Genomic DNA, 115,343 nt, shown 5'->3' on the forward strand with positions numbered 1-115,343 from the left:
GTAGATGATTTCACAAATATTCTGTGTAAATCTTCAGCTTTGAAGTTTTCTTCCGCCCAAGTTGAGATTTTTTTGGTAATATCTGCAATTTGCTCATCTGTAAGTGCTGCGATTTCTATAATCCATTTTGCGATTTTACCGTTATCTAAGCAAAGTTTTGTACAATCTAAAAATTCTGATTTCACAGCATCTACTTCACCATTTTTGTACGCTTCATAATTGATTACGAAATCTAATTCATCTACTCCGTCTTCGATTGCTTTTTGAGCTTCAGCTAATTTATGTTCTTTAGAATAAGTTCCTTCGTGGAAACCGATTACAGTACCGATTACTACATTAGAATTTTGTTCTGTAAGGAATTGCTTCATTTTTTTAACATAATCAGGTCTTATCATTACTGCAAAAATGTCATTTTCGATGGCTTCTTTGGCAAGATTAATTACCGTTTCTAGCGTTTGTTCTTCGGTAAGACCAGATTGAGCTGGAGTTTTTAGATAAGTAGAATCTAAATAAGTGTTGATTTTCATAATGTTACACTTTTAATTGTCTGTTAATACTTTGCTCCAAAGATATGAAAGTTTCTGTTCTTGTGACGCCTTTTAGCTTCTGTATTTTGCTTAAAATTTGCATGAGATGATCATTATCAATACAAAGTACTTTAAGGAAAACCGTCCAGTTTCCTGTAGTATAATGAGCTTCTACGATTTCATTAATTTCGTTCAGAGATTTAATCAGTTCTTGGAAATGACTTGGTTGATCCATGTAAACGCCGATGTAAGAAACTACTTTGTAACCTATTTTTCTTGGATTGAGAAAAGATACAGAATTTTCTATTACGCCTGCGGTTTCTAGTTTTTTTATTCTCTGATGTACAGCAGTGGTAGAAATACCAATGTTTTTAGAAATTTGAGCCAAAGATGTTTTGGCATTGTCCATGAGCATATAGATTATTTTTTTATCTATTGCATCTAGCTTGTAACCTACTTCTGTAACGCTTTTCATTTTTAATTTAATTGTCTTTTGTTTCTAAAATTGTATAAACGGGATAATGATCACTATACCCACCAAGATATCTGGTTCCTGCAAAAGTTCTAAAAGGTCTTCCTTTAAACTTTTTGTCCCAATTACTTAATTTTTCTGAATTAAAGACTACAGCACTTTTAAATGCTAATGAAGAAATAGGCAAAAAGAAATGATTAGAAAATAGAATCTGATCGAACAACAGTCCCTGGTTGTAGTGAAACGTAGAATAGATTTTATTATTGTACAATTCTATGTATGGATTCACTAAGATTTTATCAACTCCATTGTCATATAATAAATTATTTAGATTTTCTTCAATCGGGTCATCGTTAAAATCTCCACAAATTATTACGGGTTCTTCTTTTTCTAATAATGTGAGAACTCTTTCTTTAATTGAATGAAGAATGTAATCTCTTTTGGGTTTGTTTACATCTTTTTCTCTTTTTGAAGGAAGATGCGCCACAAAAACATTGAGCAATTCATCATTGTATTTCAATTTACAAAAAAGAACATCTCTGGTTGTATCATAATACTCATCTTGCTCTTCATTCACTCCCTCGAAAATAAAAGAAATGGCTTCAGAATCTACTAATTCTATTTTTCTCTTATCATACAGAAGCGCTGTATCTACGCCTCTTTCATCTAAAGAATTATAATGAACAAAATCATAATTTTGAAGGGGTTCTTGTTGAATTAAGTCTTGTAAAACCTCTTCATTATTCACTTCACATAAACCTACAATCATCGGAAGCACCTCTTCTTTTTCTTCGATAAGCCTAAAAACATTGGCAATTTTTCGAAGTTTATTCTGATACTTTCTTTCGTCCCAATTCCTTAATCCAGAAATGGTAGGATCTAAAAAATGTGTTGGTTTAGGGTCTGGAGAAAACAAGTTTTCTACATTATAGAACATGACAAGTTCTTTTTTCAAAAAATTCTCCATAGCCTTGCCTCAATTTTTCGGATTGTAAATTTAGTAAAAATAATTTATTATGATTAGAAATCTTTTAATAAATCTGGTCTTTTCTGCTGGGTAATTTCTATTGCTTTCTGATGTCTCCATTCTTCAATTTTACCAAAATTACCGCTCAAAAGGACTTCTGGAACTCTCATTCCTTTGTAAACCTCTGGTTTGGTATAAATAGGCGGAGAAAGCAAATCATCTTGAAAACTATCCGTCAAAGCAGATTGTTCATCATTTAAAACGCCTGGCAAAAGACGAATAATTGCATCAGCAACTACACAAGCTGCCAATTCGCCACCAGTGAGCACAAAATCACCAATCGAAATTTCTCTGGTAATGTGTAAATCTCTAATTCTTTGGTCTATTCCTTTGTAATGACCACAAAGCAGAATTAAATTTTTCTTCAGCGAGTAAGAATTCGCTATTTTTTGGTTAAAAGTTTCTCCATCTGGAGTTAAGTAAATAATATCATCATATTCTCTCTCAGATTTTAACTGAGAAATACATAAATCTAATGGTTCACACATCATCACCATTCCAGCGCCACCACCATAAACTGTATCATCTATTTGACGATGTTTGTTAAATGCAAAATCACGAACATTATGAAAATGAACTTCTGCCAAACCTTTCTCCATTGCTCTTTTCAGGATGGAAGTTTTGAAAGGACTTTCTAATAAATCAGGAACTGCACTTATAATATCTATTCTCATTGTTCGGTTTTATTTTTTTTATTCGGGATGATGATTAAGCGAAGCGAAGAATCTCTATTAATGTAACTCCACATCCAATTGAAGAAAATGGCGAGTTTATTTCTTACACTTAAAATCAACATTAAATGAAGAAACATCCAAAAATACCACGCAAAAATCCCTTGAAATTTAAATTTCGGCAAATCTACTACCGCTCTATGTTTCCCAATGGTTGCCATGCTTCCTTTGTCATCATATTCGTAAGGTTGCCACTCATTTTCTGATTTTTTCAAGAAATTTTTAGCCAAATTTTTTCCTTGATTAATCGCTACATTCGCTACTTGAGGATGACCATTTGGATATTTCGGGGTTTCCATATACGCAATATCTCCTATCGCATAAATATCATCAAATCCAACTATTTTATTATATCGGTCTACTACGTACCTATTGTTTTTAATGGAATTTTCGGTTAATCCTTCAATAATATTCCCAGTAACACCTGCTGCCCAAATCACATTATTGCTCGGAATGATATTCCCAGAACTTAGATAAACTCTATCACCATCATAATCCGTAACTCTATCATTTGAGATAAATCTCACGCCCAAATCTTTCAAATATTTTTCTGATTTTTCTTGAGATTCTTCGCTCATTACCGCCAAAGGTTTTTCGGTAGAACTCACCAGAATAATTTCTAAATCATCAAAATTCATTCTAGGATAATCTCTCGGCAAGATTTCTCTTTTCATTTCGGCAAAAGCACCCGCCAATTCCACACCAGTTGGTCCAGAACCTACGATTACGATATTCCAATTACCATCATCACTTCTGCTTTTTTCAATAATTAATTTTTCGAAAGTAAGCAAAACATGGTTTCTTATAGAAATCGCTTCCTGAGTATTTTTCATCCCAAAAGCCAGATTTTCCATTTTTTGATTTCCAAAGAAATTCGTTTTACAGCCAGTTGCAATCACCAATTTATCATAGTGAAAAACATGGTCTTCTGTAATAATTTTATTTTCTGAAGGAATAATCTGTTTCACTTCCGTCATTCTAAACTGAATATTTTTAGAACGCTGAAAAATCTTTCTAAAAGGAAACGAAATATTAGAAGGCTCAATTCTTCCACAAGCTACTTGATAAAATAACGGTTGAAACATATGATGATTCGCCTTATCAATCATCACCAATTTCTTGGTACGATTGCCATTAAGTTTTTTAGCGAATTGCAATCCTGCAAAACCACCACCGATGACGATTATTTTATCTCTAATTTCCATAAGATTCTGGCAAAATTACTGAATTTATTTTCTAAAAATTTTACTTTTGCAAAACTTATGTCAAAAACCAATCCAAAAGCTACCAAAAGAAAAAAAATCCATAAAACCAGACGAAAAAATTATCTTTTTCGCAGATATATTTTGTTGGCTATTTTAGGATTAACCTTGCTCGGAACTGGGCTTTACCTCAGAGACAAAGTCGCGTTTTATTACGCCATGTATTTTGAGAAATTTGTACATAAAAATTTAAAAAATTCGGAAGAAGAAACCGCCAGAATCAATAAAATCGTCACGGAATATAATGACAAAATTTTCGGTTTCGATATTTCTCATTATCAGCACAAACGAGACATAAAATGGGACAGCCTCACTATCGCTAATGGTTCTATTCCATTGGAATTTGTGATTATGAGAGCTTCTATGGGAAATCGAAAAAAAGATAAACATTTTGATGATTTTTGGGAATTAGCCAAAGAAAATAATCTTACAAGAGGTGCTTATCATTTTTATCGTGCAGACGAAGACCCGATTTTACAAGCCAATAATTTCTTAGAAAGTGTAAATCTAGAAAGCGGAGATTTACGACCTGTTTTAGACATCGAAAGAATTCCCAGAAGAAAATCTAAGGAAAAATTGATAGAAGACCTGAAGGTTTGGTGCAAAATCATAGAAGAAAAATACGGTGAAAAACCCATTATTTACACCTATTACCATTATTATAAAGATTATTTGCGTGGCGAGTTTGACAATTATCCACTTTGGTTAGCCAACTACAATGATGTTTTAGTTCCTTCGGAAGAAGACTCGTGGAAAATGTGGCAATTCACGGAAAAAGGCATCGTAAAAGGAATTAATGTAAAAGTTGACCTTAATATTTACAACGGAAACTCATGGAGTTTCAGCGAATTAAAACTTGATTAAAGAAAAATAAAATGATATTAGAACAATTAAAAAATACACCAGAAGAATTGGTTTTCAGCAACGTAATTGCTTATATAGATGAACATTACGAATTCACACCTACTAAATTCACTAACGGAAATACGGTAAACGAAGCCAATCAAAATAATGGCTCTTGCAAAGTTTTCAGTTTTGCCAAAATAAACCAACTTTCTCCAGAAGAGACGCTTTTATTATTTAGCGAGTTTTACAGAGAAGACGTTTTGAAAAATCCAGAAGGAACAGACCACCAAAATATTAGAAATTTTATGAAATTTGGTTGGGATGGAATTTCTTTCGAAGGAGAAGCTTTGAAGAAAAAATAAATCTTTCCACAATAAAATTTATTCCCATTTCATTTTTTGTACTTTCGCAATCTCAATCTTTGAATTAACCTGAACCTATAATGAACTACGTTTCCGCAGAAAATCTAACCAAATCTTACGGCATTAAAACGCTTTTTAAGAATATTTCTTTCCATATCAATGAAGGAGACAAAATTGCGATTGTCGCCAAAAACGGCACTGGAAAATCTACGCTTTTGAAAATCCTTTTAGGTAAAGAAATTGCAGATTCTGGCGAAGTAGTGATTAATAAAGATGTTCAGGTAGTTTTGTTCGACCAAGAAATAGAGTTTGACTCACAACTTACTGTGGAAGAATTCATGATGACACTAGATTCTAAGCCTATTCAAGCGCTTAAAAACTATCATCAGTCGCTTCATTCTACTGACCAAAAATTCATAGAAAAAGCTTTGGCAGAAATGGAAATTCACAAAGCTTGGGATTTGGAAACCGAAATGAAACAAATTCTTTCGCAGCTAAAAATCACCAATTTAGAGGCGAAAATGGGAACGCTTTCTGGAGGACAAATCAAAAGAGTTGCCCTTGCAAAACTCCTTACCGAAACCAGAGCAGAACACAGACACGTCTTGCTGATTATGGATGAACCTACCAATCACCTAGACGTAGAAATGGTAGAATGGTTAGAAAATTATCTTTCTAAAGCCATGATTACGTTACTTTTGGTAACACACGACCGTTATTTTCTAGATTCTGTTTGTGACACCGTTTGGGAAATGGAGGACCAAAATCTGTATGTTCATAACGGAAGTTATGCGACTTATCTGGAAAACAAAATGATTCGTGAAGATAATCTGAACGCTACAATTGACAAAGCCAATAATCTTTACCGAAAAGAATTAGAATGGATGCGCCGTCAACCAAAAGCGAGAACTACCAAATCAAAGTCTAGAATTGATGCATTCTACGACACCGAAAAGGTTGCGAAAACCAATACCAAAAAGCAATCTTTGGAATTGGATTTTGAGATGAAAAGATTGGGGAAAAAGATTCTGGAACTCAAAAATATCAATAAAAGTTATGGCGATTTGGTTTTGCTCAAAGATTTTTCATATTCATTTCAGCGAGGTGAAAAAGTAGGAATTGTAGGAAAAAATGGAGCAGGAAAATCTACACTTCTCAATATTATTCAAGGTTTAGAGCCCAAAGATTCTGGCGATATAGAAACGGGAGAAACTATCAAGTTTGGTTATTTTTCTCAAAAAGGTTTGCAATATAATGAGGAAGAAAGAGTCATAGACTTCATCAAAAATATTTCTGAAAATTTCCCTTTAGCAAACGGAAGAACCATTTCTGCATCGCAGTTTTTAAGAATTTTCTTATTTGACGACCAAACGCAATATTCACCAATTTCTAAACTTTCTGGCGGAGAAAAACGCAGATTACACTTAATGTATGTGTTGTATCAAAATCCTAACTTCTTGATTTTTGATGAACCTACCAATGATTTAGACTTGCCAACATTGACAGTTTTGGAAAACTTTTTACAGAATTTCGCAGGTTGTCTCATTATCGTTTCTCACGACCGTTATTTTATGGATAGAATTGTAGACCATGTTTTGGCGTTTGAAGGTGATGGAAAAATCAAAGATTTTGTAGGGAATTTTTCGGAATATAGAGAATGGAAAAAGACTGAAATCGGAAGTCCAAAGCCTGACACTTCGACTCCGCTCAGTGTGACAAACCAACAACCAACAACCAACAACCAGCAACCAAAAAAGAAACTCTCTTTCAAAGAACAGCGCGAACTCGAAACTATAGAAAAAGAAATGCCCGAATTAGAAAAAAAACGTGCTGAAATTCTAGAAAAACTCAATAATGAAGCTGATTATGAGAAAATCGCAACACTTTCTGCTGAGTTGGAAAAAGTTTCCGAAAAACTAGAAGAATACGAGATGCGTTGGCTAGAATTACAGGAAATTTTAAATTAATTTTTCTTCTTCAAAAAGAAATTCCAAAGCAATCTGATTTCGTGAAATTCAAAATCTTTTGGCAAGACTTTTAACCAATCTTTCAATTCTTCTTGAGGATTTTCATCAAAAATTTTCTTGAATGTTTCTATTTTTTCGATAGGATAAATTCTTTTCATATCTTCAAAATCCAGAACTCCCTGTTCTGCAATTTTTGCCATGTGTGAAAAAATAGTAGATACTAGAACTCCCTTTGACAAAGCGATTTCGTTAAGCGTTTTTCCTTGTTCAAATAATTGATAAGATAAAACATGAGAAGGAACTTTGGCAATTTTCACCGAAATTTTTTCATCATTTTTTTCGTCAAAAAGAGGTTTTTCTAACAATTGAACCTGCTTTAAATCGTTTAAATAATCTTCTAAATCATCCAGAAAAACTCGCGTGTCTTCATTGTATTGTTTCATTCCTTTTACGCCTTTTGTTTCGGCATAAAATTCTCTAAATGGTTTAAAAATCTCTTCATTTACCTTGGTAAAAAAGAAATTTACCGCTCCAGATGATTTGGTTTCTATTTCTTCCCAATTTTCTTGCGACTGGATAAACTTTCTAGTTTTTGGCCAAATAAATTTTTCAAATTTCAGATAAATATCTGTGAGATTTTCCACCGATTTTTTGATGAGAAAATATAAATTTTGAGTTTTTTCTTTGTCAACAAATTTGCTTTCTTTAGAAGCCTTATTCCAAGTTTCCAAAGATTCTTTAGCCCAAGAAATATCTAAATAACGAAGCACTTTTCTGATGCTGTAATCGTATTTTTCGGCATGCAAAATTTCTTCTAATCGATCATTTGCATGAGTAGCATCTTGAAATTCTGCCACTCTTCTGTCACTGAAAATCACATCGCTAGAAATTTTAGATTTCAAAACAATTCCTTCTAAAGTTCTACAACGCGAAAGTGCCACGTAAACCTGACCAGAAGCGAAAGATTTCCCAGCATCTACAATTAATCGGTCAAAAGTAAGTCCTTGAGATTTATGAATCGTTACCGCCCAAGCTAAACGAATGGGATACTGCTCGAAACTTCCTAACACTTCTTCTTCGATGTTTTTTTCTGCATCGAGAGAGTATTTTTTCTGTTCCCAGTTTTCTTTTTTCAGTTTATAATCTTCGTCATCTCCATCTATTCTTACCCAAATTTCATCAGCAGACAAGTCTACCACTTCTGCTAATTTTCCGTTGAAATATTTTTTTTCTTGAGAAGCATCATTTCTAATGAACATGACTTGCGCACCTACTTTCAGCTCTAAAACTTCTTCATTCGGAAATTGAGATTCTTTAAAATCACCAACAATTTTAGCTTTAAATTGATACGTTTTACCTCCTAATTCACTGAGCTTTTTCGTGTTAATATCATCTGCAATTCTATTGTGAGAAGTAAGATAAACATAGGCTTCCTCTTTTGGTTCAAAATCTGGAATGTATCTTTCGTGAAGTTTTTCGTAATGTTCTCGAGAAAGATTTCCGTCTCTGATTTCATTTAAAATTTCTAGAAAATCTTCATCTTTTTGTCTGAAAACTTCGGTCAGTTCTACCGTGAGAAGATTGGTGTTTTTTAAAACAAAAGCATCGAAAAAAAATGGAGAAGCATAAAATTGCTTCATGATATATTCATTTTCGTCTCTTACAACAGGCGGAAGTTGGTACAAATCACCTATGAAAAGCATCTGAACACCTCCGAATTTTTCTTGATTTCTTCGAATATGGCGTAGCGAAAAATCCATCATATCCAACACATCAGCTCTTAGCATAGAAACCTCATCTACAATGATGACTTCTACTTCTCTGAGCAATTTTAGTTTATCTTTTCTGTACTTAAAATGCTGCATTAGATCTGGAATATTCATTGCCAGATTTTCATTAATTCGCTCTAAAGTTGGGATAAAAGTTCTGAGCGGAAACCCGAACATAGAATGAATAGTAACGCCTCCAGCATTGATAGCAGCAATTCCAGTTGGCGCTACTACAATGTGTTTTTTACGAGTTTTTTTAACGAAATTATTCAGAAAAGTGGTTTTACCGGTTCCTGCTTTTCCTGTGAGGAAAATGTTTCGTGAAGTGTTTTCTACAAGGTCAAAAAGTTGGTTATTCATTCTAGGTTCAAAAATAGTGAAAAAAAATCAAGATGTGATGATTTGAGAGTTTAGCATTCTGAAGATTTTAAATCTAATTTTTTTTAAAATTATTGATGTAAAAAATGGAGAAAGATTTAACGATATACAAAAACTATCAAGTTAATAGATGATATAAATCATAAAAAAGTTATTGACCAAGAAATTAACTTTGCACCAGAATTTTTAAGAAAAATCTTATGAAATCGCCATGATTAGAAAACACCAATGCTAATCATGATTAAGCGATTGCATATGACCTCTAAAAAAACAATAAATATCTACATATGAAAAAGATATGGATTTTTTTGACGCTCTTTTTTGCGTTTGCCACATATTCTTCTTGGATTTATACAGGCGCAACAGACTACGGAACCGTAATGACCATCCGACAACAATTGGGTAAAAAAATATATCAAGAGTACAATTGTCAATCTTGCCATCAGATTTTTGGTTTAGGAGGTTATTTAGGTCCAGAACTTACTACTGCTATTTCAGATAAAACTCGTGGAGAAGCCTACGTAAAAGCTTTTATAGAAAATGGTGGCGGAACCAGAATGCCTAATTTTAATTTTAGTAAAGAACAAACAGAAGCATTGGTAGATTATTTAAAATATGTAGACGAAAACGCTTTTTCTTATAAAAACACTACACCAAATGAAACTGAAAAATAACATCATCGGAAGTTGGTTCATTATCATTGCCATTTTTTCGCTTTTTTTAGGGCTTGTTTTTGGAGTTTTAGGAGGATTGCAACATCTTTATCCTAATTTATTGAAAGATACTTTGTCTTTCCAAAAAATGAGACCGCTTCATACTTATCTTTCTATTAACTGGATTTTCACAGCAGCTACAGGAATTATTTATTATTATTTACCAGAAGTTTCGGGTAGAAAAATTTATTCTGAAAAACTGGCGAAATTACAAATCGCTTTACAAATTTTAATACTAGTTTTGGTAACGGTTTTCTTTGTACTAGGAAAATTCGGAGGAAGAGAATATTTAGAATTCCCGCCATATATCGTGATTTTGATTGTGAGTTCTTGGTTGATTTTCATGTATAATTTCTTCATGACGGTAAAACCCAATTACAAGACCGTTCCTGTTTACATTTGGAGTTGGAGCACAGGTTTAATTTTCTTTTTGATTACTACAATAGAAGCTCAACTTTGGCAATTATCATTTTTTAATAACAATATCATTCGAGATGTAACCATTCAATGGAAAGCGATGGGTTCTATGGTAGGTTCTTGGAACATGCTGGTGTATGGAACTGCTATGTTTGCAATGGAAAAAATCTCTGGAGACCAAAAAATCAATCAATCTAAAATTGCATTTTTCTTTTATTTTCTTGGCTTAACGAATCTTATGTTCAACTGGGGACATCACACTTACATTGTTCCTGCTTCGCCAACGGTGAAACTGATTGCTTACAGCATTAGTATGACAGAATTGCTTATTTTGGCTAACATTATTTACTCTTTTAGAAAAACTTATCTAAAAGCGAACCACCAAAATCACAAACTTTCGTTTAAGATTCTTACTTATGCAGAAATCTGGATTTTGCTCAACTTAGTTCTTTCTATTTCTATATCTATCCCTGCTATAAATTTCTATACGCACGGAACACATATTACAGTGGCGCATGCAATGGGTTCTACAATTGGCATCAATACTTTACTGTTATTAGCTTCAATCACTTTAATTGTAGATGATGTGGCGCCGCATTTTTTAAATTGGAAAAGATACAATTGGAGTCTTTTAGTCTTCAATTTATCATTGGTTATATTTTGGGTTTGTTTAGTCGGAATGGGACTACAAAAAATTTCTGAAAAATTGCAAAACAAGAGTTTTTATGACATGATTAACGCCTTGAGCATTTATTTCAAAATTTTCACCAGTTCCGGCGCTGTACTTCTTTTGGCACTGATAGCGCTACTCTATCCTTTGTTCAAATTTAGTTGGCACTCTGTGACAAAGAAAATACAGTAAAAAAAGCCTGATTCTCCACGAGTCAGGCTTTTGATTTATTGTTCTGAATTTAAATATTTTTCTTGAAAAATAGAATATCGGTGTAAATCTAAAAATTGACCATTTTTAAGAACTTCTTGCTTCAAAATCCCCTCAAATTCGAAACCGTTTTTCTGCAAAACTTTTCCCGAAGCAGGATTGTGCGGAAAATGAGAAGCATAAATTTTATTAAGATGTAATTCTTCGAAGCCAAATTCCACAATTTTTTGCAATGCTTCAGAAACATAGCCTTTGTTCCAAAAAGATTTCCCGAGCCAATATCCAATTTCTGCTTTTCGATTTGCAAAATCTAGATGAAGGCCAATCGCACCAATTAATTTTAAATTTTCTTTTTCACGAATAGCAAAAATGTAAGCATCTTTTTTCGCAAAACCGTCTTCAGCCATTTTTAGCCAAAAATGAGCATGCTTTTCTTCATAAGGATAAGGAAAAGTAATCGTATTTTCTGAAATTTCAGAAGTAGAATTGGCATGAAAAATAATATCCTCCAAATCTGAAATCGTAGGCAAAGAAAGTACTAATCTGGCAGTGGAAAACGTTGGGAAATTTTGCATTTTAGTTCCGAGTTCCGATATTTTTAATATTTTAACAAATTGTAGCATGATGAAGATTCTCTATTTTTCTACCATTCTCCAACTCTACCACTCTATTTCTCCTCTTTATACCAAGAAGAATATTTCACGTAATTATTTGCGATTCTATCTATTTCACCAGAAATCAGTTCTTGCGAAACGTCTTTAATTTTTTTGGCGGGAACTCCTCCCCATAATTCACCTGCTCTAATGTGAGTTCCTTGTGTAACTACCGAACCAGCCGCCACAATAGAATTGCTTTCTATCACACAATTGTCCATTACTACAGAACTCATCCCAATCAATACATTATCATGAATCGTGCAACCGTGTACACAAGCATTATGCCCAATAGAAACATTATTGCCAATCACTAAAGGAAATTTTTCATACGTACAATGCAGCATCACATTATCTTGCACATTTACTTTGTTTCCTAATTTTATATAGTGTACATCTCCTCTGATAACCGCATTATACCAAATACTACAATCTTTTCCCATTTCTACATCGCCAATAATGACTGCTGTTTCTGCTAAAAAAGTATTTTCCCCGATTTTGGGAGTTTTTCCTAAAAGTTCTCTTACTAAAGCCATATTTTAATTGAAAATTAAAAGTCGAAAATTGAAAGTGTTTTTAAAAAATTCTAAAAATAGAGAAAATCTAACATCTGATTCTTAAAACCTAAAACCTAATCCCTATTTTTGTACTCTCAAATTTAAGTAAAAAATGCATACAATTATTATAGAACCTACTGCAAACCCAAATGTAATGAAGTTTGTAGCTGATTATACCCTGATTCCAGGTTCATTAGAACTTGATAGAACTTCTGATATTTCTGAAATTCCATTAGCTCAAGAACTTTTCAATTATCCTTTTGTTTCTAAGGTTTTTATCTCTGCTAATTTTGTAGCAGTTGCTAAAGAAGACCACGTAGAATGGGAGCACATCGCAGAAAGTCTTAAAAACGTCATCGAAGACGAGCTTCTAGCAAATCCTAGAATTTATAGACAAAAACCTCAACAGAGATATGAAATTTTTGCAGAAATGACTCCGAATCCTGCCGTAATGAAATTCGGTGGAAACAGATTATTATTAGACGGTTTCGTTGAAGTAAAATCTAAAGAAGAAGCAGACGAAGTTCCTTTAGCAAAAGTGCTTTATGATGAATTTAAATTTGTAAAAGAAGTTTTTGTTTCAGAAAATTTTGTGGCAGTAACCAAAGATGATTCTGTACAATGGCATGAAGTGATGACTGTAGTGAGAAATGTAATTGCCGAGTTTTTACAAAATGGCCACAAAATCACCAATAAAGAACCTCAGAAACACGAAAGTCCTGTAGAAAAAATTATCAATAGAGAGTATACAGATGTTGAGCAAAAAATTTCTGATATTTTAACTGAATACGTTTCACCAGCTGTAGAAAACGATGGTGGGAAAATCTCACTTTTAGAATATGATACAGAAAACAAAACCGCAAAAATGCTTTTACAAGGTGCTTGCAGCGGTTGCCCAAGTTCTACTGCTACGTTAAAAGGAGGAATAGAACAAGTGCTTAAAAATTTCTTGCCAGATTTAGTAGAAAAAGTAGAAGCTGTAAACGGATAATTAGTTTTTAGTGGATAGTTGTCAGTTGATAGTATTTACACTGATAACTTTCGATAATATAAAAAAATCAAAGTTTTGAATACCAACAACCAACAACCAACAACCAACAACATAAAAAAAGGAATACTCCTCGTAAATCTTGGTTCGCCGAAATCTACAAAAGTAGAAGACGTAAAAGAATATCTAGATGAATTCTTGATGGACGAACGCGTGATAGACTATCCATGGTTCTTTAGAGCGCTTTTAGTAAAAGGAATTATCCTCAATACTCGTCCTAAAAAGTCTGCAGCAGCTTACAAAACCGTTTGGACAGATGAAGGTTCACCATTGATTGTCATCACGAAACAGATTCAACAAAAATTGCAGAAATTAGTGGATATTCCTGTAGAAATCGGGATGAGATACGCTGAACCAAGCATAGAAACCGGAATCAGAAACTTGGTAGAAAAAGGCGTAGAAGAAATTGCACTTTTCCCACTTTATCCGCAATATGCGATGAGCACTACAGAAACCGTAGTAGAAAAAGCGAAAGAAGTTCAAGCGAAATTTTTCCCAAATATCAAAATCAATTATGTAAAACCTTTCTATAATAGAGACCTTTACATCAATTGTTTGGCTGAAAGTATTAAAGAAAAATTGCCAGAAAATTTTGATTTGCTTCAGTTTTCGTATCACGGAGTTCCAGAAAGACATATTTACAAAACAGACCCTACCAAAACTTGTAAAATAGGCGATTGTTGCTTCAAAGAAGATCATCCCTCACATCAATATTGTTATAGACACCAATGTCTGAAAACTACCGAATTGGTAAGACAAAAATTAGGTTTGGAAGACAATCAAGTGAAATCTACGTTCCAGTCTAGATTAGGAAAAGACAAATGGATAGAACCTTATACAGATGAAACTTTAGAAAATCTACCTAAAAATGGCGTGAAAAACTTAGCGATTGTTTGCCCAGCTTTTGTAAGCGATTGCTTAGAAACACTAGAGGAGATTTCCGTAGAAGGAAAAGAAGAGTTTTTACATGCAGGTGGAGAAAACTTCCACTACGTTCCTTGTCTGAACGACGAAGACAGATGGATAGAAGTCGTAAGACAACTTTGCGAAGAAGAATTATAAAAAATAAATACATTTTTTTTAACAAATACCCCTAAAAAAATAGGGGTGTTTTTATTTTATTACATTTTTTATTCATAATTTTGACTAAAATAAGGGGCAATAAAAAAAATAAATAAAAATGGAAAATAATTTAGAGTCTTTAAAAAGCAAAATCAACTCACTTCCCGCTGAGTTTTTAGAAATGATTTCAAATTACTTTGAAAACCTAGAACCTAAAAAAAATTCAGGAATTTGCAATTATCAAATAGACGAAGTAAAAGAAAGGTTAGAATTTCACAGAGAAAACCCTAAAAGTAGACTAGATTTTTTTGAAAACATAAAAGAACTAGAACATTCTCTTTTCGCATCATTATGAAAATACAACTTTCATCAATCGCTAAAAACGATATTTTACTTTACGCCAGAAAATATAAATCTGACGATTCTTCATTAGGCCAAAAATTTCTGGAAGAAATAAAACTAAAAGCCATCCAAATTTCTGAAAATCCAGAACAATCTGAAATCATCTACGAAAACATCAGAATCATAGCACTCGACAGTTTTCCTATTAATTTGCATTATACGTTCGAAAAAGAAACAGAGACTATTTTCATCACCGCTGTTTTCAAAAAAAATATCGCCCCGAAATAAATTTCGAGGCAATATAAAAAGGCTTTCAAAAAGCTATTTTGGGGTTTATTTCTTGATAAAAGAACCTACTTTTTGTCCATTTACTAATACGTAATACACTCCTGATTGTGCCTGAGCTGGAATATTTACTTCTACATTATTAGCACCTAGAACCACTTTTGCAGATTTAGCAGCAACTTTTTTACCTGTAATGCTTACCAATTCTACATTTCTCATTTCTGCATTTTCACTTTCAAAGTTCACATATACTCTATCTACATTCGCAGCAACTTTATACACTGGTGCAGTAGTAACATCTGCAGCAACTCTTCCAGCAGGAGAAGTTCCACCACCTACACCTACAGCATTCCAAGCATTAGTTGTTTGAGCAACTTCAACGCTTCCCGCTCCATATAAATCTGCAGCAGCTTGAAGCGAATACGTTCTAGCATTCGCATAAGTAGAAGTAGAAGTTAAATAAGTGGTAAGTGTTCTGTATGCAATTTGAGCCGCTTTATCTAAACCAACTCCAGTTACATTATACGCAAAACCTTTATCATTAGTACCAGAACCTCCATTTACCAACAAATAATACCAGAAGTTAAGAACTCCAGAATTGGTATGAACTCCACAGTAATCATTAGTAGAAGATGGCGTACAGTTAGGATTTACCCAATATGTTCCTCCATAAGTGTCTGGATCTCCATAAGCATTAGGATTTGCCATATCTCTAATTACGTAATTAAAATCTTCCCCTAGTTTCCAAGAAGCTTTTGTAGGTCTTGCCCAAAACTCCACAGAATTTCCTAAGATATCAGAAAACGCTTCGTTTAATGCTCCAGATTCTTTTTGATAAACCAAATTAGCCGTTTTAGTAGTCATACCGTGACCAATTTCGTGAGCACAAACATCTAAAGCCGTTAAAGGTTTATTTCCATTAGTAGAGCTTCCATCTCCATAAGTCATTCTAGAACCATCCCAAAAAGCATTGAAATAATTTCTAGAATAATGCACGTAAGATTTAATTGCAAAATGATTATTGTCTATACTATTTCTATTGAATTGTGATTTAAGATAATCCACTGTTTTTTCAGCTCCCCAATGTGCATCTGTAGCATATTGATCCAATGAAGTATTTACATTATTCCAAGTATTATCGGTATCTGTAAAATCAGTTGCTCTAGAATAATTGGTTCCTTGCTTTAAGTTATAAGTTTCAACAGCAGTACCACCATTTCTACCGGTTTCTCTTAATCTATAAGAAGTAGCACTTACTTGATCTGCCACAATTGCTTGATTCCCACTGTAAGCCGTAACTGCAGTTCCTGGAGCATTTGTTTCTAAAATTAATGCGTTTGTTCCTAAAACTTTGCCAGTTTTCGCATCTACATAAACTTCTTGTCTACTTAGCGGTTCAGCTGCATAAACATCAAACTTATAAGCCAGCGTAAGTTTTTTCGCATTTACATCCGCTGGATCATTATAATACACTAATTTTCCTTTTGGATAAAAAGTTGCATTCGCATCTTTAGTGTCATTTTTAAGAAAAGCTTCTTCCTCAGCATTTTGCCATTTGTAAGAAGTGGCACCTACATAAGCTAAAGCACTGTTTAATGCATTAGCTTCAGAAATACCCGCTCTTTTCTCAACAGTAGCAGGAACATTTTTGAACCAAACTCCATTTTGACTTACCACCTTGCCTTTTTTCACTAACATATTAATCATTCCATATTCTACAGGAATCCCATTAACTGTTTGTTGAAATTTGTGATTTTCAAAACCTAAAGCATCTTTATCAGAACTTAATTTAAGACCTGAAACTTCTTTCATTTGTTTAGCCGTTTCATCATAAACCATTGGCTTACCTTTGAAATCGGGAGCTTTTGAAGCATCAAATCTTACATGTTCTGCAAACATGTCTGACTTACCAGAAATTAGTTTTGAAGGAGCGTTTTGCGCAAACGCAAAAGAGACAGCTAGAAAGCTAGCCGCAAGAGTAATTTTAGACTTCATATTTCTATATTTTTAATTAACAGTACGAATATAGAAATATTTCACAAATAAATTTATTTTTATTTAACAATTATTTAAATTATTTTTATTTTTAGCCCAATAATGATTATTAAAAACAAACCAAAACAACGACCAATAAAAGATTTTAACAAATATTTAGAAAAATTCTAAATTTCTTAAAATAAAAAAAATCCTTTCGCAAGGATTTTACATTTTTCGCACTTATTTTGAAACAATAAGCAATTATTATCTTTTTCTATTTTCACCGTAGCCAATTAAACCGTCATAATTTCTATCAAAAGGAGCGTAATATAAAAATGCCTGATATAAATTTTCGGTTTGCCAAAAATTACCATTAATTTCTCCTAAATCAATGAAGCCTTTTGCATCTTTGGTGGCCAAAACATAATTGTAAAAACCTTGTTTCAAATAAATTCTGGCAATGTATTTTTTAGCATTTTCATCATAAGACATTTTATTATCTTCTGATGGAATAAAATCATTAAAAGCACCTAAAACATAAATTTCCTTTTCTGTTTTTTCTGAATCCAAAGAAAAATACACCCAAGAATAATCCGCTTCTGTATCTGCATTTCTTTCAATTCCCAAATCATTTCTTCTGAAATAAAAAGCTCCGTTTACATCTGGCTGATATTGATAACTAAGCGGAAAAGCCCAAACCGAATGCAAATAGGTATGATTTCCTTCGTCATTATTGTTTGTTGCTGCCACCATATCAAAAGGTTGATTCATATTTTTATTATCAAGGTAATAAAACTCATTATTTCCAGGAAAAAGCAAATTCATCTGTTGAAAAAGCAATTTATTCCCCATCGCTGCATTAGGTTTCTGATTATAAATTCCCAGTCCAAAATTATTATTTTGAATCACATTCAGACTAATGGAATTGAGGTTAGAAAACAAACTTGCTTGATTAGAAGTCGCAGAAACTTCTATTCTTTGATTAAGATTTGGCGCTTTACTATCTGCAAATCTGGTGACATTAATCCCTAAATTCGCACCATTTTCTACTACACAAAATCTTTTCTTAAAAAGCGGTTTATTGACTGATTCATCAAAAACGATGATTTCATAATTTCCAGAAATTTTCAGTTGCGTTTTTTCATTCGGGAATTTTAAAGTGTAGTGTGTATACTTTTGAACCGTATTAAAAGAGTATCTAAAATCTTGAATGTAAGAATTCACAGTACCTTTTGCATATTCCGTAAAAAACAAACCGTCATCTTTCCAATTTCTATCAAAATGTTTAAATGTATATCGATAAACGGTAGATTTATTTTCTAAATCATCAAAATTCAAAACCAATTGTTCCCCAAATTTAATGACAGGTGTTTCATCATTGGTTTGAGGATTAAAAAGCTGAACACTTTTAATTTTTTGACCAAAAACCAAAACAGAAAGCAATAAAAAAGTAAATTTTAGAAATTTCATATCACGAAGATAACGAAAATCGAGCCAAAATATTGAAAATTAAAACGCTGAAAATGATTAAATTTGAAAACTTAAAATCTAAACTTCAAAAAATGCTTCACATTCATATTTTTCGGTTCAATCCTTTTTCAGAAAACACTTATGTTTTGTTTAATGACCAAAAAAACGGTGTCATTATAGACCCAGGAAACTGGAACGAAAAAGAAAATGAAATTCTAGAAAATTTCATCGAAGAAAAAGAGATTTCTATCAAAAATATTTTACTGACTCATGCTCACATAGACCATGTTTTAGGCTTACAATGGGCTTTTGACACGTATAAAGTTGCCATAAAAATGCACGAAGAAGAAAAAGATGTACTCGACAGAAACCCAATGTCTGCCAGAAATTATGGATTTGATTTCAAACCTTTTCTTGGCGACATAGAACTTTTAAACGAAGGCGAAAAATACTTTATAGACGAAGATTTTTTTGAAATTTTCCATGTTCCGGGACATTCTCCAGGAAGCATTGCTTTCTATAATGAAGCGCAGAAATTTGTAATTTCTGGTGATGCTCTTTTCCAAGGAAGCATTGGGAGAACAGATTTATACAGAGGAAATCATGAGCAATTGCTAGAAAGCATTCGTACAAAACTTTTTACTTTACCAGAAGAAACAGAAGTTTATAGCGGTCACGGAAACGCAACACAAATAGGCTTTGAGAAAAAACACAATCCGTTTTTCTAAAAAATAAAAAAAGAGTCAAGTTTAATGCTTGACTCTTTTGCTTTTTATGAAGTAATTTTAATTATTTCCATTTGATATTACAACCCATGCTTGGTTTTTGTAATTCTTCTTGTGGATTTCCTGACAATAGATTTTCGAAAGCGATAATTAAGTCTTCACCTGTAATTTCTTTTTGATTTCCTGGTCTAGAATCATCCATTTGTCCACGATAAACCAAGTCTAATTTTTCGTCAAAGAAATAAAAATCTGGTGTACAAGCTGCGTCATAAGCTTTTGCCACCGCTTGACTTTCGTCAAATAAATAAGGGAATTCAAATTTTCTTTCGATTTGAAATTCTATCATTTTTTCTGGAGAATCTGCTGGATATTTCTCTACATCATTCGCGTTAATAGCGATAAATTCTATTCCTTGCGTATGATAATCTTCATATAATTCCGTCAGTTTATCGATAACATGTAACACAAACGGACAGTGATTGCACATGAAAATCACCAATGTTCCTTTTTCTCCTTTTAAATCTTCTAAAGATTGAATTTCGTTGCTATGAGAAGGATTTGGGAGTTCAAAAAAAGGAGCTCTAGTTCCTAAAGCGAGCATATTGGAAGGTGTATTTGCCATAACTATGGATTTATCATTAATTTATTGACTGCAAAATTACGGAATTTATTTTTCTATCTTCGATAAAATCTCATGAAGCTGCTCTTCTGAATAATCATACGGAAGCCAGGTTACATTTTCTACTTTTCTATTCCAAGTTTCCTGTCGTTTTGCATACCTGCGAGAGTTTTTCTTGATTTCTTCAATGGCAAAATCTAAGTCCCAAGTTCCTTCTAAATATTTAAAAATTTCGGTGTAACCTACGGTTTGTAGCGGAACAAGTTTTTGATATTTCGTCAAAGATTTTACCTCATCTATCAAACCATTTTCCAGCATTTTATCTACCCGAAGATTAATTCTTTCGTACATGATTTCTCTAGGTGCGGTAATTCCTATTCGCATTACTTTAAAATCTCTTTTATGCTTAGGCTCTGCAATAATTTCAGAATATTTTCTGCCGGTTTGCCAAATCACATCTATAGCTCGTAATAATCTTCTGGGATTTTCTTTGTGAACTACATTATAATATTCTTCGTCTAGATTTTTGAGAGTTTGTTGGAGTTTTTCTAGACCTTTTTCGTCCAAAATTTTCTGTAACTTTTCTTGATTTTCCGCATTAGCTTCTGGCAAATCATTCAATCCTTCTACAACTGCTTTTTCGTACATCATGCTTCCACCAACCAAAACTACAAAATCATTTTTCTCAAAAATTTCTTCAATTTTTTCCAAAGCATCTTCTTCATATTGACCTATGGAATAGTAATCTTGAACCGAAAGATGTCCAATAAAATGATGTTTAACCTGTGCTAATTCTTCATCTGAAGGTGTGGCAGTTCCTATTTTCATTTCCTTAAAAAACTGTCTAGAATCACAAGAAATAATCTCTGTACCGAAATGTTTTGCCATTTCTATGGCCAGTTTTGTCTTACCAATTCCTGTAGAACCAATGATAGAAATGAGTGTTTTCTGCATAGTGCAAATTTATTCAAAAAAAATCGTCCCAAGAAAATCTTGGAACGATTAAAAAAAACACAAATGAAATTATTTTATTTACTCTATTATTTCTGCATCGATAACTTTATTATCTTTCTTTACCGCATTTTTTTCGTTTTCCCAAATGATAAATCGGTCTACTTCTTTTAGAACCATCGGTAAAACCAATGCTAGAATTCCTAAATCATCTAAGAAAATTCCCGGCAAAAGATCTAATGGCGAAATGATATATACAAATGCTGCCAGTGGAATGATTACATTCTTAAGGTCCATTTGAAATTCGCCTTTTTTGTACGCTTTAAACATTTTTAAAATTTTCGGAAACTTAGAAAGCAATCCGTCTTTTTTAAATGCTTGAAACAACAATGCTATTTTTTTCATTTTTATATTTTGAGTTTTTAGGTGTGTTGACATTTATATTTCAAAATCTTTGCCAATTTAAATTAAAAACTCTTTGCTTATTTTATTTTAATAGATTTTAACTTTATTTAATAATTCTTAAGGAGCTACAGAATCGAAAAACTGATGCACAGATTCTGAATTCCAATCTTTTGCAGCATCTTCTTTCATCAAAATCCTTCCATTTTTGCCCAAAATAAAAGTCGTAGGAAATACTTTTGGTAGCATTTTTTCAGAAAGTGGCGACTTCGCAAAATAAACCGGCGTAGTATAATTGTTATCTGCTAAGAATTTTTTCACTTTTTCCTCCTCATCCTGCATAGCAATCAGTACGAAAGCCACTTTATCTTTTTTGGCGTCGTACAATTTTTGAATACTCGGATATTCTGCTCTACAAGGCGGACACCAACTTCCCCAAAAATTCAAGAAAACGACTTTGTCCTTAAAATCTGCCAAATTCGCATCAGGAATATTCACTCCTTTTAGTTGAATATTCATTTCCTCAACTGTAAAAGTGACATCTTTTTCTACTTTTTCTAAAGAAGGTTTCATCAAAATTTGTCGCTGAACAAACGCTCTAAAATCTGGAAACAGAAAAATAGAAACCAGAAACACCGAAAGCAATAATGTGAGCCAGTTTTTTCTTAAAAAGTTCATAAATTGATGTGTTGATGTAATAATTTGTTGATGTGATAATATTTATTCTGACACCCCGTCAAAAATTTTAAAAATTTTTGACACCCCTCTAAAAGAGGGGAACTCTTCTAACTACAGTAGTTCTAAAATTTCTTGAATTGCGTCTTTACCTTTATTTTTAGCGTAATACACTTGCAAATCGTTATAAAACTCTTCACGAGGATATGTTTCTGGATTCTCTTTGAATTTTTTCAACAATTCTGTTCCATATTGCGGTCTTGGTCCCCAAACATTTTTCAGAGAAAAATCTTCATTCAAGATTAAAATTTTAGGAATTGATTGGGTTCCGTTCGTTAAGAATTGGTCAATTAAAGAAGTATCAGAATCACGGTAGAAAATTCTCACATCATTATGCCCTTCAAAAAATGTAGAAACCGCAGGAACGGTTGCACTTGCATCTCCGCACCAAGGTTCTGTGATGATAAGGATTTTACCATTGAAGTTTTTAGATTTCAGCGTTTCTAATTGCTCCTCATCTACTTTATAGGTTTTCAAAGTTCTGTTCATTCTCTGAAGCCCCAATTCATAATATTCATTATGATCGTCTTCAGGATTTTGAACTTCAATTCTGCGTTCAGTTTCTTTAATATATTCGTCAAAAGTGACTGCGTTTTGCCAGTAATTTTTCATTTTAAAGTTTTAAATTTTTCTAATCTGATTCATCAAAAATAAGTCCGCAAGAACAAATGCTGCCAAATTTTCCACTACAGGAACTGCTCTTGGCAAAACACAAGGATCATGTCTTCCTTTTCCTTCTACAATAACTAAATTTCCGTCTTTATCTACACTTTCTTGAGGTCTAAGAATCGTAGCAATCGGTTTAAAAGCAACACGGAAATAAATGTCCATTCCGTTGGAAATCCCACCTTGAATTCCTCCAGAAAGATTGGTTTTCGTAGTAAAATCTTCATTGAACAAATCATTATGCTCTTTTCCAGTCATCGTTGCTCCACAAAAACCGCTTCCATACTCAAAACCTTTTGCAGCATTGATGTTCAGCATGGCTTTTGCCAATTCTGCCTGCAATTTTAGGAAAACTGGTTCACCAATTCCTATAGGAAGATTTTTGATAACACAAGTAATGGTTCCACCGATGGTATTTCCTTCTTTTTTGATTTCCTTGATTTTAGAAATCATCTTTTCGGCGGTTTCTTCATCTGGACAACGAACGTCATTGCTTTCGATTTTAGAAAAATCTAAATCTTGATAAGGTTTCATGCAAAAAATATCTCCCACCGAAGAAACATAAGCATGAATTTCTATAGTTGAGGGTAAAATATGTTTCGCCAAAGCTCCTGCTGCAACCCAATTGATGGTTTCTCGCGCTGAAGATTTTCCACCACCTCTGTAATCTCTGATTCCAAATTTTTGGTCGTAAGTAAAATCTGCATGAGAAGGTCTGTAAGCAGCGGCAATATGTTCGTAATCTTTCGATTTTTGATTTTCATTATAAATCACAAATCCAATCGGAGTTCCTGTAGATTTCCCCTCAAAAGTTCCCGAAAGAAATTGTACGGTATCACTTTCTTTTCTTTGGGTAACGATGGAACTTTGACCAGGTTTTCTGCGGTCAAGTTGATGCTGAATTTCTTCAAAATTAATTTCAATTCCTGCTGGAAAATTGGTGATGATTCCACCATAAGCTATTCCGTGACTTTCACCAAAGGTAGAAAGCGTAAGAAAATTTCCTAAATTGTTCATAAAAGCAAAGTTAGTGAGATAATATGATAATGCAGTAATGTGTTAATGCTTTTTCTCTAAAGAAGAAATTATTTTTTTCAATTTTTCTTTTTCTTCGGGCGATAGTTTTTTCCAAACGAAACCATCTTGTACGTTATCTGAGATTTTTTGAGGAAAAATTCCTGCTTCGTAGTATTTTTTTACAGAATAAGGCGAAATTGAAGGTTGAGGCGTGTCAAAACTCAAATCGTAATTAGGTACATTAAAGTCCAAATTTCCTATTTTGAAAGTTTGATAAGAATTGAGTTCAAAAACCGCCGGTTTATAAAATTGCGTTACGGTAAAACCTTGCATGTAATGCCCTAGTTTGAAAGTACGGACTTGGGATTGCAAAATTTTAGGAAAACTCATCAAAAACAAAACAATTAACGCGCCCAAACTGAAACTTAATAATGATATTTTTTCTTTTACTTTTGAACCAAACATCACTATAAATGCTACGAAAAAAACATCAATGAAAAACCTGAATTGTGCTGAAAAATAGAGTACAAAAATCGTTTTCAAAAGTATTGCAATCCACAATAAATAAAGCGTTTTCTGTTTTTTTACAAAAGTAAAAATAGTGTAAATCACCATCAATAAAACAAAGGCAATATGTATATATTTTTTGTATGAATGGAGTGTGAACCAATGGTAAATGTAATCCCAAGTCGTGAATTGTTGAATCTCAGAAATTGTAAATTTCAAATCATAGGTTTTTAAAATAGCCACTTCTGAAGATTGTTTCAAAATTTCTGCATTAGGCAACCAAGAAACACCTAAATCAAACATCTGAACTGGAAAAAAAGGATACCCAAAAACCCAAATATTTTTGAAAATATAAATTCCTAAAACTACAAGTCCTAATCCCAAAAATTTGAAGTGCTCTCTTTTTAAAAAATATAAAAAAACAAAAATAGGCAACCACACCATCGTAGGTTTTATACTGAAAACAAAAACCGAAAACGCAAAAAGTAGTTTAGCGTTTTGATTTCCTTTGAGAATTTCATTTAGAATAATGAGAGAAAGCGCAATTGCTGGTAAATCTGGACTAGGAGATTGAAGAAAAAGCAGAAAAATAGGTGAAACCAAAAGTAAACTCCAAGCCTTTTTTTCAAAAATATAGAGCAAATAAATCACTAGAAAAACAACGTTTATTCTTAGAAGAACATCCAAAATATTAGAAAACCCAGCCTGAAAAATATGCCAAACCGACATTTGCGCATACATTAAATTTAAATTAGCCAAACCTTTGGTTAAACCAAATTCATGGAGCAAATTCACAGTGGGAACATAGTAGCCAAAATGGTCTAAAATAAAAGGATAATAACTCCCTGAGAAAGCTACAATTATGGTAAGTAAGAATAATTTAAAAATCTCATTTTTAGTAAATGAAGTAAAATTTTGGTAGCTTTTAAAATAAAAAAATGCCAAAATTCCCATTCCTAAACTGATACTTTCTACCCAAATATTCAGCGGAATAAAAAAGGCAAGAACTTGCCAAATCATTGCCAAGAAAAATATCCCTGAAAACAACTGAGCAGATAATCCCGACCAAATTTTTCCGAAAAGTCTTTGAAAAATTTCGCCAAAACCTGCTAAAACAGGAATAATGATGATAATGGAAAGTAAGATATACAGCATTATGATAAAGGTAAGTAAAAAAACTAAATTTTAACATTTAATGGCTAATAAATAAATATCATTAAAATAAAATTTATCATTTTACTAAAAATAATTAATTATTATAATGAAAAATAAAAAAATATTATATTTTTGTTCAAAAATAAATTTTAACGCAAATGAGAAAACTACTATCCATTTTAATTTTATGTTCTGTATTACAAATATTTGGACAAAATACAATCACAATTCCTTTCAATGATGGTTTTATTGGCGTTAGTGGCGGACAAGGAACCTCAACCACCAGTTACCATATAAGCTATCTGGGTTTAACAAATTTACAGTTCAGTCAAAATTCTTCTAGCACTGTATTTACCGCGCAAGGAAATGATATTATTGGAAATGTAATTATTACAGACAAGAACAATATAGAACATACCATTTCTGGATTCATTAAATGGAGATATCCAAGTGGCAACAGTCCTAACACTGCAGTCTTTCAACCTAGTGCTAACACAAATAAAACAATTGCAACAAATGGATTAAATGGAAGTAGCACGTATACTATTAATGCCAATACATATATAGGTTTAACATTTAACGGATTTACTAATAGCTTTACAGAAGGCAGCGAACTAAGAGGTAATGCTGCAACTACAGGACTTCTGGACTTTCTCAATTCCTATCTTGGCACTTTACCATCTTTAAGCATTGCAAATGCAACCGCAACAGAAGGATTACCAAACGTAAGTGTAGCTGTTACTATGTCTACACAGACTTCAAATCAGGTTAAAGTGAATTACACTACTTCTGATGGCACTGCATTATATAATTCAAATTATACAACTACTTCTGGAACCCTTACATTTGCTGCAAACACTACTACTATTTCACAAAACATAGTAGTCCCTATCATTGACAATCAAACTAATGACAACAACAAAGTGTTTTATGTACAAATTAGTGACCCAATAAATGCATCCATTGCAAAACCTACTGGCAATATCACGATTAGCGATACTGATTCTTCATTATCCACATCAGAAACACCTTCCAATCAAACAGCATTACTCATTAAACAGAACCCAGTAAAAAATGGAACGGCCGTAATAGAATACACTTCTACAAAAAACGGATTACTTTCTATTTTTGACATGAATGGAAAATTGATAGAAACTAGGAATTTAGAAAGCGCAATGAATACCAAAAAAAGCATTACAATACCTTCACTAAAAAAAGGAACATATATCCTTACCTTTAAAAGCGGAGATCAAATCGCTGTCTCGAAAATGATTGTGGAATAAATGTATTGAAAAACAAAAATATAACATCAATAAAAAAGAGGCTGCCTAAAAAGTCAGCCTCTTTTTAATGGAGGTACCTAGCGGATTCGAACCGCTGTAGATGGTGTTGCAGACCACTGCCTAGCCGCTCGGCCAAAGTACCATGTGTTTCGGAGTGCAAATATAGGGATTTTTCAGATTTTTAAAAATTTTAGAAATAGATTTTTTAAAAATTTTCTTCAAATTCTACACTTACGCCTTTCATTTCGCCTTTCATTGGCGGTTTTGTTTTGGTAATTTTCACTTTAACCTTCTGAACTTGAGTAAATTCTGATTTTATTTTTCTAATAATCCTTCCTGCTACATGTTCTAATAATTCTGACGGAATTTTCATCTCTGCATGAATAATATCGTTAATCAAAGCGTAATTAATGGTATCATTCAAGTCATCGGTCTCAGCAGCTTTGGTAATATCTGCTACAATCTCTGCATTCACAATGTAAAACGTTCCCAAAATTTTCTCTTCTGGCAAAACACCGTGATATGCGTAGATTTTAATATCTTCTAAAAGGATTTTACTTTTCATTTTAATAAATTTTGGCTAAAGCCAATTAGATTTTCGTTTTTTCTAAAATGGACTAAAGTCCGTTCCTATTGATTTTCGATAACTATCCACAAATGTAAAGAAAACGTCCAGAAAAATTCTGAACGTTCATTCTTTAAAATTTTTAAATTATCTCATTTTCAAATTTTCAAATTACTTAATAGTTTTACTCAACTCCAGCATCGCTTCAATTGGTTTCAAAGCTTTTAAGCGAAGTTCTTCGTCCATAGTGATTTCTGGCAATTCGTATTTCATGCACAAATACAACTTTTCTAGTGTATTTCTCTTCATGAAGAAACATTCTGAACAGTTGCAACTTTCGTCAAAAACCAAAGCCGGAATCAATTCTTTATGAGGAGCACGTTTTTTCATTTCGTGAAGAATTCCTTCTTCTGTAGCGATGATAAACTTCTGACAATCATCTTTTTCTACATAATTTAGCAAAGCTGAAGTAGAACCAATAAAATGCGCCAATTCTAGTACTGGAGTTTCAGATTCTGGGTGTGCAATTAATTTAGCATCAGGATTTTCCGCCAATTGTTTCGCTATTCTTTCCATAGAAAATGCTTCGTGAACGATGCAACTTCCGTCCCACAAAATCATATTTCTGCCCGTTTTTTTCTCTAAATATCTTCCCAAATTTTTATCTGGTGCAAAGATAATTGGTCTATCTTCTGGCAATGCATTAATAATGGTTTCTGCATTAGAACTGGTGACAATAATATCAGATTCTGCCTTGGTTTCTGCATTACAATTGATGTAAGTAGCAATTAATGCATCTGGATGTTTTTCGCGCATTTTACGTAAACCTTCTCCACTACAGCCGTCTGCAAGACTACAACCAGCCAAAGTGTCAGGAAGAACCACTTTTTTTGTAGGATTAAGGATTTTTGCCGCTTCAGCCATAAAATGCACGCCACAAAATGCAATCATATCTGCATCAGTGTCTTTTGCGGCTCTTGCCAATTGTAGAGAATCTCCCAAATAATCTGCAATATCTTGAATTTCTCCTGGCTGATAATAATGCGCCAAAATCACGGCATTTTTTTCTTTTTTGAGCTTTAAAATCGCATCAATTAAATCTTGACCTTGAGGAATTTGAATATCTTTCAAATCCAAAAATCCTTTTACAGGAAGGTTGTTTTTTGCTATATCTAATACTTGTTCCATTGGGTAATCGTATTTGGTGTTGGTTTTATTCTTCAATAAAATTTCTTACAATTCGCTCAATTTCTTTCTGAGCGGTTTCTAAATCATCATTAATGATAATTTGGTCAAATTCTTCAGCATACGTCATTTCTTCTTTGGCTTTTGCTACTCTTGTTTTGATGGTTTCTAAATCATCTGTAGCTCTAGATATCAATCTTCGTTCCAATTCATCAATAGAAGGTGGTGCAATAAAAATAGAAAGGGCATTTTCTCCGAAAATTTTCTTCAGATTTACGCCACCTTTTACATCTACATCGAAGATGACCACTTTTCCTTCTTGCCAAATTCTTTCTACTTCTGATTTTAAGGTTCCGTAGAATTTATCTTGATAAACTTCTTCATATTCTACAAAAGCATCTTCTGCAATCAGATTTTTAAATTCTTCAACTGAAAGAAAAAAATAGTCTTTCCCATGAATTTCCTCACCTCTCAATGCTCTGGTTGTAGCAGAAATGGAAAATTGAAGTTCAGGAAAAACACCTAAACAATATTTTACCAAAGTGGTTTTTCCACTTCCTGAAGGTGCTGAAAATATAATTACTTTGTTCATTTTTAATAGTTATGAGTGATGAATTATGAATGATGAGTTATTTAGAGACTACAAAAACAACTTATAACTCATGACTTACAACTCATCATTACAATACGTTTAACGTTTGTTCTTTAATTTTTTCTAAATCGTCTTTCATCATCACTACCAGTTTTTGGATTTCGTGGTGATTGGCTTTAGAACCTAATGTATTGATTTCTCTGCCGATTTCTTGAGAAATAAATCCTAGTTTTTTCCCGTTGAAGGTTTCGTTTTGCATCACTTCAAGATAATATTTCAAGTGCTGTGTCAAACGTACTTTTTCTTCGGAAATGTCTAATTTTTCGGTGTAATATGCCAGTTCTTGATAAAATCTGGTCTCATCTACATTCTCAAATTCTTTCAAAGTATTCTGATAACGTTCTTTTACCGCTACCATTCTTTCGTCTTCGTAAGGAATGACTTTGAGAAGATTTTCTTCAATATTTTTAAGATTTTTAGCCAGTTCTTCGTGTAAAATTGCGCCTTCTGTCTTTCTGAAATCTACAAATTTTGCTAAAGCTTCTTTAATCAAGCTTTCCAAAGATTTCCACTCTTCTTCATTTAATTCTGCAGGCTTTCCGTTAATTGCTTCAGGCATTCTGATGGCCATTTTCAGGTATTCAAACTCTTCTGCATTGGGAGAAATCTCACGCAACTGATTCATGTATGCTTTTACAATGTCTTGGTTGATTTTTACATCATTGCAGTCATCGATGGTTTCGCAATTGATATAGCAATCTACTTTTCCTCTGAGAATGGTGTCATTTAACAATTTTCTTACTTCGAATTCTTTCTCTTTGTAACGAAGCGGAATTCTTAGATTCAAGTCAAATGATTTACTGTTAAGCGATTTGAGTTCGATGCTAATTTTTTTTCCTTCAAAAATACCTTCGGCTCTTCCGAAGCCTGTCATTGATAAAATCATAATGTGTATATGTAAGCACAAAGATAAGAAAAGATGCTGAAAGTTAATTTTTTCTTAAAACTTAAAACAGCTAAGACTTCTCATTGTTAATAAGTAGATGAAATAGTCCCAAAAAATCCTTAAAAATTTCGTAAATTTGCCCCTTGATTAAATGACGAATTTCAGTCGTCAGAAAGAAAATTTATTGCATGAAAAGATGGTATCTCTACCCTTTTTCCTTGGTTTATCATTTTGTTACTGCCCTCAGAAACAGAATGTACGATTGGGGAATTTTTTCTTCTACGAAATTTAAAACCCCTATGATTGGCGTAGGAAATTTATCTGTAGGTGGCAGTGGAAAATCACCTATGGTAATGTATTTGGCTGATTATCTTGCTAAAAATTTTAGAACAGGCGTTCTATCTCGTGGTTACGGAAGAAAAACCAAAGGTTATGGTATTGTAAATTACGATAGTAATTTTAAAATGGTGGGTGATGAAGCTATGCAACTCTTTGAAAGATTTAAAAACAGATTTGTCATCGGCGTTTGTGAAGACCGCGTTTTTGGGGCAAAAAAAATTATCGAAGACATGGATTTAGATGTACTTCTATTAGATGACAGCTACCAACACCGTAGAATAAAACCAGGTTTTAATATTCTTTTGACCGATTATAATGACCCGTATTTTAAAGATTTTGTTTTACCTGCTGGTAATCTTAGAGAATCAAGACGTGGCGCAAAACGTGCTAACATTATTGTAGTGACTAAGTGTCCAGAAAATATTACAGAAGAAAAAAAACAATTCTATATTTCTAGAATTAAACCTAGATATTACCAAAAAGTGTTCTTCTCTACCATCAATTATGATGAAGAAATTTTCTGTTTTGACCCAAAATTGAAACTTCCAGATAACAACATGAGTTATTATGACATTCTCCTGATTACAGGAATTGCCAACCCAAAAACCTTTGTGGAAGAAGTAAAAAGATACAGTTCAAATGTAAAACACTTACGATTCAAGGACCATCACAGTTTCACAACAGAAGATATTTCTCTAATCAAAAAAGAATATGAAAAACTAGGAGAATATAAATTGATTTTGACCACAGAAAAAGATTATGTTCGCTTAAAAGGTTTCGATTATTTAAGAGAAAAATTATACTATTGGCCGATTAATGTAGAAATAGACCGCGCAGAAGAATTTAATCAAATCATTCAAGATTATGTTAGAAAAAATTAAACAAACCGCCGAATTCATCCAAAATATCATTCAAGAAACTCCTGATTTCGCCATCGTTTTGGGTTCTGGTTTAGGCAAATTACAAGAAGAAGTAGAGGCTATTCACACTTTAGAATATCATGAGATTCCTGATTTCCCGCAAACTACAGTAGTAGGTCACGGTGGAAAATTGATTTACGGGATTTTAGAAGGCAAAAAAGTATTGATGATGAGTGGCAGATTTCACTATTACGAAGGTCATTCTATGGAAACAGTAACTTTTCCTTTCAGAGTTTTTAAACTTTTGGGAATTCAGAATTTAATCGTTTCTAATGCTTCTGGAGGAGTAAATCCTAATTTCAGAGTTGCAGATATTATGATTATCGAAGACCATATCAATATGATGCCAGAACATCCGCTTCGTGGTAAAAACATTGATGAATTGGGACCAAGATTCGTAGATATGAGCGAACCTTACAACCGAAAAATGATTGCAGTAGCAGAAGAAACCGCTAAAAATTTAGAAATTAAAGTGCACAAAGGTTGTTATGTTGCACTTCAAGGTCCAACTTTCGAAACGCCTGCGGAATACGGAATGGTAAGAGCAATTGGCGGAGATGCAGTAGGAATGAGTACCGTTCCCGAAGTGATTGTAGCAAAACACATGGGAATGGATTGTTTCGGAATTTCTATCATTACGGATGTTGGCGGACCAGAAATCGCTTTCACCGTTTCTCATGAAGAAGTTTTACAAGCGGCTAATAAAGCAATGCCAAATGTGATTAAAATTGTAAAAGGCTTGGTGAAAAATTATCAATAAATGAATTTTTGCTTCGCAGTGAATTTTTAAAATATTACGCTTCAATTTTTTTTGGAGCGTTTTTTTTATGAAAATTCTATAACGTTACTATAAAATTCTGTAAAAATTTAATGGCATTCTTAGCCTAATTTTGCTTCAAAGTAAAAAAGGAAAAAAAATGAATACGTTTAGATTAGTTGCCTTTAAAGTAGCCTATTTCCTTCTCAGAAGGAAAGATAACTATACCTAATCTAAATATTTTTCATAGGAAGCACCTCGATTTTCGAGGTGTTTTTTTTGTTCATTCTAAAATCCCCAATTCCTTATCTTTGTGTATGCAAATTCCACAGAGAAAAATCATACATGTAGATATGGATGCGTTTTACGCTTCTGTGGAACAGCACGATAATCCTGAACTTACAGGAAAACCCATTGCAGTAGGCGGTGAACATAGAGGTGTAGTAGCCGCAGCAAGTTACGAAGCTAGAAAATTTGGCGTTCGTTCTGCTATGTCGAGTAAAATTGCCAAAGAAAAATGTCCGCATCTGATTTTTGTAAAGCCAAGATTTCATCGTTACAAAGAAATTTCACAAAAAATCAGAGAAATTTTTCATGAATATACTGACTTGGTAGAACCGCTTTCTCTAGACGAAGCCTATTTAGACGTTACCGAAAACAAAAAAAACATAGAGTCTGCCAATGAAATAGCAAGAGAAATTCGTCAAAAAATTTTTGAAGAAACAGGACTCACTGCTTCTGCGGGAATTTCGGTGAATAAATTTTTGGCTAAAGTAGCTTCGGATATCAATAAACCCAACGGACAAAAAACCATTCATCCTACTCAGATTTTAGATTTTTTAGAAGAACTTCCGATTGAAAAATTTTACGGAATAGGAAAAGTTACCGCCAATAAAATGTACAGTTTACAGATTTTCAAAGGCAAAGATTTGAAGGCAAAATCTCTGGAAGAATTAGCAAGACTTTTCGGGAAATCTGGAATTTATTATTACAACGTGGTTCGTGGAATTCATCATGGAGAAGTAAAACCTCACCGAATTCAAAAAAGTGTAGGTGTAGAACATACTTTTTGGGATGACATCAACGAAGATGAAGAACTTTACCAAAAACTAAAATCACTAAGCGAAGAACTAGAATCTAGGCTTTCGAAAAGAGAAATTAAGGGCAAAACCTTGACTTTAAAAATAAAATACAAGGATTTTTCTCAATACACGCGTAGCAAAACACAAGAAGTGTATTATGAAAACGCTGAAAATTTCTACGAAACTGCTCAGAAACTTTGGGAACTAAGACCTTATAATAAAGCGATTCGTTTGTTAGGTTTATCACTTTCTAACCTCAACACAGAAGAGAAAAAACAAATTTCTGTACAACTCAAAATTCCTTTTGAAGAATTCGAAAAAGAATAATTATAAAATAATTCCCTGAAAATCTGTAAATTAATTTCGCTTCATCGTTCTAATTTTGCAACATAAAAAACAGAAATGATGAACGGAACCATGATTCAATATTTCCATTGGTACACAGAAGGTGATGGAAAACTTTGGGAAGAAGTACAACAAAACGCAGAATATTTAGCAGAACTTGGTATTACAATGGTTTGGTTACCACCTGCTTACAAAGCTAATGGTGGCGGATTTTCTGTGGGTTATGATCCCTATGATTTATTTGACTTGGGAGAATTTGACCAAAAGGGTGGAATTCCTACCAAATATGGAACCAAAGAACAATATATTTCAGCCATCAATGCGCTTCGTGAAAAAAGAATTGGAGCAATTGTAGATATTGTGCTAAATCACAAAGCTGGCGGTGATGAAAAAGAACGTTTCCAAGTGTACAAAGTAGACCCAAACAATCGACAGAACTTCATTTCTGAACCTTTTGAAATAGAAAGTTACACTAAATTTACTTTCCCGGGAAGAAATAAAAAATATTCAGATTTCGAATGGAATTTCACTTGTTTTACAGGCGTAGATTTTGCCGAAGGTGAAGAAGGAGATTTTATTTATCAAATCATTAATGAACATGGTGATGGTTGGGAAGAAATGACCAGCGATGAAAAAGGAAATTACGATTTTTTGATGTACAATGACATCGAACATCGCAATCCTCATGTAAGAGAAGAGCTGAATTATTGGGGAAAATGGTATCATGAAACCGTCGGCTTTGAAGGCGTTCGTTTAGATGCTGTAAAACATCAATCGCCAGAATTTTATAAAGAATGGCTTCAATTATTACGAGCCAATACTGGTAAAAACCTCTTTGCAGTAGGAGAATTTTGGGCTCCTGGTGAATTACCACTTTTAGAAAAATATATTGAAGAAACCGAAGGTTGTATGAGCCTTTTTGACGCTTCTTTGCATCATAATTTGCATACTGCTTCACAATCGGGAAGCGAATTTGACTTGCGTACAATTTTTGACAACACTTTGGTTCAATCTCAACCAAATGTAGCCGTTACCGTTGCTGACAACCATGACACACAACCTTTGCAAGCTTTAGAAGCTCCTGTAGAACCTTGGTTTAAACCGATTGCTTATGCATTAATTCTGTTAAGACAAGAAGGTTTTCCTTGTGTTTTTTATCCAGATTTATTTGGATCCACTTACAAAGATTATGGAAATGATGGCAATGAATACGAAATTTTCTTAGAAAAAGTAGACCAAATAGAAGAACTTTTGAAATTGAGAAAAAATAATGCTTACGGAATGCAAAGAGATTATTTCGAAGATGCTAATTGCATCGGTTGGACTCGAGAAGGTGATGGCGAACATAAAGGTTGTGCAGTAGTCATCAGCAATAAAGAACAATACGAAAAACCTATGGAAATGGGAACGCAATATGCTGGTCAGTATTTTTATGACGCATTAGGAAGATTTGAACACAGCATTCAAATTGATAAAAATGGCTGGGGAAATTTTACCGTTCCTGCTGGAAATGTAAGCGTTTGGATTCCTGAATAGTCTATTTCAAAGCTTTTTTAACCTCTGAAAATTTCCCATCAATAGGTTCTGAAATTTTTAAACCGAGAATTTCCGCAACCAAAGTATAAACACTCACATTCTGAAATTCATCGATTTCTGTTTGGTTTTTGAAAACATTTCCCCAAGCGTAAAAAGTGGCTTTCATTTCTGGTGTTTTTCTAGGATTGTAGCCATGTTTTCCTGCAGAAGTAGATTTTCCTTTTTCTAAAAATATTTTTGGTGCATTTGGAACTAATAAAATCTGACCGATACGGCTATATTTGTCATCTTTTGTTCCATAATGCAGTTTTCTAGGAAATTTTTTGGTCAAAAAAACTTGGTAATCTTCAGTTTTTGAGTTTTTCAATTCACGATATGCCGATTTTACCTCATCTGGATTTTTAACCACCACTCTGAGTAAGGTTTGAGAATTATAAATATCAAATTTTTCTTTATTGAGAAGCATTTCTGGAATAGAAAGCGGATTTTCTTTATCTACTTTAATCATTCCGTGGTCTGAAATGAAGATGAAATTCACATTTTTCAAACCCAATTTATTCACTTTTTCCACCAAATTACCGATGGCATTATCTACCAATTTTACAGATTTTTCGGCTTCTGGAGATTCTGGTCCAAATCGGTGACCTGCTCCATCTACCTCAGGAAAATACAGTGAAATAAAGTGCGGACGAACATTTTCTGGCAATTTTAACCAGTTCACTACTTTATTAATTTTTTCTTCTGGTGAAAATTTTTCGTGGTAGTGATAATAGTAAGTAGGTCTGGTTTTTCCAGCGTCACTTGCCGAACCAACCCATTGTAAAGAAGCGGTAACCATTCCTTGTTGCTCTGCCAAACTCCAAAGCGGAATTCCGCCGTACCAAGAACCATCTTCTGCATTTTCCTTTTTATTCATTGCATACGCTTCTTTTCTGGAGTAATCATAGAAAAAATTATCTACCAAACCGTGATGAGAAGGATATAAACCCGTAATAATAGACCAATGATTCGGGAAAGTGATGCTTGGGTAACTTGGCAACATGGCTTTTGCTTTTACGCCTTCATTTGAAAATTTTTGAAGATTTTGAGCATTGTATTTTCCCGTGTAATCATGTCTGTAACCGTCTGCAGAAATAAAAATAAGATATGGTTTTCCCAATACTTCTGCTGAATTAAATCTATTAGGAGTAATAACTTGGGCTGTATCAACCGCGAGATTATGTTGAGCAAAAAAGAGAGAAAACAGAAAAATAGTGAAACCCGAAAATATTTTTTTCATTACAGATGATTTGCTACAAAAATACTCAGATTTGTCGAAATTCCATTGAACTAGAAATTAAAAAACCACTTCGAAAAGTGGTTTCATAATTTATAAATGATATTTTAAATTCAATCCGAAGAAGAAGTAAGCTTTTCTAGGTCCAGGATTTACATCTGCATAATTAAGCAAATTGGTCGCTTTGTTATCATTGGTATTATTTCCTACAAATAAAAAAGTATAGTTTTTCTGATTGGTGAGATTATTTCCGATGGCAAAAACATCTACATCATATTTCCCGAATGTTTTTTTGTAACCTAATTTCATGTTCAGTAATGAATAATCTTTAACCAAATTTTCATTAGCAAAATCCGAATAAACTTTGCCTAAATAATTGAAAGTATTATTCAAATAAATTCCATATTTAGTATAGAAATCAATTCCGATAGCATATTTATCATCAGGAACTCCAACTACTTTTTTGCCTGAAAAATCAGTTCCGCTATTTACAAAATCAGTGTATTTAAAATCATAATGTGAATAATTGACAAATGGTGTAATTTTAGAAATAAAAGCAGATTCATTAGTATAATTATATCCTAAACTAAGTTCTAGACCTTTGTTTTTTTGATTTCCTGTATTAGCCCAATAACTGTACACATTATTGCTAGAATCTGTTCCGTTTAACTGTGTGAGTTTATTATTTACACGGATATTAAACAATGAAATTTGATAATCAAATTTGGTTTTCATCAATAAACCATGTACACTGAAATCCCACATTTTAGCTTTTTCTGCTTCTAAATCATCATTTACGGTGTTAATGGTTCCGCCAGAAACAAAAGAAGTAGAAGCAGTAGGAGCATTATAACCCTCGCTGTAACTCAAATTAAAAATCTGATTTTTCCATCTTTTTTGAACGGCAAAATGAGGAGTTGCCACCACTTTGTAATCTTTACTGAAAGACAAATCTTTATTATATCCAGGAACTAAACCGCCAAAAGCCAAAAGATCTTCTCGGTCATAATTTATTCTGTTCAGACTTACTCCAGCCAAAAACGTAAAATCCCAAGGTTTGTAGGTGAGTCTTTCGATTGCAAAATAATTGCTTTGGTTATTGTTATATTTAAAATAAGAACCTTTAGAAATAGGCGACATTTCTAGCGGATTATTGGGATTGGTTCCTGTAAAACGATAATTAGAAATCTGTGAGCGCGAATTTTGAACTTCTGCACCAAAATCTAATTGATTAGAAAAATTCCTCCATGTATAAGAATGTTGGAAAGTCGTTCTAAAACCTACATTTGGACTGCTAGAAACCTCGAAAGCTTTATCTGCAATTCTGTCCTGATTGATGGAAGAATAGAAAACAGTGGTGGAATTTTTGAAATTTTTAGAAATTTCCCAAATGTGACCTAATCCTACTCTAGTAGAGTGAATTTTACTGCCAGAACCTTTGATTATGTAAGAAGGATTTCCGTTATCAATTCCTGCATAGTAATCGTTATAGGAAATTTGTCCAGACACTTTTTCATGGGAAAAGCCTTGACTTGCGAATAAAGTTATGCGCTGTTTCGGATTTAATTTATATTCACCATTAATATTCACGAAATTTTTCAAGCCATTTCCACTTGGTCTGTAACCGTCAGTTTCTATGTGACCATAGTTTACATTCAAAGAGTAGTTGGTATCAGAAGAATTGAGCTGAGTTATCGACTGAAAATATTTGTGAGAACCCAACATGGTATTTTGAGCAATAGAAGTTCCTTTTTCGAAACTTGGTCTTGTATAAAATTTTACAGTTCCGCCAATTCCGCCTCCGTAAAAGGTAGAAGCAGGACCTTTAATCACTTCAATATTATTGACGTAAGAAAAATCTACATCATCTAATAATGTAACTCCTTCTGCATTGGTTAATGGCATATTGTTCCAATACATTTTAACGCCCCAATTGTTGAATTTTTGGTCATTCCCAAATCCTCTGATGACAATTCTCTGTCCGCCAATGTTTGTTCTTTTATCTATTTGAACACCCGAAATGGTAGAAAGAGATTGTTCTATAAGCGCAGAATTATTTCTATTAAGATCTTCATCTGAGAGAATTTCAGTGGCTTGAGCATTTTTAGCGAATTCATTTCGCTCTTGATTTACTTTTTTACGTGCTTTTAAAGTAATTTGTTCGATGTTTTTTTCTGTAGCAGAAGTTTGTCCATAACTATATTGTACAAACAATACAATCACTGCTAATAAAGTCTTTTTCATTAAAATCTATCGGTTAAAACTGATTAAAATATTGGATATAATATTGATTATTTCTTTGAATCTTGATAAAAGAAATAAAGAGAGGCTTTAAAACCTCTCTTTATGATTTATGAAACTTTATCTTGTTGATTAGAACGGGGTTTATATTGTAATTTTTTCAACTTAAAAATTTTTGTTTTGTTAGTCTTTGTATTATAATATTCTATCCCAAAACTATTTTTCTCAATAGGATTCTTGAGTTCAATTTCTTTGTCTATTCCTTCAGAAATTCTGGATTTTATTTCTATTATATTTCCCTTTTCTTCTACTTCTACATTGAATTTTTTATCATTAATCAAAAAATGTTTTATCTGTAGATTTTTAGAAGTTTCTTTGTCAATTACCATTATAAAATCCTTTCCTCTCACGTCTTTTACTCCACCAAACCAATTGGTGTAATAAGCTTCTACGATGATGATATCTTTTTGACAAGAAAAAGAAAAGAATAGACTGATCAAAAGAAATAAAAATAGCTTTTTCAAGTTCTAATTTTTTTAAAAATTTATCTTACAATAAGTTTAGAAGAGAAGATGTGTTCACCTTCTTTTTCAACTTTTACGATGTAATGTCCTTTCGGTAGACTTGGTGAGATTTTTTCTTCTGCATTCACTCCATTTTTAGTGAAAACTAATTTCCCTGAAACATCAAAAACATTTACGGTAACGTTCTTGTGTTTTGCATTCATTTTCAGGTAGAAATCTCCTCTTGTAGGATTAGGATATACTCTATAGATTTCTTCTACTGAAGTTTCTGTAGTTGCAAGATTGGTGTCATTCATGGTTGTGAATATACCTCTACCATAAGTAGAAGCTAAAACAGTTCTTGTACTTGGTCTATAGTCTAAATTGGTGATTCTTACGTTTCCTAAACCATTTGTATATTGAGACCAAGTTGGCGTAGCACTTAGGAAATTGGTAGTTCCCCAAACTCCTAATTCTGTACCTAGAATCACTTCATTTTTATTTTCTGGATTCATCAAAGCACTTCTAATTGGCATATCTGGTAGATTTCCTTCTTTACTATTCCAAGTTGTCCCTCCATCTGTAGTATAGAAAACACTATCAGTATTATAATTAGAAATTGTAACGATGATTTCATTATCATTGGTCCCGTACTGAATATCAGAAATTGCTCCTACGAAAGGAACTGTTAATTCATTAATTTGATAAATACCAGTATTAGCATACGTGATTTTTAAAAGTCTACCATTATCAAAACCAACCATAAGTGTTGTGTATGTGGTTTGATAAGGTGAAGCAGCTAAACAAGAAACATCTTCTGAAGTAAAATTACCTAATATGATTTTACTTCTTCCCAAATTAAGCGGATTAGTTGATAAACCATCTACTTTATTTAATGTAATTTCTTTTGTTGTGGCATCTTTATTTCCATAAGAATAAAATACATCTATATTTCTATCTAGTGTAGCTTCGTTTATAAAATGTCCTAAATCATTATCAGGAGCTAATAATAAGTCCACATAACTATTACTTGCAGCGTGATATAGATAATGATTATTATAAACATAGCTATTAATTTTATAAAGGTTATTATCATCAAACTCTACAAACGCTCCGTCTCCACCATCATAATAAGCATCTGAGTAAAGATTATTTGCTAATGGAGCTCCTGTAAATCTTCTGGTTCCGTTATCTTGTGCACCTGCTAAAATTTCTTCAGTAGAATTAGTCTTAGTAGGATTCATTTTTGCATCATAGAATTGGGTAACATTATATCTATTGTTTCTTACTGGGATACCTATTGTAGTAGCAATATTAGTTTTATTAGCACAGAAATATATTCCACCATCATTTCCAAATGCAATCTGGCTACTATTTTTAGGATTGAAAACTATAGCATGCTGGTCAGCATGAACTTGAGAAACCGAAAGCGTAGCTAATTGATTATTATTAGACCATTTAGAAATTTGAGTCCAAGTAGAACCAGAATTGGTACTTCTAAATAAATCAATACCTCCTACATAAACCGTAGCATCATTGGTTGGATCTGTTACAATTACCAAATCATAGAAACTTTGGCCTCTGGTAAAATCATTGGCAGGAATTCCTGTATCTTTATCTTGTGGAAGAGTAACACCAGAATTCACTACATTACTAGCTGCCCATGTAGCACCTGTATCTGTAGTTTTAATGATTCTCACAGGTTCTGTAGTCCCACTTCCCTGAAGTAAACCATAAGCTACAGCACCGTTTGTCTTAGAAAGTGCAATTTGTACTCTAGAACCTTGCAAGTTTGCATTATAAACATTGGTAAAATTTACGCCATCCGTAGATCTATAAATTCTACCACCAGTTGGTAAAGAAGCTCCAAATAAAGAACCTCTTGTAGAAACCCAAACAGAATTATCTGCTCCAATTTCTATCTGTTGAATATTATATCCAATATTAGCTCCGGTGTGTGCAATTAAATTCCCCCCTACTTTAGTAAAAGTAGCTCCTGCATCTGTAGATTTATAAAGCCCCGATTGATATAAACCATGAAATCCTTCATTATAACCTCCACTTACTCCCGCATAAACTTCGGATACCCCTCCATTGTTTCTTACTTTAATGTCATTCACGTAGAAATAACCATTTCTAATTCCCTGTGAGTTATATGTATTTGCTGGTGCAAAAATTTGTGTCCAAGTTGCACCTCCATTTGTAGTTTTCCAAATACCAGCTCCTACATTATCTTGTGTAGAAGATTCACCAGTTCCCACATACATAATTTGTGGATTATTAGGATCTGCAGCAATACATACTACAGAAAGATTTGCCCAAAAATCATTAATTGGAGACCATTCAGATGAAGCATTGGTAATATCATTATTTACCCAAAGTCCTCCAGAAACACCACCAGCAAAAACTCTTTTTCCAGTAGCATCATTTGGATCAAATAAAATTGCCCTAGTTCTTCCTCCTACACTATATGGCCCTCTCTCAAACCATTGTGTGTTATTAATAGAGTTAATTCTTTGATTGGAATTAGAAATAATATTTCCTAAAAAAGAGATATTTTGTTTTGGAGCGTATTTTCCAGATTTAATTTCATTATTAAGTTGTACTAAACTCTGAAACTTATTCTCGCCAGTTACTGGATCAATCGTATTTTTTAAATCTCTGATGTTATATTCTTTTGGTGGAACTTGTCCATCAGATTTTAATTTACTGGCATTATTTTCTATATTCTTAATGTGACTTTCGAGAGTAGCTCTTTTTTCCTTAAGAGTCTGAGAATAAAGGTTGCTTACAAATAATAAAATTAAAAAAGTAAATAGGTAATTTTTTTTCATTTGAAATTTTTTTACGAAGATAAAGACTTTTTTTGCAAAAAAAAATCCTAGCCATTTTAAAATGACTAGGATTTAGAATATTTTATTAAGTTTTGATTATGCTTGAGCATTACCAGCACCTACTACGAAAGGTTCAACTTCTTTGATTTCTCCGAATTGAGCTTCATAGTTTTGGATATTTTGTTGAAGAGCAGCTAAAACTCTTTTTGCATGAAGAGGAGCAAGGATTACTCTACTTCTTACTTGAGCTTGCTGAACTCCTGGCATTAATTGAATGAAATCTAATACAAACTCAGATGGAGAGTGGTTTACTAATGCAAGGTTGCAATAAGCACCAGCTGCTACCATTTCGTTTAATTGAATATTGATGTTTTGATCTTGGTTTTGGTTGTTATCCATTTGTATAAGTTTTAATAAGTTAATATTTTACATTCAAAAAAAAAAAGAAGGTTTAAAGAACAGTAGAACTGTCTTTAAACCTTACATTCATATTAATTTAAATCCTCGAATTCTTTTTTAGAACCCACGATTACACTTTGATAATCTTTAAGACCTGTACCTGCAGGAATTCTGTGACCTACGATTACATTTTCTTTAAGACCGTTTAGTTCGTCTACTTTACCAGACACTGCTGCTTCGTTTAGAACTTTAGTAGTCTCCTGGAATGATGCTGCAGACATGAAAGACTTAGTCTGTAAAGCTGCTCTGGTGATACCTTGTAATACAGGCGTTGCAGTTGCAGTAAGTGCTTCACGAACTTCTACTAATTGAAGATCTTCTCTCTTCAGTTTAGAATTTTCGTCTCTCAATTCTCTAGCGGTAATCATTTGACCAGCTTTGAAAATTTTAGAATCTCCTGGTTCAGTTACAACTTTCAATCCGAAAACTCTGTTGTTTTCTTCAAGGAAATCATATTTATGTTCTAGACTGTTTTCAAGGAATTGGGTATCACCTCCGTCTACGATTTCTACTTTAGTCATCATCTGTCTTACGATGATTTCGAAATGCTTATCGTCAATTTTTACCCCTTGTAAACGGTAAACTTCTTGAATTTCGTTTACTAAGTACTCTTGAACAGCTGTTGGACCTTTGATTCTTAAGATATCATCTGGTGTTACAGAACCGTCAGAAAGTGGCGAGCCAGCTCTCACGAAGTCGTTTTCTTGAACTAAGATTTGATTAGAAAGTTTTACTAAATATTTCTTAATCTCACCCGTTTTAGATTCTACGATTAATTCACGGTTACCTCTCTTAATTTTACCATAAGAAACTACCCCGTCAATTTCTGTAACTACAGCAGGATTAGAAGGATTTCTCGCTTCGAATAATTCGGTTACTCTTGGTAAACCTCCTGTGATATCCCCTGCTTTTGCAGATTTTCTAGGAATTTTGATTAAGACTTTACCCGCCTTAATTTTTTCACCATCATTTACCATTAAGTGAGCTCCTACTGGTAAGTTGTATGCTTTTTGCTCAACTCCTTTAGAATCTACCACTTTCAAGGTAGGAATGGCTTTCTTATTTCTAGATTCTGAGATTACTTTTTCTTCGAAACCTGTTTGTTCGTCGATTTCCAATTGGAAAGAAACTCCTTGAATAATATCTTCGTATTCTACTTTACCAGCAGTTTCTGCGATGATAACCGCGTTATATGGATCCCATTTTGCAATAAGGTCTCCTTTTTTCACTTTATCACCAGGTTTTACAGAAAGTGCAGAACCATAAGGTACGTTTGCTACCATTAATGGAGTTCTCGCTGCATTATCTGCTACTAAACGGAATTCTGTAGAACGAGAAATTACGATATCTGCTTCATTACCGTTTTCATCTTCAGAAATAATGGTTCTTAATTCGTCAAATTCTACGATACCATCTCTCTTAGCAACGATAGTAGGATTTTCTGAAACGTTTCCTGCAGTTCCCCCTTGGTGGAAAGTTCTCAGTGTAAGCTGAGTACCTGGTTCCCCAATTGATTGTGCCGCAATTACACCTACAGCTTCTCCCATGTGAATCATCTTACCTGTAGCTAGGTTACGTCCGTAACATTTCGCACAGATACCTTTTTTAGCCTCACAAGTTAATGGTGAACGAACCTCTACGGTTTCTATACCCGCTTCTTCTACTTTTTTAGCAAGCTCTTCGTTAATTAACTCATCTGCATGAACTAAAATTTCGTCGTTTTCTGGGTTATAGATGTCGTGAAGAGAAACTCTACCAAGAATTCTTTCTGATAGTTTTTCTACAATTTCATCATTTTTCTTCAATGCAGCTACTTCTGTACCTCTTAATGTACCACAATCATCTTCTGTAATGATTACGTCTTGAGCTACGTCTACTAATCTTCTTGTTAAGTAACCAGCATCCGCAGTTTTAAGAGCGGTATCCGCAAGACCTTTACGAGCACCGTGGGTAGAGATAAAGTATTCCAAAATTGATAAACCTTCTTTAAAGTTCGCAATAATTGGGTTTTCGATGATCTCTGCTCCTACAGCACCAGCTTTTTGTGGTTTTGCCATCAAACCTCTCATACCAGATAACTGACGAATCTGTTCTTTAGAACCCCTCGCTCCAGAATCTAGCATCATATATACAGAGTTGAATCCACCTTGGTCAGATTTCATTCTGCTCATAATCATCTCAGTAAGACCAGCATTGGTATTGGTCCAAACGTCGATTACTTGGTTATAACGTTCTGTATCTGTGATAAGACCCATGTTATAGTTCCCTTTAATCTCGTCTACTGTTTCAATCGCTTGAGCAATCATGGTTTTCTTTTCTGCTGGTACTACAATATCAGCTAATGAGAAAGATAGACCGCCTTTGAAAGCGTTCATATAACCAAGATTTTTCATGTCATCAAGGAACTTCACTGTAGTTGGGAAATCTGTATCTGCTAAGATTTTACCAATTACGTTTCTTAATGATTTTTTAGTCAATAATTCATCAATATAACCTACTTGTTTAGGAACAATTTGGTTAAATAAAATTCTACCAACTGTAGTATCTTGAAGTTTAGTTACGATTTCTCCTTCTTCTGTTTTATATGGAAGTCTACATCTTACTTTAGCGTTAAGAGAAACTTGACCTTCAGAGTAAGCAATTTCTACTTCTTCTGGAGAATAGAAAACTAAACCTTCACCTTTTACCTTGTGCGTTTCTGTAGAATGCGCTTCTTTGGTCATGAAATATAGACCAAGAACCATGTCCTGAGAAGGTACGGTAATAGGAGAACCATTTGCAGGGTTCAAGATATTCTGAGAACCTAGCATTAATAACTGAGCTTCTAGAATCGCTTCTGGGCCTAAAGGTAAGTGTACCGCCATCTGGTCACCATCGAAGTCGGCGTTGAATGCCGTAGTTACTAACGGGTGAAGTTGGATAGCTTTACCTTCAATCATTTTAGGCTGGAACGCTTGGATACCCAATCTGTGAAGTGTAGGTGCACGGTTCAATAGAACTGGGTGACCTTTCATCACGTTTTCAAGAATATCATAAACTACTGGTTCTTTTCTATCAATAATTCTTTTAGCAGATTTTACTGTTTTTACAATACCTCTTTCAATTAGTTTTCTAATGATAAATGGTTTGTAAAGTTCTGCTGCCATATCTTTAGGGATACCACACTCGTGTAATTGTAAGTTAGGACCTACAACAATAACCGAACGTGCAGAGTAGTCTACCCTTTTCCCTAATAAGTTTTGACGGAAACGACCTTGTTTTCCTTTCAATGAATCTGAAAGTGATTTCAATGGTCTGTTTGATTCTGATTTTACAGCAGATGATTTTCTAGTGTTATCAAATAATGAATCTACCGCTTCCTGAAGCATACGCTTCTCATTTCTCAAGATAACTTCTGGAGCTTTAATCTCTAAAAGTCTCTTTAGACGGTTGTTTCTAATGATAACTCTTCTGTATAAATCATTTAAATCTGATGTAGCGAATCTACCTCCATCTAGTGGAACTAATGGTCTTAATTCTGGTGGAATTACAGGAAGAACACGCATTACCATCCATTCTGGGCGGTTAATCATTCTAGTATTAGCACCTCTAAGAGCTTCTACTACAGATAATCTTTTTAATGCTTCAGTTCTTCTTTGTTTAGAAGATTCATTGTGAGCTTTGTGACGAAGATCGTAAGAAAGAGCATCTAAATCAATTCTCTTTAACAATTCTTCCACTGCTTCAGCACCCATTTTAGCAACAAATTTGTTAGGGTCTGTATCTTCTAAATATTGGTTTTCGATAGGAAGGGTTTCTAAAACATCTAGATATTCTTCTTCTGTTAAGAATTCTTTGTCTTCGAAATCAGAACCGTCTGCTTTTTTAGCGATACCTTGTTGGATTACTACATATCTTTCGTAGTAGATAATCATATCTAATTTCTTAGAAGGTAATCCTAAAAGGTAACCAATTTTGTTTGGAAGTGAACGGAAATACCAGATGTGAGCTACTGGAACCACTAAATTAATGTGCCCAATTCTCTCTCTACGTACTTTTTTCTCCGTAACTTCTACACCACAACGGTCACAAACGATGCCTTTGTATCGAATTCTCTTATATTTTCCACAAGCACATTCGTAATCCTTTACAGGACCGAAGATTTTCTCGCAGAATAAACCATCTCTTTCTGGTTTGTGAGTTCTATAGTTAATCGTTTCTGGTTTTAGCACCTCTCCTTTTGACTCTTGAAGAATAATTTCAGGAGAAGCTAAACCGATGGTGATTTTACTAAATCTACTTGTTTTATTTTTTGACATAATCTGTTCAAATAAAAATTAAAAAAATGAGGATTACTCTTCCAATCTTATATCAAGACCTAGACCTTGTAATTCGTGTAACAATACGTTGAAAGATTCTGGAATACCAGGTTCTGGCATAGCCTCACCTTTTGCGATTGCTTCATACGTTTTCGCTCTACCGATTACGTCGTCTGATTTCACGGTTAAGATTTCTCTCAAGATGTTAGACGCTCCGAATGCTTCTAGAGCCCAAACCTCCATCTCTCCGAATCTCTGTCCACCGAATTGTGCTTTACCTCCTAATGGTTGCTGAGTAATTAATGAATAAGGACCAATAGAACGTGCGTGCATCTTATCATCTACCATGTGTCCTAGTTTCAACATATAAATTACCCCAACTGTAGCAGGCTGAGTAAATCTCTCACCAGTACCACCATCATATAAATAAGTACTTCCGTAGATAGGAAGACCTGCTTTTTCGGTGTATTCTGTGATTTGTTCTAAGCTTGCACCATCAAAGATAGGAGTAGCAAATTTTAATCCTAATTTTTTACCAGCCCATCCTAAAACGGTTTCGTAAATCTGCCCGATGTTCATACGAGAAGGTACCCCTAGTGGATTCAATACGATATCTACAGGAGTTCCGTCTTCTAAGAATGGCATATCTTCTTCTCTTACGATTCTAGACACGATACCTTTGTTACCGTGACGACCTGCCATTTTATCCCCAACGTTTAATTTACGTTTTTTAGCGATGTATACTTTAGCTAGTTTAATGATACCTGCTGGTAGTTCGTCTCCGATAGAAATAGCATATTTCTCACGGTTTTTAACCCCTTGAATATCATTATATTTAATTTTATAATTATGAATTAATTGTTTAATTAAATCATTTTTATCAGCATCTACAGTCCAATCTGCACCACTTACGTTTACATAATCTTCTACAGATTGAAGAAGTTTAAGCGTAAACTTAGCTCCTTTTGGAATGATTTCTTCTTCTAAGTCGTTATTAACACCTTGAGAAGTTTTACCATTAACAAGAGTATTTAATTTTTCAAGAAGGGTATTTCTTAATTCATCGAATTGAGCTTTGTATCTGTTTTCGATTTCTTCAAGTTTTAACTTCTCTTCAGTTCTTTTCTTCTTGTCTTTGATGTTTCTTGAGAATAATTTTTTGTTGATAACAACACCTCTCAGTGAAGAGTCTGCTTTTAATGAAGCATCTTTTACATCACCAGCTTTGTCACCAAAGATTGCTCTCAATAGTTTTTCTTCTGGAGTAGGATCAGATTCACCTTTTGGAGTAATTTTACCGATTAAGATATCACCAGGCTTCACTTCTGCACCAATTCTAATCATACCGTTTTCATCAAGGTCTTTAGTAGCCTCTTCAGAAACGTTAGGAATATCTGCAGTCAATTCTTCCATACCTAGTTTGGTATCTCTTACCTCTAGTGAATACTCATCTACGTGGATAGAAGTAAACCAGTCTTCTCTTACTACTTTCTCGTTGATTACAATCGCATCCTCGAAGTTATACCCTTTCCAAGGCATGAAGGCTACAGTAAGGTTTCTACCAATAGCTAATTCTCCTTTTTCGGTAGCGTAACCATCACAAAGCACTTGTCCTTTTACTACGGTATCACCCACTCTTACGTTTGGTCTAAGAGTAATGGTAGTAGATTGGTTGGTTTTTCTGAACTTAGTTAAGTTATATGTTTTAGTAGCAGATTCGAATTGTACTAAATCCTCATCTTCGCTTCTTTCGTATTTAATTACGATTTTGTCTGCATCTACATATTCTACTACACCATTTCCTTCAGCATTAATTAAAATTCTAGAATCTGTAGCCACTTGTTTTTCTAAACCTGTACCTACGATTGGAGCTTCTGGTTTTAACAATGGAACAGCCTGACGCATCATGTTAGATCCCATCAATGCACGGTTCGCATCATCATGCTCCAAGAAAGGAATTAAAGATGCAGAAATACCAGCAATCTGGTTAGGTGCAATATCTAATAAATCTACTTGATTAGGCTCTACTACTGGATAGTCACCATCAAGACGAGCAATAACTCTTTCTGTATTGAAACTTCCATCTTCTGCTAAATCTACGTTTGCCTGAGCAATGATTTTAGATTCTTCATCTTCTGCATTTAAATAGATTGGTGCTGCAGAGAAATCTACTTTACCATTTTCTACTTTTCTATATGGAGTTTCGATGAAACCTAAATTATTGATTTTAGCATAGCATCCTAATGAAGAAATCAAACCAATGTTTGGTCCTTCTGGAGTTTCAATCGGGCAAATTCTTCCGTAGTGAGTATGGTGAACGTCACGCACCTCGAAACCTGCTCTTTCTCTTGATAAACCACCAGGTCCTAAAGCTGAAAGTCTTCTCTTATGAGTGATTTCAGATAGTGGGTTGGTTTGGTCCATGAACTGAGAAAGCTGGTTGGTACCAAAGAATGAGTTGATTACTGATGTTAATGTTTTAGCATTTACTAAGTCTAGTGGCGTAAAGATTTCATTATCTCTTACGTTCATTCTTTCTTTAATTGTTCTCGCAATTCTAGAAAGACCTACACCGAATTGACCAGCTAATTGCTCACCAACAGTTTTAATTCTTCTGTTTGATAAGTGGTCAATATCATCTACTTCAGTTTTAGAATTAGCTAATTCTATTAAGTGTCTTACGATAGAGATAATATCTTCTTTAGTAAGAACTTCTGTAGTAGTAGGGATGTTAAGACCTAGTTTTTTGTTCAATCTGTAACGACCAACTTCACCTAATGAATATCTTTGTTCTGAGAAGAATAATTTTTCGATAATTCCTCTTGCGGTTTCTTCATCTGGTGGATCTGCGTTACGTAATTGACGATAAATGTATTCTACCGCTTCTTTTTCTGAGTTAGTAGGGTCTTTTTGTAATGTATTTTGAATGATAGAGAATTCACCGCTATTTTCGTTGTGGATTAAGATAGACTTAACACCAGCATCTAAAATAAGGTCTAAGTGTTCTTTTTCAAGAACAGTTTCTCTATCAAGGATAATTTCATTTCTTTCGATAGAAACTACTTCACCTGTATCCTCGTCTACGAAATCTTCGAACCAAGTATTTAATACTCTAGCTGCTAAAGTTCTACCTTGAACTTTTTTAAGATTCGCTTTAGATACTTTTACTTCTTCTGCAAGGTCAAAAATCTGAAGAATTTCTTTATCAGACTCATAACCGATTGCTCTAAGTAATGTAGTTAAAGGCAATTTCTTTTTACGGTCAATATACGCATACATTACGTTATTGATATCCGTAGTAAATTCCATCCAAGATCCTTTGAAAGGGATAATTCTTGAATAGTACAATTTAGTTCCGTTTGCGTGATACGTCTGTCCAAAGAATACACCTGGAGATCTGTGTAACTGTGTTACAATTACACGTTCTGCACCATTGATGATGAATGAACCAGAAGGAGTCATGTAAGGAACTGGACCTAAATATACATCTTGAATTACTGTCTGGAAATCTTCATGTTCCGGGTCAGTACAGTATAGTTTAAGTCTTGCTTTAAGAGGCACGCTGTAAGTAAGACCTCTTTCCACGCATTCGTCAATAGAATAACGAGGAGAATCTACCAAATAATCTAGAAATTCTAATACGAATTGATTTCTAGAATCTGTAATAGGAAAGTTTTCTTGAAAAGTCTTGTAAAGACCCTCATTCACTCTGTCCTCAGGAAGTGTATCTAACTGGAAAAATTCTTTGAAAGATTGCAACTGGATGTCTAAGAAATCCGGAGTCACAACGTTCCCTTTCGCAGAAGAAAAGTTAATTCTTTGATTTTCCTGAGTGCTTGTGATAGCTTTTGATTTACTCATAAAATGGTAAGAAAAGTTGGGTTAAAAAATATTTTACTTTATTTTGAAAAATATCAAAAATGCGGGGTGTATGATGTTTGATTCCAGATCTTTAACATCCTGCTTCTTGCATCTAGCTTCCTACATTTTTAACTGCAACACTGGTATATCTTTTCACAGTGTAGTGCAAAATATTTTTTCTTTAGAATTTAAAATTTTCAAATAATTGAAAATCAATGAGTTATAACTTTAAAACAATTTAACTCTTAAAATAGACATAGACCTACCCAATTCTGGGAAGGTCTAAGTCTTATACGGTGTAAATAGATTATTTTAATTCTACTTCTGCACCAGCTTCTTCTAATTGCTTCTTAAGAGCTTCTGCTTCATCTTTAGATGCACCTTCTTTAATTGCAGTTGGAGCACCATCTACCATATCTTTAGCTTCTTTAAGACCAGCACCAGTTAAATCTTTTACTAATTTAACGATAGCTAATTTAGAAGCACCAGCTGATTTAAGGATTACGTCGAATTCAGTTTTTTCTTCAGCAGCATCAGCAGCTCCACCAGCAGCTACAACTACAGCAGCAGCAGCAGGCTCAATTCCGTACTCATCCTTAAGGATAGCAGCAAGTTCGTTTACGTCTTTTACAGTTAAGTTTACTAGCGTTTCAGCTAAATTTTTTAAATCTGACATTGTATTAATGTTTAAATTGTTGAACGATTTATGTTATTTTTTTTGAGTGTCTATTGAGACGGTTTAATTATTCAGCAGCAGGAGCTTCACCTTCAGCTGCAGGAGCTTCTGGAGTTTCTTCTGTTGCAGGAGCTTCTACTTCTGGAGCAGCTTCTACAGCTGGAACTTCTTCAGTTTTAGCACCTTTTGCTTCTTCTTTATTTTCTAAAGCAGAAATTAATCTTTGGATAGGAGATTGAAGTAATCCGATGATTTCACCAATCATTTCTTCTCTAGACTTGATATTTGCAAGAGTATCTAGGTTGTTATCTCCAACGTAGAACGTTTCTTGTAAATAAGCAGATTTAAGAGCTGGGAAAGCTTCTTTCTTTCTGAATCCTTGAATTAATTTAGCAGGAGCGTTTGCAGTTTCTGCAATCATTACAGCAGTATTCCCTTTGAAAGTTGGGAACATTTCTGAATAATCTACACCTTCAATTTGCTCCATAGCTTTTTGTAATAAAGTATTCTTTACTACTTTAAGCTTAATATTATTTTTAAATGCTTGTCTTCTAAAATCTGAAGTCTGAGCAGCATTCAATCCTTCAAGATTTGCTACATACACTACTTTAGCGTCTTGTAACATATCTTTAATTTCTTGTATTACTAATACTTTTTCTTCTTTTGTCATTGTCTTTCAGATTTTAGTTAACAGATTTAGTATCAATTGCAATCCCCGGACTCATTGTAGAAGAAAGATAGATAGATTTTACGTAAGTACCTTTAGCAGCAGTAGGCTTAAGCTTAATTAATGTATGAATTAATTCAGCAGCGTTTTCTTTCAATTGTTCTGGAGAGAAAGAAACTTTACCAATACCAGCGTGTACAATACCGTATTTATCTACTTTGAAATCAATTTTACCAGCTTTTACTTCTGCAACAGCTTTACCTACTTCCATAGTTACAGTACCTGATTTAGGGTTTGGCATTAAACCTCTAGGACCTAAAATTCTTCCTAATGGACCTAATTTACCCATTACAGCAGGCATAGTAACGATTACGTCTACATCTGTCCAACCGTCTTTGATTTTTTGTAAATATTCATCAAGACCTACATAATCAGCACCAGCTTCTTTAGCTTCTGCTTCTTTATCTGGAGTTACTAATGCTAATACTTTAACATCTTTACCAGTTCCGTGAGGAAGAGATACTACACCTCTTACCATTTGGTTTGCTTTTCTAGGATCTACCCCTAATCTAACTGCAAGGTCAACAGAAGCATCAAACTTAGCATAGTTTAATTCTTTTACTAATGCAGAAGCTTCATCAAGGTTATACACCTTGTTTTTCTCTACTTTGCTCGCAACTTCTTTTTGCTTTTTCGTTAATTTTGCCATTTCAATAAGTTTTAAGCGTTAGACGGTTTAGTTCCAGTTACTCTCAATCCCATAGATCTTGCAGTTCCTGCAACCATTGATAATGCAGAATCCATTGTAAAGCAGTTCAAATCAGCCATTTTATCTTCAGCGATTTTTTTCACTTGTTCCCAAGTTACAGAACCTACTTTTACTCTGTTTGGTTCTCCAGAACCTCCTTTTACCTTAGCAGCCTCCATTAATTGAATTGCAGCTGGTGGAGTTTTAATTACGAATTCGAAAGACTTATCTTCATAAACAGTAATTAGAACCGGTAAAACTTGCCCTGGCTTGTCTTGTGTTCTTCCATTAAATTGTTTACAAAACTCCATAATATTTACCCCAGCAGAACCTAAAGCAGGACCAACTGGTGGTGAAGGGTTAGCAGCGCCACCTTTCACTTGGAGTTTCACCATTTTAAAGACTTTTTTAGCCATTTTTTAATTTTTAAAAATTTTTAATTTATGAATGTGGAAGCATTTATAAATCAGTAAGTTAGATTATCTCACCTTCCTAACTTACTTTTTGTGGGTGCAAAATTAAGATTTTTTTTTGAATCTGCAAGTGTAAATTGCTGAAATTTAAAATGATAATTGGAGTTTTATGAAATTAATAAAGTGAAGAAAATTATTATGATACTTTTGAAAACATTCATTAGTAAAGGATTAAAAATGCTCGGCACTGGGAGTAGCCACTAAAACACAACCATTAATTAAAACTATTTGCCCTTTAGCATAATAATTAATTTCTTTCAATAACTTGTCGTTATGTGGAAGAATACTTTTACAATCTTTTTTTAAGACAAAATTTGATTTAATTAAAATTTTACCAGAAATATCATTATATATCACAATATTGAATTCATTGTTTTTTTTTATTATAATTTTTATACTCAAACCAGTATCCACCATCATTCCCCCCACTCCAAATTGCAGTTTTAGGAACACTATCAGGTCTTTTTGGTACATTAACTATAACCTCAAAATCCACATAAAATAAAGTGAAAATAACTATAAAAAGAAATCCTACTAAAATTATTATTTTCTTCATAATTTTTTTTTCCAATTTAGATACATTGAACTAACACTCGGTAAATCAATCTCATAAAAATACAAAAAAACTCTAATGAAACCTAAAATTAGCTTCGGGTAAAGTATTGCTTTTCAGAAATTCTTCATATTCTTTTGATAGCAGTTTTCTTTCGTAGGTAGGTTTTCCGTTTTGTGAGGCCAATCGTATTTTATTTTTGCCATATTTTTTGTTGAGAGAATCCATGACTTTCATAATCGGAAGGTGTTTATTTTCTACATCTTCTTCAAAAATATTAATCAATCGCTGATTTTCTGGCACAAAATCAGAAACAATTACGCCCGCTTTTTTATACAAAAAACCATCTTTATAAATGGCTTCAAAAATAGCATTTGCCGCTTTAGACAAAACAATAGAAGAACTACTTGGGTTAGGCAAAACCACAGAAAATCCGTTTTTGTATTCTGGCAAATCTTTTCTAAATCTATTCGTTTGTAGAAATACAGAAATTACTTTACAGCAACTGTTTTGTTTCCTTAACTTTTCGGCACAAGAGAAAGCAAAGGTTTCTACGCGCTCTCTCAGCATTTCTTTATCAGATATCATCTCCATAAAACTTCTGGTAGTAGCAATAGATTGTTTTTTAGAAGGAGAATCAAGTTCTAATTGTTTAATTCCTTTTAATTCATTTATCATTCTCACGCCGTGAATTCCCATCAATTTTCTAACCCAAATTTCTGGCTTCTTAAGCAAATCTGCCGCTTTATAAACGCCAGCGTCTTTCATCTTATTCCCCAATCTTCTACCAATTCCCCAAACATCACCAATCTCTAACCACTGAAGTGCTTTTTCTATTTTTTCTGGAGTATCAAGTGTGCAAACTCCTTGAAATTTTTCCGGATATTTCTTGGCAATTCTATTGGCTACTTTTGCCAATGTCTTCGTAGGCGCAATTCCTATACTCACGGAAATTTTTGTTTTCTGAAGGATAACGTTTTTGATATTTTGAGAATACTCGTCCAAATTGAAATATTTGAAGCCATGAAAATCTAAAAACAGTTCATCTATACTATAAATCTCAAAATTGGGAGAAAACTCACTGGCAAGAGCAGAAACTTGTTGACTTTTGAAATTATAATATTCAAATTTAGCGGAGAAGCATTTCACTCTATGTTGCTCAAACAATTCTCTATATTTAAAGACTGGCGCTCCCATAGGAATCCCTAAAGCTTTTGCCTCGTTACTTCTAGATACTACACAACCATCATTGTTAGACAAAACCACGACTGGAACCTCCTTTAAAGAAGGGTCTAAAACTCTTTCGCAACTCACAAAAAAATTATTACAGTCTAATAGCGCAAACATAATAGAAGAAATTTAGAAGAATTAAACGCTAAAAATGAGAGTGTAAAATTAGAAAGATTGTACGACAAAAGAGAGCGTTTTCAGAAAGACTTATCCACAAAAAAAGCCACTCTAAATAGAGTGGCTCAATATATTGTATGATAAATTTTACAATTTTTCTACTTGCATGTAAGAAAGTTCCATAGGAGTTTTTCTACCGAAAATCATTACAGAAACTTCTAATTTCTTCTTGTCTTCTAAGATTTTTTCTACAGTACCATTGAATCCATTGAAAGGACCATCGATTACTTTTACACTTTCTCCTACTACGAATGGAATTTCCATTTCTGTAGCAAATTCAGAAAGTTCATCCATTTTACCAAGCATTCTGTTTACTTCAGATTTACGCATCGGAACAGGATCGCCTCCTTTTGTAAGACTTAAAAAAGAAATTACACCTGGTAAATTTTTAATAATATGTGGGATTTCTCCTATCAGATTAGCTTCTACCATTAAGTAACCAGGGTAAAAAGGCTTTTCTTTAGGCACTTTTTTACCATTTCTTACTTGGATTACTTTTTCCATAGGAATAACTACTTGAGTAACGTAAGCTTCAAGATTTAATCTTTTAACTTCGCTCTCAATGTAGGCCTTAACTTTATTTTCCTGGCCACTAATAGCTTTTAATACATACCATTTTAAATCGCTCATGGAAAAATTTTTAATTAAAGAAACCTATGAAAATTGCTAATATATTTTTAATAGCTGTGCTAAATAATGAATCTACTCCGAAAGTAAACAATGCTAATATAACAGTAGCTACAGCCACTACTATTGTAGAAGATTGTAAATCAGCCCACTTTGGCCATTCTACTTTATATCTAAATTCTGAATAAGAATCTTTTAAAAAATTGATAAGTGAGTTCATAATTTATATTTGCACGGGCACAAGGATTCGAACCCTGATCAACGGTTTTGGAGACCGGTATCCTACCATTGGACGATGCCCGTAGTTAAAAAAGCTCCGTAAGTTTCCTTACGGAAGCTTTATTTATTTAAGATGATTAATCTAAGATTTCAGTAACCTGACCAGCACCTACTGTTCTACCACCTTCTCTGATCGCAAATCTAAGACCTACGTTAAGAGCGATTGGTTGTAACAATTCTACAGTGATAGTTAAGTTATCACCAGGCATTACCATCTCTACACCTTCTGGTAAGAAGATTTCACCTGTTACGTCAGTAGTTCTTACATAGAACTGAGGACGATATTTGTTGTGGAATGGAGTGTGTCTACCACCTTCTTCTTTAGAAAGAACGTAAACCTCAGCTTTGAATTTCTTGTGTGGTTTCACAGAATCTTTCTTAGCGATTACCATACCTCTCTTGATGTCAGTTTTCTCGATACCTCTTAATAATAGACCTACGTTATCACCAGCTTCACCTCTATCTAAGATTTTTCTAAACATCTCAACACCAGTGATAGTAGAAGTTAACTTCTCATCACCCATACCTACGATGTCTACTGGATCACCTGTATTGATAACACCTGATTCAATTCTACCAGTTGCTACAGTACCTCTACCTGTAATAGAGAATACGTCTTCGATTGGCATTAAGAATGGCTTATCTTGATCTCTAACTGGTAATTCAATCCAGTTATCAACAGCATCCATAAGAGCTTCTACAGTTTCAACCCATTTTGGTTCACCGTTAAGTGCACCTAGAGCAGAACCTTGAATTACTGGAGAGTTATCACCATCATATTCGTAAGAAGATAATAAATCTCTTACTTCTAATTCTACTAATTCTAATAATTCAGCATCATCTACCATGTCAACTTTGTTCATGAAAACAACGATTCTTGGTACGTTTACCTGACGGCAAAGTAGGATGTGCTCTCTAGTTTGTGGCATTGGACCATCAGTAGCAGCAACTACTAAGATAGCTCCATCCATTTGAGCAGCACCAGTAACCATGTTTTTAACATAATCGGCGTGACCTGGACAGTCTACGTGAGCATAGTGTCTATTTACAGTTTCATACTCTACGTGAGCAGTATTAATAGTAATACCTCTTTCTTTTTCTTCTGGAGCAGAGTCAATTGAAGAGAAGTCTTTCATTTCAGCTAATCCTTTCTCAGCTAATACTTTAGTAATAGCAGCAGTAAGGGTAGTTTTACCATGGTCAACGTGACCAATAGTACCAATGTTTAAGTGTGGTTTGTTACGATTAAACGTTTCCTTTGCCATGATTTTAATATTTAATTTATTAACTATTGAAATTTTCAGTGCGCAAATATAGTGATTTTTTGAATATCAAAATCTTTTTATTAAAAAAAAATTCAACATTCAGTTTCAATACGTTTGACGCTATGATATTATCTTATTTTTGAGGGTACAAATTTAAGAATTTATTTTAAATAAAAAAGTCTCTCAAAATATTTTGAGAGACTTTTATTTTGAGCCAACTATGAGATTTGAACTCACGACCTCTTCCTTACCAAGGAAGCGCTCTACCCCTGAGCTAAGTCGGCTTGGAAAAAAAAATCACATACCGCTTATTTGGAATGTGATTTTTTTAGAGCGGAAGACGGGGGTCGAACCCGCGACATTCAGCTTGGAAGGCTGACGCTCTACCAACTGAGCTACTTCCGCAATTTGTGTTTACAAATTATTGTTGGTAAACGGTGTGCAAATTTATAAAATTTTTCTAAACCTGCAAATTAAATTTATAAAAAAGTGGGGAGAGCAGGATTCGAACCTGCGAAGTCGTAAGACAGCAGAGTTACAGTCTGATCCATTTGGCCACTCTGGAATCTCCCCGCTTGTTTTTTTATAAATTATGAGCCTCCAGAGGGATTCGAACCCACGACCCCGAGATTACAAATCACGTGCTCTGGCCAACTGAGCTATGGAGGCAAAATTTGAGATTTCAAAAGAACTGTTATTCCCTTTTTGCGAGTGCAAATATAATACAGTTTTTTTGAAATCCACAAATATTTTTTAAAAAATTTTTAATTATTTTTCTATGCCATTTCTTTTTTCTTGATTAACAGTTTCTTAGCAGTATCATAACACTGGTCTAAACTTTCTTCAAAACTAGCACTTGTCTTCTTTACCACAATATCATCACCTGGAACATGTAATCTAATCTCAGCAGTCTTGTTTTCTTTTTCAGAAGAATTCTCTACTTTTAAGAAAACTTCGCACTCGATAATTTTATCATAAAAGGTTTCTAACTTATTTAATTTTTTGTCTAAATATTCTTCTAGTGGTGCATGTGGTGTTAAACCGATTGATTGTACTGTAATTTTCATAACGCTAACATTTTTTTTAATTAAAAAAGAAAAACTAATCTTCTTTTTTATAGGCTCTGGGATGAGCCTGATTAAACACTCTTTTTAATTGCTCTATATTGCCATTCGTGTAAACTTGTGTAGAAGCTAAACTAGAATGACCTAAGATTTTTTTAACTTTAGAAATTTCCGCGCCATTATTCAAAACATGAGTAGCAAAGCTATGCCTTAAAATATGTGGACTCTTTTTTTTCTTTAAAGTTATAAGACTAAGATAGCTATTTACCACTGAATACACAAATTTTTCGGATAGTTTTTTTCCATTTTCACGAACGAAAAAATAAATACCAGAATCTTCATTAGGCTTTCTAATTGCTATGTATTCCCGCATCTGTTTTAGTAGATTTTCAGAAATGGGAACTACTCTTTGCTTATTTCCTTTCCCTTTGACAAAGATTTCAGATTTTGAAAAATCTACTTGCTCTAATAATATATTGCAGAGTTCCGACTTTCTCATTCCAGTTTGGTAAAGCGTTTCTATAATAAGCTTTTCTAAAGAATTGCCTGATTCACTTTCTAAAATTTCTCCTAAATTTTCCATTTCTTCTTCAGAAATAGGAATTTGCTTTTCGGCATAAAATTTTAGGGAAGGTATCGTTTCTAAAGGAGAAACTTGAATTTCACCTATTTTCAGAAGATATAAATAAAAACTCCTTAAACTAGAAAGTTTACGGTTAATACTTCTTTTTTGGATTTTTTTCTCAGAAAGCGAGACGATGAAATTACGAATGATTTTTTTATCTACCTTTTTTAAATCTTCCGTTCCTTCTGTTTCTGAAATGAACAGCAGCAAGTCTTCTAAATCTTTTTTATAACTCACCAGCGTATTCTGAGAATAACGCTTCTCTACAGAAATATAATCTAGAAACTTGTTAATCATGAATTAATAGGTATATAAAACAAAAATCACTTCTCAAATATAAGAATTTGAAAAGTGATTTCGATATTTTTTAAAGAAAAACTAATTAAGCTTGTTCTTCTTTGCTTAATTCTCTTTGCTTATGAGCTGCTTTAAGTTTTGATTGTCTTAAAGTCACAGAAGGCTTTGTGAACTGTTGTCTAGATCTTAACGCTCTTACAACACCAGTTTTATCAAATTTTCTTTTATACTTCTTAAGTGCTCTGTCGATAGACTCTCCGTCTTTTACTGGAATTATTAACATATATTACATCTCATTTTGTGGTTGCAAAAGTATAAAAATTTTTAAACTCCACAAAATTTAATTACAAAAATTAAAAAATTTCTTTGTGGAGCTGTGCTTTATACAAATTTGCATAATATCCATTTTTCGCCAATAGCTCTTCGTGTTTGCCTTCTTCTACTACTTTACCAGAATCCATCACGAGAATTTTGTCGGCTTTTTCTATGGTTGACAATCTATGTGCAATGATAATTGAAGTTCTGTTTTGAGTAATTTTCTCAGTAGCTTTCTGTATCAATTTTTCACTTTCTGGGTCTATAGAAGAAGTTGCTTCGTCTAAAATCAAAATCTTAGGATCAGAAAGATAAGCTCTTAAGAAAGATAACAATTGTCGCTGACCAAGAGAAATACTACTTCCTCTCTCGCTTACTACAAAGTCATAACCTCCCGGTAATCGCTCAATGAATTCATCTACTTCTATATCTTGGGCAACTTTTTTAATTTTTTCGAGCGGAATAGTATCTCCTAAAGTGAGATTTTCATAAATACTCCCATGGAAAAGGAAAACATCTTGCAGAACTACTCCTACTTTGCTTCGCAAATCGTACAATTCATAATCTCTGATATCAATATCATCCAGTAAAATTTTACCTGAGTTAATATCATAAAATCTTGTAATCAACTGAATAATGGTAGATTTCCCAGCACCAGTCGCTCCAACTATCGCTACTGTTTCGCCCGGATTTACTTTGAAATCGACTCCTTTCAGAACTTCTTGCTTTTCGTCATAAGAAAATCTTACATCTCTGAATTCTATCTTTCCTTCGATATGATCTTTTTTGATGTTTCCTAGATTCGGCATCGAATTTTCTTCGTCCATAATTCCTAAAACTCTTTCTGCACCTACCAAACCACGCTGAATATTATTAAATCTATCTGCAATCTGACGAAGCGGACGAATCAACATATTAATATAAGAAATAAACGCAATCACTTGTCCCGGAGAAATATCTCTTGCCGTCAAAGCATTATATCCTGCCACAAAAAGAATCAGCCCAATGAAAACAGAAGAAATCAGTTCCACCACAGGAAAAAATAGTGAAAAATAGAAAACCGTTTTCAGTAAAGCTGCCTTTAAATTGACATTAATATCATCAAATTTCTTAAATTCTGCTTCTTGTCTATTAAAAACTTGAATGAGTGACATTCCCGAAAGTCTTTCTTGCACGAAACTGTTTTGAGTAGAAGTCCAAGCTCTTTCGTCACCAAATGCTTTTCTTAATTTTTTCTGAAAAAACCTTGTAATCACCAACATGATAGGTAAAATGGTAAGCGAAATATAACTTAGCTCTGTATTCACCTGAAACATCGCTACCAAAACGAAAACCACTTTCAAAATATCTCCGAAAACCATCAAAAATCCATCCGTATAAACCGTAGCAATGGTTTCTACATCACCAACCGCTCTAGTAACCAAATTCCCGATGGCAGTTTTATCAAAAAATGAAGTTTTGAAATAAATGAGTTTATGATACAGCCTTTCTCTGATGTCTCTAATTACATTTTGAGCGATATAATTAGAAAGAAAAACAAGAAAGAAATTCAAAATAGTTTCTGCTACCACCAAACCAATTAAGAAATAAATATCCTTCATCAAGACGTTATTGTCTTTAAGTTTTAAGATATCAATATCTACAATTTGCTGAGTAAGAATAGGTCTATACACCGAAACTATCGCTAAAATAATAGAAATAATTAGGGCTAAAATAAACCACGTTCTAAATTTCATTCCTATGAAAAAAAGACGCTGAATGATATTGCTGGTGGTTGGTTTTTTGTTCATAATTTTTTTAAAAATCGTATCCTACATCTACTAAAAATAATGCATGAGCCGGCGCAGAAGTTCCTGCAACACCTCTATTTTTAGCTTCTATCACATTTCTTAAATCGGCAGGTTTTAGTTTTCCACTGCCTATTTCTACCATAGTTCCTACAATCGCACGAACCATATTTCTGAGAAATCTATCTGCTGAGATGGTAAATTTAAGTTCATTTCCGTTTTGTTCCCAATTTGCGTGATAGATTTTACAAATATTGGTTTTATTATCTGCTCCTACTTTTGCAAAACTCCCAAAATCTTCGTACTCAAAGAGAATTTTGCACGCTTCATTCATTTTTTCCACATCCAGAGTTTTTCTCCAGTGTTGCCACGCAAATTTTTCAGAAAAAGGATTTTTCTCCAGCGAAATATAATATTCATACGTTCTGTATTTTGCTGAAAATCTCGCGTGAAAATCTTCTTTCATCTCAAAAATCCTCTTTATCGCAATACTTGGCGGAAGAAAAGAATTCAGTTGATGCACTAATTTCTCAGAAATTTTCCCATCAAAATCAAAGTGAGCAAACATTTTCTTGGCGTGAACTCCAGTATCAGTTCTTCCTGCTCCCGTAGTTTTAATTTCAGTTCGTAAAATCGTAGAAAGTGCTTTTTCTAATTCTTCTTGCACAGAAATCTCATTTGGCTGAATTTGATAGCCAAAAAACGTAGAACCATTATAGGAAAACTCAATAAAGTAACGCAATTTTTATATTTTTGTAGAATTCAACTGCAAAAATACATTTTTTTGAAAAGAATCCTTCTACTTTCCGACACGCATTCTTATATAGACGATAGAATTTTAGAATATGCCAAAAATGCTGATGAAATTTGGCATGCTGGTGATTTTGGAAACTTAGAAGTGATAGACGAACTGAAAAAAGCAGGAACGTTACGTGGTGTTTTCGGGAATATTGATGAGGCAAAAATAAGAGCTGAATTCCCAGAAATAAATATTTTCGAATGCGAAAAAGTAAAAGTAGTGATGATTCACATTGGCGGATATCCAAATAAATATGCACCACGAGTAAAACAAATATTAAAGGAAGAAAAACCTCAAATTTTTATCTCGGGCCATTCTCACATATTAAAAGTAATGTATGATAAAGAGTTAGAAATTCTGCATCTCAATCCTGGGGCTGCTGGAAAACATGGTTGGCATAAAATGAGAACCATGCTGAGATTTGAAATCATTGGTGAGAAAATTGAAAATCTAGAAGTGGTGGAATTGGGATTAAAATAAACCATTAAGTTTCAATTAAGGAATTAAGAAATTTAAGATGAAAATTCTTCAAATTTTCAAATACTTAATGAAACTTAATATCTCAATGAAAATCTTAATGTTTAAAAATGAAAAATTGTGAAAATAGGCGATTTGGTTTCGGTGATAGATGATGATTTGAAAGGGAAAATCTCTGCTTTCAAAGGAAATTTGGTACAAATAGAAGACGAACATGGTTTTCATTATGACATTGAAAAAAGCAAAGTCGTACTTCACAATCATAATATTTATGATGATATTTCTATCACTGCAAAAAAGGAAACGTCTACCAAAATTTCTAAAAAAAATCAAACTCAACCGCAGTCCATCGATTTACATTTCGAAAAGTTGGTGAATAATCCTCAAGATTTTGAATCTTGGGAAAGATTGATGATTCAGCGTGAAAAGCTCATTGAAAAATTAGAATATTGCCGAAGCAACAACATGAAAAAACTGAACATCATCCACGGAATTGGAGATGGCGTTTTGCAAAATATGGTACACGAAGTTTTACAAGGTTTCGCGGGAATAGAATATGAAGACCATGATTTTTTCTACCACAGCACAGGAAATGTTGTAGTTACTTTTTTGTAGAATTAGGCAGTAATTTGAAATAACTTACCACAAATTTTCCATCCTTCACTTCACCGATGACTTCTGCTTTTTTGATTGCATTGCAAAAACCGTCATCAGCATGTGCATCTCCGTGTTCATCTATTTTAGAACCTTCTACGAAATAACTTTTCCCTTCAATTCTTACGGCTAAATCACAACCTTTTTTGTCTTTCATTTTGAACTGACATTGTCCGCAAGCTGCTTCTACAACTTGCTTCTTTTTCTCTTGAGAAAATCCAAAAGTAAAACTCAAAAGTGCAATGAATAGAACGAGATTTTTCATATTACCTTAACTATCTTTCAAAAATAGTTTAAAAATCAATACCTTTGCATTTATTGGTAAAAAACTATGAAAAAACTTTCTTTACTTTTCACCAAAGATGGTTTACAATGGCACATTTCTAAAGGAAAAACAGTGCTAGAAGAAGCATTTCATTTCGTGACAGAAGAAACTTCGCCTCATTTAGTTGAAGAAAAACTAGATGATGTGTTAAAATTTGATGACTATAAAGAAATAGAAGTGATTTCTGCACTCAATCATTTTTCGCTTACTCCAGATACTTTTGCAGAGCACGAATTGGGTTATAAACTGATTTCTTATAACGCTCCTGTAGACGAAGCCAACGAAGAATTGATGCTTTCTGTGAACAAAAAATTTGCGGTGCAATTTTACTACACTTTTCCAAAGCATTTTTACCAAAAAATTAAAGCAAAAAAATTACCTACGAAATTTAATTTCTCTGGCGAAAAATTTTTAAATGCTTTAACTGTTAAAAACCACAAAGAAATTCACATCAATTTATATCATCATCAAGTAGAGTTTTTCGCTTTTGAAAATAAAAAAGTGATTCTTTACAATAACTTAGATGCTGATTCTGAAGTAGATTTCTTGTATTTCATCATGTTTTCTTTGAGCAAAATAAATTTTGGAACCGCAGAAACGTATTTTCATATTTATGGAGAAACTCATGAAAACGAAACCTTTATTTCAGAACTGAGAAAGTTTGTTAAAAATATTAAAGTCCATTTTGACAACGCTCCGAAAAAGAATTTTGTTCTTTCTTAAAAAATCATTTATCAAAAATCAACCATGTATAGAATTATCTCTGGCAAATGGAAAGCAAAAAGAATTGCTGCGCCGAAAAATTTCGATGTAAGACCTACCACAGACTTTGCTAAAGAAGCACTTTTCAGCATTTTGGCGAATCGTCACGAAGTAGAATTTTGCTCAGTTTTAGACCTTTTTGCAGGAATTGGCTCTATCAGTTTAGAATTTGCTTCTAGAGATTGTAAAGACGTTACTGCTGTAGAAATGAATCCTAAACATGCGGCTTTCATTAATTCTACTGCTGCAGAACTAGAAATGGCGCTTCAAATTAATGTACAGCGTGGTGATGTTTTCGAATGGTTAAAGAAAAACAGAACCAAGAAAACTTTTGACATTGTTTTTGCAGATCCACCTTTTGAATTAGAAGAAAAAAAGTACAATGAATTGATTTCTTTGGTTCTCAATAATAATTTCTTAAAAGAAAATGGAACTTTTGTTTTAGAACATCAGTCTAAAATGAAATTAGAGCATCCTCAATTAATCGAAACCAGAAAATACGGAAATGTGAGTTTTTCTTTCTTTGATGCGAAATCAAATGAGGAAACCTCTGAAGTTTAATTTTAGATTCTAAAGTTTTTTTAGCTCTAAACTAATTTTATTACCAAAGAATTTTTTCGAAATTTTCTCGAAGTTTTTCGTGATATCCGAAAGGTAGAAATCGGTGTTTCCTTCTTCATGTTGAGAATTAAGCAAGTCATTTTTACTCAAAATATCCCTTACATAACTCGCCACAATTTTAGGAGAATCAATGACTCTTACTCTGGTTCCGTAATATTTTTTGATTTCTTCAATCAGAAGCGGATAATGGGTACAACCTAGAATAAGCGTTTCAATATTTTTTAACTTTTTGTCGCTCAAATAGTTATAAATAATCGCGTGTGTAATTGGATGATTTACAAAACCTTCTTCGATGGCAGGAACCAATAAAGGTGTCGCCAATTCATCTACTTGAATATATTTATTCAGTTTTCTGATAGATTTTCTGTACAAACCAGAATTTACCGTTGCTTTAGTCGCAATAACTCCTACATTTTGGTGAATCTCGAAAGCTACTTTTTCTGCAACTGGATTAATCACATCAAAAACCAAAGCCTGATTTCCCACCAATTCTTTCACCTCTTGCAAAGCATTTGCAGTAGCCGTATTACAAGCAATAACGATGGCTTTACAGTTATTTTCTAATAAAAACTGAGTGATTTTTAAAGAAAAACCGATAATCGCTTCTCTAGATTTTTCGCCATAAGGTAAATGTGCAGTGTCACCGAAATAAATAAAATTTTCGTGCGGAATTAATCGTTTTATTTCTTTGGCTACGGTAAGTCCACCAACACCGGAATCAAAAATCCCTATCGGTTGTGATGATGAAAGATGAGAATAATCTGGTTTCAAAGGCTTGAAATTTTTACAAAAATACTAAAGATTTTATATTTTAGATTTTAGATTTTAGATTTTTTAAAGAATAAACAGGTCTGAAGCAATTCCATCGGCTAAAAACCAATGTTTTTCTGGAATTTTTAAGTGATTTTCTTCTATCACAAGAATTCCTTCTTCTAATTTTGACTGAATGCTGTTTTTAAAAATTTCTAAAATTTCACCAGAAAATTTTTCGTTGAGCTTCCTCAAATCTACGCCCCAAATTGTTCTGAGACCAATCATGAGCATTTCATTGTATTGGTCTTTTTCAGAAAGTTTTTCGGTTTCTTTTGGAAGAATATTTTCTGCTAAATTTTTAATATAAATGGTGTTATTCGCAACATTCCAACTGCGCTCGTTTCTACCGTTATAAGAATGTGCAGAAGGACCAATTCCCAGATATTCTTTGTATTTCCAATACGCTGAATTATGCTTCGATTCAAAATCTTTTTTAGCAAAATTAGAGATTTCGTAGTGTATGAAACCGTTATCTTTTAAAAAATCAGACATATAATAGAACTCTTTATTTTGCTCTGTTTCTTTCGGTTCTGCGATTTTATTTTTCTTAATCCAAGCATTCAAAGCAGTTTTAGGCTCGATGGTCAATGCATAGGAAGAAACGTGAGGAACTTGCAATTCTATGGTTTTCTGAAGATTTTCTTTCCAAATTTCAAAATTGGAAGTTGGCGAACCATAAATTAAATCAATACTTAGATTTTCAAAGCCAAAATCTTGCGCTCTTTTGATAGAACTTTCGGCTTCAGAAGCATTATGAGCACGATTCATGAGCTTTAAATCTTCTTCAAAAAAACTTTGTGTTCCTATAGATAGTCGATTGATTTCGGTTTTGGCTAAATCTTTCAGAAAATTTTTATCTAAATCATCAGGATTAGCTTCTAGCGTGATTTCAATATTTTTTTCAAAGTCAAAATACTTCACAACCTCATCTATTAAAGATTTGATTTCGTCCACAGAAAGAATAGACGGAGTTCCGCCACCAAAATACAGAGACGAAAGTGTTTTATTTTCTAGCTCCTCTTTTCTTAGAAAAATTTCTTTTTTTATTGCCAAAATCATTTCGTCTTTCTGCTTCAATGAAGTAGAAAAATGAAAATTGCAATAACTGCATTTCTGCTTGCAAAAAGGAATGTGGAGGTAAATCATTTAATTGATGACTGACGAAATAAAATCGTAATTCTAAAATTCGTTAACGATATCTAAATCCTCTTTGATTGATGAAATTAGGAATATCATAACCTAAACTGAGCATGAACGAATTCCCGCCGTATTCTTGAATATCAGACAATCCTAAATTATAAGAAGCTCCGAAATGGAGTTTATTAAGTTTAAATTTAATAATAGGTGACATGCTTAACTGTTGGCTTCCCACAGCACTTTTTGCCGTTCTATAATTGATTCCCGCAGCAAAATAGTCACTTTCACCATACAATTTCATCAAAACATTGATGTCAAACATTCTAGATGAATTGGTATTCAAATTCATCATCACAGAAGGTTCTACCGAAAATCCTTCGGTAATTTCCCAATCGTAACCTGCATTAAGATAAAATCTGGTTGGCGACGGTTCTATACCATTTACCACTGGTGTATTGTTACTCAATGGAATATCTGCAACAGAAATCCCCGCAAAAGCTCTGCTATAAGTAGCTTGTAATCCTAAGTTAGCATAAGCAATGAATATACTATTGTTATTTTCGTAAAGCAAAGGATCGTTTGGATCTTGCGCATTTACTTTAGAAACATCAAAGTTCTGATTGTAAAAATTCACTGAAGTTCCGAAAGAAAATTGGTCTTTTCTGCCATCTTCATCACTGAGTGGAACAAAATAAGAAGCACCAATTGCAATTCCGTTTGCAGAAATTGGCCCGTTTTGGTCACGGAAAAAATAAGCGCCTATTCCTACTCTATCAAAAGCATTGGCATGAATTCCTACCGATTGTACATTGGGAGATTCATCAAATTTTGAAAATTGTTTTTGATAGTTGGCAACCAAATTTACATCATCTGTTTTACCAATATGCGCTGGATTAAAGAGAAATTCACTATCAAATAAATACTGCTGATACATAGGAATAGTTTCTTGAGCATAACTCAATCCTGAAAAAGCAGCAAAAAATGTGAATAATATTTTTTTCATGGTCGTGAATTTCTAAACGTCAAATTTAAGTAAAAAGTATGGAATTGAAAATTTCTTTGTCTTAAACCTGACCGAAAACGATTAGAATTAAGAATTTTGCAAGTAATTTCTCCATTTTTCTACCGCATCTTGCATATCTTTTGGCATCGGTGACTCAAAATACATTTCTTTTTTTGTAGTAGGATGAATGAAGCCTAAAGTATGAGCATGTAAAGCATGTCTAGGTAAAACTTCGAAGACATTTTTTACAAATTGTTTATATTTTGGTAAGTTTACACCACGCAAAATTTGATGACCTTCATATCTTTCATCATTAAAAAGAGTATGACCAATGTGTTTGAAATGCGCTCTAATTTGGTGAGTTCTTCCCGTCTCTAGTTTACATTCTACCCAAGTCATGTATTTGAATCTTTCTAGAACTTTGTAATGCGTTACCGCATGCTTTCCTTGGCTTCCATCTTCATAAACTGCCATTTGCATTCGGTTTTTCTGATGTCTTCCGATGTGTCCTCTGATTGTTCCTTCGTCATTTTCTAAATTTCCCCAAACAAAAGCCCAATACAAACGTTTGGTTTTTCGGTCAAAAAATTGCTTGGCCAAAAAGCTCAATGCATATTCATTTTTGGCTAAAACGATTAATCCAGAAGTATCTTTATCAATTCTATGAACCAAGCCTACTCTATCTAAATCTGAAGTAAATCCATTTTTCTGAAAATGAAATGCAACTGCATTCACCAATGTTCCTTGCCAATTCCCAAAACCTGGATGTACTACCATTCCCGGTTCTTTGTCTACCACCAAAACATCATCATCTTCGTAGACAATTTTAAAAGGAATATCTTCAGGAATAATAACATTTTCACGCGGAGGATGCGTTAATAAAACCGAAATTTCATCTCCCGGCTTTACACGATAATTTTGTTTTACAGGATTACCATTTACGATAACGTTTCCTGCTCTACACGTTTGCGAAATTTTATTTCTAGAAGAATTTTGGCGATAAATCAAAAGAAATTTATCTATCCTCAAAGGTTCTTGTTTTTTATCAACAGTAATATTGAGATGTTCAAACAACCCTGAGTTTTCTTCGTCATTAGAATTTTCGTCTTCTAACAATAGCTCTTCTTCTAAAAAATCTTCTTTTTCGCTCATATTATTCAAAAAAACTTTGCCAAAAAATTTTCGGCAAAGTTCTATAAATTATTTTAATTTCTAAAAAACTACTCTACAATTACCTTTTTAGCAGGTTTTTCTTCTGCTGGTTTTGTTTCTGTAGGTTTTGTGCTATTTGTATTCGTAGTTGGTTTGGGTTTTTCTACAGGTGGTTTTGGTGTAGTATTTACAGGTTCTTCACTTGGAACTGGGATAAACTCATTGTCAGAAGGTTCTGGCATGGTATTAATATCTGTAGTTCTATAAATACTATTCAGTTTTTGAATTTTAGACTGCATTTCGGCTGGTGTTTTTTTACTTGCCCACAAATCTATTTGCATTCCTTGATCCCTTACAGAACCACTTGCAGGATCTTGATAGTAAATAATATCAGAATCATTATTTTGTCCGTCTTCATATTCTACCAATCCTACTTCAAAGTAATTTTGAGTGATAATGGCTTTCGCTTCTGCCACAGTTCTTCCTACCAAATTAGGAATCACCACGTTTCTCATCGGTCCAGAACCAATGACTAAATCAAGCGTAGAATACATCGGCACTTTTTCTCCCGGTTTGATCACTCTGCCATTAAACATCATTCTAATGACCGCATCTTTCTGAATATTAGGCTCATAAATAGTATCTCCTACTTTCAAACCCAATAAGTCAAACTTCCTGAAAGCCAAATACTTATATCTATCTAAAACATCTGGAACCGCAACTGGCGCATAAGTTTTAGGATTCACTTTTAATACAATAGTTCTTCCATCTTTAACTCTAGAACCAGGTGATGGATAAATTTGCAGAACTTGATAAGGTTTAAATTTTGGATCGTATTTAAAACTATCTACTTCATATTCTAAGCCTTGGTCATCAAGAACCTCTATTGCTTGGTGTACCTTCATATTGACAACATTCGGAACCTGAATTTCTTCACCGTGATTGGTGTGAAATTCTAGCCATCGAAAGGTAAGCCAAACTACTCCTACAAAAATTACAAGTGCTACTATTAAGTTTACAAAAACTTTCCAGTGGAAAAAAGATCGAAGCATAAATTTTTTATTTATTCGAAATATAAACGCAAATATAAATATAAAATTATGAAATATTTAAGTTGAAAAATAATTACATTTGCGTTTATTAGTTTTTTAAAAAGTATGAGCAAGAAAAATGTAGCCGTAGTAATGGGTGGCTTCTCTGATGAATACAAGGTTTCTCTGAAAAGCGGCCAATTGATTTATGACTCTCTAGATAGAGATTTATATAATGTTTATAAAGTAGTAGTTCTAAAAGAAGAATGGTACTTTTTAAACGAAAATGAAGAAAAACTTCCCATTAACAAAGGAGATTTTTCGGTAACGCTTTCAGACGGAGCAATTTTAAAATTTGACGTTTGTTTCAACATTATTCACGGGGCTCCTGGCGAAAATGGTGAATTACAAGGCTATTGGAACGCTATTGGTCAAAAATATACAGGCTGTGATTTTTACAAAAGCGCTCTTACTTTCAACAAAAAAGATACTCTTGCCGTTTTAGCAAAATATGGAATTCCTTCTGCAAAAAGTTTTTACCTGAGAAAAGGAGAAAACATCAATGAAGATAAAATTGTAGAAGAATTAGGTCTTCCGTTATTTGTAAAACCCAATCAAAGTGGCTCTTCACTCGGAATTTCTAAAGTTAAAGCCAAATCTGAATTGGCGGCAGCAATAGAATTTGCCTTCACAGAAGATGATGAAATTTTAATAGAATCTTTCTTAAACGGAATGGAAGTTTCTGTAGGTGTTATCGATTACAAAGGAGAAACCATTGTTTTGGGAATTACAGAAATTGTTCCGCACAAAGAATTTTTCGATTACGAAGCGAAATATGAAGGTGCTTCCGAAGAAATTACACCCGCTAGATTAGACGAAGAAACCAGATACAAAGTAGAAAAAATCGCAAAACATGCCTATGAATCTTTGGGAATGAGCGGTTTTTCTAGAAGTGAATACATCATTATGGATGGAACGCCTTACATGCTAGAAATGAATACCAATCCTGGATTTTCACCAGCTTCAATCTTACCTCAACAAGCAAAAATTTACGGAATTTCTATCAAAGACCTTTGTGGAAACGAAGTAGAAAAAGCACTTAAAAAGTAAATTGCAATCTGCTGTCGGCATTTGGCTTTCAGCAAAAAATTATAAAAAACAATAGCAGAAGGCAGATTGCTGACTGCAGAAAGCTTAAAAAAATGAAAATTGCTGTATTTCCAGGATCTTTTGACCCGATTACTTTAGGACATCTTGACATTATTGAAAGAGCTGTTCCTCTGTTTGATAAACTCATCATCGCTATCGGACAGAATTCTCAGAAAAAATATATGTTTCCGCTAGAAAAACGCATGGAATTTATTCAAAAATCTGTAGAACATTTCCCAAATGTAGAAGTAGATTATTTTGAAGGATTAACCATCGATTATTGCATCAAAAAAGAAGCTCAATTTATTCTGAGAGGTCTCAGAAATCCTGCCGATTTTGAATTTGAAAAAGCAATTGCTCATACTAACAGAACTTTGGCCAGAAGAAAATTAGAAACTGTTTTCTTACTTACCTCTTCTGGAAAATCATTTATCAGCAGCAGCATTGTAAGAGAAATTATTTCAAACAAAGGAGAATATCAATTATTTGTTCCTGATGCAGTGAGAGTTTAGATTTTTTTAATTTTCACTCAAATTTTTTAAACTTTTTCTACCCATGCTTCCAGATTTTACCTTTTTAATAGAAGTCCTTGGTACGATATCTTTTGCGATGTCGGGAACTTTTGCGGCTATGCAAAAACGTTTTGATCCTTTTGGCGTTCTTATTATTGCATTTGTAACTTCTGTAGGTGGCGGAACAGTAAGAGATTTATTACTAGATGTCCCTGTTTTTTGGATGCACGATTTATTAGCCGTGAGTTTGATTTTTTTCACTGCTATTTTTACGATGATATTCAAATTAATTGAGAAAAAATTTCAGGTAACGCTTTTTATTTTTGATAGTCTTGGATTGGGACTTTTTACAATTATTGGGGTTCAAAAAGGATTAAATGCCGATTTACATCCCGTTATTGGAGTCGTTTTAGGCACGATTACTGGTTGTTTTGGTGGAATCATCAGAGATATTTTACTGAATAGAATTCCCTTGATTTTCAGAAAAGAAATTTATGCTACCGCAGCAATTGCAGGTGGAATAGTCTACATACTTCTGAAAAATTTCAGTGGCTTATCAGAAGAAATCAATCAAATCTTAACCATTCTTCTTATTGTAAGTATTAGAACACTAGCGGTAAAATACCATTGGCAAATGCCAAAATTCTACGGAAATTTTAATGATGCTGAAATGTAGGAAATTTGGAAGTCCGAAGTCGGAAGTAAAATTCATATCTCGCAACTCTTTGAAGGACAAGATAAACAACAAAAAAACTCCTGAAAGATTTCTCAGAAGTTTTATTTATAATATCTCTTTTTTCTTTTAACTTGGCTCTTTAGAAAAATTTTCCTCTGTGTCTCATTTGTGGATTATGCATGTGTTTCTGCATAGAAGGCATTTTCAATTGGTCTTTCATCATTTTTATTTGATCCGCCATCATTCCTTGATCGTCTAATCTTTTAGCTTCTTCTAATAATTTTTGAGCTTCTGCTTTTCTTCCTTTAGAAAGTGCTGCTGCAGCTATATTTAACGTAGCCATTGCTCTATCGTGCTTCATATTTAATCCGTATTCTAAAGCTTTTTTCATTAATGGTTCTACTTTTGCAGGATGTTCTTGCGCAAGAGTTAGACCTTGTAAATAATGAAAATAGCCATATTGTGATTTGTGCAACTGAGATTGGTAGTTTTTAATGTAAGTTAACCAATATGCAGCTTTTACAAAATTCTGTTTTCTCATTTGCCAAAAAGCCAATAAGATATATTCATTTTTGAAAAATAGTAAAATAGGACTCAGCGAAAAGAATATTACTACAATTCCCCATCCTATTTGACGGTTCATCATCAGGTAAACTCCCGCAGCAATCATTAAGCCAGCAATTAAAAATTTTATGTACTTATTCATCTCTTAAAATTAAGTGTGCAAATATAAAAATTAGATGTTAGATTTCAGACATTAGACGCTAGTCTTTTTTGTAAAAGTTTGAAAACAAAAATCATATTGATTTTTTTCGTCTTTTTCATGACAAGTTTCTTGAGTTTTCTGCCAAATTTTCTCGTCTATTTTTGGGAAATAAGTATCAGCATCTAAAGTAGCATCTACCAAAGTAATCTCTAGTTGGTCTGCCAAATCTATCGTTTGTTCATAAATAGTACCACCACCAATCACAAAAACATTTTCGTCTATTTTTTGGGCAAATTTCAATGCTTCTTTGATACTTCCTACGATAAGAATTCCTTCTTCGAACCAATCATTTTTTCTACTAATCACAATATTGGTACGATTAGAAAGTGGTTTGCCAATACTTTCGTAGGTTTTTCTGCCCATAATAATAGGGTGACCACTCGTAAGTTCTTTAAAATGTTTTAAATCTTTAGGTAAATGCCAAAGCAACTGGTTATCAACACCAATTTCTCTATTTTTTCCCATTGCTACTACTATTGTAATCATTTCAAGGTATATTTTACAAAATTAGCATAATATTTGTATATTTGGTTTACTGAATCACTTAATACACAATTAAAAAAATTAAACTATGAACAACAAAGGATGTTTTGGCATTGGAACTGTAGGATTAATAATTCTAATACTAACTTTTGTTTTAGGAATTTGGGCTTACACCACTTACAATTCTATGATAAAATCGAACAATGCTGTGCAAAAAAATTGGGCTAATGTAGAAACTGTTTATCAAAAAAGAGCAAATCTTATTCCCAATTTAGCAAATACCGTAAAAGCTTATACTAAATACGAGGAAGAAACCTTAACTAAAGTAATCGAAGCACGTTCTAAAGCGACTCAAATAACCATAGACCCTACCAATATGACCGAAGCAGATTTGGCAAAATTCCAAGCGGCACAAGGTGAATTGTCGGGTGCTTTGAGCAGATTGATGGCAGTGGTAGAAAATTATCCTAATCTAAAAGCTGACCAGCAATTTATTGATTTTCAAAGAGAATATACCGCGATTGAGAATAGCCTCAGAACAGAAACTGTAAGATACAATGAATCTGTTGAAAACTTTAATAACCTTGTGCAAAAGATACCAGGAAGTATTTTAGCTTCTTTTTTTCCTAAATTTTCAGCTAAGCCAACTTTCAAAGCAACGGCAGGTGCTGAAAAAGCTCCTGAAGTTTTCACTGAATAATGAGTAATTTTTTAAACAATATTCAAATGGCTTCCCTAGTGGAAGCCATTCAACAAGCGGAAGACCATTCTACCGGAGAAATTCGTGTGCATATAGACCAAAACTCAGATGACAATAATGCCAAAATTGCTTTTGACGTTTTTAAATCTCTGGGAATGGACAAAACCAAAGAAAGAAATGCCGTACTTTTTCATGTAAATTTTGAAGAAAAATACTTAACCATTATTGGCGATAAAGGCATTCATGAAAAAGTGCATCAAAAATTTTGGAATGATTTGCATGACAAAATCACCTCAGCTTTCTCTCAAGGTCAATATTTCGAAGGTTTGCGAGATGCTATTTTAGAAACCGGATTAGAATTGAAAAAATTCTTCCCTATTGACGGAGAAAATCACAATGAATTACCTAATGAAATTACCTTCTCTTAAAAATTTCTTCATTTTAGTTTTGTTGAGCTGTTATAGTTTTATTTCGGCGCAATATAACGTTCCAGAACCTCCCAGTAAAATTTATCCTGTCTATGACGAAGTAGGATTACTGAATGCTACGGAAACAGAAGAAATCAACCAAAAACTCATCAAATTTGCAGATTCTTCTTCTACAGAAATTTTGGTAGTCATCATTCCTACAACGAATGGAGAAGATGTAAATTTTGTGGCGACACAATGGGGAGAAAAATGGAAAATCGGAGAAAAAGAACAAGATAACGGCGTTGTTTTTCTTATTGCAACCGAAGATAGAAAAATGTCTATTCAGCAAGGTCGAGGTGTAGAGCAATACCTTACGGCTTCTGTTGCAGGACAAATTCTAGATTATTTGGTCACGCCAAATTTCAAAAAAGGTCAATGGTTTGCAGGAATAAATGCTGGAACTTCTGCAATAATGGATGCAGTAAGAGGTAAATTTAAACCGCTTTCTGAATCAGAACCTCAACCGATTGATATTTCCCTGAAACACGTTCTAATTTTTGCACTTATTCTGTTCTTCATTATTTATATTTTGTCAAAAAGCAATAATGGTGGAGGTTTTGGCAATGACGATGGAGATGTAATACTTACCAGAAGAGGAAGAAGAGTCTATCCAGGTGGTTTTTTCCCAGGAAGTTTTGGAGGTGGTTTCGGAGGCGGAAGTTCAGGTGGCGGATTTGGCGGTTTCGGTGGTGGCGGAAGTTTTGGCGGAGGTGGCGCTTCTGGAGGTTGGTAGAAAAAAGTTCTAAGTCCAAAATTGGAAAATTACAAAATAAAAATTCATTAAATTTTTTCAAACAAAATAAAAAAACAACTCAAAATAGAGTTGCTTTTTCGGTTTAATAATTGGAATATGAAGAAAAATGAATTTTAATTTATATTTACGCTTCCACTGCTGCTTTCAGAAGATGAAATAACAGGATTTCCCAGTTTTTTAAGATTTACATCCCCACTAGAAGAAGCTTGTGCTGAAGCTTTTTGAGAAACCATCGCAGAAATACTTCCTGAAGACGAAGCATGAAATTCTCCTTCTTTTACTTCTAAATTTCTCCCGTTAAAATCACCAGAAGAACTCGCGTGAATGCTACCGTGTTGCACTTTTCCATCTACAGAAAAATCACCACTAGAAGAAACTTCGAAACGAGCATAATCTGCCCAAACTTTTCCAGAAAAACTACCACTACTTCCCACAGAAATATCCAATTGATTGGCTTCTAAATGTCCGTCAACGTCTGCAGAACTAGAAACATCTACTTTCAATTTATCTTGCATAAAAGTATCTTTCACCTTTACAGAAGCACTAGAATTCGCTCTCAATTCATCAAAATCTTTAGCATAAACAACGGCTTTTACTCTTTCTGTAGAAATAGGATTTCTATAATCAGAATCTACATAAATTCTTACGTTTTGTCCGTTTTGTTCTACTTTCACAAATTCTAAAATATCTGAAGGCGCAGAAATAACTACTTTTTCTACATCAGATTTTACAATATCAGCATGAATAGAAGTAGAAACTTCTATGCTATTGAAATCTCCCGAAAATACTTTTTCAGTCATCGGTCCATTTCCTTTTTTGCCTGTGAAAATATCACCAATGCTTCCATCATCAGATTTCACATTGATACAAGAAGCTAATGATAAGCTTAAAAGAAAGACAGGAATCGTTTTTTGCATGATTAATATTTTAATAATTAGACGTTTAGAATTATTTTTTGTTACAAAATTGCTTTTGGCAGAATACCGAATCGCTTTCTACAAATTTTGTATCTTTAACCCTATAAATATTCAACAATTTAACAATGAAAAATATTACATCAATTTTGCTGATGTCTGCATTAGGTTTCAGCATTTCTTGTTCTACCATGAAAGAAAATACCACAAAAATTGATGATACTGCTGTTTTAAACAATCCTTTTTATAAGAAAAGTACATTGCAGTATCAGGCTCCAGAATTTGACAAAATTAAAGACGAACATTTTGCTCCAGCTTTTGATTATGGTTTAAAAGTAAACGAAGCAGAAATTGCTACAATCGTTAGCAACAAGGAAGCCGCAACATTTGAAAATACCATTTTGGCACTTGAAAAAAGCGGTGAAGTACTGAAACGTGCGCAAATAGTTTTCTACAACCTTACTGGTTCTAATACCAATCCTACATTACAGAAAATAGAAGAACAATACGCTCCTATTTTTGCATCTCATGCAGATAAAATTTATTTAAATTCTGCTCTTTATAACAGAATTAAAGCCATTAAAACAGATGGTTTAGATGCAGAAGATCAAAGATTATTAGAAGTGTACAAGCAACGTTTTGAATTGGCTGGCGCTAATCTTTCTGATGCCGACAAAGAGCAAATGAAAAAAATAAACGCAGAATTGGCAACACTTTCTACTCAATTTTCTAGTAAATTATTAGAAGCGAGAAAAAAAGGAGCTGTTTTAATTTCAGACGTTAAGGAATTAGACGGATTATCTGCTGATGAAATCGCTGCTGCAGCTACAGATGCTAAAAATGCTGGTTATGAAGGTAAATATCTTTTGACTTTGCTCAATACAACTCAACAACCGCTTCTTCAAAACCTTAAAAACAGAGCGACCAGAGAAAAATTATTTAAAGCTTCTTGGTACAGAGCAGAAAAAGGAGACGAAAACGATACAAGAGCGATCCTCGAAAGACAAGCGAAACTGAGAATGGAGAAAGCTCATCTTATGGGAAAATCTTCTTACGCTGAATTGAATCTGGTAGACCAAATGGCAAAAAAACCAGAAAACGCAATGAATCTTCTTTACCAATTAGGAAAACCTGCAGTAGAGCAAGCGAAAAGAGAAATTGTAGATATTCAAGCGCTAATTGATGCTCAAAAAGGCGGCTTCGAACTCGCACCTTGGGATTGGAATTTCTATGCAGAACAAGTGCGTAAAGCAAAATATGACTTAGACGAAAACCAAATCAAACCTTATTTTGAAGTGTCTACCGTTTTAGAAAAAGGTGTTTTCTACGCTGCAGAAAAATTCTACGGAATTACCTTCAAAGAAAGAAAAGATTTACCAGTTTATCATCCAGATGTAGTAGCTTATGAAGTTTTTGATAGAGACGGAAAATCTTTAGCGATTTATTACTTAGATTTTTATACCAGAGATAATAAAAATGGTGGCGCTTGGATGAGCAACTTCGTAGAACAATCATTCATGACGGGAACTAAACCTGTAATTGTAAATGTTTTCAACTACCAAAAACCTGCTCCAGGAAAACCTTCATTAATTTCTTATGATGATGTTTCTACTATGTTCCACGAGTTTGGGCATACTTTACACGGACTTTTTGCCAACCAAAAATACATTACCATTTCTGGAACCAATGTTCCTAGAGATTTTGTAGAATTCCCTTCTCAAATCAATGAATTTTTTGCGCTAGAGCCTTCAGTTCTTAAAAATTATGCACTACACTACGAAACCAAAGAACCAATGCCTCAAACTTTGGTAGATAAAATTAAAAAAGCGGCTACTTTTAACCAAGGTTATGCCACTACAGAATTGGTTTCTGCGGCAACATTAGATATGGCTTGGCATTCTGTAAAATCTGAAGCTGAAATAAAACCTACTTTAGATTTTGAAAAAGAAGTCTTAACCAAATACGGATTTACTTTGCCACAAGTTCCACCGAGATATCATTCTCCTTATTTCGCTCACATTTGGGGAGGCGGTTATTCTGCAGGGTATTACGCTTATATGTGGAGCGATGTTCTGAATGCAGATGCTTGGAAATGGATTACGGACAATGGTGGAATGACCAGAGAAAACGGCGATCGTTTCAGAAAATATATTTTATCTGTAGGAAATTCTGTAGACTTGAATCAAGCGTTCAAAGATTTTACAGGAAGAACTCCAGACATTAAACCACTTTTACAAAACAAAGGATTTGTGAAATAGATAAAATGTGAATTTTACTTAGCAAGTCAATAGTGAATAAAAAACCGCAGAAACGACTTCTGCGGTTTTTTATTTATTTTTTCTCTTGTTCTTGATATCTTTCAGGATGTCTTTTCTTTTGGTCTTCTTGAATTTTTTCTAAAACTTCGGTTTTCATAATCATCAAATGATTACTTTTTGCATTCCATAGGCTAGTATATTTTTTAGAAACCACGGTATAACTTTCCCAATTGGTAAATTTTTGGTAGAGCATCAGTGTACAAATATCGGTAGGCGTAATAAATGGCCAATCTTCTAAAACATGAGAATGAACTCCGCTTACTGTTTTGCCAATTTTTTCATCATAAATTTTAAAAGAAAGCAAGCTATTATGCAATTTTTGTACTTTCTTAATGCTATTATCTTTGTTAAAATCAATTAAATAATCGTTTCCAAAAAGCACTAAATTATTGAGATTCGTTCCACTCAAAAAATACACTTTTTTCTCTTTATTTTTATTGATTATAGGAACAATATTATAATTTACATTATTGTAAAATTTAAAAATGGTATCTGTTTTTAATCTTTCCTGAGCTGCTTTTCTGATGGTAAAATATTCTTTTTCCACCTCAGTAAAATCTCTTACAGACAAATCTAATTTAGAATTTCTTGGGTCATAACTTGTAGGAAAAGAAATGGTTCCTATCACTTTATTTTCTTTGGAATAAAATACACAAGTTGGCACTTCATCCTCTTTAATATATGAAAAATAACCACCTATGTTATCTCTTTCTTTATAGTTTTCAATAAAAACATCAGTTCCGTACCAACTTGCCATTTCACTTCTGTAAAGCTGAATACCCTCGTCTTTTATTTCTTGTGCAATTTTTTCAAGATTTTGAGCTGACAGTTGAACACTGAACATCACGAACAGTAAAAGGTAAAAAGTTTTAATTTTCATGGTTTTAATTTTATTCAAAAATAAGGAATATATCTTTTGCTTCCCTTAAAAACTATTCTCATCATATAAGTTTTCAAAATTTTAAAAATTAAAATTTTTAGATTTGTGACATGAACAAATTCCAACTACACTTATTTTTATTTTTAAAAATCCCAATTTCTTGGATTGCAGGAGTGCGTCTAAAAGAAATGAATGATGAAATCTGCATCACCAAAGTGAAATTCGGTTGGCTGAACCAAAACCCTTTCAATTCTATGTTTTGGGCAGTTCAAGGAATGGCTGCAGAGTTTTCTACGGGGTTTCTTTGCGCCGAAAAAATTAGAAAATCTGGCAAAAAAATCTCCATGTTGGTGGTTCATAACCAAGCTGAATTTACCAAAAAAGCAGTGGGTAGAGTTACTTTTTCCTGTCTTCAAGGAAAAGAACTGGATGCCGTTTTACAAAAAGCCATCGAAACTGGAGAAGGACAAACTTTAACCCTGTTTTCTGAAGGAAAAGACCAAAAAGGCGATTTGGTTTCTAAATTTGCTTTTACCTGGAGTTTTAAAGTGAAAAACTAGAGAAACTTTTGCTAATAAAGCAGATTTAGCAGATATAATCAGCATAATCAGCCAAATTTGTGACAGGAATAAACCTATTCAAAATCATTTATTTAAAAACGAAAGGTTTGTTTTTTTTCACTAATTTAGTTTTCTAAAACTAAAAACCATTTTCTATGCTGCTGGATTTACTGTTCCCGAACAGATGTCTACATTGCAATACCATCATTTCAAAAGACGAATTGGTTTGCCATGTATGTTTCCCTCAAATTAAGTTTTCTCATTTTAATTTCTACGAAGAAAATCCTCTGAAACAGAGATGTAAACTTTTATTCCCCGTAAAAAACGCTTATGCTGTAATGGAATTTCAAGAAGAAGCATTGAGCCAAAAAATCATTCACCAACTCAAATATCGTTCTCAGGAAAAAGTTGGAAAAATCATGGCTGAATGGACTTTTGAAAGAATTTACCTTTCAGAAAAACCAGATGTTTTAATTACGGTTCCGCTTCATCCTAAAAAATTAAAAAAACGAGGTTATAATCAGTTGCATGTTTTTGCAGACACGCTTTCTAAAAATTGGGAAATCCCACATCATAAAGAAGCGCTCAAAAGAAATTCTTACCAAAAAGCACAAGCCCAAAAAGACAAATCTCACCGCGCCGAAACGAAATACGATTTCTCACTCACCGAAGAAATTTCCGGGAAACATGTTTTGTTAATAGACGATGTTTTCACCACGGGAAATACAATAAGCGCCATTGCTTGGGAAATTTTGAAAAATCCAAGGAATGAAGTTAGCGTTTTGGTGATGGCTTTTGATTCGTAGTGATTATCTCTGTAATTTTTGTCCGTAAGACAAATCTCCTGCATCTCCTAATCCTGGAGAAATATAACCTTTTGAGGTAAGATTTTCATCTATAGCTCCTACCCAAATATGAGCATCTGGAAATGCATTGGAAAGTGTTTCTACACCTTGTTTACTTGCAATAACGGCTACAATGTGCAGTTGAGAAGGTGTTCCGTGGTTTAATAAATCTTTAAGCGCTTCAATTAAACTTGCTCCTGTTGCTAACATGGGATCTGCAACGATTAATGGCCTTCCGTCTACACTAGGACAAGTAAGATAATCTTGTTTGATAGAGAAATAATCATTGGCATCGTGTTTTCTGTAAGCGGCTACGAAACCACAGTCTGCTTTGTCAAAATAATTCAGAATTCCTTCGAAAAGGGGAACTCCTGCTCTCAAAATAGTCGTAATTACAGGTTGAACTGCAATTTCTTTAACCATAATTTTGTCTAATGGAGTAGAAATTTCTATTTCTTTGAATTCTAAACCTTTAGAAATTTCAAAAGCTGCAATTTCGCCGATTCTTTCCATACTTTTACGGAAATTGGCTCTATTGTTTTGGGTTTCTACGTTTCTTAGTTCGTTGATCCAAGAATTGACTAATGAGAAATTTTGAGAAAGAACAGTTACCATGTGGATGTGAGGATTTATTAAAAATAATTTTTACAAATTTATTGATATTTTTTATGTGATTGAAATGATTTTGAACATCAATTTCATTTTGAATGAAAAAACCCTTTCAGAATAGAGCATTCTAAAAGGGCTTAATCATTTATTTTTGTCTGAAATATACATCAATAGGAACTCCTGTAAAATCAAATTGCTTACGCAATTGGTTTTCGATGAATCTTCTGTATGGTTCTTTCACATATTGTGGTAAATTACAGAAAAACGCAAACTGCGGAACTGGAGTTGGCAATTGGGTAATATATTTAATTTTCACATATTTCCCTTTGATTGCAGGAGGTGGAGTTTGCTCAATAATTGGTAATAAAATTTCGTTAAGCTTAGAAGTTTTGATTCTTTTCTTACGATTTTCATAAACCATCATGGCAGTTTCTACCGCTTTTAAGATTCTCTGTTTCGTTAATGCAGAAACAAAAAGAATAGGAACGTCATTAAACTGAGCGATTTTTTCTTTGATTTTATTCTCAAAATCTCTCATGGTATTGGTTTCTTTTTCTACCAAATCCCACTTATTCACTACAATTACGATTCCTTTTCTATTTTTTTGAGCCAAAGAAAAGATATTCATATCCTGAGATTCCCAACCTAAAGTAGCATCTACCATGATAATCACCACATCAGAATGCTCAATGGCTCTAATAGAGCGCATTACTGAATAGAATTCTAAGTCTTCAGAAACTTTAGACTTTCTACGCATTCCGGCAGTATCTACCAACACAAATTCGTGCCCGAATTTGTTATATAACGTTTCGATAGAATCTCTGGTTGTACCTGCGATATCTGTAACAATATTTCTGTTATCATCAAGAAGCGCATTGGTAAGTGTAGATTTTCCTACGTTTGGTCTTCCTGCAATGGTAATTTTTGGCAAGCCTTCGAAAGGATCTTTGTATTCTGTAGTTGGGAAATCTGCAACTAGGTCATCTAACAATTCACCCGTTCCAGAACCTGTAGCAGAAGAAAGCGTATAATATTTTTCTACTCCTAATTGATAAAATTCTGTAGCAGCAAGCATTTCTTTAGCAGAATCTACTTTGTTCACCACTAAATATAGAGGTTTATTGGCTTTTCTCAAAAGATTATAGATTTCGTGGTCTATATCTTGAAGTCCTTCTTCTACGTTTACCATAAAAATGATAGAAGTGGCTTCATCTACTGCCAACTGAACTTGTTTACGGATTTCTTCTTCGAAGATATCATCACTACCTACATCATAACCACCAGTATCTATTACGGTAAAGTCTACTCCATTCCAGTCAGATTTACCATAATGACGGTCTCTGGTTACACCAGCTGTAGAATCTACGATAGCTTCTCTTCTCTCTAATAAACGATTAAATAATGTGGATTTTCCTACGTTGGGACGACCAACGATTGCAACGATATTACTCATAAAAATTGTATTAATAATCCCTAAAAATTATAAAATAGGATTAAGTTATTAATTAGGTATCTCCCACTTTGGGAGCCTTAAAATTTTTGCAAAGATAAGATTTATATTTATTTATAACGAGTATAAATTTCACATCCATTGCATAAATATCAGAAAATCAATTATTATATAGATATTTTTTGTAATTTTGCGCTTGGTTCTAAAAACACAAACGAAGAAAAAATTGAAGAAACTTTACTTAGATAAATGTTCTTCGGGATTACTATTACCCAAATCTATTCTTAATGCTTCTAGCATTAAGATATTTTATGTTTTTATATACTTTCTTTCTATTGGTTTTTCCATACAAATGTCTGCTCAGGAATCAATCATTACTGGGTTAGAAAATATTCACATTTCAGAAGGAGCTACCATAGTAACCGTAGAAAAAGGTGAATCTAAAATCAATTATTCTTCTATTTCTGCTCCAATTAATCAAAAAAACACAAAAACTTCTACTTCTCCCCAAAAAGAAATAAAAGAAAAAATTGCATTTTCTCATAGGAAAAAAACGGCCAAAGCAATTGATGAAAAACTCATCAAAAAATTGGAGCAAAAAAGAGAAGTGAAAATTATTTACAATACTGATGCTCAATCGGAAGAAAGTTTATCTAGTAATTACGGAACTTCTAAATCAGGCATTAACAACCAAGATCAAAGCCAAAAACTAGACAAAGCATTATTTACAGAAAATAAACTTCTAGTGTTTTTGTTTATCTACCAAGAAAAACAAAATGTGCTTTTTCAGTTTTACCATTCTCTAAAAGTAGAAAACCATCTTTTCACGAGACCTCCTCCTACTTTTATTTAATCCAAAAGAAACATAACTTTTTTATAACCTATTCATTCATAGGTAAAAATCTCTTATACAATATTCTAAAAATCGAAAATAGAGAACATGAACAAAACTCTAAATTTTAAAACTTTGAAAACTCTTTTACAATTATTCTTAATGGTTGTAAGTATTTTTGGGTTTTCGCAAACTAATCCAGATTTAGAAATGACTGCTGGCGCCAGTAATCCAACAGGAAATGGCCCAGTTCTTACTACTTCTATTAATTTTCAAAAAAATACCAATAACCCATCAGGTAATACATTTGTTGCATATACACCAGCACTATCTGCAACTTATACTATTTCAAACTCTAGATATACTACAACTGTAAATAATTCTACTACAAATATTGGTTATGATTTAGCTGCAGCAACTGCGATATTCCCTACTATGAATGGTAATGGTGCCCCTGCTGATGCTAACTTTACTTCTTCTACCTCTACTGCAGGAACAGGCATGTCAGTAACTTCTAATAATTCTGTTAGATTTAATATTATGACGTATCCTTTAAGAGTTAATGCTTTAGCAACTAATGGAATCCACGCCATGTCAGACTTAACAATTACTTTTAATAGACCTGTAAATAATCCTGTTATTCATATTGGAGGACTTGGAGGAACATCCTCAGCTGGCTTGGGTTATGCGGCAAGGTTAGACTTGGTAAGTTCTAATGTACCAACTGCAGGTTTAAGTTTAACAAGACTATCCGGTAATAATGCAACTGGATTCCAAGTGACAGGACTTAGTATATTTAACGGTGCAACTCCTATTACAGCTACTGGTACAAATTCAGGAAGTGGGTCTGTAAGAATTAATGGAAATGGCATTACCTCATTAACCTTTACATTATCTATTAGAGGTGATGGAGCAGTAACAAGTACTACTGCATGGGCAAGTACTAATACCGATACAGGTCCTGGTGATACTTTCACAATTGGAATTTCAAATTTGGAAAGTGACTTGGCTGTTACTAAAACAGTTAGTAATGCAACTCCCACAGAAGGAAGCAATATAGTATTCACAGTTACAGCTTCTAATCTTGGAGCCTCTAATAATTCAAATGTTAGCGTTAATGATTTATTACCTTCTGGTTATACTTATGTTTCACACACTGCATCAACTGGAACCTATGTTCCTGGAACTGGTGTTTGGACTATAGGAAACCTTAATGACCAAGCAAATGCAACTTTAACCATAACTGCAATTGTAAACGCCACAGGTAATTTTACCAACACAGCCACAATTAGTACAACTAGCGGAATAGCAGACCCTAACACTACAAACAATACAGCATCTGTTTCTACTACCCCAGTTATTACAGATTCTGATGGAGATGGGGTACCAAATGCAGTGGATTTAGATGATGACAATGATGGAATTTTAGATACTGATGAAAACAGCTGTATTACAAGCAATAAAGTAGAAGGGACGCCAATTTTCATCAATGATTTTGGAACAGGCGCTACTACTACAGACCCTTATGTCCTTAATCATACATATACCACTGGTGATGCTAATGACGGTTTTTATAACGTGAGAACATCAGGAACGACAGGAGTAACCTATACCAGAACCAACCTCACTGGAGACAAGGACGCTGGAAACCCTACTATTACTAATGGTACTACCACAGGTAGATATTTAATGATAAATATTGACTCTCCGAATAATACCAATAAAGCAATTTATAGAGTGCCGGGGATTTACACAGTTGTAGGCCAAAGTTATAGATTTAGAATTGACATGGCAGGATTAGCTGATGGCTTAACAGATATTCCTAACTTAAAAATTGCAATTAAAGACGCCTCTAACAATGAACTTGCATCTGCCACTTCTGCTTCTATTGGAATGGTAAATGATGACGTATGGAGAAGACTAAACCTAGAATTCACAGCAACTACATCTAGTGTTACATTAGAAATTATCAATCAACAAGCTACTGGCAACAATGGAAATGATGTAGGGATTGACAACATCATTTTCACCCCTTTATTTTGTGACGCAGATAATGATGGAACTCCCAATCAATTGGACTTAGATTCTGACAATGACGGCTGTCCAGATGCCATTGAAGGAGACGAAAATGTTACCGCTTCTCAGCTTACCGCAAATAGAATTTCTGGAACAGTAAACGCAAATGGAGTTCCTAACTTAGTAAACTCTGGAGGCGCTGCTGACATCGGTGGTGACCAAGGACAAGGTGCTGGTCAAGCGTATACCGTAAATCCTGCTGCGGTAGGAGGTACCGCTTCTAGCAACCAAACCATCTGTTGGAATACTACACCTACAGCACTTACCTTATCTGGAAGCACTGGTAGCATACAATGGCAGTCATCTACTGATAATGTTACTTTTAATAATATATCAGGAGCCACTTCTGCTACTTATGCACCAGGAGCACTTACTGCTACTACATACTATAGAGCTATACTTACAAGTGCAGGAGGCTGTACAGCTACCTCTACTACTGTAACTATCACTGTAAATAACTGTATTGATGCGGTAAATGACACTTACGCTTCTGTTACTCCTGGTACTTCTACAACCAGTGTAATCATTAATGATAAAAACAATTCTGGTACTGCTGCTGTTATTGGCGCTGCTGCTGGACAAGTTTCTATTAGAACTGCTACTGATGCTGCGGGTACTACTGGAGCTTGGCCTGCTGGTTTTACCCTTAATGCAACTGGCACTATTACTGTTGCGAGTGGGACTGCGGCGGGTACTTATACTCTATATTATACCATTTGTAACCAAACTGCAGGTTCGCCATGTGATACCGCTGCTGTAACTATTACTGTTCCTCCTACCATTGATGCAATTAACGGTTCTCAAACGGTTAACTCTGGGTCTACTGGTACTTCTGTAATTAATAATGATACAATACAAAATGGAACCGCGGGGTCGGTTACCCTTGGCGCGTCTGGTAACTCTACTATTTCACAAGTAAGTACTACTAACGCAGGGGTAAATATTGATGTTAATGGAAATATTGTTGTAAATGCTGGTACGCCATCAGGAACTTACACTGTTACTTATCAAATTTGTACCAAAGCTACTCCTGTTACTTGTGATACTGCTACTGAAACAGTAACGGTTCCTAATCTTCTAGATGCAGTAAATGACACTTACGCTTCTGTTAATGCAGGAAGTTCTACAACTAGTGTAATTAATAATGACAAAAACATTGCTGGTACGGCTGCCGTTATTGGTGCTGCTGCCGGGCAAGTTTCTATTAGAACTGCTACCGATGCTGCAGGTACTACTGGAGCTTGGCCTACTGGTTTTACCCTTAATGCGGATGGTACGATTACTGTTGCTGCTGGGACTGCTGCAGGTACTTACACCTTATATTATACTATTTGTAACCAAACCGCTGGGTCTCCTTGTGATACAACAAGTGTGACTATAACTGTTCAAGTGGATACAGATGGAGACGGAATCACAGATAATTTAGACCTAGATGATGATAATGATGGGATTTTAGATACAAATGAAGGACTTTGCAACATTTCTTCTACAAGTTCTATTGACGGATTCGACTCTCCTGTTGTTCCAACTATAAATGGTAATAACATTCAAAATACTAATCCTTACAATGGCTGGAGAACTGAAACTGGAGGAGTAACTGATTTTAATGTCATCAGAGTAAACGGAGCTGGATATGCTAGTGGACCAGATAATGCACAATCAGGCAACCAATATATTGATATTGCCGGAACAAGTGCATATGTGTATAAAAATATTACACTTACTTCTCCTGCAGTATTTTCTGGTTCAGCTTGGTTTGCAAACAGAGAATCTTCTAATGGAGGATATGCACCATGGTCTACCAAAATAGAAATTAGAAACGAAACAACGGGGATAACTGTTGCACAAGGAAACACTATCAACTTCACATCTAGTATTTCGGATGAAATTTGGAACAATAGCTCTATTAATTCAGTTGCTTTGCCAGCAGGAACTTATAGAATAAGAATGTTTGTAGGAGATTTTGGACACCTAGACTCAATTTCATATTGTTTCTCTAAAGATACTGACGGAGATGGAACACCTGACCACTTAGACTTAGATTCAGACAATGATGGTTGTGCAGATGCTCTTGAAGGAGACGAAAACGTTATTGCTTCTCAACTTACATCTAATAGAATCTCAGGAACTGTAGATGCTAATGGCGTTCCAAATTTGGTAAATGCTGGAGGTGCTGCAGATATTGGTTCTGACCAAGGACAAGGCATAGGAGAAGCATATAATGCTGCAATTCAATCAGGTTGCTTCTGTTACAAACCTGCTCAAACTACGGGAACAGCATTAGATACCAATCATGGAATTACAGCTCTTGGTAGAGCTGGAGATGATAACAGCAATTGGCCTATGGTTAGAAAGGGAGCTTGGACAGTTCTTGAAGCTAAAACAAAAGGTTTCGTAGTCAATAGACTTACTGATGCTCAAATATCTGCTATTCCTAGTGCTGATCTTAGAGAAGGAATGATGGTGTATAACATTACCCAAGACTGTCTCCAAATCAACATTGATGGAACTGCGACGGGATGGAAATGTTTCAATAATCAAACTTGTCCTGATTAATTTTTAAAAATTGAGATAACATGAAAAATATATTTTTAACATTAACCTTATTTTTTGCTACCGCTCTTTCGGCTCAAGTAGCGATAGGAAAAACTTCAATTTCTTCCCCTGCAGTATCATTAGAATTTTATGATAATGCTGATAACACCAGAGGAATTATTCTTCCATGGGTTACCAATACAGCAGCTGTAACAGGAGCAGTAAACGGAACATTAGTCTACAATACTGCGGATAAAAAAATCTATGTAAAGTATGCTTCTGGATGGAGAGACCTTAGTGTAGACAACACTGGAACCGTAACCACTACTCTACAAGATTCTCTTACAGATCAAGATACTGCAAAAGTGCTTATCGGTGGAGATCCTGCTACAGATACCACTCCTGGTATTTTAGTTTTAGCAGATACCAACAAAGCAATGGTTTTGCCTAAAGTAGCCTCTCCTCACCTCAACGTTGTAAATCCATCTCCAGGAATGATGGTTTACGACACTACCAAAAAACAATTGGCAGTGTTCAATGGTACTGTTTGGAGTTTCTGGAAACCTTAATAATTCTAAACAATTTAATACTGTAAAAGTCCGATGATTCTCATCGGACTTTTTGCTTTTAGGACGACACAATCAGCAGAATAATCGTAGGACACTTGCTAGATTCTTGCTACATATTATTTTAAAAAAGTATGAATCATTACTTTCAACTCAACGCTTCTAATCTCCTAAATAGAAACAAATAATTTTTCTATTTCAAAAACAAAAAGCATTATAGCCAAACAATAAATTTATTTTGTAACTTCACACATCAAATAAAAACCAATCATGAAAAAACTATTTTTTCTTTTAGTTCTAGCTTTTGCGTTATTACAATTTTTTCAAATTGATAAAACCAATCCACCAGTAGACAAAAACATGGATTTTTTAAGCATCAAAAAAACACCTGAAGACGTAGCTCAACTCATCAAAACCAGCTGCTATGATTGCCACTCAAACGAATCTGTATATCCTTGGTACACCAATATTCAGCCATTCGGTTGGTTGGTAAAAGACCACATAGAAGAAGGAAGAAAAGAACTTAATTTTTCTACATTTGCCACTTACGAACCACTAAGACAAGCTAAAAAACTTAAAAAATCTGCCCACGAACTAGAGGAAGGCAAAATGCCATTAGAATCTTACCTTCTCATTCATCAAGATGCAAAACTTACTCCTGAACAGAAACAAAAACTACAGGCGTATTTCATTTCCATCAAAGAAGTAACTGCCATGATGAACAATCTAACGGATGAACAACTAAAAATTAAGGAAGAATAATTTGATAGACCAAAATAAATTTTACCTCTTTTACGACGGAGACTGTGGTTTCTGCAATTTTTGGGTACATTGGATTTTAAAAAACGACTCCAAAGAACAGTTTCTATTTGCCTCTCTACAAGGAAAATTTGGACAAGAATTTCTAAGAAAAAGAGGTTTAGAACAAAAAAACCTCAACACCATTTATCTTTGGAAGCCAGAAAAATATTATTTCAATAAATCTAATGCAGCCATCACCATTGCAGAAAAATTAGGTGGAATGTATTCATTAGCATCAATTTTTAGAGTCATTCCAAGATTTTTTAGAGATTGGGTTTATGACTTTATTGCAAGAAATCGCCATAGATTAATAAAGAATTCTTGCGCCATACTCACTCCAGAACAACAGAAAAAATTCATAGACTAATTACCTAAATTAGTGCTTTATCATTCTAATCACTATCTTTGCAATTATGGAATACAATACACAAAGAACTCGTCTCCATTTACCAGAATACGGTCGTAATATTCAGCAGCTCGTAGAACGTTGCAAGGAACTTCCTACCAAAGAAGAACGCAACGAAATGGCTGCCGCAATTGTAGATTTCATGGGGCAGAGAAATCCGCACCTTCGTGACGAGGAAAATTATAAACATAAACTTTGGGATCATCTTTTTATATTAGCAGAGTATGACTTAGATGTAGATGCTCCCTATCCTTTCCCTACCAGAGAAGAATTGGCACAGAAACCCAATAAAATGGAGTACCCAAAACTTCAGGGAGATTATAAATTCTACGGCAAAAGTATCCTTCAATTGATAGACAAAGCCATAGAACTAGAAGATGGAGAAGAAAAAGAAGCCTTGATAGAGGTGATTGCGAATAACATGAAGAAATCTTATAATGTATACAACAAAGAACACGTACAAGATGAGGTAATCTTCCGTCACTTGAAGGAACTATCAGAAAACAGATTAGACCTTACAAGTATAGATTCGCTGGAGAAAAGCAGAATTTATTACTCTAGCAACAAAAATAAAAACCAAAAAAACAACCCTAAAAAACGTTTCAACAACCATAATAAAAACCGAAAAAGATAATGAGTGAAGCATTTCAAATAAGAGGAGGAAAAAAATTACACGGCGAAATCACACCACAAGGTGCAAAAAATGAAGCGTTGCAAATTCTTTGTGCAGTGCTTTTAACTGACGAAGAAGTGAGAATTAAAAATATTCCAGATATTCATGACGTAAACCGTCTTATCGAAATTCTGGGTGATTTCGGGGTGAAGATTACTAAAAATGCGCACGGTGATTATACTTTCAAAGCAGACCAAGTTAACTTTGATTACATAAAATCTAAAGAATTTAAAAAAGATGGAGCCAAATTACGTGGTTCTATTATGATTCTTGGACCTATGCTTGCTAGATTTGGCGAAGCATATATGCCAACTCCGGGTGGTGACAAAATTGGAAGAAGAAGATTAGACACTCACTTTCAAGGATTTGTAGAACTCGGAGCAGAATTTCATTATGACGAAACTGAATATTTCTATACTTTAAAGGCTAAAGAGCTTCGTGGCAAATTTATTTTATTAGAAGAAGCTTCTGTAACGGGAACTGCCAATATCATTATGGCTGCAGTTTTAGCCAAAGGAAAAACCAGAATCTACAATGCAGCTTGTGAACCTTACCTTCAGCAATTATGCAGAATGCTCAATAGAATGGGCGCAAAAATTGAAGGAATTGGCTCAAATTTATTAACCATCGAAGGCGTTTCTCATCTTCATGGAACAGAGCACACCATGCTTCCAGATATGGTAGAAATTGGTTCTTGGATTGGTCTTGCAGCAATGACACGTTCTGAAATGACCATTAAAAATGTACATTGGAACCAATTAGGAATCATTCCGAATGTTTTCAGAAAATTAGGAATTCAATTAGAACAAAGTGGTGATGACATCTATATTCCAGAACAAGAACACTATAAAATTCAAAAATTTATTGACGGTTCTATTTTGACAGTTTCAGATGCACCTTGGCCAGGATTTACACCAGATTTATTGTCTATCGTTTTGGTAGTGGCTACTCAAGCCAAAGGAACTGTTTTGATTCACCAAAAAATGTTTGAATCGAGATTATTCTTTGTAGATAAATTGATTGATATGGGCGCTCAGATTATTCTGTGCGATCCTCACAGAGCAACTGTAGTAGGTCTTAACCATGAATTCCCATTGCGTGGAACCAACATGACTTCGCCAGATATTAGAGCAGGAAACGCACTTCTTATCGCAGCACTTTCTGCAGAAGGAAAATCAATTATCCATAACATTGAACAAATTGACAGAGGTTATGAAAACATTGATGGAAGACTAAAAGCTCTAGGAGCAGACATCGAAAGAATTCAATTATAAAAATAAACGCAACTTCTTCAAGTTGCGTTTTTTATTTCTTCACAAAAGCATTTTCATACTTTTCAATCCAATCTTGTGGAGTCATTTTTCGAGCCAATTCTCCAATCAATTCATACGGAATATCTTCAGGTTTTTTAAAACGCATACAAGATTTTCCCATGTCTAGTTTCTTTTTAGAATACTTCGGAAACTCTTCTTGAAACCAATGCAGAAGTTTTTCATCAGCATAAATTCCCATATGATATAGATTAATAGAATTTTTCTGCGAAGCTATATTGAGAAAAGGCAAAGGCAATTCTGGAGTACAATGATAACCTTTAGGATAAATACTTTTCGGAACTACGTAACCAATCATTCCATAGCTCAGTTGTTCTTCGAAACCATTGGGTAAATTTTCAGAAATAATTTTTCTCAATTTTTCTATGGATTCTTTTCGCTCTTCGGGAAGATTTTCTAAATATTCTTGAACAGATTGGGCTTCTACTTTCATTTTCAATTTTTATCAAATTTAAAAATAAATCAATACATTACCTCTTCGAGATACCACTACTTCATCAAAAAATTTCATTACTTTTGTGCTACAAAATTTCAGATATGCCAAAAACATCAGTAAGAGCAGGAAGAATGCCTGCTTCACCAATTAGAAAGTTAGTTCCTTATGCAATTGCTGCTAAAGCAAAAGGCACAAAAGTGTATCACCTGAACATTGGTCAACCAGACATCGAAACACCAAAAACCGCTCTTGATGCACTGAAAAATATCGATTTAAAAGTTCTAGAATATGCCCTTTCTGAAGGAAATTTAGAGTATAGAAAACAATTAGAAAAATATTACCATTCTCTTGGTTTTACCGATTTAACTACGGATAATTTCATCGTAACCAATGGTGGTTCAGAAGCACTAAATTTTGCACTTTCTGTATTGTGTGATGACGGAGACGAAATCATTATTCCAGAGCCTTATTATGCGAATTATAACGGATTTACCAATGCTATTGGCGTAAAAGTGGTAGCGGTTCCTTCTACTATTGATACTGGTTTTGCTTTGCCTTCTATTGAAGAATTTGAAAAGAAAATTACAGATAAAACTAGAGCAATTATCGTTTGTAACCCGGGAAATCCTACTGGTTATCTTTATACCAGAGAAGAATTACAAAAATTAGCAGAAATTGCTTTGAAACATGACATAGTTATCATTTCAGACGAAGTTTACAGAGAATATGTTTATGATGGTGAGAAGCAAGTATCTATGCTAGAATTTCCAGAAATTGCAGAACATTCTATCATCATCGATTCAGAATCTAAGCGTTATTCTATGTGTGGCGTAAGAATTGGCTGTTTGGTTACTCGTTCTAAAACGCTTCATGATGCTGCCATGAAATTTGCTCAGGCAAGACTTTCTCCAGTACTTATTGGGCAGATTTTAGCAACTGCAGCGCATGATAATGATGCAGAATACATTCAATCGGTTCGTGAAGAATATACCAAACGTAGAAATCTTTTGGTAAAATTATTAAACGAAATTCCGGGTGTGAAATGCCCAACTCCGAAAGGTGCTTTTTACTGTGTAGCAGAATTACCAGTAGAAGATGCAGATGATTTTGCACAATGGTTACTCGAACATTTTTCTGACAACGGCGAAACTGTAATGGTAGCTCCAGCTTCAGGTTTTTATTCGGTTCCAGAACTTGGAAAAAAACAAGTAAGAATTGCTTATGTTCTAAAAGAAGAAGACTTGAGAAGAAGCGTAGAATTACTGAAAATCGCTTTAGAGCAATACAAAAAATAAATTTTTTAAAAACGAACTTCGGTTCGTTTTTTTTGATTTAAGCAATTTCCTTTTCGCAAAACTAATTTTCAGTAAATTTGTAAAAATTAGAAACTGAAGGCTTAGCAAATACTTTGCAGTCAAAAAGACTTTTGAAAAAAATGAAAATTCAAGAAAATATCTCTTTAAAGAATTACAATACTTTTGGTGTAGAAGCAAAAGCGCATTATTTTGCCGAAGTACATGATTTACACGAGCTAAAATATGCCACAGAATTTGCCAAAATCAATCATTTTAAAATCTTTTTTTTAGGTGGCGGTAGTAATTTACTCTTTACCCAAGATTTTGATGGATTAGTGATTAAACTAAATTTAAAAGGGATTTCCGAAGAAAATTTAGACGAAAATCACGTACTTGTTTCTGCAAAAGCAGGTGAAAACTGGCATGAATTTGTACTGTATACGCTTTCTAAAAATTATGGCGGATTAGAAAATCTTTCGCTCATTCCGGGAAATGTAGGGACTTGTCCTATTCAGAATATTGGCGCTTATGGAACAGAAATTAAAGACCATTTCGTTTCTTGCAAAGCTCTAAATTTAGAAACTTCAGAAATTGAGGAATTATCTTTAGAAGATTGCAAATTTGGTTATAGAGATTCTATCTTTAAAACTTCTGCCAAAGGAAAATATGTAATTGTAGAAGTCACTTTTAAACTGACTACCCAAAACCATCACATCAAAACAGAATATGGAGCAATTGCTACAGAATTAAAAAATCTGGGAATTGAAAACCCTACTATTCAAGCTGTTTCTAAAGCGGTTATCAATATCAGACAAAGTAAATTGCCAAATCCTGCCGAAATTGGAAACGCTGGAAGTTTCTTCAAAAATCCAAGCATTCCATTAACTCAATTTGAAAATTTAAAGGAAAAATTTCCAGAAATTCAAGGATATGCAAATGGTGATTGGGTAAAAGTTCCTGCAGGTTGGCTCATAGAAAATGCAGGCTGGAAAGGCAAACAATTAGGAAATGTAGCTTCTCATAAATTACAAGCCTTAGTTATTATTAACGCCACTGGAAACGCATCAGGAAAAGAAATTTACGATTTCTCTACCCAGATTATTGACTCTGTTAAAGAAAAATACGGAATAGAACTCGAAAGAGAAGTCAATATTTTATAGAATTATCAATAAAATCAATTGATTAATTCGTCACATTGAATCTCAGAAAACTAATCACTAATGCTTATATTTGCGCAAAATTAAAAAGTAAAAATGTCTGAAATTAAACTCAATACAATTCCTGAAGCAATAGAAGACCTTAAAAATGGTAAAGTAATCATCGTAGTAGATGATGAAAACCGTGAAAATGAAGGAGATTTTCTTTCTGCTGCCGAACTTACCACTCCAGAAATCATCAATTTTATGACCATTCATGGTCGTGGATTAATCTGTACACCTCTTCCTGAAAAAAGATGTGATGAACTAGGCCTTGAAGCCATGGTTTCTAGAAGTACAGATCCGAAAGAAACCGCTTTTACTGTTTCTATCGATTTATTAGGAGACGGCGTTTCTACAGGAATTTCGGCTAGTGATAGAGCAAAAACAATTTTGGCTTTGATGGACGAAAAAACCAAGCCAACAGATTTCATGAGACCTGGTCACATTTTTCCACTTCGTGCAAAAACGGGAGGTGTTTTAAAAAGAGCTGGTCATACAGAAGCTGCGATTGATTTAACCAAATTAGCTGGATTGAAAGAAGGTGGTGTCATCTGCGAAATCATGAACGAAGATGGAACCATGGCAAGATTACCAGAATTGGTGGTTTTGGCTAAAAAATTAGACCTCAAAATCATTTCTATAGAAGATTTAATCAATTACCAATTGAAAAAAGGTGATTTGGTAAACGAAATAGAGTCTAGAAGAGTAAAAACCGCTTTCGGTGAGTTTGATTTCCATGCTTTCCAAGAAAAACATACAGACCAAATTCACTTTGCATTAACCAAAGGAAATTGGGAAATAGATGAACCCGTTTTAGTTAGAGTTCAGTCTTCTAGTGCTTATTTTGATGTTTTAAGCAGATTAATTAACGGCGAAAATCCTCAACTGGAAAAAGTAACCAATATGATTAATGCAGAAGGAAAAGGAGCACTTATTTTCATCAATAATGTATCTAATGCAGAACTCACGATGAGAAAATTACAACAATTCTTGAATTATCAAGACGGACAAGTTGCAAGACCTACGCTTACTGCTAATTTTATAGAATACGGAATTGGAACTCAAATTCTTAAAAAATTAGGCATCACCAATTTCAGAGTGATTACTCAAAACCCTAATCAGAAACCACTTGTTGCTGGTTATGGTGTAGAAATTACCGAAATGGTACAGATGTAAAATCTTAAAAATATGAATCGAAAATAGCGTAGAAATTTCTACGCTATTTTTATATCCTCGAAACTGTGTAATCCGTTTAAGAAATCTTTCACATTCATTCGTTTTTTTCCTTCTAACTGAACTTCTGTAGGCTGATAAAAGCCATCTTCGGTATAAATTCTAAAAATATTTTTAGAAATTTCTAGAGTTCCAGCCGTTTTCTGATGTTCTGAAACTTCAAAAGTTCCTGCATAAATCTTCAAACCTTTTGTTTCTTCACCGATTTTCAAAGTGGTAAAAGCGCAAGGATAAGGCGACATTCCTCTGATGAAATTATGAACCTTAACCGTTTCTTGATTCCAATGAATTCTCGTATCTTCTTTGAAAATTTTGAAAGCATTTTTAGGTTCTGCAACTTGTGGTTGGGGTTGTTCTGTGATAGAATTTTCGGCTAAACCATCTAATGTTTTCACTACCAGTTTCGCACCCATTTCCATCAATCGATCATGCAAACTTCCTGCATTTTCATCTGGTGAAATAGGCAATTCTTCTTGCAAAAGAATGTTTCCTTCATCTATCTTTTCATTGATAAAGAAAGTAGTAGCGCCCGTTTTTTCTTCGCCGTTGATAATCGCAAAATTGATTGGAGCCGCACCTCTGTAATCTGGCAATAAACTTGCGTGAAGATTGAAAGTACCCAATTTTGGCATTTCAAATAATACTTTTGGCATCATTCTAAAGGCAACCACCACGAAAACATCTGCCTCTAGCTTTCTCATTTCTTCCAAAAATTCTGGATTTCTGAGTTTCTCTGGCTGAAAAACAGGCAAATTATTTTCTACTGCATATTTTTTAACAGGAGATTCGGTTAATTTTTGTCCACGACCAGATGGTTTATCTGCAACGGTAACTACTCCCACGATTTCGTGTTGAGACTGATGAATCGCTTCTAAAGATTTAGCCGCAAAATCTGGCGTCCCGAAAAAAACAACTTTTAAATTTTTCATATTTTGTATCGCTCCTACGGAGCTTTTCTCTTTTTTTAAAAAATTTCTACAAACCTTTCGCTCCTATGGAGCGAAACTTATTATCGTATAGTATACGTTCTAAAATCTAACATTCTAATTTTTCCTAAATCAAGCAAAAAGATAAGCACTTCTTGAATTTTCTCTCTGGAAAATTCTAATAAAATCGCATTTAGATCATCTAAAGTAGCTGGTTTTTGCTGTAGAATATCTAGAATTTGTCTTTCTACACTAATAGGATTGGTTTTAGGATTTTTGGCGGTGCAAACATAGCAATTTCCACAGTTTTTCGTCTCTTTTTCGCCGAAATAAGTAAGAATAAGTTTCATTTTACAGCAATCATGATTTCTGGTATAAAACTTCATTTCTTCCCATTTCTGTAATTTATTTTTCTGAATTTGCTCAAAAAGATTCCACCATTTCCCAGAAAAAGTTCGGTCTTCTCTGGGTTTCAAAAATTTGATAGAATCTAAACTTCCGTCTAGATAATCTAGGTATCCTTTTTGGTGAATTTCTTTCAGTCTTTCTTTAAGTTCTTGAGCTACAACTCCTAATTTTTTGCAAGTATTCGCTTCACTAAACTGAACTCTGTGCGTAGATAAACCGTCAACACATCTGAGCAATAATTCTATAAAATAGCTGTCTTTTCTCTGCAAATTTTCTAAATCACTTACCTCGAATTTCAATTCTAAAGTGGATAAATTTTTAGAAGTATTGAGATAAATTAACTCTTGATTATGCAGAAAATTAAGTACATTTCTAATCTTGGCTTGAGAAATTTTGGTAAAGTTTTGAATTTTAGAAATATTAAGTTCAAAAATATTTTCTGGCAATTCATTTTCGGCAATCATGAAAGTAGAATACAGATAAGAAACTACTTTCAAAAACTCTGATTTAGAAGGAGTTTGATTATAAAAAACATCATCTAAATTCAGTAATTCTTGCTCATTCCAAAGTAAAAAAGCATAACTTTTCTCGCCATCTCTACCTGCTCTTCCGATTTCCTGATAATAATTTTCTAAGGATGGTGCTGGTGAAAGATGGATTACAAATCTCACATTTTCTTTATCAATTCCCATCCCAAAAGCGTTGGTAGAAATCAATACATTCTGGTTGCTTTTGAGCCATTTTTCTTGCTTCTGATGTTTTTCTTTCACAGAAAGTCCTGCGTGAAAAAAATCTACATTTTTGAGTTTATTTATTTGTAAAAATTCTGTTAAATTTTCTGCTTCCTTTCTGGTTCTGGTATAAATAATCCCTGAGTTTTGGTTGTGTTTTAGCAAATCTAAAACTCTCTGGTATTTATCTGCTACCTCATCATTAAAAATGCTGATATTCTCTCTTTTAAAACTTTTTCTAAAAATTTGATATTGAGTAAATCCTAATTTCAGTTTAATGTCTTCTAGAACTTTTGGAGTCGCAGTAGCTGTTAACGCAAGGCAAGGAACATTCTTAAAAAGTGTTCTAAAATTTTTAATATTTTGATAACTCGGTCTGAAATCTTGTCCCCATTCAGAAATACAATGTGCTTCGTCTACTGCAATAAAAGAAATCTGAATTTCTTCTATTCTTTCTAAAAACTGACGATTCTGAAGCCTTTCTGGAGAAATATAAAGCAATTTGGTAATTCCTTCTATGCACCTCCCACAAATTTCTTCTTGTTGTAATTCATCTAATTCCGAACTTAAATATTCTGCTTCTATTCCTCTTAACTTCAACTGCTGAACTTGGTCTTTCATTAAAGCCAAAAGTGGAGAAATCACCAAACAGGTGCCTTCTAAAACCAAAGCTGGAAGCTGATAACAAAGAGATTTACCACCACCAGTAGGTAACAGTGCAATGGTATCTTTACCCGCAATAACCGCATGAATGATGTCTTGTTGTGAATCCCTGAAATCTTGATACCCCCAAAAATGAGTAAGGGTTTTCTGTGTGAGTTCAGCTAAATGATGAGAAGATTGCATTTGGTAAATTTAAGAATTTAGTTTAAAATTTTGCATAAAAAAAGCTGCGATAAACGCAGCTTTTTTTATTGATTTTAAAAATTATTTTTTAATGATTAACTTCGTAGGAATGTCATTTTTTGGTATAGAATTCCATTCAGAATCTAACACATATCTTACTTCTACTTTTCTGTCTTGTAATCTTGCTTCATCAGATGCTGATTCTGCTACTTTAGCTTCAGATTCACCCACTCCTTTTGATTTAATTTGAGATGGATTTACTCCTCTTTTTTCTAATTCTTTAACTACTTCTGCAGCTCTAGCTCTTGAAAGTGCTAAGTTATAAGCATCTGAACCTTTTTTATCTGTATGACCGATTAATAAATAAGTACCACCTTGAGAACTTTTGATAATCTGAGCAGCTAAATCTAGTTTAGAATTTGATTCTGGTCTTACAGTAGCTTTATTAAAATTAAACAAAACATCTCTTAATGCAAGTTCTATATCTGTAGCTAATTTACTTTTATCAACTGCTACTACTTTAGGACAACCATTATTTTCTACAGGGCCAGGAACGGTAACACATTTATCATTTAAATCTATTACACCGTCTAAATCTGCATCTAGTGCAACACCAGCACCATCTACTCTTGCTCCCATTGGTGTATCTAATTGTCTATCCCAATCATCACAAACTCCATCGTTATCCGTATCACCTTTTTTACAAACTTCTACATCTACATTTTTGTTATCTAAAACATCTAGTTTATAATAAATTTCTTGTAATGGATCATGCCACATTAAGTGTGATTGGTGTTTTCCTAGTTTTAAGGAAATACCTAAAGTTGCATTAAAGAAATTATCAGAAACTTGGTCTTCTCTTAAGTTTATAGGACTATCATAACCATTATATCCTAGGTCTTCGCTTCCTAAATAGTTACCACCACCATCAAAAGAATCATCTCCAGTTACTACGTACATTACTCTACCCTCGATATCAATTCTTCTGTTAACTTTGAATTTAACACCAGCTCCAGCTTGTCCGAAAAGTGAACCTACTGAAAATCCATTATCAGTAATTAATGGCGCAGAAGAAGAACCTTCATCTTGTCTGTATGCTTTATAAGATAAAGCACCAATACCTGCATAACCATGTAACGCCCATCTGTATGGAGAATGATTATCTACTCTTCTTAGTAAATTAGAGAAATTAATATCTCCGATTAAAGATATTGATTGGTATTTAGTTTTAGCGCCTACATTAGTAGCGACTGTCCCTTCATCTATCTTGGCTAAACCTTGCTTAGTTTCTCCCAAATCATATTGAAGATTTAAACCAAAAGCATGGGTAATGGCTTTATCAATACTTAAATATGCAGAGTAACCAAATAGATTTTTACCTGCTCCATTTTTTATTGAAGTTAAATCTCCTGATTGAATTAATGGAACTCCAAAACCCGCAGAGATTGACCAATCATTAAATTTTTTATCTTTTTGTGTAAAAGGTTTATTTTGATCTCCTACATAAAAGTTATCTTTTTGTTGTGCTGTAACTGACAAAGGCAGAAGAATTGCTAATGTCAAAGTTGCAAAATTTATTTTCATGATGTTGTATTTTTAAATTGAAAGATTAAAATTATTGAGCCGCTTTGAAATAAACTCTTCTGTTGGCTTCATTTTTCCATTCTGGACACTTAGTAGCAGGGTTACATTCTGGATATTTAAGGTCTTTTTCACCTCTACCTTCTGTAATAAGAATGTCTGGATTCACCCCTTTGCTAACTAAATAATTCTTCACTGCATTTGCTCTTCTTTGAGATAAATCAAAGTTATAGCTATCAGACGCTCTAGTATCAGTACCACCGATTACGTAGAACTTAACTGTAGAATTCAGCTTTTTAATGACTTCTGCAGCATTGTCTAACTTAGCATAAGACTGAACTCTGATTACGTCTTTATTCAATTCAAATTCAATTCCTTCAAATCTATTAATTTCTTCAATAATTTCAAGAGTTTCGTCTACTAAGTAAGGGCATCCTTTATTTTTAGCAAGACCTGGAACTGTTACACAAGCATCGTTTAAATCTATTACTCCATCTAAGTCCATATCTAATGCTTTACCTGCACCATCTACTCTAGCTCCTATTGGTGTATCTAACTCACGATCCCAATCATCACAAACGCCATCTTTATCAGCATCTCCTCTTTCACAAATGATAGGTTCTACTGATCTACTATCAAGAGCAACTATTTTTCTAAGCGCTTCATTTTGGGCATCATACCAAGATAAATGGGTATTATGCTTTCCTAATTTTATAGTCACCCCTACATTTGCTACAATCATGTTATCCGAGAAATTTCTCTTGATTTGATTGTAAACGCCATCTGCGGTCTCACCACCTCCATCGAATTCATCATCACCAGAAATGATATACATAACTCTAGTATCAATATCAATTCTTCTAGAAAGATTATATTTTACGCCAGCTCCTCCTTGATAAAAGAATGAATCTATTCCAAAGGACTGCTTAAACTTTTGATAATTTTCATCTATCGTATTTCCGTTTGGCAATGTAGACAAAGGTTTGTCATCATCTCTTTCGAATTCATAACCTTGTAAACCAATACCTGCGTAACCATGCAAGGACCATCTAAAAGATGATTTATTGTCTGTTCTTCTAAAAAAATTAGAAAAATTAACGTCTCCTAGTAAACTTACTTGATTATATCTGGTTGTAGCAACTCCTAAACCATAAGAAGGTCTCGTTACAATTCTACCAGTTTGCTTTGTTTTACCTGTTTGGTATTGTAGTTCAAAACCAAACTTATCACTCACTTGTTTTGCAAGCCCTACATAAGCATTCCATCCGAAATTTTTTCCATCTTGGTTGAGAGAAGTTAAATCGCCGTGGTGCATAATAGATGTACCACCTCCTAAAGTGATTGCCCAATCATTATACCTTTTAGCTTTGTTGTCAAATTTTGACACTTTAGCAGAGCCAGAGGTGAACGTGTTGGGATACACACTATTTTCCTTGTTATCTTGAGCTAAGAATAAGCTAGGAAAAGATAACAATAGTGTTAATAAACCTAATTTCATATTTGTGTTTTTATTTTATATTCAAACTATCTAGTAGAGCCTTAGAAAATTCCCTTTCACATGAATGCTTATGATGAGGGACTTTCAGTTTCTTAGATTCAAAATTAATATTGTTAAATGTTACAATATCAATATCTATTATCCTATCAATATAACCTCCTACTGCAGATGAATCAAGCTCTCTTCCCATATCTTTTTCTATAGATTTCACAGCATTTAGGAAATTATAGGGCGAGATTGTGGTAGTTAAGCCTATTGCAATATTACGAAAAATATTTGTACTTTCAAACTCTATTGGCTGAGTTTCTATCATTTCTGATGTTTTTATAATTTTTCCCAAGCAATTTTCTATTTTTGCAATCGCTTGGTTTAAATTAGACTTGGTATCTCCTAAATTGCTACCAAGTAACAAAACCACATAATGTAACGACATATTATTGAATAATTAAGTTCTCAAGATTATTATGAAAGATTTTATAAAAAATGTATTTGCAAATATAGTAGCCATCCTTTTAATCGGAATAGTTTTATTTGGGTTTATAGTATTATTTTTTGTTGCAAGTGCAATGAGCAGTGATCAAAAACCTTACGTAGATAGTAATTCTGTTCTTACCCTCAATTTTAACGGAAACGTTATCGATTCTTACACCGAAAAAGAAGAAAGCATCTTCGATTTTGGTCAAAGCAAAGATGTACTGCTGTTAGATGTGATCAACGCTATTAACAATGCTAAAAATGATGAAAAAATAAAAGGCATAAGTATAGAAGCTGACAATTTACCAGCAGGAATTACTCAAGTAGACGATATAAGAGCTGCCATCGAAGATTTTAAAAAATCAGGGAAATTCGTGTATGCTTACGGAAATAACATGTCGCAAAAATCCTATTATTTAGCATCAGTAGCGGATAAAGTGTACCTTAATCCTGTAGGAATGATAGAGCTCAAAGGAATGTCTACAGAAGTAACTTTCTTAAAAGATTTTGCTGCAAAATACGGAATTGGCGTAGATGTCATCAGACACGGAAAATTTAAAGCTGCAGTAGAGCCATTTATTAGAAATGACATTTCTCCTGAAAACAAAGAGCAACTTTCTACACTTCTTAATGACATTTGGGGAAATATATCTACTAAAATTAAAGCTTCTAGAAAATTAGATGATGCTACTTTTAAAACCGCAGTAGACAGTTTGTATGGTTTTATGCCAGAATTAGTCGTGAAAAATAAATTGGCAGACCAACTGTTACAGAAATCTGAATACGAAAACCTAATAAAAAAACAACTTAAGCTAAAGTCTGACGAAAAAATCAACAGAATTTCTGTAAATAAATACATAAAATCACTAGACGAAGAAGAAAGTAGTGACAACAAAATTGCAGTTCTTTATGCCGCTGGAGAAATTTTCAATGGTGACGAATATCAAAATATTCACTCTGAAAAATATGTAGAATACATCAAAGATTTAGCAGAAGATGATGACATAAAAGCAGTGGTTTTACGTGTAAATTCACCTGGTGGAAGCGGAAATGCTTCAGACGAAATCCTATTTGAATTACAACAACTTAAACTCAAAAAACCTCTAGTAGTTTCTTTTGGTGATTATGCAGCTTCTGGTGGTTATTATATCTCTATGGCAGCTGATAAAATCTATTCTTCGCCTAACACTTTAACGGGTTCTATTGGTGTTTTTGGCATGATTATGAATTTTAAAGATTTAGCCAATAGAAACGGTATACGTTCTGACATTGTTTCTACTAATGCGAACTCACAAGTTTATTCACCACTTTCTGGAGCTGCTCCCGGAACTATTCCTATTTTAACCAGAAGTGTAGAAAGCACTTATAAAAGATTTGTATATTTTGTAACTCAAAACAGAAAAAAATCTTTTGAACAGATTGACGCAATTGGAGGTGGTAGAGTTTGGAGCGGAACCAGAGCAAAGCAATTAGGCTTGGTAGACGAATTAGGCTCGCTTCAACAAGCAATTAATTACGCTGCTACCAAAGCAAAATTGAAAGACTATTCTTTAGACAGCTATCCTAGAAAATCTAGTCCGCTAGAAGAATTCTTCAAACAAACTGAGGAAGACGAGATCGCAGCAAGAGTGATTTCTAAAAAAGTAGGAAAAGAAAACTATGAGCTCTTCCAAAAAATCACCAATCCGAAACTGAATAACGGAGTACAAATGGCACTACCTTATCAGATTACGATTAAATAGCAAAACATTTCCATCCATATTAAAACGAAATCGCCGTTTCAAAATTTATGAAACGGCGATTTTAATTTTATTAAAATAAAGATTATTATTGCTTGGTAACTAATTTTCCGTAAACAAATAGCACTAAAAGCGCTCCTAATACAGAAATTACAATACTACCAATATCCCACGGATTATCATCCTGCGAAATACCAATTAGTCCCGCTAAAAATCCACCAACAATAGAACCTACAATTCCTAAAATAATTGTCATGAGCCAACCCATGTTTTGATTTCCTGGCATTACAAATTTTGCTAATGCTCCAATGATTAGACCAAGGATGATCCATCCAATAATTGCCATCATAGTTTTAATGTTTTAAGTTAATAATTTTGTTAATTTGACTTTATAAAGTTATCAAATTTTATAATATCACAAAATTATTTTCTTTTTTTGAAGAAAGAATCTACAAATTCTTCACCATTAAATAATTGCAAATCCTCCATTTTTTCTCCTACTCCAATGTATTTTACAGGAATCTGAAACTGGTCTGAAATCCCAATAACCACACCTCCTTTCGCAGTTCCATCTAGCTTTGTCACTGCAAGAGCGGTAACTTCTGTAGCTGCCGTAAATTGTTTTGCCTGCTCAAAAGCGTTTTGACCAGTAGAACCATCTAAAACCAATAAAACTTCGTGTGGCGCTTCTGGTAAAACCTTCTGCATGACACGTTTAATTTTAGAAAGCTCATTCATCAAGTTGATTTTATTATGCAATCTTCCCGCAGTATCAATAATGACAACATCTGCGTTTTGTGCTACAGCACTTTGAACCGTGTCAAAAGCTACAGAAGCAGGATCAGAACCCATATTTTGCTTTACAATAGGAACACCTACTCTTTCACTCCAAATCACCAACTGGTCTACAGCTGCAGCTCTAAATGTATCTCCAGCTCCTAAAACCACTTTCAAACCTTGTGACTTAAACTGATTTGCCAATTTCCCAATCGTAGTTGTTTTTCCTACACCATTTACCCCAACTACCATAATTACGTATGGCTTTTTGGTTTCGTCAATATTTTTGGTTTGAGAATGTGGATTTTCTAAAAGCAAAGCAGAAATTTCCTCACGAAGAATTTTATCCAATTCAGAGGTGTTTACATATTTATCACGTTCTACTCTCGCTTCTATCCTTTCGATGATTTTTACAGTGGTATTTACACCTACATCAGAAGCAATGAGCACTTCTTCTAGCTCATCTAGAACCTCATCATCTACTTTAGATTTTCCGACTACTGCTCTAGAAATTTTATCAAAAAAACCTTGACTCGATTTTTCTAAACCTTTGTCTAAAGATTCTTTTTCCTCTTTTTTAAATATATTTTTAAACCAACTCATATATTAGATTTGAGATTTGAGATTTGAGATTTGAGATTTCTAAACCAAATCGTTAAAATTGTTTTTAAAACTTTAGGTTCACAAAGATAACAAAAAAACTACCCAAAAAATTGAGTAGTTTCATATGTTTATACAAGACGTAGAATTATTTTTTCAAATAAGCTTCTACATCGTCTGCATTCATTACTTTTTCTTCGAAAACGTAAGCTCCAGTCTTAGGAGACTTTACCATTTTCACAACTTTGGTCATTTTTTTAGACTGACCTGATTGAAGCGTTGCAACAACTTTCTTTGCCATCTTTTAATATTTTTAAAGATTACTTGATTTCTTTGTGAACTGTATATTTCTTAAGAACCGGATTGTACTTTTTAAGCTCTAATCTTTCCGTAGTGTTCTTTTTATTTTTTGTGGTGATGTATCTAGACATTCCAGCCACACCTGTTTCTTTGTGCTCTGTGCACTCAAGAATTACTTGAACTCTATTTCCTTTCTTAGCCATTTCTTATTATTTTAAAAATCCGTTTCTTGTTGCTCTTTCAATCGCCTCCTCGATACCAATTTTATTGATAACTCTCAAACCATGAGCAGAAACTCTTAATGTTACGCTTTTTTCTTGCTCTGGAAGATAAAATGTCTTCTCTAATAAATTAATTTCAAAACGTCTTTTCGTTTTGTTATTTGCGTGAGAAACGTTGTTTCCTACCATTGCACGCTTACCTGTTATTTGGCAAATTCTTGACATATCTCGATGTTCTTTTTTACTACTATGTATTTTGAGTGTGCAAAATTATAGATATTTTTTTGAACTCACAAATTTTCAAACAAATAAATTTGTAATTTTTTCAAAAAAACTTAATCTAAATTTTGATAAATTATTTTTTAGAAGCTATTCTTTCTCCGAAGTGGTAAATAATTAAAAATCCGAGCACAAATATAGCAATTCTTGAGATTAAATCACCTATTTTTGTGTAAATAGATTTTTCTTCGAGCAAATTAGCCTTTACCAAAAGCGCTGTTCTATCGTCATAAAAGGTGTCTTCTAGAACATCTCCTCTTGCATTGATATGCGCAGAAATTCCGCTATTGGCAGCACGTACAATCTCTCTTCTGGTTTCTATAGCTCTTAATCTAGCATAAGAAAGCAATTGTTTGTGACCTTCGGTATTATCCCACCAAGAATCATTGGTCATAATTGCGAGAAGATTCGCTCCATTTTTCACATAATCGGTTACGTATTCTCCATAAATACTCTCGTAACAGATAATAGGAGCCATCTTTGCTTTGTTAAATGTATTGCTGAAAACTTTTCTTTCTTTATCAATTCCAAGAGATGAATTAGCTCCACCAAAATCCAGCATCGCATCTCCCAAAATAGGCTTCAAATATCTAATGTAAGGGAAAATTTCAACTCCAGGAACCAATTTCGCTTTGTGATAAACCTCCACTTCTTGATTTGGAATAATTTGCAATGCAGAATTATAAGAATTTACCCAAACTCCTTCTTGAATTTTAGTAGAATAATCTTCAGTCTCCGCTTCGTCAAACAAAAATTTATGCGTGGAAGCTCCTGTTAAAAATATAGATTGCGGGTGTTTTCCCAAAAATTCTTTGGCAATTGCGATAGAAGTACTTTTATTAAAACCATTTTCACTCAAACTTCCGTTCCCGGGAAATGCAGTTTCGGGTGCAATGAAAAAATCTACTTTTGTTTTAGAATTTTCTTCGGCTAAACTTAAAAGTTCTCCTAATATTTGTAAAGAATCTTTGCTGTATTTTTCGGTATAAGGATCTAATTTGGGCTGAAGCAAAAGCGTAGTTACTTCTCCTGCAGGTTTTTCTTGATAAGAATTGTATTTATAAATAGAAATCAGAAGAGGCAGAACAATAATCGCAACTAAAATAGAAATATTCTTCACCAAATCTTTTCTTATTCTTCCTGCTTGCCAAATTCTCAATGTATAAAAAGCAAAAACATTAATCAGCAAAATCCAAAAACTACCGCCAGTTGCGCCAATTGTGTCGTACCATTGAATCAATTGAGGATATTCTGAAAACGAATTTCCTAGATTAAGCCAAGGCCAAGTAAACTCCCAATTGAGATGAAATCTTTCGAAACTTAACCAAATTGCTACAAAAAATACTAGCCCAAAATAAGTTCCTCTTACTTTCTTATACCAATAATACAGTTGAAAAACCAAACTCATTAATAAAGAATTGACAATAACAGGAATTGCAACTGCCAAAAGAGAGTTATTTCCATCTGGATTTTTAGCGTGATATAACCAACCAGTAGTTACTACATTCCAAATGAAAAAAGCAAGATAAGTCAAACCAAAAACTGCCCATCCTTTTTTATTGATTTTTGAAAATTTAGAAATTTCTTGCTCCATTAACAATAAGGGAACAAAAGCAAAAAATATAAAAAACGGAATTCCGTAAGTGGGCCAAGAAATAGATAATAATAGTGCTGATATTAATGATAGAAAAATATATTTCATAAGTAAAACCTATTGGTGAAGGGCAAATTTAAGGTTTTTACATGGGGTAAAAAAGAGAAACATGACAAAAGTCATATTTTATAAATAGCTGAAAATCAATACTAAATAAAATATTTTCATTCTTATTTAAAATTATTCTAAATAAATTTTGTGAATTAAACTTACATTTTTATTTTTGCATCGTTATTTTTAATAGTTCTAAATAAATTTAAATGAAAAATCAAATACTTCCCCTTTTATTAGTTGCGGCATCAATTACGGCAAATGCTCAACAAAAAAAAGATAGTTTATATACCAGAACCATAGAAGATGTAAAGCTTCACAAAACAGGAAATCCTAATAACGCTAAAGTTTCTACTATAAAATCTCAGCTAGATGTAATGGAAACCCCACAAGCGATTGCTATTGTAACTCATGAAGTAATAGAACAGCAACAAGCACAACAACTTTCTGATGTAGTAAAAAATGTAAACGGTGTTTATATTACATCTGCGAGAGGTGCTTCTCAAGACAGTTTTGGAGCGAGAGGTTACACTTTTGGAAATGAAAATATTTACAAAAACGGAAGTAGAGTAAACTCTGGAATTTTCCCAGAAGTTTCTGGTCTAGAACGTGTAGAAGTTTTAAAAGGTAGTGCTGCAATTCTTTATGGAAACGTAGCTCCTGGCGGAATTGTAAACATGGTGACTAAAAAACCTTTATTTAACTTCGGTGGAAATATCGCCTTAAATTACGGAAGCTGGAACAATATAAAACCTACCATCGATATTTATGGCGGATTGACTAAAAATTCAGCTTTTAGAGTAAACGGAAGCTATGAAAATAAAGAAAGTTTCAGAGATATTGTACAATCAGAAAAACATTATTTCAATCCAAGTTTCCTTTACAACATTTCAGATAAAACACAAATCATCATAGAAGCAGATTATCTTAAACACCACTTCACTCCAGATTTTGGTTTAGGCGGATTAGTATTAAACACAACCACTAATGAATCAAAACTCAACACACTTCTTGGAATCAATAAATTCCCTGGTGCAACTTGGCAATATCAAACCAATGAAATGCTTACTTCTACAGTAACATTAAACCACGAAATTAATTCTAATTGGAATTTTAATACGGTTGCATTTTTCCAAGATTATACCAGGGATTTTTACGGAACTGAAAGAATTCAGTGGAATCTGCAAACCAATGGAGATTACGTTTGGAAGAGAACTTTAAACAAACAACTTCAAGAACAAAAATACGGAAGCCTTCAGTTTAATTTAAATGGTCAGTTCAATACTGGAAAATTAAACCATAAACTTTTAGTTGGTGCAGATGCTGATTATTTACAAGCAGACACTTATTCTTATCAATTACAAAAACAAGACGGTACTTTCGCAGATGCAGGAAATAACTTTGTTTATGGAACCAATGGAAACACCAGCAATGGAAACATTTCCTTATCAGATGAAAACACTTGGAAATCTGGAGAAAAGCTTAATTCTAGACAAAAGGATTTAAACAGAATTCCTACAAGAAGAGTTGGTATTTATGCTCAAGATTTAATTGCTATTACAGATAAATTCAAAGTTCTAGCAGGTTTAAGATGGTCGTATTTAGAAAACAAGAGCACCATTGTAGAAAACTATTTGAATAACACTAAAACATATAAAGCAAGTTCAGGAAATCCTAAAGAAAGTGCATTTTCGCCAAGAGTAGGATTAGTTTATCAGATTGATGAAAGCTTCAGCACATTTGCTAGTTATAGCAACTCTTTCAATCCTAACTCTGGTAGAGATATTAACAATTTACCATTGCCTTCTTCTTTGATTGACCAATATGAAATTGGTTTAAAGAAAAATTTATGGAAAAACACTTTAGCGTTTAATATTACTGCTTATCAAATTGAAAACAGCAATTTAGCACAAACAGCTGCTTTTGATAAAAATGGAAATATAAATGGTGATACTAACATAAAAGAAATGACGGGAGCTACCAGAAGCCGCGGTATAGAATTAGACATTACAGGAAATCCTACACCAAATCTCTCAATCAATGCTGGTTATGCATATAACAATATGGTTTACACGGATACACCAGACTCTGACGGAAGTTTCGTAGAAGGAGAAAGATTGGTAAGAACACCTGCAAATACTGCGAATGCTTCTATCTTCTACACCTTACCAAAATATGTAAAAGGATTAAAATTAGGATTCACGGCATTCTACACTGGAGACAGATTAGCAGGTTGGAATAATCTAAAAGACAAAAACGGAAACCCAAAAACCAACAGAATGTATGAAATTGGAGATTTTACCACTGTAGATTTCACTATTGGTTACCAATTTAAAAAATTCAATGTTCAAGGAAGATTAGGAAACATTTTCGATGTGGTAGATTACAATGTACACGAAAATTACTCTGTAAACCCTATTACTCCTAGAAACTTTTACTTAACATTTAATTATAAGTTTTAACCTATCATATCAAATTTAATCAAAAAGTGGAGAACTCGTTTTCCACTTTTACCTTTTAAACTAACTTAATAAACTATACTTTTAGAACATGAAGAACACAAGAACAACAATGAGACTTTTACACCGCTACATCGGTTATTTTATGGCAGGAATTATGGCCATTTATGCGATTAGCGGCGTATTATTAATCTACAGAGACACAGATTTCCTCAAAAAAGAAAAGAAAATCGAAAAAAAATTAGAAGCGAATATCCCAACAGATAAATTGGGAAAAGAACTTAAAATCAAAGGTTTCGAAGTAAAAGAACAAAAAGGAGATCTTATCATCTTCAAAGAAGGAACTTATAATGCGAAAACAGGAGAAGCGAAATATACTAAAAAAGAACTTCCTTTCGTTTTAAAGAAAATGACAGAATTGCATAAATCAGATTCTAAACATAAATTTTATTTATTAAATACGATTTTTGGAATTTCATTATTCTTTTTTGTGATTTCATCATTTTGGATGTTTAATCCAAAATCTCAAATTTTCAGAAAAGGAATGATTGCCACTATAATAGGTTTAGTTTTGGCATTATTTTTGACATTAGCATAATTATAGAAAAAATATTTTTTCACAAAATTTATTGCGTATTAAATAATAATTTGTAACTTTGCAAAAATTTTTTAACTAATTGTAAAACATTGATATAAAAGGCATTACAAGATAATAAGTTGTTAGAAAATCAACTTAACGTTCGTTAGGCAATTATTAAATAATTAGATATAATCTAAATAAATTAACATTTTTTCATTTGTGTTTTTAGGCGGGATAAAATATTTTATATTTTGTCTCGCCGTTTTTTTATTTTTGAACTATGAAAAATATAGAGGTTATTCAAGAGAAACTTTCCACTTGGTGGAATATTATCGTAAGCTTAGTTCCGAATATCGTTTTGTTAATCGTATTTGTTATTGCATTTTCTTTTTTAAGCAAATACCTCATCAGAATCATCACGAAAATTCTGTACCGCATTTTTCCTGAAAACGCTAACAAAAACACGCCTCTTCTTTTGGCCAAATTTGCCAAATACATATTATATGCTTTAGGAATTTACATTGCCTTAGAAATTATGCATCTAGGCAGTTTCATGGTGAAATTCATCGGGAGTTTAGGAATTGCCGGTGTAATTGCTGGAGTTGCATTAAAAGATGTGGTTTCTGGAATTTTTGCAGGCGCAGCTGTAAATTTTGAGAAAACTTTTCAAATTGGCGATTTAGTAACCATCAGTAATATCAAAGGAACGGTAGAAGACATCAGTATGCTCACTACCAAACTGAGAACAGAAAACGGCGAAACCGTTTATGTTCCCAATCAGTTAATATTCAACACTCCTTTTATCAATCACAGTAAAAAATCTTAGCCTAATTTCTCAGCAATATCTTCCCATTCTTGCATGGTAGCAGCTAATTCGTCTTGCAAGTCCTGATATTTTTTCAGTTCAGCATCAGAAGGATTAGACTTGGCAAAAATACTTTCTAGTTGAGCAATTTCTTTTTCGTAGTCTGCAATTTTTTCTTCAATTTTTTTCAGTTTATTTTGAAGATTCTTCTGTTCTTTGCTTACAAAAGTATTAGCATTTTGCTGAGATTTCGCTTCGTTAGTAGCGGCTTCTTTCTTCTCTTCTGCTTTTATTTCAGCTTCCTGACTTAATTTAGATTTTTCAGCAGAGATTTCTCTTAGAGATTCTTTTTGACGATATTCTAGATATTCATTAATATTTCCTAAAAACTCCTTCATACTGCCATCTCTGAACTCGAAAATCTTATCACATAATCCTTGTAAAAATTCTCTGTCGTGGGAAATTACAATAATGGTACCTTCGAATTTTTGTAAAGCCAACTTGATAATTTCTTTCGACTGAATATCTAAGTGGTTTGTAGGTTCATCCATAATCAAAGTATTGAAAGGACGAAGCAATAATTTACAAAGCGCTAATCTGTTTCTTTCACCCCCAGAAAGCACTTTCGTTTTTTTGGTTACATCTTCACCAGAAAAAAGGAAACTTCCCAGTAAATCACGAACCTTGGTTCTGGTTTCTTCTGTAGTGGCATCTTCTGCTTCTTGTAAAACTGTTTTTTCCGGACTTAGAACTTCTTCTTGGTTCTGTGCAAAATATCCTATGTTTACATTATGCCCAAGATTCCATTCTCCTGAATAATCTTTGATTTCACCTGCTAAAATTTTGGCTAAAGTGGTTTTTCCTTGTCCGTTTTGTCCTAAAAGTGCAATTCTGTCACCACGCTGAACAAAGAAATCTACATGATCAAAAACCTGATGATTCCCGTATTTTTTGCCTAAGTTTTGTGCCTCGAAAATCACTTTTCCTGGCACTACACTTTGCACAAAACGAATATTAAACTTAGAAACATCTTCATTCTCTACTTCAATTCTCTCAATTTTTTCTAATTTTTTAATAAGAGATTGTGCGAAAGAAGCTTTAGAAGCAGAAGCACGGAAGCGATTGATATTGTCTTCCATTTGCTTAATTTCTGCATCCTGATTTTTCTTCGCTTGAATCAGTTTTTCTTTTCTGTCTTTTCTAAGTTCTAGATATTTGGTGTAATTGGCTTTATAATCGTCAACTTTCTTATTATTAATATCAAAAGTTCTGTTACAAACCGAAGTCATGAACTGCTTATCGTGACTTACCAAAACGATTGCGCCATTATAATCTTTCAAGAAATTTTCTAACCAGATGATGGATTCCATATCTAAGTGATTGGTAGGCTCATCCAGAAGCAAAAGGTCATTATTCTGAAGTAATAATTTAGCCAATTCTATTCTCATTCTCCAACCTCCAGAAAATTCATCGGTAAGTCTATGAAAATCTGCAGCTTTGAAACCAAGACCTAATAGAACTTTTTCTATATCTCCTTCCAGATTATACGCGTCATGATGATGAAGATAATCATTAAGATCTGTCATTTTATGGATTAAATCATGATAAGAATCTGATTCATAATCAGTTCTAGTTGCTAGTTGATGATTTACCTCTTCCAATTCTTTTTTCCAAGCATTAATTTGCTCGAAGGCTTGAAGTGTCTCATTCCAAACGGTTCTTCCTTTCACGAAATCTAAATCCTGTTTTAAGAAACCGATGGTAATATTACCATCTGGAACAATGTTTCCTTCGTAGAAGTTAATATCACCGGAAATCATTTTGAGAAGTGTAGATTTTCCTGCACCATTTTTCCCTACCAAACCTATCTTATCATCTTTTTTGATGGTAAAATTTACATCTCTAAAAAGATAATTTCCCGAATGATGAAGACCAAGACCTTGAACTGAAAGCATAATGAATTGTTATTTTTTGAGATTGCAAAAATAACGCTTTAAAAATAAAAAAAACTGCACCTTATAAAAAGATACAGTTTTTTTTGGTTAAAAAGAGAAATATAAATGATGATAAAAAAATTATTTACTATTTCCTCCTCTTGCAACTAATGCAATTAGAATGATGAGAACTAGAGCGCCAATTACCCAAATTAATGGATTCTGCATCCAGTTTCCAGACATATCCGTACCTTTATTCATGTCTACGTCTACGTCTAATTGTGCTGCTTTTTCTTGTGCCCAAACTAATCCTCCGATTAGAGTAGCCATTACAGCCATTGCAAAAGTTTGCAATCTTCTAGTGATATTAGATCTTTCCATAATTTTATGCTTTTATGTTTATTTTGGTGTTTTTAAATTATAGTTCTACTGGGATATTCATATGAACTACAGAAGCCATATTTTTTCCTTTGTATTTAGCTGGAACAAATCCTTGGTTGAGGTCATAAATCGCTAAAATAGTTGCTAAGTTCAGAGATTCATTATTTCCTGAAGCTTTCACGTCTGAAATTTTACCCGTTTCTGTTACCAAGAAACTTACGTGTGTATATTGAGTACCAGAACCTGCAACTGCGTTCTTATCAATTTTAGCATTTACAGCATCGATAAAATCTTGTTTGCTTTGTCCGAAACTTGGTCTTTCTGTTCCTGGTAAAAGTGGAACTTGAGAATACGGAGCTACATTTTCTTTAGCTTTAATTGCTTTGATTTTCGCTTGCATCTTAGAAGGCTCATCATCTGGAGCTTTTACTAAAAATGCTACATTATTTTCGTCTTGAGCGATATAAGCTCTGTGAAATTTTGAAATATTTACTCCCTGTGAAAACACGAGTGAGAATGCACCAATAGA

The 115,343-nt window shown here is 33.6% G+C and carries 111 protein-coding genes and 6 tRNA genes (2 of these 117 only partly in view); 42 read left to right on the forward strand and 75 right to left on the reverse strand.

The annotated features are described in order from the left end of the window. The 5 genes in view from deoC to ACT53I_RS08150 are tightly spaced (at most 53 nt apart) and all read right to left on the reverse strand, a layout consistent with a single transcriptional unit that may run on beyond the window. Window positions 1-527, reverse strand: partial view of a deoxyribose-phosphate aldolase gene (gene deoC, locus ACT53I_RS08130; protein WP_476079270.1) — the 5' portion only. Its footprint begins 217 nt before the window's first position; the window shows 527 of its 744 coding nt (coding positions 1-527); it begins with the start codon at window positions 525-527; its stop codon lies beyond the left edge, outside the window. Window positions 528-531: 4 nt separating this feature from the next. Beyond that, window positions 532-1,002 (reverse strand): Lrp/AsnC family transcriptional regulator, encoded by a 471-nt coding sequence (locus ACT53I_RS08135; protein ID WP_069799474.1) that lies wholly within the window; start codon window positions 1,000-1,002, stop codon window positions 532-534. Between the two features lie 7 nt (window positions 1,003-1,009). Continuing rightward, window positions 1,010-1,966, reverse strand: coding sequence for an endonuclease/exonuclease/phosphatase family protein (locus ACT53I_RS08140; protein WP_104794347.1), 957 nt, complete (start codon window positions 1,964-1,966; stop codon window positions 1,010-1,012). A gap of 53 nt (window positions 1,967-2,019) precedes the next feature. Continuing rightward, window positions 2,020-2,700, reverse strand: a complete 681-nt coding sequence (gene trmD, locus ACT53I_RS08145; RefSeq protein WP_424307336.1) for a tRNA (guanosine(37)-N1)-methyltransferase TrmD — start codon at window positions 2,698-2,700, stop codon at window positions 2,020-2,022. Next, window positions 2,697-3,962: an NAD(P)/FAD-dependent oxidoreductase gene (locus ACT53I_RS08150; protein ID WP_476079271.1), complete on the reverse strand. Its 1,266-nt coding sequence runs from the start codon at window positions 3,960-3,962 to the stop codon at window positions 2,697-2,699. Before ACT53I_RS08150 ends, trmD begins: the two co-directional genes overlap by 4 nt. A gap of 57 nt (window positions 3,963-4,019) precedes the next feature. On the opposite strand from ACT53I_RS08150, the gene ACT53I_RS08155 reads away from it, so the two are divergent. From ACT53I_RS08155 to ACT53I_RS08165, 3 genes are all read left to right on the forward strand, one after another. Further along, on the forward strand, window positions 4,020-4,883 hold the full coding sequence (locus ACT53I_RS08155; RefSeq protein ID WP_476079272.1) for a GH25 family lysozyme: 864 nt from the start codon (window positions 4,020-4,022) through the stop codon (window positions 4,881-4,883). Window positions 4,884-4,894: 11 nt separating this feature from the next. Continuing rightward, entirely contained in the window at window positions 4,895-5,227 is a 333-nt protein-coding gene (locus ACT53I_RS08160) for a HopJ type III effector protein (RefSeq protein ID WP_476079273.1), read from the forward strand. An 80-nt stretch (window positions 5,228-5,307) separates the two neighbouring features. Continuing rightward, on the forward strand, window positions 5,308-7,194 hold the full coding sequence (locus ACT53I_RS08165; RefSeq protein WP_476079274.1) for an ABC-F family ATP-binding cassette domain-containing protein: 1,887 nt from the start codon (window positions 5,308-5,310) through the stop codon (window positions 7,192-7,194). Here ACT53I_RS08165 and ACT53I_RS08170 read toward each other — a convergent pair. Further along, entirely contained in the window at window positions 7,191-9,323 is a 2,133-nt protein-coding gene (locus ACT53I_RS08170) for a helix-turn-helix domain-containing protein (protein ID WP_476079275.1), read from the reverse strand. The two genes, ACT53I_RS08165 and ACT53I_RS08170, sit on opposite strands and share 4 nt — an antisense overlap. A 305-nt stretch (window positions 9,324-9,628) precedes the next feature. On the opposite strand from ACT53I_RS08170, the gene ACT53I_RS08175 reads away from it, so the two are divergent. Together ACT53I_RS08175 and ACT53I_RS08180 are read left to right on the forward strand one after the other, a co-directional pair. Further along, window positions 9,629-10,015, forward strand: coding sequence for a c-type cytochrome (locus ACT53I_RS08175; RefSeq protein ID WP_476079276.1), 387 nt, complete (start codon window positions 9,629-9,631; stop codon window positions 10,013-10,015). Next, window positions 9,999-11,333, forward strand: a complete 1,335-nt coding sequence (locus ACT53I_RS08180) for a cbb3-type cytochrome c oxidase subunit I (protein ID WP_461375251.1) — start codon at window positions 9,999-10,001, stop codon at window positions 11,331-11,333. The genes ACT53I_RS08175 and ACT53I_RS08180 overlap by 17 nt, the downstream gene beginning before the upstream one ends. 35 nt (window positions 11,334-11,368) lie before the next feature. On the opposite strand, the gene ACT53I_RS08185 is transcribed toward ACT53I_RS08180, so the two are convergent. Both ACT53I_RS08185 and ACT53I_RS08190 read right to left on the reverse strand, forming a co-directional pair. Next, window positions 11,369-11,926, reverse strand: coding sequence for a GNAT family N-acetyltransferase (locus ACT53I_RS08185; protein ID WP_476079277.1), 558 nt, complete (start codon window positions 11,924-11,926; stop codon window positions 11,369-11,371). Window positions 11,927-12,018: 92 nt separating this feature from the next. Continuing rightward, the gene (locus ACT53I_RS08190; protein ID WP_213189773.1) at window positions 12,019-12,540 is read right to left on the reverse strand and encodes a gamma carbonic anhydrase family protein; all 522 of its coding nucleotides are present in this window, start codon (window positions 12,538-12,540) and stop codon (window positions 12,019-12,021) included. Between the two features lie 133 nt (window positions 12,541-12,673). Here ACT53I_RS08190 and ACT53I_RS08195 point away from each other — a divergent pair, with 133 nt between their 5' ends. The 4 genes from ACT53I_RS08195 to ACT53I_RS08210 all read left to right on the forward strand — a co-directional run bounded on the left by ACT53I_RS08195 (window position 12,674) and on the right by ACT53I_RS08210 (window position 15,301). Then, the gene (locus tag ACT53I_RS08195; RefSeq protein WP_476079278.1) at window positions 12,674-13,552 is read left to right on the forward strand and encodes a NifU family protein; all 879 of its coding nucleotides are present in this window, start codon (window positions 12,674-12,676) and stop codon (window positions 13,550-13,552) included. Between the two features lie 75 nt (window positions 13,553-13,627). After that, window positions 13,628-14,671 (forward strand): ferrochelatase, encoded by a 1,044-nt coding sequence (gene hemH, locus ACT53I_RS08200; protein WP_476079279.1) that lies wholly within the window; start codon window positions 13,628-13,630, stop codon window positions 14,669-14,671. 118 nt (window positions 14,672-14,789) lie between these two features. Further along, complete coding sequence (locus ACT53I_RS08205) at window positions 14,790-15,026, forward strand: hypothetical protein (RefSeq protein ID WP_476079280.1); 237 nt, start codon at window positions 14,790-14,792, stop codon at window positions 15,024-15,026. Beyond that, a complete protein-coding gene (locus ACT53I_RS08210; RefSeq protein WP_069799504.1) occupies window positions 15,023-15,301 on the forward strand; it encodes a hypothetical protein in 279 nt (92 codons plus the stop codon). Before ACT53I_RS08205 ends, ACT53I_RS08210 begins: the two co-directional genes overlap by 4 nt. A 45-nt stretch (window positions 15,302-15,346) precedes the next feature. On the opposite strand, the gene ACT53I_RS08215 is transcribed toward ACT53I_RS08210, so the two are convergent. Continuing rightward, on the reverse strand, window positions 15,347-17,293 hold the full coding sequence (locus ACT53I_RS08215) for a M4 family metallopeptidase (RefSeq protein ID WP_476079281.1): 1,947 nt from the start codon (window positions 17,291-17,293) through the stop codon (window positions 15,347-15,349). Between the two features lie 246 nt (window positions 17,294-17,539). After that, the gene (locus tag ACT53I_RS08220; RefSeq protein WP_476079282.1) at window positions 17,540-18,745 is read right to left on the reverse strand and encodes a type IX secretion system plug protein; all 1,206 of its coding nucleotides are present in this window, start codon (window positions 18,743-18,745) and stop codon (window positions 17,540-17,542) included. A 92-nt stretch (window positions 18,746-18,837) separates the two neighbouring features. On the opposite strand from ACT53I_RS08220, the gene ACT53I_RS08225 reads away from it, so the two are divergent. Continuing rightward, window positions 18,838-19,473 (forward strand): MBL fold metallo-hydrolase, encoded by a 636-nt coding sequence (locus ACT53I_RS08225; RefSeq protein ID WP_476079387.1) that lies wholly within the window; start codon window positions 18,838-18,840, stop codon window positions 19,471-19,473. A 61-nt stretch (window positions 19,474-19,534) separates the two neighbouring features. On the opposite strand, the gene ACT53I_RS08230 is transcribed toward ACT53I_RS08225, so the two are convergent. The 7 genes from ACT53I_RS08230 to ACT53I_RS08260 form a co-directional block, all read right to left on the reverse strand. Further along, window positions 19,535-20,092 (reverse strand): thioredoxin family protein, encoded by a 558-nt coding sequence (locus ACT53I_RS08230; RefSeq protein ID WP_213189778.1) that lies wholly within the window; start codon window positions 20,090-20,092, stop codon window positions 19,535-19,537. A gap of 45 nt (window positions 20,093-20,137) precedes the next feature. Continuing rightward, window positions 20,138-21,043, reverse strand: coding sequence for a tRNA (adenosine(37)-N6)-dimethylallyltransferase MiaA (miaA, locus tag ACT53I_RS08235; protein WP_476079283.1), 906 nt, complete (start codon window positions 21,041-21,043; stop codon window positions 20,138-20,140). A 78-nt stretch (window positions 21,044-21,121) separates the two neighbouring features. Further along, entirely contained in the window at window positions 21,122-21,445 is a 324-nt protein-coding gene (locus ACT53I_RS08240) for a YkvA family protein (protein ID WP_476079284.1), read from the reverse strand. 117 nt (window positions 21,446-21,562) lie between these two features. Then, the gene (locus tag ACT53I_RS08245) at window positions 21,563-22,120 is read right to left on the reverse strand and encodes a TlpA family protein disulfide reductase (RefSeq protein ID WP_476079285.1); all 558 of its coding nucleotides are present in this window, start codon (window positions 22,118-22,120) and stop codon (window positions 21,563-21,565) included. A gap of 111 nt (window positions 22,121-22,231) precedes the next feature. Continuing rightward, complete coding sequence (locus ACT53I_RS08250) at window positions 22,232-22,789, reverse strand: thioredoxin family protein (RefSeq protein WP_476079286.1); 558 nt, start codon at window positions 22,787-22,789, stop codon at window positions 22,232-22,234. 9 nt (window positions 22,790-22,798) lie between these two features. Then, a complete protein-coding gene (aroC, locus tag ACT53I_RS08255) occupies window positions 22,799-23,860 on the reverse strand; it encodes a chorismate synthase (protein ID WP_476079287.1) in 1,062 nt (353 codons plus the stop codon). 42 nt (window positions 23,861-23,902) lie between these two features. Next, window positions 23,903-25,522 carry an LIC_10190 family membrane protein gene (locus ACT53I_RS08260; RefSeq protein ID WP_476079288.1) on the reverse strand — a complete coding sequence of 540 codons (1,620 nt, stop codon included), beginning with the start codon at window positions 25,520-25,522 and terminating at the stop codon, window positions 23,903-23,905. Window positions 25,523-25,680: 158 nt separating this feature from the next. Here ACT53I_RS08260 and ACT53I_RS08265 point away from each other — a divergent pair, with 158 nt between their 5' ends. Then, a complete protein-coding gene (locus tag ACT53I_RS08265) occupies window positions 25,681-26,805 on the forward strand; it encodes a Calx-beta domain-containing protein (protein WP_476079289.1) in 1,125 nt (374 codons plus the stop codon). A gap of 68 nt (window positions 26,806-26,873) precedes the next feature. On the opposite strand, the gene ACT53I_RS08270 is transcribed toward ACT53I_RS08265, so the two are convergent. The 5 genes from ACT53I_RS08270 to ACT53I_RS08290 form a co-directional block, all read right to left on the reverse strand. Beyond that, a tRNA-Cys gene (locus ACT53I_RS08270) sits at window positions 26,874-26,947 on the reverse strand. A gap of 63 nt (window positions 26,948-27,010) precedes the next feature. Further along, window positions 27,011-27,370, reverse strand: coding sequence for a dihydroneopterin aldolase (gene folB, locus ACT53I_RS08275; RefSeq protein ID WP_476079290.1), 360 nt, complete (start codon window positions 27,368-27,370; stop codon window positions 27,011-27,013). Window positions 27,371-27,541: 171 nt separating this feature from the next. Further along, window positions 27,542-28,558 carry a quinolinate synthase NadA gene (gene nadA / locus ACT53I_RS08280; RefSeq protein WP_476079291.1) on the reverse strand — a complete coding sequence of 339 codons (1,017 nt, stop codon included), beginning with the start codon at window positions 28,556-28,558 and terminating at the stop codon, window positions 27,542-27,544. Window positions 28,559-28,583: 25 nt separating this feature from the next. Then, window positions 28,584-29,147: a guanylate kinase gene (gene gmk, locus ACT53I_RS08285; RefSeq protein WP_213189788.1), complete on the reverse strand. Its 564-nt coding sequence runs from the start codon at window positions 29,145-29,147 to the stop codon at window positions 28,584-28,586. Window positions 29,148-29,235: 88 nt separating this feature from the next. Continuing rightward, a complete protein-coding gene (locus ACT53I_RS08290) occupies window positions 29,236-30,093 on the reverse strand; it encodes a YicC/YloC family endoribonuclease (RefSeq protein WP_476079292.1) in 858 nt (285 codons plus the stop codon). A gap of 188 nt (window positions 30,094-30,281) precedes the next feature. Between ACT53I_RS08290 and lpxK the strand changes: the two genes are divergently transcribed. The 4 genes from lpxK (at window position 30,282) to ACT53I_RS08310 (ending at window position 35,072) form a co-directional block, all read left to right on the forward strand. Then, window positions 30,282-31,313 (forward strand): tetraacyldisaccharide 4'-kinase, encoded by a 1,032-nt coding sequence (lpxK, locus tag ACT53I_RS08295; RefSeq protein ID WP_104794372.1) that lies wholly within the window; start codon window positions 30,282-30,284, stop codon window positions 31,311-31,313. Then, complete coding sequence (locus ACT53I_RS08300) at window positions 31,297-32,112, forward strand: purine-nucleoside phosphorylase (protein WP_476079293.1); 816 nt, start codon at window positions 31,297-31,299, stop codon at window positions 32,110-32,112. The genes lpxK and ACT53I_RS08300 overlap by 17 nt, the downstream gene beginning before the upstream one ends. A 314-nt stretch (window positions 32,113-32,426) precedes the next feature. Continuing rightward, window positions 32,427-33,518 carry a DNA polymerase IV gene (gene dinB, locus ACT53I_RS08305; protein ID WP_476079294.1) on the forward strand — a complete coding sequence of 364 codons (1,092 nt, stop codon included), beginning with the start codon at window positions 32,427-32,429 and terminating at the stop codon, window positions 33,516-33,518. Between the two features lie 75 nt (window positions 33,519-33,593). After that, window positions 33,594-35,072, forward strand: a complete 1,479-nt coding sequence (locus ACT53I_RS08310; protein WP_476079295.1) for an alpha-amylase — start codon at window positions 33,594-33,596, stop codon at window positions 35,070-35,072. 1 nt (window position 35,073) lies between these two features. Here the strand turns inward: ACT53I_RS08310 and ACT53I_RS08315 are convergent, their stop codons facing one another. The 26 genes from ACT53I_RS08315 to truA all read right to left on the reverse strand — a co-directional run bounded on the left by ACT53I_RS08315 (window position 35,074) and on the right by truA (window position 62,069). Next, window positions 35,074-36,351: an alkaline phosphatase family protein gene (locus ACT53I_RS08315; RefSeq protein WP_476079296.1), complete on the reverse strand. Its 1,278-nt coding sequence runs from the start codon at window positions 36,349-36,351 to the stop codon at window positions 35,074-35,076. 90 nt (window positions 36,352-36,441) lie between these two features. Further along, on the reverse strand, window positions 36,442-38,592 hold the full coding sequence (locus tag ACT53I_RS08320) for a TonB-dependent receptor (RefSeq protein WP_476079297.1): 2,151 nt from the start codon (window positions 38,590-38,592) through the stop codon (window positions 36,442-36,444). Between the two features lie 107 nt (window positions 38,593-38,699). After that, the gene (locus ACT53I_RS08325; RefSeq protein WP_476079298.1) at window positions 38,700-39,113 is read right to left on the reverse strand and encodes a hypothetical protein; all 414 of its coding nucleotides are present in this window, start codon (window positions 39,111-39,113) and stop codon (window positions 38,700-38,702) included. A gap of 20 nt (window positions 39,114-39,133) precedes the next feature. Beyond that, on the reverse strand, window positions 39,134-41,926 hold the full coding sequence (locus ACT53I_RS08330) for a T9SS type A sorting domain-containing protein (protein ID WP_476079299.1): 2,793 nt from the start codon (window positions 41,924-41,926) through the stop codon (window positions 39,134-39,136). Window positions 41,927-42,022: 96 nt separating this feature from the next. After that, on the reverse strand, window positions 42,023-42,325 hold the full coding sequence (locus ACT53I_RS08335) for a DUF3467 domain-containing protein (RefSeq protein ID WP_069799559.1): 303 nt from the start codon (window positions 42,323-42,325) through the stop codon (window positions 42,023-42,025). A gap of 92 nt (window positions 42,326-42,417) precedes the next feature. Further along, window positions 42,418-46,686 (reverse strand): DNA-directed RNA polymerase subunit beta', encoded by a 4,269-nt coding sequence (rpoC, locus tag ACT53I_RS08340; protein WP_424307495.1) that lies wholly within the window; start codon window positions 46,684-46,686, stop codon window positions 42,418-42,420. Between the two features lie 30 nt (window positions 46,687-46,716). Continuing rightward, window positions 46,717-50,544: a DNA-directed RNA polymerase subunit beta gene (gene rpoB / locus ACT53I_RS08345; RefSeq protein WP_461376936.1), complete on the reverse strand. Its 3,828-nt coding sequence runs from the start codon at window positions 50,542-50,544 to the stop codon at window positions 46,717-46,719. Window positions 50,545-50,851: 307 nt separating this feature from the next. After that, a complete protein-coding gene (gene rplL / locus ACT53I_RS08350; protein WP_104794381.1) occupies window positions 50,852-51,220 on the reverse strand; it encodes a 50S ribosomal protein L7/L12 in 369 nt (122 codons plus the stop codon). Window positions 51,221-51,287: 67 nt separating this feature from the next. Further along, the gene (gene rplJ, locus ACT53I_RS08355) at window positions 51,288-51,890 is read right to left on the reverse strand and encodes a 50S ribosomal protein L10 (RefSeq protein WP_476079300.1); all 603 of its coding nucleotides are present in this window, start codon (window positions 51,888-51,890) and stop codon (window positions 51,288-51,290) included. Window positions 51,891-51,903: 13 nt separating this feature from the next. Further along, entirely contained in the window at window positions 51,904-52,596 is a 693-nt protein-coding gene (gene rplA, locus ACT53I_RS08360; protein WP_069799569.1) for a 50S ribosomal protein L1, read from the reverse strand. 11 nt (window positions 52,597-52,607) lie between these two features. Further along, complete coding sequence (rplK, locus tag ACT53I_RS08365; RefSeq protein WP_069799571.1) at window positions 52,608-53,051, reverse strand: 50S ribosomal protein L11; 444 nt, start codon at window positions 53,049-53,051, stop codon at window positions 52,608-52,610. Between the two features lie 424 nt (window positions 53,052-53,475). Then, window positions 53,476-53,664, reverse strand: a complete 189-nt coding sequence (locus tag ACT53I_RS08370; protein ID WP_476079301.1) for a hypothetical protein — start codon at window positions 53,662-53,664, stop codon at window positions 53,476-53,478. A 72-nt stretch (window positions 53,665-53,736) separates the two neighbouring features. After that, window positions 53,737-55,008, reverse strand: a complete 1,272-nt coding sequence (locus tag ACT53I_RS08375) for a Y-family DNA polymerase (RefSeq protein ID WP_476079302.1) — start codon at window positions 55,006-55,008, stop codon at window positions 53,737-53,739. Between the two features lie 147 nt (window positions 55,009-55,155). Beyond that, complete coding sequence (nusG, locus tag ACT53I_RS08380; RefSeq protein ID WP_069799576.1) at window positions 55,156-55,698, reverse strand: transcription termination/antitermination protein NusG; 543 nt, start codon at window positions 55,696-55,698, stop codon at window positions 55,156-55,158. 10 nt (window positions 55,699-55,708) lie between these two features. Beyond that, complete coding sequence (gene secE / locus ACT53I_RS08385) at window positions 55,709-55,915, reverse strand: preprotein translocase subunit SecE (protein ID WP_069799577.1); 207 nt, start codon at window positions 55,913-55,915, stop codon at window positions 55,709-55,711. Between the two features lie 12 nt (window positions 55,916-55,927). Continuing rightward, window positions 55,928-55,998 (reverse strand) — tRNA-Trp (locus ACT53I_RS08390). Between the two features lie 53 nt (window positions 55,999-56,051). Beyond that, window positions 56,052-57,239 (reverse strand): elongation factor Tu, encoded by a 1,188-nt coding sequence (gene tuf / locus ACT53I_RS08395; protein ID WP_069799579.1) that lies wholly within the window; start codon window positions 57,237-57,239, stop codon window positions 56,052-56,054. A 212-nt stretch (window positions 57,240-57,451) separates the two neighbouring features. After that, a tRNA-Thr gene (locus ACT53I_RS08400) sits at window positions 57,452-57,523 on the reverse strand. A 48-nt stretch (window positions 57,524-57,571) separates the two neighbouring features. Further along, a tRNA-Gly gene (locus tag ACT53I_RS08405) sits at window positions 57,572-57,644 on the reverse strand. Window positions 57,645-57,729: 85 nt separating this feature from the next. Further along, a tRNA-Tyr gene (locus tag ACT53I_RS08410) sits at window positions 57,730-57,812 on the reverse strand. 22 nt (window positions 57,813-57,834) lie between these two features. After that, window positions 57,835-57,908, reverse strand: a tRNA-Thr gene (locus ACT53I_RS08415). Window positions 57,909-58,015: 107 nt separating this feature from the next. After that, complete coding sequence (locus ACT53I_RS08420) at window positions 58,016-58,306, reverse strand: HPF/RaiA family ribosome-associated protein (protein WP_069799581.1); 291 nt, start codon at window positions 58,304-58,306, stop codon at window positions 58,016-58,018. Between the two features lie 34 nt (window positions 58,307-58,340). Then, on the reverse strand, window positions 58,341-59,225 hold the full coding sequence (locus tag ACT53I_RS08425; RefSeq protein ID WP_476079303.1) for a tyrosine-type recombinase/integrase: 885 nt from the start codon (window positions 59,223-59,225) through the stop codon (window positions 58,341-58,343). Between the two features lie 85 nt (window positions 59,226-59,310). Continuing rightward, window positions 59,311-59,508 (reverse strand): 30S ribosomal protein S21, encoded by a 198-nt coding sequence (gene rpsU / locus ACT53I_RS08430; protein WP_069799585.1) that lies wholly within the window; start codon window positions 59,506-59,508, stop codon window positions 59,311-59,313. A gap of 70 nt (window positions 59,509-59,578) precedes the next feature. Further along, window positions 59,579-61,330: an ABC transporter ATP-binding protein gene (locus tag ACT53I_RS08435; protein WP_476079304.1), complete on the reverse strand. Its 1,752-nt coding sequence runs from the start codon at window positions 61,328-61,330 to the stop codon at window positions 59,579-59,581. A gap of 7 nt (window positions 61,331-61,337) precedes the next feature. Further along, window positions 61,338-62,069: a tRNA pseudouridine(38-40) synthase TruA gene (gene truA / locus ACT53I_RS08440; protein ID WP_476079305.1), complete on the reverse strand. Its 732-nt coding sequence runs from the start codon at window positions 62,067-62,069 to the stop codon at window positions 61,338-61,340. Between the two features lie 42 nt (window positions 62,070-62,111). Between truA and ACT53I_RS08445 the strand changes: the two genes are divergently transcribed. Both ACT53I_RS08445 and ACT53I_RS08450 read left to right on the forward strand, forming a co-directional pair. Beyond that, a complete protein-coding gene (locus ACT53I_RS08445) occupies window positions 62,112-62,606 on the forward strand; it encodes a metallophosphoesterase family protein (RefSeq protein ID WP_476079306.1) in 495 nt (164 codons plus the stop codon). 117 nt (window positions 62,607-62,723) lie between these two features. Then, a complete protein-coding gene (locus ACT53I_RS08450; protein WP_476079307.1) occupies window positions 62,724-63,218 on the forward strand; it encodes a Smr/MutS family protein in 495 nt (164 codons plus the stop codon). Here ACT53I_RS08450 and ACT53I_RS08455 read toward each other — a convergent pair. Continuing rightward, window positions 63,205-63,522, reverse strand: coding sequence for a DUF6370 family protein (locus tag ACT53I_RS08455; RefSeq protein ID WP_476079308.1), 318 nt, complete (start codon window positions 63,520-63,522; stop codon window positions 63,205-63,207). The two genes, ACT53I_RS08450 and ACT53I_RS08455, sit on opposite strands and share 14 nt — an antisense overlap. 66 nt (window positions 63,523-63,588) lie before the next feature. Here ACT53I_RS08455 and ACT53I_RS08460 point away from each other — a divergent pair, with 66 nt between their 5' ends. Then, window positions 63,589-64,305, forward strand: coding sequence for a DUF3822 family protein (locus tag ACT53I_RS08460; RefSeq protein WP_476079309.1), 717 nt, complete (start codon window positions 63,589-63,591; stop codon window positions 64,303-64,305). Window positions 64,306-64,311: 6 nt separating this feature from the next. Further along, window positions 64,312-64,905 (forward strand): 16S rRNA (guanine(966)-N(2))-methyltransferase RsmD, encoded by a 594-nt coding sequence (rsmD, locus tag ACT53I_RS08465; protein WP_476079388.1) that lies wholly within the window; start codon window positions 64,312-64,314, stop codon window positions 64,903-64,905. A gap of 9 nt (window positions 64,906-64,914) precedes the next feature. Here rsmD and murI read toward each other — a convergent pair whose 3' ends face one another. From murI to ACT53I_RS08490, 5 genes are all read right to left on the reverse strand, one after another. Then, window positions 64,915-65,736, reverse strand: a complete 822-nt coding sequence (gene murI, locus ACT53I_RS08470; RefSeq protein ID WP_476079310.1) for a glutamate racemase — start codon at window positions 65,734-65,736, stop codon at window positions 64,915-64,917. A 63-nt stretch (window positions 65,737-65,799) separates the two neighbouring features. Then, a complete protein-coding gene (gene hemW, locus ACT53I_RS08475; RefSeq protein WP_476079311.1) occupies window positions 65,800-66,924 on the reverse strand; it encodes a radical SAM family heme chaperone HemW in 1,125 nt (374 codons plus the stop codon). A gap of 43 nt (window positions 66,925-66,967) precedes the next feature. After that, complete coding sequence (locus ACT53I_RS08480) at window positions 66,968-67,918, reverse strand: PorP/SprF family type IX secretion system membrane protein (RefSeq protein ID WP_069799607.1); 951 nt, start codon at window positions 67,916-67,918, stop codon at window positions 66,968-66,970. Window positions 67,919-68,005: 87 nt separating this feature from the next. Further along, window positions 68,006-69,070 (reverse strand): RluA family pseudouridine synthase, encoded by a 1,065-nt coding sequence (locus ACT53I_RS08485; RefSeq protein ID WP_476079312.1) that lies wholly within the window; start codon window positions 69,068-69,070, stop codon window positions 68,006-68,008. 68 nt (window positions 69,071-69,138) lie between these two features. Then, entirely contained in the window at window positions 69,139-70,122 is a 984-nt protein-coding gene (locus ACT53I_RS08490) for a PASTA domain-containing protein (protein WP_476079313.1), read from the reverse strand. A 105-nt stretch (window positions 70,123-70,227) separates the two neighbouring features. Between ACT53I_RS08490 and ACT53I_RS08495 the strand changes: the two genes are divergently transcribed. The 3 genes from ACT53I_RS08495 to ACT53I_RS08505 all read left to right on the forward strand — a co-directional run bounded on the left by ACT53I_RS08495 (window position 70,228) and on the right by ACT53I_RS08505 (window position 72,438). Next, complete coding sequence (locus ACT53I_RS08495; protein WP_476079314.1) at window positions 70,228-71,211, forward strand: D-alanine--D-alanine ligase; 984 nt, start codon at window positions 70,228-70,230, stop codon at window positions 71,209-71,211. Window positions 71,212-71,303: 92 nt separating this feature from the next. After that, complete coding sequence (gene coaD, locus ACT53I_RS08500) at window positions 71,304-71,762, forward strand: pantetheine-phosphate adenylyltransferase (RefSeq protein WP_476079315.1); 459 nt, start codon at window positions 71,304-71,306, stop codon at window positions 71,760-71,762. A gap of 43 nt (window positions 71,763-71,805) precedes the next feature. After that, complete coding sequence (locus ACT53I_RS08505; RefSeq protein ID WP_476079316.1) at window positions 71,806-72,438, forward strand: trimeric intracellular cation channel family protein; 633 nt, start codon at window positions 71,806-71,808, stop codon at window positions 72,436-72,438. A 139-nt stretch (window positions 72,439-72,577) separates the two neighbouring features. Here the strand turns inward: ACT53I_RS08505 and ACT53I_RS08510 are convergent, their stop codons facing one another. Both ACT53I_RS08510 and ACT53I_RS08515 read right to left on the reverse strand, forming a co-directional pair. Beyond that, window positions 72,578-73,144, reverse strand: coding sequence for a DUF2892 domain-containing protein (locus tag ACT53I_RS08510; protein WP_476079317.1), 567 nt, complete (start codon window positions 73,142-73,144; stop codon window positions 72,578-72,580). Between the two features lie 51 nt (window positions 73,145-73,195). Continuing rightward, window positions 73,196-73,690 carry a dihydrofolate reductase gene (locus ACT53I_RS08515; protein ID WP_476079318.1) on the reverse strand — a complete coding sequence of 165 codons (495 nt, stop codon included), beginning with the start codon at window positions 73,688-73,690 and terminating at the stop codon, window positions 73,196-73,198. Between the two features lie 85 nt (window positions 73,691-73,775). Between ACT53I_RS08515 and ACT53I_RS08520 the strand changes: the two genes are divergently transcribed. From ACT53I_RS08520 to ACT53I_RS08530, 3 genes are read left to right on the forward strand one after another with little or no spacing between them, the layout of a single operon-like run. Continuing rightward, a complete protein-coding gene (locus ACT53I_RS08520) occupies window positions 73,776-74,387 on the forward strand; it encodes a LemA family protein (RefSeq protein ID WP_476079319.1) in 612 nt (203 codons plus the stop codon). Then, a complete protein-coding gene (locus tag ACT53I_RS08525) occupies window positions 74,387-74,815 on the forward strand; it encodes a TPM domain-containing protein (RefSeq protein ID WP_371461856.1) in 429 nt (142 codons plus the stop codon). The genes ACT53I_RS08520 and ACT53I_RS08525 overlap by 1 nt, the downstream gene beginning before the upstream one ends. Continuing rightward, window positions 74,796-75,590 (forward strand): TPM domain-containing protein, encoded by a 795-nt coding sequence (locus ACT53I_RS08530; protein WP_476079320.1) that lies wholly within the window; start codon window positions 74,796-74,798, stop codon window positions 75,588-75,590. The genes ACT53I_RS08525 and ACT53I_RS08530 overlap by 20 nt, the downstream gene beginning before the upstream one ends. A 134-nt stretch (window positions 75,591-75,724) precedes the next feature. On the opposite strand, the gene ACT53I_RS08535 is transcribed toward ACT53I_RS08530, so the two are convergent. Beyond that, on the reverse strand, window positions 75,725-76,528 hold the full coding sequence (locus ACT53I_RS08535) for a head GIN domain-containing protein (protein WP_476079321.1): 804 nt from the start codon (window positions 76,526-76,528) through the stop codon (window positions 75,725-75,727). Between the two features lie 125 nt (window positions 76,529-76,653). Between ACT53I_RS08535 and ACT53I_RS08540 the strand changes: the two genes are divergently transcribed. Beyond that, window positions 76,654-78,783, forward strand: a complete 2,130-nt coding sequence (locus ACT53I_RS08540) for a M3 family metallopeptidase (protein WP_476079322.1) — start codon at window positions 76,654-76,656, stop codon at window positions 78,781-78,783. A gap of 73 nt (window positions 78,784-78,856) precedes the next feature. On the opposite strand, the gene ACT53I_RS08545 is transcribed toward ACT53I_RS08540, so the two are convergent. Continuing rightward, window positions 78,857-79,723 carry a hypothetical protein gene (locus ACT53I_RS08545; protein WP_476079323.1) on the reverse strand — a complete coding sequence of 289 codons (867 nt, stop codon included), beginning with the start codon at window positions 79,721-79,723 and terminating at the stop codon, window positions 78,857-78,859. A gap of 110 nt (window positions 79,724-79,833) precedes the next feature. Here ACT53I_RS08545 and ACT53I_RS08550 point away from each other — a divergent pair, with 110 nt between their 5' ends. Beyond that, complete coding sequence (locus ACT53I_RS08550) at window positions 79,834-80,283, forward strand: DUF4442 domain-containing protein (protein ID WP_476079324.1); 450 nt, start codon at window positions 79,834-79,836, stop codon at window positions 80,281-80,283. 155 nt (window positions 80,284-80,438) lie between these two features. Further along, window positions 80,439-81,089, forward strand: a complete 651-nt coding sequence (locus tag ACT53I_RS08555) for a ComF family protein (RefSeq protein WP_476079325.1) — start codon at window positions 80,439-80,441, stop codon at window positions 81,087-81,089. A 3-nt stretch (window positions 81,090-81,092) separates the two neighbouring features. Here the strand turns inward: ACT53I_RS08555 and upp are convergent, their stop codons facing one another. Continuing rightward, the gene (upp, locus tag ACT53I_RS08560) at window positions 81,093-81,743 is read right to left on the reverse strand and encodes a uracil phosphoribosyltransferase (RefSeq protein ID WP_374450517.1); all 651 of its coding nucleotides are present in this window, start codon (window positions 81,741-81,743) and stop codon (window positions 81,093-81,095) included. Between the two features lie 139 nt (window positions 81,744-81,882). Next, complete coding sequence (gene der, locus ACT53I_RS08565; RefSeq protein ID WP_069799639.1) at window positions 81,883-83,190, reverse strand: ribosome biogenesis GTPase Der; 1,308 nt, start codon at window positions 83,188-83,190, stop codon at window positions 81,883-81,885. A 223-nt stretch (window positions 83,191-83,413) separates the two neighbouring features. Between der and ACT53I_RS08570 the strand changes: the two genes are divergently transcribed. The 7 genes from ACT53I_RS08570 to murA all read left to right on the forward strand — a co-directional run bounded on the left by ACT53I_RS08570 (window position 83,414) and on the right by murA (window position 92,350). Further along, window positions 83,414-84,040: a hypothetical protein gene (locus ACT53I_RS08570; RefSeq protein ID WP_476079326.1), complete on the forward strand. Its 627-nt coding sequence runs from the start codon at window positions 83,414-83,416 to the stop codon at window positions 84,038-84,040. Between the two features lie 87 nt (window positions 84,041-84,127). Further along, complete coding sequence (locus tag ACT53I_RS08575; RefSeq protein WP_476079327.1) at window positions 84,128-88,651, forward strand: hypothetical protein; 4,524 nt, start codon at window positions 84,128-84,130, stop codon at window positions 88,649-88,651. 20 nt (window positions 88,652-88,671) lie between these two features. Next, on the forward strand, window positions 88,672-89,199 hold the full coding sequence (locus tag ACT53I_RS08580; RefSeq protein WP_476079328.1) for a hypothetical protein: 528 nt from the start codon (window positions 88,672-88,674) through the stop codon (window positions 89,197-89,199). Window positions 89,200-89,466: 267 nt separating this feature from the next. After that, a complete protein-coding gene (locus ACT53I_RS08585) occupies window positions 89,467-89,958 on the forward strand; it encodes a heme-binding domain-containing protein (RefSeq protein ID WP_476079329.1) in 492 nt (163 codons plus the stop codon). Between the two features lies 1 nt (window position 89,959). Next, on the forward strand, window positions 89,960-90,364 hold the full coding sequence (locus ACT53I_RS08590) for a thiol-disulfide oxidoreductase DCC family protein (protein ID WP_476079330.1): 405 nt from the start codon (window positions 89,960-89,962) through the stop codon (window positions 90,362-90,364). A 46-nt stretch (window positions 90,365-90,410) separates the two neighbouring features. Further along, complete coding sequence (locus ACT53I_RS08595) at window positions 90,411-91,037, forward strand: DUF4290 domain-containing protein (RefSeq protein WP_476079331.1); 627 nt, start codon at window positions 90,411-90,413, stop codon at window positions 91,035-91,037. Further along, on the forward strand, window positions 91,037-92,350 hold the full coding sequence (gene murA, locus ACT53I_RS08600) for a UDP-N-acetylglucosamine 1-carboxyvinyltransferase (protein ID WP_069797228.1): 1,314 nt from the start codon (window positions 91,037-91,039) through the stop codon (window positions 92,348-92,350). The genes ACT53I_RS08595 and murA overlap by 1 nt, the downstream gene beginning before the upstream one ends. 31 nt (window positions 92,351-92,381) lie before the next feature. On the opposite strand, the gene ACT53I_RS08605 is transcribed toward murA, so the two are convergent. After that, window positions 92,382-92,840, reverse strand: a complete 459-nt coding sequence (locus ACT53I_RS08605) for a DUF1801 domain-containing protein (RefSeq protein WP_476079332.1) — start codon at window positions 92,838-92,840, stop codon at window positions 92,382-92,384. Between the two features lie 104 nt (window positions 92,841-92,944). Here ACT53I_RS08605 and ACT53I_RS08610 point away from each other — a divergent pair, with 104 nt between their 5' ends. The 3 genes from ACT53I_RS08610 (at window position 92,945) to ribB (ending at window position 96,513) form a co-directional block, all read left to right on the forward strand. After that, window positions 92,945-94,138: a pyridoxal phosphate-dependent aminotransferase gene (locus tag ACT53I_RS08610; protein WP_476079333.1), complete on the forward strand. Its 1,194-nt coding sequence runs from the start codon at window positions 92,945-92,947 to the stop codon at window positions 94,136-94,138. Between the two features lie 140 nt (window positions 94,139-94,278). Then, window positions 94,279-95,298, forward strand: a complete 1,020-nt coding sequence (murB, locus tag ACT53I_RS08615; RefSeq protein WP_476079334.1) for a UDP-N-acetylmuramate dehydrogenase — start codon at window positions 94,279-94,281, stop codon at window positions 95,296-95,298. A gap of 93 nt (window positions 95,299-95,391) precedes the next feature. Further along, complete coding sequence (gene ribB / locus ACT53I_RS08620) at window positions 95,392-96,513, forward strand: 3,4-dihydroxy-2-butanone-4-phosphate synthase (protein WP_409622589.1); 1,122 nt, start codon at window positions 95,392-95,394, stop codon at window positions 96,511-96,513. Window positions 96,514-96,551: 38 nt separating this feature from the next. Here the strand turns inward: ribB and fmt are convergent, their stop codons facing one another. The 5 genes from fmt to folK form a co-directional block, all read right to left on the reverse strand. Beyond that, window positions 96,552-97,499, reverse strand: coding sequence for a methionyl-tRNA formyltransferase (gene fmt / locus ACT53I_RS08625; protein ID WP_476079335.1), 948 nt, complete (start codon window positions 97,497-97,499; stop codon window positions 96,552-96,554). Window positions 97,500-97,579: 80 nt separating this feature from the next. Then, the gene (locus ACT53I_RS08630; RefSeq protein WP_476079336.1) at window positions 97,580-99,481 is read right to left on the reverse strand and encodes a RecQ family ATP-dependent DNA helicase; all 1,902 of its coding nucleotides are present in this window, start codon (window positions 99,479-99,481) and stop codon (window positions 97,580-97,582) included. An 81-nt stretch (window positions 99,482-99,562) separates the two neighbouring features. Then, the gene (locus ACT53I_RS08635; protein WP_476079337.1) at window positions 99,563-101,065 is read right to left on the reverse strand and encodes an OmpA family protein; all 1,503 of its coding nucleotides are present in this window, start codon (window positions 101,063-101,065) and stop codon (window positions 99,563-99,565) included. Window positions 101,066-101,096: 31 nt separating this feature from the next. Then, window positions 101,097-102,560: an OmpA family protein gene (locus ACT53I_RS08640; RefSeq protein ID WP_476079338.1), complete on the reverse strand. Its 1,464-nt coding sequence runs from the start codon at window positions 102,558-102,560 to the stop codon at window positions 101,097-101,099. A gap of 10 nt (window positions 102,561-102,570) precedes the next feature. Beyond that, window positions 102,571-102,993, reverse strand: coding sequence for a 2-amino-4-hydroxy-6-hydroxymethyldihydropteridine diphosphokinase (folK, locus tag ACT53I_RS08645; protein WP_476079339.1), 423 nt, complete (start codon window positions 102,991-102,993; stop codon window positions 102,571-102,573). Window positions 102,994-103,024: 31 nt separating this feature from the next. Here folK and sppA point away from each other — a divergent pair, with 31 nt between their 5' ends. After that, window positions 103,025-104,776 (forward strand): signal peptide peptidase SppA, encoded by a 1,752-nt coding sequence (gene sppA / locus ACT53I_RS08650; protein ID WP_476079340.1) that lies wholly within the window; start codon window positions 103,025-103,027, stop codon window positions 104,774-104,776. A gap of 85 nt (window positions 104,777-104,861) precedes the next feature. On the opposite strand, the gene ACT53I_RS08655 is transcribed toward sppA, so the two are convergent. The 6 genes from ACT53I_RS08655 to lnt form a co-directional block, all read right to left on the reverse strand. Next, window positions 104,862-105,122, reverse strand: coding sequence for a GlsB/YeaQ/YmgE family stress response membrane protein (locus tag ACT53I_RS08655; RefSeq protein ID WP_374450533.1), 261 nt, complete (start codon window positions 105,120-105,122; stop codon window positions 104,862-104,864). 74 nt (window positions 105,123-105,196) lie between these two features. Then, window positions 105,197-106,153 carry a signal recognition particle-docking protein FtsY gene (gene ftsY / locus ACT53I_RS08660; RefSeq protein ID WP_374450534.1) on the reverse strand — a complete coding sequence of 319 codons (957 nt, stop codon included), beginning with the start codon at window positions 106,151-106,153 and terminating at the stop codon, window positions 105,197-105,199. A gap of 145 nt (window positions 106,154-106,298) precedes the next feature. Then, window positions 106,299-106,451, reverse strand: a complete 153-nt coding sequence (locus tag ACT53I_RS08665) for a DUF4295 domain-containing protein (RefSeq protein WP_069797240.1) — start codon at window positions 106,449-106,451, stop codon at window positions 106,299-106,301. A 19-nt stretch (window positions 106,452-106,470) separates the two neighbouring features. Then, window positions 106,471-106,653, reverse strand: a complete 183-nt coding sequence (rpmG, locus tag ACT53I_RS08670) for a 50S ribosomal protein L33 (protein ID WP_039341297.1) — start codon at window positions 106,651-106,653, stop codon at window positions 106,471-106,473. Between the two features lie 6 nt (window positions 106,654-106,659). Further along, the gene (gene rpmB, locus ACT53I_RS08675) at window positions 106,660-106,896 is read right to left on the reverse strand and encodes a 50S ribosomal protein L28 (RefSeq protein WP_069797241.1); all 237 of its coding nucleotides are present in this window, start codon (window positions 106,894-106,896) and stop codon (window positions 106,660-106,662) included. Between the two features lie 130 nt (window positions 106,897-107,026). Beyond that, entirely contained in the window at window positions 107,027-108,652 is a 1,626-nt protein-coding gene (gene lnt / locus ACT53I_RS08680) for an apolipoprotein N-acyltransferase (RefSeq protein ID WP_476079341.1), read from the reverse strand. A 212-nt stretch (window positions 108,653-108,864) separates the two neighbouring features. Between lnt and ACT53I_RS08685 the strand changes: the two genes are divergently transcribed. The 3 genes from ACT53I_RS08685 to ACT53I_RS08695 all read left to right on the forward strand — a co-directional run bounded on the left by ACT53I_RS08685 (window position 108,865) and on the right by ACT53I_RS08695 (window position 112,520). Further along, on the forward strand, window positions 108,865-111,117 hold the full coding sequence (locus ACT53I_RS08685; protein WP_476079342.1) for a TonB-dependent siderophore receptor: 2,253 nt from the start codon (window positions 108,865-108,867) through the stop codon (window positions 111,115-111,117). Window positions 111,118-111,205: 88 nt separating this feature from the next. After that, entirely contained in the window at window positions 111,206-111,712 is a 507-nt protein-coding gene (locus ACT53I_RS08690; RefSeq protein ID WP_476079343.1) for a hypothetical protein, read from the forward strand. A 262-nt stretch (window positions 111,713-111,974) separates the two neighbouring features. Continuing rightward, a complete protein-coding gene (locus tag ACT53I_RS08695; RefSeq protein ID WP_409622622.1) occupies window positions 111,975-112,520 on the forward strand; it encodes a mechanosensitive ion channel family protein in 546 nt (181 codons plus the stop codon). Here ACT53I_RS08695 and abc-f read toward each other — a convergent pair. From abc-f to ACT53I_RS08710, 3 genes are all read right to left on the reverse strand, one after another. Next, the gene (abc-f, locus tag ACT53I_RS08700; protein WP_476079344.1) at window positions 112,517-114,454 is read right to left on the reverse strand and encodes a ribosomal protection-like ABC-F family protein; all 1,938 of its coding nucleotides are present in this window, start codon (window positions 114,452-114,454) and stop codon (window positions 112,517-112,519) included. The genes ACT53I_RS08695 and abc-f overlap by 4 nt on opposite strands. Window positions 114,455-114,574: 120 nt before the next feature. Continuing rightward, on the reverse strand, window positions 114,575-114,814 hold the full coding sequence (locus ACT53I_RS08705; RefSeq protein WP_069797247.1) for a hypothetical protein: 240 nt from the start codon (window positions 114,812-114,814) through the stop codon (window positions 114,575-114,577). Window positions 114,815-114,851: 37 nt separating this feature from the next. Beyond that, window positions 114,852-115,343, reverse strand: the 3' portion of a protein-coding gene (locus tag ACT53I_RS08710) for a hypothetical protein (protein WP_476079345.1). Its footprint extends 24 nt past the window's final position; 492 of the gene's 516 nt are visible here — the last part of the coding sequence; its start codon lies beyond the right edge, outside the window; it ends in the stop codon at window positions 114,852-114,854.

This window comes from Cloacibacterium sp. DMC96 (assembly GCF_056313765.1).

What these genes read in the sequence shown, in the direction of transcription:
- ACT53I_RS08135 (WP_069799474.1), bottom strand. Translation starts at nt 1,002, where the DNA reads ATGAAAAGCGTTACAGAAGTAGGTTACAAGCTAGATGCAATAGATAAA.
- ACT53I_RS08140 (WP_104794347.1), bottom strand. Translation starts at nt 1,966, where the DNA reads ATGGAGAATTTTTTGAAAAAAGAACTTGTCATGTTCTATAATGTAGAA.
- trmD (WP_424307336.1), bottom strand. Translation starts at nt 2,700, where the DNA reads ATGAGAATAGATATTATAAGTGCAGTTCCTGATTTATTAGAAAGTCCT.
- ACT53I_RS08150 (WP_476079271.1), bottom strand. Translation starts at nt 3,962, where the DNA reads ATGGAAATTAGAGATAAAATAATCGTCATCGGTGGTGGTTTTGCAGGA.
- ACT53I_RS08155 (WP_476079272.1), top strand. Translation starts at nt 4,020, where the DNA reads ATGTCAAAAACCAATCCAAAAGCTACCAAAAGAAAAAAAATCCATAAA.
- ACT53I_RS08160 (WP_476079273.1), top strand. Translation starts at nt 4,895, where the DNA reads ATGATATTAGAACAATTAAAAAATACACCAGAAGAATTGGTTTTCAGC.
- ACT53I_RS08165 (WP_476079274.1), top strand. Translation starts at nt 5,308, where the DNA reads ATGAACTACGTTTCCGCAGAAAATCTAACCAAATCTTACGGCATTAAA.
- ACT53I_RS08170 (WP_476079275.1), bottom strand. Translation starts at nt 9,323, where the DNA reads ATGAATAACCAACTTTTTGACCTTGTAGAAAACACTTCACGAAACATT.
- ACT53I_RS08175 (WP_476079276.1), top strand. Translation starts at nt 9,629, where the DNA reads ATGAAAAAGATATGGATTTTTTTGACGCTCTTTTTTGCGTTTGCCACA.
- ACT53I_RS08180 (WP_461375251.1), top strand. Translation starts at nt 9,999, where the DNA reads ATGAAACTGAAAAATAACATCATCGGAAGTTGGTTCATTATCATTGCC.
- ACT53I_RS08185 (WP_476079277.1), bottom strand. Translation starts at nt 11,926, where the DNA reads ATGCAAAATTTCCCAACGTTTTCCACTGCCAGATTAGTACTTTCTTTG.
- ACT53I_RS08190 (WP_213189773.1), bottom strand. Translation starts at nt 12,540, where the DNA reads ATGGCTTTAGTAAGAGAACTTTTAGGAAAAACTCCCAAAATCGGGGAA.
- ACT53I_RS08195 (WP_476079278.1), top strand. Translation starts at nt 12,674, where the DNA reads ATGCATACAATTATTATAGAACCTACTGCAAACCCAAATGTAATGAAG.
- ACT53I_RS08205 (WP_476079280.1), top strand. Translation starts at nt 14,790, where the DNA reads ATGGAAAATAATTTAGAGTCTTTAAAAAGCAAAATCAACTCACTTCCC.
- ACT53I_RS08210 (WP_069799504.1), top strand. Translation starts at nt 15,023, where the DNA reads ATGAAAATACAACTTTCATCAATCGCTAAAAACGATATTTTACTTTAC.
- ACT53I_RS08215 (WP_476079281.1), bottom strand. Translation starts at nt 17,293, where the DNA reads ATGAAGTCTAAAATTACTCTTGCGGCTAGCTTTCTAGCTGTCTCTTTT.
- ACT53I_RS08220 (WP_476079282.1), bottom strand. Translation starts at nt 18,745, where the DNA reads ATGAAATTTCTAAAATTTACTTTTTTATTGCTTTCTGTTTTGGTTTTT.
- ACT53I_RS08225 (WP_476079387.1), top strand. Translation starts at nt 18,838, where the DNA reads ATGCTTCACATTCATATTTTTCGGTTCAATCCTTTTTCAGAAAACACT.
- ACT53I_RS08230 (WP_213189778.1), bottom strand. Translation starts at nt 20,092, where the DNA reads ATGGCAAATACACCTTCCAATATGCTCGCTTTAGGAACTAGAGCTCCT.
- miaA (WP_476079283.1), bottom strand. Translation starts at nt 21,043, where the DNA reads ATGCAGAAAACACTCATTTCTATCATTGGTTCTACAGGAATTGGTAAG.
- ACT53I_RS08240 (WP_476079284.1), bottom strand. Translation starts at nt 21,445, where the DNA reads ATGAAAAAAATAGCATTGTTGTTTCAAGCATTTAAAAAAGACGGATTG.
- ACT53I_RS08245 (WP_476079285.1), bottom strand. Translation starts at nt 22,120, where the DNA reads ATGAACTTTTTAAGAAAAAACTGGCTCACATTATTGCTTTCGGTGTTT.
- ACT53I_RS08250 (WP_476079286.1), bottom strand. Translation starts at nt 22,789, where the DNA reads ATGAAAAATTACTGGCAAAACGCAGTCACTTTTGACGAATATATTAAA.
- aroC (WP_476079287.1), bottom strand. Translation starts at nt 23,860, where the DNA reads ATGAACAATTTAGGAAATTTTCTTACGCTTTCTACCTTTGGTGAAAGT.
- ACT53I_RS08260 (WP_476079288.1), bottom strand. Translation starts at nt 25,522, where the DNA reads ATGCTGTATATCTTACTTTCCATTATCATCATTATTCCTGTTTTAGCA.
- ACT53I_RS08265 (WP_476079289.1), top strand. Translation starts at nt 25,681, where the DNA reads ATGAGAAAACTACTATCCATTTTAATTTTATGTTCTGTATTACAAATA.
- folB (WP_476079290.1), bottom strand. Translation starts at nt 27,370, where the DNA reads ATGAAAAGTAAAATCCTTTTAGAAGATATTAAAATCTACGCATATCAC.
- nadA (WP_476079291.1), bottom strand. Translation starts at nt 28,558, where the DNA reads ATGGAACAAGTATTAGATATAGCAAAAAACAACCTTCCTGTAAAAGGA.
- gmk (WP_213189788.1), bottom strand. Translation starts at nt 29,147, where the DNA reads ATGAACAAAGTAATTATATTTTCAGCACCTTCAGGAAGTGGAAAAACC.
- ACT53I_RS08290 (WP_476079292.1), bottom strand. Translation starts at nt 30,093, where the DNA reads ATGATTTTATCAATGACAGGCTTCGGAAGAGCCGAAGGTATTTTTGAA.
- lpxK (WP_104794372.1), top strand. Translation starts at nt 30,282, where the DNA reads ATGAAAAGATGGTATCTCTACCCTTTTTCCTTGGTTTATCATTTTGTT.
- ACT53I_RS08300 (WP_476079293.1), top strand. Translation starts at nt 31,297, where the DNA reads ATGTTAGAAAAAATTAAACAAACCGCCGAATTCATCCAAAATATCATT.
- dinB (WP_476079294.1), top strand. Translation starts at nt 32,427, where the DNA reads ATGCAAATTCCACAGAGAAAAATCATACATGTAGATATGGATGCGTTT.
- ACT53I_RS08310 (WP_476079295.1), top strand. Translation starts at nt 33,594, where the DNA reads ATGATGAACGGAACCATGATTCAATATTTCCATTGGTACACAGAAGGT.
- ACT53I_RS08315 (WP_476079296.1), bottom strand. Translation starts at nt 36,351, where the DNA reads ATGAAAAAAATATTTTCGGGTTTCACTATTTTTCTGTTTTCTCTCTTT.
- ACT53I_RS08320 (WP_476079297.1), bottom strand. Translation starts at nt 38,592, where the DNA reads ATGAAAAAGACTTTATTAGCAGTGATTGTATTGTTTGTACAATATAGT.
- ACT53I_RS08330 (WP_476079299.1), bottom strand. Translation starts at nt 41,926, where the DNA reads ATGAAAAAAAATTACCTATTTACTTTTTTAATTTTATTATTTGTAAGC.
- ACT53I_RS08335 (WP_069799559.1), bottom strand. Translation starts at nt 42,325, where the DNA reads ATGGATAACAACCAAAACCAAGATCAAAACATCAATATTCAATTAAAC.
- rpoB (WP_461376936.1), bottom strand. Translation starts at nt 50,544, where the DNA reads ATGAGTAAATCAAAAGCTATCACAAGCACTCAGGAAAATCAAAGAATT.
- rplL (WP_104794381.1), bottom strand. Translation starts at nt 51,220, where the DNA reads ATGTCAGATTTAAAAAATTTAGCTGAAACGCTAGTAAACTTAACTGTA.
- rplJ (WP_476079300.1), bottom strand. Translation starts at nt 51,890, where the DNA reads ATGACAAAAGAAGAAAAAGTATTAGTAATACAAGAAATTAAAGATATG.
- rplA (WP_069799569.1), bottom strand. Translation starts at nt 52,596, where the DNA reads ATGGCAAAATTAACGAAAAAGCAAAAAGAAGTTGCGAGCAAAGTAGAG.
- rplK (WP_069799571.1), bottom strand. Translation starts at nt 53,051, where the DNA reads ATGGCTAAAAAAGTCTTTAAAATGGTGAAACTCCAAGTGAAAGGTGGC.
- ACT53I_RS08370 (WP_476079301.1), bottom strand. Translation starts at nt 53,664, where the DNA reads ATGAAGAAAATAATAATTTTAGTAGGATTTCTTTTTATAGTTATTTTC.
- ACT53I_RS08375 (WP_476079302.1), bottom strand. Translation starts at nt 55,008, where the DNA reads ATGTTTGCGCTATTAGACTGTAATAATTTTTTTGTGAGTTGCGAAAGA.
- nusG (WP_069799576.1), bottom strand. Translation starts at nt 55,698, where the DNA reads ATGAGCGATTTAAAATGGTATGTATTAAAAGCTATTAGTGGCCAGGAA.
- secE (WP_069799577.1), bottom strand. Translation starts at nt 55,915, where the DNA reads ATGAACTCACTTATCAATTTTTTAAAAGATTCTTATTCAGAATTTAGA.
- tuf (WP_069799579.1), bottom strand. Translation starts at nt 57,239, where the DNA reads ATGGCAAAGGAAACGTTTAATCGTAACAAACCACACTTAAACATTGGT.
- ACT53I_RS08420 (WP_069799581.1), bottom strand. Translation starts at nt 58,306, where the DNA reads ATGAAAATTACAGTACAATCAATCGGTTTAACACCACATGCACCACTA.
- ACT53I_RS08425 (WP_476079303.1), bottom strand. Translation starts at nt 59,225, where the DNA reads ATGATTAACAAGTTTCTAGATTATATTTCTGTAGAGAAGCGTTATTCT.
- rpsU (WP_069799585.1), bottom strand. Translation starts at nt 59,508, where the DNA reads ATGTTAATAATTCCAGTAAAAGACGGAGAGTCTATCGACAGAGCACTT.
- ACT53I_RS08435 (WP_476079304.1), bottom strand. Translation starts at nt 61,330, where the DNA reads ATGAACAAAAAACCAACCACCAGCAATATCATTCAGCGTCTTTTTTTC.
- ACT53I_RS08455 (WP_476079308.1), bottom strand. Translation starts at nt 63,522, where the DNA reads ATGAAAAATCTCGTTCTATTCATTGCACTTTTGAGTTTTACTTTTGGA.
- ACT53I_RS08460 (WP_476079309.1), top strand. Translation starts at nt 63,589, where the DNA reads ATGAAAAAACTTTCTTTACTTTTCACCAAAGATGGTTTACAATGGCAC.
- hemW (WP_476079311.1), bottom strand. Translation starts at nt 66,924, where the DNA reads ATGATTTACCTCCACATTCCTTTTTGCAAGCAGAAATGCAGTTATTGC.
- ACT53I_RS08480 (WP_069799607.1), bottom strand. Translation starts at nt 67,918, where the DNA reads ATGAAAAAAATATTATTCACATTTTTTGCTGCTTTTTCAGGATTGAGT.
- ACT53I_RS08485 (WP_476079312.1), bottom strand. Translation starts at nt 69,070, where the DNA reads ATGAGCGAAAAAGAAGATTTTTTAGAAGAAGAGCTATTGTTAGAAGAC.
- ACT53I_RS08490 (WP_476079313.1), bottom strand. Translation starts at nt 70,122, where the DNA reads ATGCTTCGATCTTTTTTCCACTGGAAAGTTTTTGTAAACTTAATAGTA.
- ACT53I_RS08495 (WP_476079314.1), top strand. Translation starts at nt 70,228, where the DNA reads ATGAGCAAGAAAAATGTAGCCGTAGTAATGGGTGGCTTCTCTGATGAA.
- coaD (WP_476079315.1), top strand. Translation starts at nt 71,304, where the DNA reads ATGAAAATTGCTGTATTTCCAGGATCTTTTGACCCGATTACTTTAGGA.
- ACT53I_RS08505 (WP_476079316.1), top strand. Translation starts at nt 71,806, where the DNA reads ATGCTTCCAGATTTTACCTTTTTAATAGAAGTCCTTGGTACGATATCT.
- ACT53I_RS08510 (WP_476079317.1), bottom strand. Translation starts at nt 73,144, where the DNA reads ATGAATAAGTACATAAAATTTTTAATTGCTGGCTTAATGATTGCTGCG.
- ACT53I_RS08515 (WP_476079318.1), bottom strand. Translation starts at nt 73,690, where the DNA reads ATGATTACAATAGTAGTAGCAATGGGAAAAAATAGAGAAATTGGTGTT.
- ACT53I_RS08520 (WP_476079319.1), top strand. Translation starts at nt 73,776, where the DNA reads ATGAACAACAAAGGATGTTTTGGCATTGGAACTGTAGGATTAATAATT.
- ACT53I_RS08525 (WP_371461856.1), top strand. Translation starts at nt 74,387, where the DNA reads ATGAGTAATTTTTTAAACAATATTCAAATGGCTTCCCTAGTGGAAGCC.
- ACT53I_RS08530 (WP_476079320.1), top strand. Translation starts at nt 74,796, where the DNA reads ATGAAATTACCTTCTCTTAAAAATTTCTTCATTTTAGTTTTGTTGAGC.
- ACT53I_RS08535 (WP_476079321.1), bottom strand. Translation starts at nt 76,528, where the DNA reads ATGCAAAAAACGATTCCTGTCTTTCTTTTAAGCTTATCATTAGCTTCT.
- ACT53I_RS08540 (WP_476079322.1), top strand. Translation starts at nt 76,654, where the DNA reads ATGAAAAATATTACATCAATTTTGCTGATGTCTGCATTAGGTTTCAGC.
- ACT53I_RS08545 (WP_476079323.1), bottom strand. Translation starts at nt 79,723, where the DNA reads ATGAAAATTAAAACTTTTTACCTTTTACTGTTCGTGATGTTCAGTGTT.
- ACT53I_RS08550 (WP_476079324.1), top strand. Translation starts at nt 79,834, where the DNA reads ATGAACAAATTCCAACTACACTTATTTTTATTTTTAAAAATCCCAATT.
- ACT53I_RS08555 (WP_476079325.1), top strand. Translation starts at nt 80,439, where the DNA reads ATGCTGCTGGATTTACTGTTCCCGAACAGATGTCTACATTGCAATACC.
- upp (WP_374450517.1), bottom strand. Translation starts at nt 81,743, where the DNA reads ATGGTAACTGTTCTTTCTCAAAATTTCTCATTAGTCAATTCTTGGATC.
- der (WP_069799639.1), bottom strand. Translation starts at nt 83,190, where the DNA reads ATGAGTAATATCGTTGCAATCGTTGGTCGTCCCAACGTAGGAAAATCC.
- ACT53I_RS08575 (WP_476079327.1), top strand. Translation starts at nt 84,128, where the DNA reads ATGAACAAAACTCTAAATTTTAAAACTTTGAAAACTCTTTTACAATTA.
- ACT53I_RS08580 (WP_476079328.1), top strand. Translation starts at nt 88,672, where the DNA reads ATGAAAAATATATTTTTAACATTAACCTTATTTTTTGCTACCGCTCTT.
- ACT53I_RS08585 (WP_476079329.1), top strand. Translation starts at nt 89,467, where the DNA reads ATGAAAAAACTATTTTTTCTTTTAGTTCTAGCTTTTGCGTTATTACAA.
- ACT53I_RS08595 (WP_476079331.1), top strand. Translation starts at nt 90,411, where the DNA reads ATGGAATACAATACACAAAGAACTCGTCTCCATTTACCAGAATACGGT.
- murA (WP_069797228.1), top strand. Translation starts at nt 91,037, where the DNA reads ATGAGTGAAGCATTTCAAATAAGAGGAGGAAAAAAATTACACGGCGAA.
- ACT53I_RS08605 (WP_476079332.1), bottom strand. Translation starts at nt 92,840, where the DNA reads ATGAAAGTAGAAGCCCAATCTGTTCAAGAATATTTAGAAAATCTTCCC.
- ACT53I_RS08610 (WP_476079333.1), top strand. Translation starts at nt 92,945, where the DNA reads ATGCCAAAAACATCAGTAAGAGCAGGAAGAATGCCTGCTTCACCAATT.
- murB (WP_476079334.1), top strand. Translation starts at nt 94,279, where the DNA reads ATGAAAATTCAAGAAAATATCTCTTTAAAGAATTACAATACTTTTGGT.
- ribB (WP_409622589.1), top strand. Translation starts at nt 95,392, where the DNA reads ATGTCTGAAATTAAACTCAATACAATTCCTGAAGCAATAGAAGACCTT.
- fmt (WP_476079335.1), bottom strand. Translation starts at nt 97,499, where the DNA reads ATGAAAAATTTAAAAGTTGTTTTTTTCGGGACGCCAGATTTTGCGGCT.
- ACT53I_RS08630 (WP_476079336.1), bottom strand. Translation starts at nt 99,481, where the DNA reads ATGCAATCTTCTCATCATTTAGCTGAACTCACACAGAAAACCCTTACT.
- ACT53I_RS08635 (WP_476079337.1), bottom strand. Translation starts at nt 101,065, where the DNA reads ATGAAAATAAATTTTGCAACTTTGACATTAGCAATTCTTCTGCCTTTG.
- ACT53I_RS08640 (WP_476079338.1), bottom strand. Translation starts at nt 102,560, where the DNA reads ATGAAATTAGGTTTATTAACACTATTGTTATCTTTTCCTAGCTTATTC.
- folK (WP_476079339.1), bottom strand. Translation starts at nt 102,993, where the DNA reads ATGTCGTTACATTATGTGGTTTTGTTACTTGGTAGCAATTTAGGAGAT.
- sppA (WP_476079340.1), top strand. Translation starts at nt 103,025, where the DNA reads ATGAAAGATTTTATAAAAAATGTATTTGCAAATATAGTAGCCATCCTT.
- ACT53I_RS08655 (WP_374450533.1), bottom strand. Translation starts at nt 105,122, where the DNA reads ATGATGGCAATTATTGGATGGATCATCCTTGGTCTAATCATTGGAGCA.
- ftsY (WP_374450534.1), bottom strand. Translation starts at nt 106,153, where the DNA reads ATGAGTTGGTTTAAAAATATATTTAAAAAAGAGGAAAAAGAATCTTTA.
- ACT53I_RS08665 (WP_069797240.1), bottom strand. Translation starts at nt 106,451, where the DNA reads ATGGCAAAGAAAGTTGTTGCAACGCTTCAATCAGGTCAGTCTAAAAAA.
- rpmG (WP_039341297.1), bottom strand. Translation starts at nt 106,653, where the DNA reads ATGGCTAAGAAAGGAAATAGAGTTCAAGTAATTCTTGAGTGCACAGAG.
- rpmB (WP_069797241.1), bottom strand. Translation starts at nt 106,896, where the DNA reads ATGTCAAGAATTTGCCAAATAACAGGTAAGCGTGCAATGGTAGGAAAC.
- lnt (WP_476079341.1), bottom strand. Translation starts at nt 108,652, where the DNA reads ATGAAATATATTTTTCTATCATTAATATCAGCACTATTATTATCTATT.
- ACT53I_RS08685 (WP_476079342.1), top strand. Translation starts at nt 108,865, where the DNA reads ATGAAAAATCAAATACTTCCCCTTTTATTAGTTGCGGCATCAATTACG.
- ACT53I_RS08690 (WP_476079343.1), top strand. Translation starts at nt 111,206, where the DNA reads ATGAAGAACACAAGAACAACAATGAGACTTTTACACCGCTACATCGGT.
- ACT53I_RS08695 (WP_409622622.1), top strand. Translation starts at nt 111,975, where the DNA reads ATGAAAAATATAGAGGTTATTCAAGAGAAACTTTCCACTTGGTGGAAT.
- abc-f (WP_476079344.1), bottom strand. Translation starts at nt 114,454, where the DNA reads ATGCTTTCAGTTCAAGGTCTTGGTCTTCATCATTCGGGAAATTATCTT.
- ACT53I_RS08705 (WP_069797247.1), bottom strand. Translation starts at nt 114,814, where the DNA reads ATGGAAAGATCTAATATCACTAGAAGATTGCAAACTTTTGCAATGGCT.